Raw genomic sequence first — 112898 nt, forward strand, 5'->3', positions numbered from 1 at the left:
CCGCCGCCCCGCCGCGCGCCAGGGCCGCGCACCTGGCCCGCCGCCACCGCGCGCTGACCAAGCCGCCCGCGCCGAAGCTGGCGTCCCATCGCCTGATAAGCCTGCCGCGCCATGCCGCCGCGCGCGACACGGCCGCCGCCGCGCGCCCGGCCAGCGCCATCGCCGACATCGCCGACCTCTACGCCCAGTCGATCCGGGACCTCGACCGGCGCCAGGGCCTCGCGGCCCTCGCCGACCCGCCCTACTGAGCTACTTCACCAGGGCGTCGTAGATCCACTGGCGGTTCTTGCGCTGGTATTCCATGGCCAGGTCGCGGCTCTGCACCATGAACACCATGAAGACGTCGTTCTTCGGGTCGACCCAGAACTCGGTCCCGGCGATCCCCCACCAGGAGAAGGTGCCGTTGCCGGGCCGCTGCAGCTTGTCGTCATTGACCAGGCTGAAGCCGAGGCCGAACCCCATGCCCGGGCCGGGGAAGAACAGGCCCGCCTTGCGGATCTCCGGCGTGGTCTCGTCCTGCCGCATCCGCGCCAGCGTCGAAGCCTTGATGATCCGCACGCCCTTGTACTGCCCGTCGCCCTCCAGCATCAGCACGAAGCGCAGATAGTCCTCCGCGGTCGAGGAGATCCCGCCGCCGCCGGAGAGCAGCGACGGCTTCTTGGCGTAGTCGTAATAGACCTGCGCATCACCCTTCGCGGGCTCGGCGAAGCGCTTGCGCTGGCCCTCCGGCTGCGAGAAGCCGGTGTCGGTCATGCCCAGCGGGCCGGTCACCCGTTCCTTGACCAGAACGTCCAGCGGCTTGCCGCCCGCCACCTCCACCACCGCGCCCAGCACGTCGGTCGAGCGCGAATAGTACCAGGCGGTCCCCGGCTCGGAGCGCAGCGGCAGCTTGGCGATCACCCGGGCGTACTCGCGCGTGGTCACGTTGTCGTTGTTCTCGCCGCCCGCCGCCCAGGCCTTGGAGATCGGCGTGGCCGGCTGGATGAAGCCGTAGATCAGGCCGGAGGTGTGGCTCATCAGGTTGCGCACCAGCATCGGCTTCGTCGCCGGAACGCTCGCCCCGTCGGCCTGCCAGACCCTGAGGTTCGCGTACTCCGGCAGGTACTTCGAGACCGGCGCGTCGAGGTCGAGCTTGCCCTCCTCGACCAGGGTCATCGCCGTCACCGAGACGATCGGCTTGGACATCGAGAAGACCCGGAAGATCGTCTCGTCGGTCATCGGCGCGGTCTGGCCGGGCCCCTGGACGCCGAAGCCCTCCTGGAAGGCCACCTTCCCGTGCCGGCCGATCAGCAGATAGGCGCCGGAGATCTTGCCGGCGGCCACGTCCGCCTTGAGGCCGGCCCGCGCCGCCTCGAACTTCGCCGGATCGAACCCCAGCGCCGCCGCATCGCCCGGTACGATCGAGGAGACCTTCGGATCGACGACCTTGCCCGCGCTCGCCGCCGGCCCCGCGGCCGCCAAGCCCAGCCCGACCGCCAGCGCCACGGCCGCGACCGCGGCCCGCCTGCTCAGAAACCCGTTCGCCATGTGAGGACCCTCCCGCCCAGGACAGATGGCCCGGTTCGCGGGCCCCTGGCAACGCTTCCCCCGCGTCAGGATCGCGCGGTCGCCCGGTTCCGGTCCGCGCAACAATTCCACGTCCCGGGACTTAAAGCCTGGGAGGGACCTCAACGGGATTGGCCGCGGCATGTCGGCAGACGAATTTGACAGACCGGGCGGGGCGCACCGCATCGGCTTCCACAGCAATGCAGACGATACGCTGCGCGCCGCGCCGCCGCACGCCGGCGCGGCGCGCGCCGGAGCTTGGGGCGATGGGGCCTGGGGCGATCCGGACCTCGCCGACCGGCCGGATGGGCCTCCGGTTCGCCGCCGCGCCTCAGGGCTCGCCATAGGGCTGATCGTCAGCCTGGTGGCCGCGGCCGCCATCGCCCTGGCCTGGACCGCGACGCCGGCCTGGGGCCCGGCCCCGGATCGGGAAGCTGCGCGCGATCCCAACGCGCCACGGCTGCAAGCCGAGCTCGCGCCTGTCCCATCCCCGGCCCAACCCGCCTTCGCCATGAGCCTGCGGGGAGAGCCGCTTCCTCGGCCCGGACCGGTTCCGACCCTGCCGACCTCCCCGTCCCCGGTGGTCGCGGCCTCGCCGCCGCCCCCCGCGCCGGCCGCGGCCCGCTCCGCGCCGCCGCAAGAAGCCGTCGCCAGGTCAGAGCCGCCGCCCGCGCCCGCCGCCGCGCCTGCGGTCCTGGCGCCGCCGCCGGCCCAGGCCCGCCTCGGGACCGGGCCCGACTGCGCCTTGGCACGCAGCCTGGGCCAACAGCTGGCCTGCGAGGATCCCGAGCTGGCCGACGCCGACCGGCGAATGACCCGCGCCTACCGGGCCGCGCTGGCGGCGGGCGCGCCGCCGGATGAGCTGCGCGCCGAACAGCAGGATTGGCTGAGCATCCGGGAGGACGCCGCGCGGCATTCGCATCGCGCGGTCGCCGAGATCTACGAACAGCGGATCGAGGAGCTTCGCCAATGGGAAGCCGACGCCGGCGACCGCCGCCCCGAACGCTGAGGCGCGGGCGCCCGCGCCCGGCCCGAACCGGCCGTGCTCAGCGGGGCCCGTCGTAGGGCTTGCCGTAGGCGCGTTCCCAACCCGCCTCCTCCTCCGCGTTGCGCGGCGGCGCCACCAGCACCTCGCCGTTCGGACCGCGGCTGAAGTCCACGACCTGGACCGTCAGCCGCCGCTGGCCGAGCCCCGCGGCCTCGGCCTTGCGCGCTGAGATCTCGGCGTCCAGCACCAGCCGCTCGCAGTACTTCTTCGGCGCCATGCGCGCGGTCATCCAGCGGATGGTGTCGAAGGCCAGCCGGTCGGACCAGACGGTCTCGTGGGTCGAGCCCAGCGCCACCTCGCGCGCCTCGTCGAGGAAGTAGTCGGCCTGGATCATCCGGGCCTGCACATAGGCCGCCTCGAACTCCGGATGCCGCTTCAGCCAGCCGTAGACCGTGCCGTAGCAGGGCATGTCCGCATCGCGCACGATGGCGATCAGGCTCTCGCCGTTGGCCAGCCGCAGGCAGATCGCCTCGCCCACCGCAGGGGTGTAGCTGCTGTCCGAGCCGCCCTTCTCAGGCCGTGGCCGCGCCCGCTTGGCCGCCGCCAGCTCCCGGTCGAGCCGCCGCTGTTCGAACCGCGCCTCGCGCTGCGCCTCGCGCAGATCCTCCGCGAACTGCGGCTCCCGGTTGGCCCATCGGCGCACCGTCGTGCGGTGCGGCATCTCCGGCTCACGGCAGAGCCGCCGCAAGCTCTCGCCGGCCGCCACCCGCGCGCAGATCGTCCGCCCGATCTCGGGCGTGAAGCCCTCCTCCCCGGCGAGCGACCCCGCCAGGACAACCCCGCCCTCCTCCGCCATCCCAAATCCCCGCCAAAGGACCGACCCCTGCCGGCGCAAAGCGCATGGCAGGGGCAGTTCGGAGGATGGCGCAATTTAGGGGAATATGCAAGAACAAAATAGGAACATCTCTGCCACGTCCGGCGGCTCACCTCCTCTCCCCCGGCGAAGCCGAGAGGGAGAGGGTAGGGAGCGGGCCGGCCCCGCGGCGGACCAAGGCGCGCCGGCCAAGAGCGATCAGGGGCAGGCCCTCCGAGACCCAGGGTGAAGCTTGGGGATGCGGCCCTGCCCCTATCTAACCTCCAGGCGGGGCACGACGATCGGAGAGGACATGGCGACCGGCTGGGCGCGCGAAGGCGCGGTGCTCGATCAGATCGAGGACACCATCACCGACGGTGTCCTGACCGCCCGCGCGCGCCTGCCCGCCGGCGAAGGGACCGAGGACTGCGTCGAGTGCGGGGATGAGATCCCGCAAGCCCGCCGCCGCGCCCTGCCCGGCGCGACGACCTGCGTGAAATGCCAGTCCGGCCGCGACAGCCGCGTCGTCATCGCCGGCATCAACCGCCGAGGCTCCAAGGACAGCCAACTCCGCTGACGGCGACTCTGCGCCATGAGCTGACCTTCAGGTTGGGCCATGCAGCGGACGTTTGCTCGCCTGCTCCGCAATATCGGCCTACGAGCCATGACACACCGAGGGCGCCTCGTTGTCGCCCTCCACGAGTCCCACATACGAGGAGGTGGACGATGAAAGCGATCGTGGTGACGGACCAGGCCGCGGGAGCGGCCGGGATGAAACTGGTTGAGCGGCCCGAACCGCAGGCAGCGATTAACGACGTCGTTGTTCGGGTTCACGCGGCGGGATTCGTCGGGACTGAGCTGGGTTGGCCTTCGACCTGGACCGACCGCCTCGGCCGCGACCGACCGCCGTCGATCCCCGGACACGAGCTGGCCGGCGTGGTCACCGCCCTCGGCTATGGCACGACGGGGCTGTCGCTCGGACAGCGGGTGTTCGGCCTCACGGACTGGTATCGAGACGGCGCCCTGGCCGAGCACGCCGCCGTCGAGGCGCGCAACCTCGCGCCGCTGCCGGGCGACGTCGACTTCACGGTAGGCGCGAGCCTGCCGATCTCGGGCCTGACGGCGTGGCAGGGGCTGATCGTGCACGGCCGCCTTCAAGCGGGGCAGCGCGTGATCGCGCACGGCGCGGCCGGCGCCGTCGGGTCGATGGTGACGCAACTCGCAAGATTGGCGGGCGCCTACGTCATCGGCACCGGGCGCGCGGCCGACCGCCAGAAGGCGCTCGACTTCGGCGCGCAGGAATTCGTCGACCTGGAGAACGACGTCCTCGAAGACGTCGGCGGCGTCGATCTGGTGTTCGATCTCATCGGCGGCGATATCGGGAAGCGATCCGCGCGACTCGTTCGACCCGGAGGGACGCTGGTGTCCATCGTCGGTCCGTCCGAGGCGCGGCCCGCCGACGGCCTGGCGGTCAACTTCGTTGTCGAGTCCGATCGCGCCCAACTGAGTGAGATTGTCCAGCGGGTGCGGGACGGACGGCTGCGGACCAACATAGGCACGGTCTCGGCCCTCGACGACGCCGTCGCCGCCTTCAACCCGACCGAGCGACACCCCGGGAAGACGATCATTCGCGTTCGCCCATGAGGACTCCGGGATGCAAACAACGGCAAAATGGACCACAGAGAACGCCTGCCTCGCGCCAGGAGGAGACCTTCAGGTTGCGCCGGACTGGGGACATTCGACCCAGTTTTCGAGTAACCCGTTCAAGCCGCTGTCGGCCATTGGCTATGGCGATGTCGCTGCCTTGACGAAGCCGCCAAAGATCGCCTGTCCGGGATGATCGGATCCATGCAGCTCCTGGTGCCATTGCAGCCCCACCGCGAACCTGTGCGCTGGAAGCTCGATGGCCTCGATGACTCCGTCTTCAGCGACCGCACTGGCGATCACGGCGTCAGATAGTGCGGCCAGCGCCTCCCGATGATGCGAGTTCACCGAGAGACGCTCCCCGGCGAGTGTGCTGAGAAGCGTCCGAGGCAACGTCGTCACGTGATGGGGTCCGCCTGCGTCGTGACCGGCAACGTTCCCATCAAGCTTCGCGCCATGGATGCACGCCAAGGCCTGCATGCCGGCGCACATCGCAAGCACGGGTTTGTCTCGTTTGAGGAAGCCCCGGACGAGCGCGATTTCCACCTCTGGCCGCGCGGTCTGGGGCGCCTGCGGAGCCTGCATCGCGTACCACGCGGCAGGGAATGCGAAGCGGCCTCCTGCGGTGAGAAGTCCGTCGAAGGAATCGACCACTTCGTCGACTAGGCGCATTTCATACGGAACGCCGAACGGCGCCGCGCCCGCATCGATCAGGCGGTGGAAGTACCCCTTGTGGGCCTCATAGTGTGTTCCGCCGGACGACGTGTTCTCGTCCATGAGGACGGCGATACGCGGGCGGCTCATCGCCTGCCCTCGCCCGATCCGAAATCGAATCCCTCGTCCTTTGGCTTGCCGAGGAAATTCCACACGAGGGTCAAGGATACGGAACGGCTCGACGCCACTGTGACACGACGGTCTTCGACCCCATGGATGTCTTCCACGGACCTGTAGCGCAGGGTGTGGAAGGGGTCCTTCATCGCCAAGACCCAGGAGACATTGCCATTGACGATATGGCGGTAGCCGATGTTCCCCGAATAGGTCGGATCCGAATGGCCCTGCGGATTTAACCCCTTGGCCGTGCTGACGAGGTCGATCTGCAGAAGATCCTTCCCGGTGATGTTCCAGGTCAGGCCCGCACGGCCAAAGCCGGTGACCGCCGAACGGGTTTGGAAGAGGCCGAGACCCGGGGAGGGCGTAAGCTCGATCCAGTACTCGTCCCAACTCAGGTTGTACCGGAGCGTGGGCGTCAGTTTGCCGCTGGCCGCCAACTCCCCGCCGGCGGTCCGACCCTCGCCGGCATTGACGCTTTCCTCGAGGAAAACGCCGTTGGGGAGGCTCGTGTAGAGCTGATTAAAGGCGTGGCTCCGGTGATGATAGTAGAGCGTGACGACCGTGGCGCCGTCGCCGTGCCGGTCCTCGAAGCCCAGCTCGTAGCGGGACTGGTCGTCCGGCCTGAGGTTGGGATTGCCGGATTGCAGGGAAACGGGGGTTTGCGAGGTGACGAAAGGGTCCAGCTGACGCGCGCTGGGCCGGTTCGTGCGCCAGGTGTAGTTGGCCGTCAGCTGGCGGCCGTCTCCCAGATCGTAGGCCAGGTGCAGGTTGGGAAAGAGCCGTCCATAGTCGTGGGCCGCTTGAACGCCCTGGGCCTGCTGATCGAGGTCGAAATGGGCGTTTTCGGCGCGCAGGCCGGCGAGCAGTGTGACATTCCCTGATCGGTGCTCGTAGGAGACATAGGCCTCGTTGTCGGTTTCGTTGTCCACGAAGACGTCGCGCTGGCCGGGATCGAGGGTGATCGGGCCACCGGCTCCGCCAAGACCCGCCATCTGTTCGACACGACCGGGCTCATATTCGAAGCCATAGCCCAGCTTCAGCTGGCCTCCGTAGAGCGGCCGCTCGTAGTCCGCCGTGAACCGCGCTTGCTTCGCCAGGATCGTCCAGATGACCTGTCGGCTGGACGGCGCCTGGCCCAGGGGCGCCGACGGCGCGAGCACATCAGTGCGATCGTTGTGGATCTCCGACTCGCTGGCGTTGGCGTTGAAGGTCAGGTCATGGCCTTCGCCGTAGGTTCGACGCCAGCTCAGCGAGGCGTCGCCCGCGTTGTGGAACCAGCGTTCGAGGCCCGTCCGGTCCAGGGCTGATATGGGACCGCCCGCTGCGTCGTCCTGGACAAACTGGTCGGCGTACAGGCTGCGGTATCGGTTTGTGTGATACTGCGCCGAGCCGCTGATCCGTGTGCGGCTGTCCACGTCATAGTCCGCGCCGGCATGCGCCTGCCAGTAACCGTTGGTCTTGCGCACCCGGCCCACGTCCTGGCTGTCGCTGACACGGCCGGTGGCCGGGTCGGGCTGACTCACATCGACGGTGTCGAATTCCGACTGGCGCGCGTGCCTGTACGTCGCGTCGCCCGTGAGGCTGAGCTTGCTCGAATTGTAGCCGAAACTGACCGTGGCCGAGGCGCGATCCTCGGTTTCCGTGCTCAGCCGCGCCGAGCTCGTCCACCCCGCGCCCTTCGCCCTCTTGGTGATCAGGTTGATGATCCCGCCCGTGCCCGCGGCCTGGAACTCGGCGGACGGATTGGTCATCACCTCGACGCGGTCGATCCGATCCGCCGGCATGGCCTGCAGCGCCTCGCCGAGGCTCTGGCCGCTGAGTTGCGTAGATGGCCGCCCATCGATGAGGACGATGACATTGCCTTCGCCCTGCAGACTGGGGTTGCCCCGCGCGTCGACCTGCACGGACGGGATGTTGCGCAGCACGTCGGCGATGCTGCCGGTCTGAGCCGTAAGGTCGTTGGTGACAGAATAGCTTTTCCGATCGATGGACGTTTCCACCTGGGCGCGCGCGCCGTTCACGGTGATGCCGGTTACGGTCGTGCTTCCCAGCTTGGCCGAGGTAGCTCCGGATGGGGCGGCCTGACCCGACAGATCGGCCAGGGCCAATTGCATAAGAGCAAGCACCAATCCCACCGCTAGAATCCCGCTGGGCGCCCGTTTCCAATCGGCAGTGTCGTAAACATCGGCGGCCCCGCTTTCCCGATCGCGAAGCTGAGAAAATCAACTGTTCCGCACGGCGTGCGCAAAGGATAAGACCGCAGCCGGATCATGAGAAAATCTTGGGGCTGGAGATGCGCGCGACGATCCCATTGAATGCGCTGCGGGCGTTTGAGGCTGCGGCGCGGCATCTTTCATTCACCCGCGCCGCCGAGGAGCTGTGCGTAACCCAGACCGCGATAAGCCATCAGGTGAAAGGGCTGGAGGCGCGGCTAGGTGTCAGCTTGTTCCGACGCTCCAATCGCGGACTGAAACTGACTGACGAGGGCTTGGCGCTGGCGCCGACGCTGTTTGAAGCCTTCGGGGCGATCGACAGACTGCTGGAACAATTCGAGGCTGGCGGCCTGCAAGAGGTCCTCACGGTCAGCGCGGTCGGCACCTTTGTCGTCGGCGCGCTGCTGGAGCAGCTGCCCGCCTTCCGTATCGCCTATCCGCTGGTCGACCTTCGGCTGCTCACCAACAACAACAAGGTCGACGTGGTCGCCGAAGGCTTGGACTACGCCATCCGGTTCGGCGATGGCGCGTGGCACGGCTGCGAAGCCGAGTTGATCTGCCGTGCGCCGATGTCGCCGCTCTGCGCGCCGCAACTGGCCGAGCGGCTCCAGGAACCCGCCGATTTGCTTCGCCTGCCGCTCCTGCGCTCCTACCGGCCGCAGGATTGGCTCAACTGGTTCCGGGCGGCAGGGATCCATGCTGTGAACGTGCGGGGCCCGCTTTTCGATTCCTCGCTGATCATGGCGCAGGCCGCGATCCGCGGCGAAGGGGTCGCGCTCGCACCTCATGCTCTGTTTCAGCGTGAGTTGGACAACGGTCAGCTCGTGCGGCCGTTCGCGATCGAGGCCGGCGCCGACGGCTACTGGCTTACCTGGCTCAAATCTCACCCGCCTTCGCCGGCGATGCGGGCGTTCCACGATTGGCTGACATCGCTGTGGCCCGATCGGGTGTTCACCGCCAGGGCCTGACTAGGAGGAGGTCGCCGTTGGCGCACCTCCTATTGCGGACATTCCGAACGGTAGGGATGAGTCAGAAGCCGACGCCCCGCCCGCTCACGCCTCGTAGTTCAAGATCGGCCCCAGCCACCGCTCCGCCGTCTTCAGGTCCCAGCCCTTGCGCCGGGCGTAGTCGGCGACCTGGTCCTTTTCGATGCGGCCGACGCCGAAGTAGTGGCTCTCTGGGTGGGCGAAGTAGAGGCCTGAGACCGCCGCGGTCGGATACATCGCGTAGCTCTCGGTGAGCGAGAGGCCGGTCGCGGCCTCGCCGTCCAGCAGCTTGAAGAGCGTCGCCTTTTCGGTGTGATCGGGCTGGGCGGGATAGCCGGGCGCCGGGCGGATGCCGCGGTACTGCTCGGCCACCAGGGCGTCGATGTCGAAGACCTCGTCCGGGGCATAACCCCAGAGCTCGGTGCGGACCTTCCTGTGCAGCGCCTCGGCGAAGGCCTCGGCCAGGCGGTCGGCCAGCGCCGAGGCCATGATCGCCGAATAGTCGTCGCCGGCGTCCTTGAACCGCTTGGCGATCTCGGCCTCGCCGTGGCCGGCGGTGACCGCGAAGCCGCCCACCCAGTCCGGCCTGGTCCCCACCGGGGCGACGAAGTCGGCCAGCGCCACATTGGCCCGGCCGCCGTCGGCCTGGGAGGTGGCCTTGGCCATCTGCTGGCGAAGGCTGTGCAGCCGGGCGAGCTCGGTCTCGCGGCTTTCGTCCGTATAGAGAACGATGTCGTCGCCGTCGGCGTTGGCCGGCCAGAAGCCGACCACGCCGCGGGCCTCGAACCACTGCTCGCCGATGATCCGCTGCAGCATGGCTTGCGCGTCGGCGAACAGACTGACGGCGGCCTCGCCGACCACGTCGTCCTCGAGGATCTGCGGATAGCGGCCGATCAGCTCCCAACTGGCGAAGAACGGCGACCAGTCGATGTGGCGCGCGAGGTCCGCGAGGTCGTAAGGCGCGAAGGTCCGCGTGCCGATGAAGCCCGGCTTCGGCGGCTCATAGGCGGTCCAGTCCGGGGTGAAGGCGTTGTCGCGCGCCTCGGCGAGGCTCGAACGCGCCCGCTTGTCCTGGCCGCGGGCGAAGGCCTCGCGCACCTTGACGTAATCGGCCGCCGTCTCGGCCTGCAGCCGCACCTTCTCGGTGGGCGAGAGCAGGCCCGAGACCACGCCCACGGCGCGGCTGGCGTCGAGCACATAGGTGGTCTGGCCGCCCTTGTACTTCGGCTCGATCTTGACCGCGGTGTGGGTCTTCGAGGTGGTCGCCCCGCCGATCAGCAGCGGGATGGTGAAGCCGCGGCGCTCCATCTCGCCCGCCACATAGGCCATCTCGTCCAGGCTCGGCGTGATCAGGCCGGAGAGGCCCACCATGTCGACCTTGTGGGCGATCGCCTCGTCCAGGATGCGGTCGGCCGGGACCATGACGCCCAGGTCGATGACCTCGTAGTTATTGCACTGCAGAACCACGCCCACGATGTTCTTGCCGATGTCGTGGACGTCGCCCTTGACGGTGGCCATCAGGATCTTGCCGGCCGCCTCGCGCGGCTTGCCTTCCTTTTCCTTCTCCATGAAGGGCTCGAGATAGGCCACGGCCTGCTTCATCACGCGGGCCGACTTCACCACCTGGGGCAGGAACATCTTGCCGGAGCCGAAGAGGTCGCCGACCACGTTCATCCCGTCCATCAAGGGGCCCTCGATGACGTGCAGCGGCCGCTCGGACTGGGCGCGGGCCTCTTCGGTGTCGGCCTCGATGAAGTCGGTCAGGCCGTTCACCAGGGCGTGGGTGATGCGTTGGCCCACGGTGCCCTGGCGCCAGGTCAGGTCCGGGCCCTTGGCCTCCGACTTGCCGCCCTTGTACTTGGGCGCCAGGTCCACCAGCCGTTCGGTGTTGGAGATGTTGGTCCGCTGCTTGCGGTTGAGGATCACGTCCTCGACCGCCTCGCGCAGCTCCTCGGGAATGTCGTCATAGACCGGCAGGTCGCCGGCGTTGACGATGCCCATGTCCATGCCGGCGGCGATGGCGTGATAGAGGAAGACGCCGTGGATCGCGCGCCGCACCGGCTCGTTGCCGCGGAAGCTGAAGCTGACGTTGGAGACCCCGCCCGAGATCCGCGCGTGCGGCAGGGTGGCCTTGATCACCTTCACCGCCTCGATGAAGTCGACCGCGTAGTTGTTGTGCTCGTCGATCCCGGTCGCCACGGCGAAGATATTGGGATCGAAGATGATGTCCTCGGGCGGAAAGCCGATCTGCTCGGTGAGGATCTTGTAGGCCCGCTGGCAGATCTCGATCTTGCGGGCGGCGGTGTCGGCCTGGCCGATCTCGTCGAAGGCCATGACCACCACGGCCGCGCCGTAGCGCAGACAAGCCTTGGCCTGGTCCACGAACTTCGCCTCGCCCTCCTTCATCGAGATCGAATTGACGATCGCCTTGCCCTGCACGCACTTCAAGCCGGCCTCGATCACCTCCCACTTCGAGGAGTCGATCATCAGCGGCACGCGGGCGATGTCAGGCTCGGCCGCGATCAGGTTCAGGAACGTCACCATGGCCGCCTGCCCGTCGAGCAGTCCGGCGTCCATATTGACATCCAATACTTGCGCACCAGCGTCAACTTGCTGTCTCGCGACACTGAGCGCTTCAGAATACTCTCCGGCCTCGATCAGTTTCCTGAATTTCGCCGACCCGGTGACGTTGGTCCGCTCGCCGATATTGATGAAGAGAGGTCGCATTCAAATCCGCTTCATGACCCCCCTTCTCCCCTTGCGGGAGAAGGTGTCGGCAAAGCCGACGGATGAGGGGTCTCTCAAATCTATCCGATGAGGTCGGCGGATGGGCCAGGCGACCCCTCATCCGACCTCGCTTCGCGAGGCCACCTTCTCCCGCAAGGGGAGAAGGAAGACCTAAACCAATTCGAACGGCTCCAGGCCGGCGAGCCGCATGGCCGTCGGGCGCTCCGGCACGGGTCGGGGGCTGAGCCCGCGCACCGCGTCGGCCACGTGCCTGATGTGGTCCGGCGTGGTGCCGCAGCAGCCGCCCAGGATGTTGACGATGCCCTGCTCGGCCCAGTCGTGGAGCTGATGTCCGGTCTCGTCCGGCGTCTCGTCATATTCGCCCATGGCGTTGGGCAGGCCGGCGTTCGGATAGGCGGAGACTAAGGTGTCGGCGATCCGGCTGAGCTCGGCGATGTGCGGCCGCATCAGGTCGGCGCCCAGCGCGCAGTTGAGGCCCACCGCAAAGGGCTTGGCGTGACGCACCGAGTTCCAGAACGCCTCCACCGTCTGGCCCGAGAGCGTGCGCCCCGACCGGTCGGTGATGGTGCCGCTGATCCAGATCGGCAGCGGCTCATACCCCTCGTCCTGCAGATCCAGGATCGCCTTGATCGCGGCCTTGCAGTTGAGCGTGTCGGTGATCGTCTCGATCAGGAAGAGGTCGACGCCGCCGTCGTGCAGCGCCAGCACCTGCTCGCGGTAGGCCTGGTAGACCTGTTCGAAATTCACCTTCCGCGCGCCTGGATCGTTCACGTCGGAGCTCATCGACAGCATGACCGGCAGGGGGCCGATGGAGCCCGCCACGAACCGGGGCTTCCCCGGCTCCTTCTCCGTCCAGCGGTCGGCGACCTCGCGGGCAATCCGGGCGCCCGCCAGGTTCATGTCGCGCACGGCCGCCTCCTGGGCGTACTCGCCCTGGCCGATCGAAGTCGACGAGAAGGTGTTGGTCTCGCTGATGTCGGCGCCGGCCGCATAGTAGGCGTCGTGCAGTTCGCCGACGATGTCCGGCCGGGTCAGGCACAGGATGTCGTTGTTGCCCTTCATCTGGCCCAGGTGGTCCTTGAACCGCTCGCCGCGGTAGTCCTCCTCGGTCAGTCCGCGCTTCTGGAACATCACGCCCCAGGACCCGTCGAGGATCAGGACGCGTTCCTTGGCGGCCGCCTTCAGGGCCGCGATGCGTTCGCTCCGCGTCATGCCGCGGCCTCCTTCTTGGCGTCTTGGGGGGTCTCGGGTTCGCGCACGCCCAGCACGCGACAGATCGCATAGGTAAGGTCGGCCCGGTTGAGCGTGTAGAAGTGGAAGTCGGAAAAGCCCTCTTCGGTCAGCCGGGCGCACATCTCGGTGGCCACCGAACAGGCCAGCAGCCGGCGCGTGTCCGGATCGCTGTCCAGCCCGTCGAACAGGTTGCCGAGCCAGGCCGGCAGCTGGATGCCGATCGGCCCCGACATCTTCTTCAGGCCCTTGAAGTTGGTCACCGGCATGATCCCCGGCGAAATCGGGATGGTCACCCCGGCCGCCCGCACCCGGTCCATGAACCGCAGGAACCCATCCAGATCGAAGAAGAACTGGGTGATCGCCCGGGTGGCCCCGGCGTCGACCTTGGCCTTCAGCACGTCGATGTCGTGGTCGATCGACGGGCTCTCCGGATGGACGTGCGGATAGAGCCCGACGCTCACCTCGAACGGCGCGATGGCCCGGATGCCGGCGGTCAGTTCGGTGGCGTTACAGTAGCCGTCGGCCCGGGGCGTGTAGCTCCCGCCGATCTGGCCGGGCGGGTCGCCGCGCAGCGCCACGATGTGGCGGATGCCGGCGTCCCAATAGTCCTGGATCACCTCGTCGACGTCGCCGCGGCTGGCCTCGACGCAGGTCAGGTGGGCGGCGGGCTTCAGCGTGGTCTCCTTCAGCATCCGCAGCACCGTGCGGTGCGTCCGGTCGCGCGTGGAGCCGCCGGCGCCATAGGTCACCGAGACGAAGGTCGGGTTCAGCGGCTCGAGCCGGCGGATCGCCTCCCACAGGGTGTCCTCGGCCTCGGGCGTCTTGGGCGGCGAGAACTCGAAGGAGACGCTGGGCTTCGGCGCCTCGCCGCCGGCGCGCGCGATGGGGCCCAGGACCTGGTCGCCGAAGTCGGACTTCCGGCGTCTCATGCGGCGCTCCTTTGGCGTTCCTGGCCGCGCTCGGCGGTCCAGATCTTGACGGTGAGGCCTTCCTTGCGGGCCGGCGGCAGGGCGGTGACCCGCACCTTGCTGAGGCCGGCTTCGGCCAGCCAGCGGGCCATCTCCGGCTCGGCGAAGCCCAGCCGCCGGTGCTGGTGCTGCTCGCGCAGGAACTCCAGGCGGTGCGGCGCGAAGTCGGCGATGATCAGCCGGCCGCCGCCGGCCACGATGCGCGCCGCTTCCTTCACCGCCGCGGCCGGGTCGGCCAGGTAGTGAAGAACCTGATGGACCACCACCAGGTCGGCGCTCTCATCGGGAAGACGCGTGCCGAAGATATCGCCGTGGCGCAGCTCGCAGCGCTGCAGCCCCGCCTCGGTCACCCGGTTGCGGGCGATGTTGAGCATCTGTTGCGACAGGTCGAGACCCAGCGCCGCCTGGGCGTGGGGGGCGAGCAGGGTCAGCATCCGCCCCGTGCCGCTGCCCAGGTCGACCATCCGCTTGAAAGGTCCGGGGCCTGCGGCGGCCAGGATGGCGGCCTCGACGTCGGCGTCGGAGACGTAGAGCGAGCGGATCTCGTCCCAGCGCGCGGCGTTGCGCGCGAAATACTCCCCCGCGTCGGCGGCGCGCTCGGCCCAGACGGCCGACAATCGCTCGGCGTCGCGCACCAGGATCGGGTCGGCCGGATCGGTGCGCGCCAGCACCTCGGCGATCAGGTCGCCGCCCTGCCCGCCGGCGGTCAGCCGGTAGAAAACCCACGCCCCGTCGGGAAACCGTTCGACCAGCCCGGCCTCGGCCAGGAGCTTCAGATGGCGCGAGACCCGGGGCTGGCTCTGGTCCAGCACGCGGCACAGTTCGAGGACGGCGAGTTCCTCGCGCGCCAAAAGTGCTAGGATGCGCAGGCGCGAGGGCTCGCCCGCGGCGCGCAGCACCTCTACAGCCTGACTCGCTGAGAGCTTCATGTGCGCATAAAGATATCTTTATGTCTTTATGTCAAGTTAACGGCCGACGAGTCGCGCGCTTAGGGCGCTTTGGCGGCCGGCTCCCAAAGTTCCACCTTCAGACCGTTGGGATCCATGATCCAGGCGAACTTCCCGAAGCTCTCGTCGTCCTGCCGGCCCGTGGGTTCGACGCCCTCGGCGGCCGCCTTGGCCAGCACGCCGTCCAGATCGTCGACCATCAGGTTGATCATGTAGGGCGCGGATGACGGCTTGAAATGGTCGGAGTCGGCCTTGAACGGACTCCAGACCTGATACCCCCGGCCGGACGGCGGGAACACCACCCCACCCCAGTCCTCGACCGAGAACCCAAGCACGCGCGCGTACCAATCGCGTAAGCCCGGGCCGTCGTCCGCCTTGAAAAACACCCCGCCGATGCCGAGCACCTTGGCCATGCCGCCCTCCCTAGTCCGCCACCGGCGCCACAGGGCTGGCCAGCCCCTCGCCCGCCAGGAACCTTTGCACATTGTCGATCGCCTGGGCGACCATCAAGGGCACCGCCTCGTTGCTGGAGCCGGCGGTGTGGGTCGTCAGCACCGCGTTCGGCGCCTCGGCCCAGCGCTCGGCGGGCGTCGGCTCCTGCACGAAGACGTCGAGGGCCGCCCGCCACAGCCGCCCGTCCTTCAGCGCCGCGATCAGGGCGTCCTCGTCGATCAGTGAGCCGCGTCCGACATTGACGATCATGCCCTGCGGACCCACCGCCTCGATCACCTCCCGCGAGATCATCCCGCGATTGGCCGCCTCAGCGCGGGCGCAGACCACCAGGATATCGCTGGCTTCGGCCAGGGCCTTGAGGCTCTCCGCCCTGGGCCAGGGCGCCTCGTCGTTGGGCCGCGGACCCCACCACTGCACGTTCAGCCGCAGCGCCTCGGCGCGCCTCGCCACCGCGGCCCCGATATGGCCCAGGCCCACCACCCCCAGCGTCCGGCCGCCGAGGCTGGGCTGCGAGCCGATCCGTTCCTCCTGCTTCCAGCGGCCCTCGCGCACAATCCGGTCCAGCGCCGGGATGTTGCGCCAGGCGGCCAGCATCAGACCGATGGCGTGGTCGGCGACGTCCTCGGCGTTCAGACCGCGCGCGTGGGTCACCTCGATGCCATTCGCCCGGCACCAGGCCACGTCGATACCGTCATAGCCCACGCTCACGCAGGCGATCAGCCCCAGCCCCGGCAGGCCGGACAGGAACTCGGGCGTCAGCACCACCTCGCCCGCATGGACGATGGAGCGCACCTGCGGACGCTGTTCCTCGGTGAGGTCCCAGGCCCGCGCTGTCGACAATCCGCCCTTCTGGAAAGCCGGCTCCAGCACCGTCAGGAACGGCACGGCGATCAGGGTCAGCGGCTCGGACATCGTCGCTCCATCTCGGGGTCGTTCGCCCCGCTCCTCACTCCTATAGCCAAGCCGGGCAGGCAAGGTCCTGCGGCGGTTCCTGGCTGCTCCGACCTTGACTTAGAGAACGCCGGTCGGCACAAGCGCGCCCGGTGAGCGGCGCGGCGGCTTAAAAATACGCGCTCACCCGAGCTCCGCCGGTCGCGATGCGGCCGGAGGCCTTGCGGTCGCGTGACCGCCCTTCCAGCCGTCTGAACCTTTCCATGACCTCCAAAAGCCCGCTCTGGCGTCAGAGCGATTTCATGCGGCTCTGGGCCGCCCAGACCGTGTCCGACTTCGGCGCGCGGATCACCCGCGAGGGTTTGCCGATGATGGCGGTGATCGGGCTGGCGGCCTCGCCGACGCAGCTTGGCCTGCTCGCCGCCCTCGCCAGTAGCTCGGCCCTGTTGGTCGGGCTTTCGGCCGGCGACTTCGTCGACCACACGGCCCGTCGCCCGATCCTCATCGCCATGGACCTGGCCCGCGCCCTGATCCTCATCGTCTTGCCGATCGCCGCCTGGCTCGGCCTGCTCAACATGCTGCAGGTCTATGCGGCGGCGGCCCTGGTGGCGGCGAGCAGCGTGCTGTTCGACATCGCCGACCATGCCTATCTGCCGGGCCTGGTCGGCAAGGGGCTGATCACCGACGCCAACGCCAAGATCAGCGCCACGGAGTCGGTCGCCGAGATGGGTGGCCCGGCGCTCGCCGGCATCCTGTTCCAATGGCTGACCGCGCCGATTGCAGTGGCGGTGAACGCGGCCACCTATCTGTTGTCGGCCCTGTTGCTCGCGCGCATCCGAACGCCGGAGCCGCCGCTCGCGGACAAGGCGCGGCGGCGTGGTTGGGTCGACGGCGTCGTCACCGGCGCCCGGACCGCCTGGGACGAGCCGCGGGTGCGGATCCTGCTGATCATGACCGGTGTCGGCGCCCTGTTCGGCGGTTTCTTCAGCGCGCTCTACATCGTCTTCGTGCTTCGTGGCCTTGGCCTGAGCCCGGCGCTTCTGGGCATCGGCATCGCCGCGGGCGGCGTCGGCGCGCTGGCGGGGTCCGCCTTGGCCCAGCCCATGGCGCGGCGGCTGGGCGTCGGCCCGGCGATCTGCATCTCCGGCGCGCTGTCGGCGCTGGGCACCATGATTCTGCTTCTCGCGCCGTCGAACCCCGTGGGCGCCATGACCTGCCTGGTCGTCTCGCAGTTCCTGGGCGACGCCTTCGGGGTGATCCCCCTGATCCTGGCGAGCAGCCTGCGCCAGACCGTGCTGCCGCAGAACCTGCTCGGCCGTGTCGGGGCGACCTTCCGCGCGCTCGGCGGCGGCGCGGCGGTGGTCGGGGCCCTTGTCGGCGGAGCGCTCGGCCAGGCGTTCGGGCTGCGCCAGACGCTTCTGGCGGCCATCGCCGGCCTGCTCATTGGCCCGCTGATCGGGGCCCTGTCGCCGCTTTGGAAGGTCAGGGAGATGCCGATAGGCGAAGAGGAAGCCTGAGAGCGGCCAAACCTCACTCGCGCCGTGAGCGAAACCTTGGAGCGGCTTCACAGGTTAACCGGGCGCCGCCTCGGCGGCGTTTCGTCGTGAGGGAGACTTTCCATGAAGACCATTCTGTTGGCCGCTGGCGCCGTCGCCTTGGCGATCACCGCCGGGCCGGTCCTCGCCGCCTCTAAGCCCGCGACCGCCGCGGCTCCGAAGCAGCCCATCCCCTACAGCCAGCTCGGCGCCTATCTGAAGGCCTCGCCGAAGCAGCGGGCGTCCAAGGACTGGTGGTCCGGCCAGGAGGCCGCATCCACGGGCGCGAGCGCGAACACCTCGGCCACGACAACGGCCGGCTCCGACGTCCGCTCCACTCCGGACGCCGCGCCGAGCACCCCCAGCACGAGCGGCGCGTCGCTCGCGCCGGTCACGCCGCCCGTCGCGACGCCGCCCGCCGGTGAAGTCAATCCGCAGACCTCGACGCCTCCCGAGGCGGCGCCCAGCACACCTGCGCCACCGCCGAAGTAGACCCCGCTCCCCGTCGTGGGGCGGGGCTCAGCCCAGGAAGATCGTCCCGGGAGGCAAGGTCGACATGGTGACGCCCACCAGGATCATCTGGTTGCCCGGCGTCCCCATGTCGATGACCGTGTCGGCGCCGACCTGGGTCACCGTGTAGGTCGTGCCGGGGTCGAGCATCACCCGGTCGCCTTCGCTCAGATGGAAATCCAGCACCCGGTCGATCCCGGCGTCCTGCGAGCCGTGGAACAGGTCCGCCCCGGCCCCGCCGCTCTCAGTGTCGTTGCCCCGGTCGCCGGAGATATAGTCATTGCCCGCCCCGCCGGTCAGCACGTCGTCGCCCTGGCCGCCGCGCACCTGATCGGCGCCGTCGCCGCCGTCCAGGGTGTCGTTGCCCAGATTGCCCCAGACCACGTCGTCGCCGGCGTCGCCGGTCTGGCTGTCGTTGTCCTTCCCGCCGACGACCCAGTCGTTGCCGTCGTTGCCGTGCAGGACGTCGTTGCCCATGTTGCCGTTGATGTCGTCGAAGCCCGTGCCTCCGTAGATGACATCGTCGCCCTCCTCTCCCCGCAGGTAGGTGGACGCCGGCGGCCCGACGTTTTCGGCCTGGGGGGAGTTGGCGCGGATGATGTCGTTACCGAGGCCTCCGTAGAGCGTATCGCCACCCCCGAGCCCCGAGAGGGTATCGTTGCCCGCATAGGCATGGAGCAGGTCAGCCCCGCCCGCGCCGTTCAGCCTGTCGTCCCCGGCCAGCATCGTGGTGAAGGCCGAGGTGATGTCGTCGGCGACCAGCCAGGTTTCGAATTGCGGCGCGAAGAGGCCGGACGCCGGCAGGACAAGATTCATGTTCATGACGGTCGTCTGCGCGGGGGTGTTTCCGCCCACCACGTCGTCGAAATGCACCGAGGCGACCGTCCCGCCGGTGATGAACGGATCCGAATAGGTGAAACCCTGGCCGTCCAGCTCGATCCTCAGCCCACCCGCCCCATCGGCCCTGAATATGGTGTCGGAGGCGACGTCGATGACGGCCGGGTTGAGGTCGTGAAGGCGAGCGGCCTCCATGTTGCCGGTGATCGTCCCAGTCACGCCGGATATCGCCACCACCGGCGGCGGGGTGACATCCGTAGCGCCTACGACGTTCGCGGCCGAGATGTCGAACAGGCGGGCCCCGGCGAGCTGGACCGCATCGTCGGCGACGCCGTTGTCGTTGTGGGTGTCGGCGAACACCATGACGAAGTTCTGGACCTGCACGGCCACATAGTCCGCGGCCCCCGAGGCGATCTCCTGGTTGGCGAAGGCGGTCGCGGCCTCAAGGCTCTGCGCGCTCGCCTCCTCGTAGCGGCCGGCCTTGCCGAGCAGGCCGCTGAATTCCAGGGTGTCGCTGCTCACCCAGTCGGAGACGAAGTCCGGCGTGGCGACCGGCGACTGGGAAGGGTCGAAGACGAAGGTCGTCCCGCCCGACCCGCCGAGCAGGTTGTCGACGCCGGCCCCGCCATTCAGGACGTCGCCGCCGCCGCTGCCGCCCACCGAGTCCGGGCCGTCGCCGCCGAAGATGGCGTCCCGGCCCGGGGTCCCGAAGATCCGGTCCTGTTGCGACGTGCCGATGAACAGCTTGGAATTGTCGAGGAAGGTGAAATCGCTCTCCCCCAGGATGCCGAGGCCGAAGGTCACCTGGTGACCGTTCGGGGTCGTCATGACGGCATTGGTCGCGATGGCGCTGTTGGTGATGACGAAGCGCACATCGGCGGCCGTCTCGCCGTTGTTGAAGATCAGCGAGTCCGTGGCCGCGCTGTAGGTCAGCGCCTGCGCGTCGGTGATCGATGAAGAGAAAAAGGTCGTCATGCGTCAGCTCCACCCGGAGCCGGACGCCTGTATCGGCCGCCAACGCACGAGTAGCGATCAGCCAGGCCGGAACAAGACGCCCCGCACTCCCCCCGCGCGCATGCTGGAGGGGCGCTGATTCCAGGTCAAGCTTGCACGCTTAGCGCGTGAATTTCTGGAACTTGATGCGGTGGGGGATCAGGCTGTCGGCCCCGAGCCGGCGCTTCTTGTCCTCTTCATAGGCCTCGAAATTGCCCTCGAACCAGTCGACCTGGCTGTCGCCCTCGAAGGCCAGGATGTGGGTGGCCAGGCGGTCGAGGAAGAAGCGGTCGTGGCTGATGACCACGGCGCAGCCGGGGAAGTCCTCCAGCGCCGATTCCAGGGCGCCGAGCGTTTCCACGTCCAGGTCGTTGGTCGGTTCGTCGAGCATCAGCACATTGCCGCCGGCCGCCAGGGTCTTGGCCAGGTGCACGCGGTTGCGCTCGCCGCCGGAGAGCAGGCCCATCTTCTTCTGCTGGTCGGCGCCCTTGAAGTTGAACGAGCCCACATAGGCGCGGCTGGGGATTTCACGCCCGCCGACCTTCATGATGTCGAGCCCGCCGGAGATCTCCTCCCAGACGTTCTTCTTGGGGTCGAGATCGTCGCGGCTCTGGTCGACGTAGGCGAGCTTCACCGTATCGCCGAGCTTCACGCTGCCCTGGTCGGGCGTCTCCTGGCCGGTGATGATCTTGAACAGCGTCGACTTGCCGGCGCCGTTCGGGCCGATCACGCCGACGATCCCGCCCGGCGGCAGCTTGAAGGTGAGGTCCTTGAACAGCAGCTTGTCGCCGTATTCCTTCTCCAGACCCGTCACTTCGATCACCTGCTGGCCCAGGCGCGGCCCTGGCGGGATCTGGATCTGGGCGAAGGTCTGCTTGGCGTTCTCCGCCTCGTTCTGCAGGTCGTGGAAGGCCGACAGGCGGGCCTTGGACTTGGTGCGGCGCGCGCTGGGCGAGGAGCGCACCCAGGCGAGTTCCCGGTCGATCGCCCGCTTCTTGCCGGCTTCCTCGCGCTCCTCCTGGGCGATCCGCTTGGTCTTGGCCTCCAGCCACGAGGAGTAGTTGCCCTCGTGCGGCAGGCCCTTGCCGCGGTCGAGCTCCAGCGTCCACTTGGTCACCTGGTCCAGGAAGTAGCGGTCGTGGGTCACCAGGATGATGCAGCCCGGGAAGTTCTCCAGGTGGTGCTGCAACCAGGCGACGCTCTCGGCGTCCAGGTGGTTGGTGGGTTCGTCGAGCAGCATCATGTCGGGCTTGGAGAGCAGCAGGCGGGCCAGGGCCACGCGCCGCCGCTCGCCGCCCGAGAGCTTGTCGACCGGCGCATCGTTGGGCGGGCAGCGCAGCGCGCCCATCGCCATCTCGATCCGGCTGTCGATGTCCCACAGGTCGCCGGCGTCCAGCTTCTCCTGGAGCGCGGTCATCTCCTCCATCAGCTCTTCGGTGTAGTCCTCGCCCAGCTTGGCGGCGATGGCGTTGTATTCGTCGAAAAGCTTCTTCTCCTCGCACCAGGCGATGACATTGCCCCAGACGTCGAGCTTGTCGTCGAGCTTGGGCTCCTGCTCCAGGTAGCCGCGCTTGACGCCGTCGGCCGCGAAGGCCTCGCCCGTGAAGTCCTTGTCGATCCCCGCCATGATCTTGAGCAGGGTCGACTTGCCGGAGCCGTTGACCCCGACCACGCCGATCTTGGCGTCCGGATAGAACGACAGCCAGATATCCGAGAAGGTCTTCTTCGGAGCCCCGGGGAAGGCCTTCGTCAGGCCCTGCATTTGATAGATGTATTGCTGCGCCATGGGGCGTCCGCACCGCTCGACAGGAATGATTGGGAATTGTGGCCCCGCAGATAGCGGCGGGCGGCCCCGGGCGCAATCGCCCCGCCTCAAAGAGCCGCCGGCTGACCGGCGGAACCTTGAGCTTGCCTTTGCGTACTCATCGCAACGGGGCCGTCCTGGCCCGTGTGACACAAGTGGAGTGCTCCCCATGCACAAGGACGAGATCAAGGGCGCCGCCAAGGACGCCAAGGGTTCGATCAAGGAAGGCGTCGGCAAGGCGACCGGCAATGACAAGATGGCCGCCGAAGGCGCCGCCGACCGCGTGGCCGGCAAGGTCCAGAAGGGCGTCGGCTCCCTGAAGGACGCCGCCCGGAGCGCGCTCAAGAAGTAGGCTCAGGCGCGCCCTTCGTTCCCCGACGGCGAGATTCCGCGTCCCCAACGGACCCGCCTTCGCGCCGTTTGACGAGGGCGCCTTTCGAGGCCAGGGGCCGCGCTGCAGAGCGCGGCCCCTGCTGCGTCTGGACGCCAAGTCGCCCCGTCAAATGGCGGATTTCGCCGCGCCTTGGCTCTTAGCGGGTTCCAGAGAGGACCCGTCATGCCCATCAGCCGTCGTTCGTTCCTGCACCGCGTCGGAGCCACCGGCGGCTATGGCGCGGCCTATTCCACCATGGTCGCGCTGGGCCTGATGGCCACCCCCGCCGTAGCGACGGCCGCGCCGCGGCTTCCGAGCGGGTTCGGCCGCGGCAAGAGCGTGATCATCCTCGGCGGCGGTATCGCCGGCCTGGTCAGCGCCTACGAACTGGAGCGCGCCGGCTTCACGGTGACCGTGCTGGAGGCCCGCGACCGGCTCGGCGGACGCAACTGGACCCTGCGCGGCGGCTCGAAGATCGAGATGGTGGGCGAAGCCGACCAGACGGTGCAGTTCTCGGATGGGATCTACATGAACGCCGGGCCCGCCCGGATCCCCAGCCACCACGAGGGGTTGCTCGGCTACTGCCGCAAGCTCGGCGTGGCCCTGGAGGTGGAGGTCAACGCCAGCCGCAGCGCCTGGCTCTGGGACCGGGACTCCAACGGCGGCCGGCCGATCCAGATGCGCCAGGGGATCCACGACGCGCGTGGCCACATCGCCGAGCTGCTGGCCAAGGCGGTGAACAAGGGCGCACTCGATCAGGAGCTGACGGCCGACGACCGGGCGCGCCTCCTCCCTTTCCTGAAGCTCTACGGGGATCTGGCGCCGGACATGAGCTTCAGGGGAAGCGAGCGCTCGGGCTACACCCAGCTTCCCGGCCCCGCCGCGCAGCTGGCCGTCGCCCGGGAGCCCCTACCGTTTCACGAGCTGCTGACCAACGCCCAGATAGACAGAAGCTGGTTCGACGAGAGCCCCTACATGCAGGCCACCATGTTCCAGCCGGTCGGCGGCATGGATCGCATCCCGGCGGCCTTCGAACGCGCCATCACGAGCCGGATCATCCGCAACGCCGAGGTCACCCAGATTCATCAGGACGAGCGGGGCGTGAAGGTGACCTGGCGCGATCGCGCCTCCGGCAAGACCGCGCTGGCCGAGGCTGATTTCTCCATCATCACCCTGCCGCTGGTCATCCTGGCGAAGATCGACACCAACTTCCCGCCCGAGGTGAGCCAGGCGATCGCCGCCGTGCGCTACGACCTGGCCAACAAGATCGGCTTCGAAGCGCCCCGCTTCTGGGAGCGCCAGCAGATCTACGGCGGCATCTCCTTCGTGGGGGGCGAAACCAACATGGTCTGGTATCCCAGCGCGGACCTGCACACCGAGCGCGGCATGCTGCTGGCTAGCTTTCCTCAAGCAGCCGCGGCCCGGGCGGCGGCCGCGCGGCCGCTCTCCGAACAGATCGAGATGGCGCGAAAGGCCGTCGAAACCCTGCACCCCGGCCACGGCCAGGATCTGCAGAAGCCGGCGGTCGTCAACTGGAGCAAGATCCCGTTCAATCTGGGGGCCTGGCCGAACTACAGCGGGCGCGGCGTCATCGAGGAGGGCCATATCGACCATCCTTCGCACCGCCTGCTGAACGAGCCGCTGAGCCGCGTCTATTTCTCCGGCGCCCACCTCAGCCAGCTGCCCGGCTGGCAGGAGGGCGCGATTTTCGCCGCCCACCGGTCGATCGGCTTGCTCGCCGACCGCATCGCCCAGACCACGGCCGTCGAACCGGCGCGCCGCGCCGCTGCAGCCTGAGCGCTGGCGCTAGGCCGGCGCGGTCTGCGCCAGCCGATAGCCGACGCCCGGATCGCTGACCAGCAGCGGCGCGCCGTCGAAGCCGCCGAGCTTCTGGCGCAGCTGGCCCACATAGACCCGCAGGTACTGGATGTCGGCCCGCTCGCTGCCCCAGACGGCGCGCAGCAGGTCCTTGTGGCTGACCGTATGGCCGAGGTTCACCGCCAGTTCGGCCAGCAGGTCGTACTCCTTCGGCGACAGCTTCAGCGGCTCGCGGGCCTTGGTGATCAGCCGCAGGCCGAGATCGATCTCCAGGTCGCCGGTGCGCACCAGCGGTGTCGAGCCTCGCGCCTGCACCGCGTGCCGCAGGCCGGCGCGCAGGCGGGCCAGCAGCTCCTCCACCCCGAACGGCTTCTGGACGTAGTCGTCGGCGCCCAGATCGAGGGCCTCGACCTTCATCGCCTCGGCGTCGCGAGCCGACAGCACCACGATCGGCGTCTGGCTGCGGCCGCGGATCTCGGCGATGACGCCGAGGCCGTCGCGGTCCGGCAGGCCGAGGTCCAGCAGCACGATGTCCGGCGCATAGTGGGCGAACCAGCGCAGCCCCTCGGCGGCGGTGCGCGCGGTCACCGGCCGGAAGCCCGCTGCCTTCAGCGTCGTGGCCAGCGCGGCGTTCAGGCTCGCATCGTCTTCCACGACCAGCACGGTGGCGGGGTCGGCGGCGTCGGTCATGCCGGCTGGACGTTCGCCGTCGCCAGCGGCGCCGACAGGCGCACCCGCGCGCCCTTGCCGCCGGCCAGGTTCTCGGCCTCCACGCGCCCGCCCTGCGCCTCCAGGAAACCGCGGGCGATCGAAAGCCCCAGGCCGGTTCCCGGCGGGCGGCCGTCGCCGGCCACGCCGCGGGAGAACTTCTCGAACATCGGCTCGATGGCGTCGGGGAAGCCCGGCCCCTGGTCCAACACCTCGATCCAGCCGGAGCCCGCGCCGGCTCCGCTGCGGAGCCAGATCGTCGAGCCTACGGGTGCGTACTTGCCGGCGTTTTCCAGCACATTGGCGAGCGCGCTCTCGAACAGCGAGGCGTCGACCATCAGCGGGGCGGCGGTGGGGCTCACCTCGTTCAGCACCTGCCGGCCGGCGAGCGCGGCGGCGGCGCTGCGCAGGGCCTCGGCGGCCAGCTCGGCGGGCTCGACGGCGGCGGTCTTCACCACCACCGCGCCGGCGTCGAGCCGGTTCATGTCGAGCAGGTTGCCGACCATCGCCGACAGCCGCGCGGTCTCGGTCTCGGCCAGCGTCAACAGGTCGGCGCGGGTCTTGGCGTCGTGCGTCTTGGCGAACTTCTGCAGGCTCTGCAGGGTGAAGAGCACGGTCGAGAGCGGGGTCTTCAGGTCATGGCTGACGGCGGCCAGGAGGTCGGCCTTCAGCCGCTCGCTCGCCACCTCCACGCGGCCGTCCAGCACCTGGGCGGCGTAGGCCTCGCGGTCCAGCGCCACGGCGAGATAGCCGCTGACGATCTCCACCAGCCGCTCGGGATTGTCGGGACGCCCGGTTTCGCCCAGCGAGATCGAGACGCCGATCACCGCCTGTTGCCGCTGCGGCGTGACCACCGGCCAGAAATCGTAGGCCGCCGCCTCGACGGGATAGGCGCCGCCGCGGGTCGGCATGCGGGCCGCGAGCGCCCAGCCCGCTGCGTCGAGGTCCGACGCCGTCAGCTCGCCGCCGCCCGCCTGGCCGCTCACCGCGAGATCGGCCTCGCCCTGCAGCAACACGACCGCCGGCGCCTGGAAGAGCCGCGCCAGCGCCTGGGCGCAGGCCTCCGCGGCGCCGGCGGCGCTCTTGGCGGCCACCAGGCTTTGCGCCAGCGCCTGCAGGGCGGTCCCCTGGTCGGCGGCGTTCCAGGCCTCGACAGCCCGGCGGCGCGACTGGGCCGCAACCGCGCTGACGATGGCTGCGGTGATCAGCAGCAGGACCAGCGCCCACAGGTTCGCCGGGTCCGCGACGTTCAAACTGTAGCGCGGCGCGATAAGGAAGAAGTTGAACGCCAGCACCCCAGCCACCGCCGCCGCCAGCGACGGCCCCCAGCCGAAGCTCACCGCGGCGATCACCACCGGCAGGACGAAGATCAGCGAGAGGTTGGGGATGGTCTGCAGCTGGTCGACCAGGACGGCCGCCAGGGTGGCCGCGGCGACCATCGCCAGCGACAGGGCATAGGCGGCCGCGGGGTGCAGGCGCCCGAAGCGTGGCTCGGCGGGTCGCTCGGCGGAAAGGCTCATGGCGCGCCTCCTTGGCGCATCGGACGGCGCAAAGAAGGCCCCTTGGCGATCCCGGCGCAAGGCCTTCAACCGCCCAACCCCCTACAACCACATGGGATTTTTATGCCGTCCGGCGCGACAAGCGGCGTCCGATAAGCTGCCGGGTTCTCCCCATCCCATGTCCGCCACCACCCTAGAGTCCGACCAGGCCGCAGGCCGTCCGGCGCCCAGCCTGCGGGGCTTCCTGGGCCTCGCCCTGGGCTCGGCGGGCGTCGTCTATGGCGACATCGGCACCAGCCCGCTCTACGCCTTCAAGGAGTCCATCTCCCACGTCGCCCGGGTCGGCGGACGGTTGGCGCAGGGCGATGTCGTGGGCGTCGTGTCGCTGATGCTCTGGACCCTGATGGTCATCGTGACCCTGAAGTACGTCTCGATCCTCATGCGCTTCGACAACCGCGGCGAAGGCGGCACGCTGTCCCTGATGGCCCTGGTGCAGAAAGCCGGCGGGCGGGCGTCGGCGGCGATCCTGGTGATCGGCATGATCGGCGCCGGCATGTTCTTCGGCGACGCGATCCTGACCCCGGCGATCTCGGTGCTTTCGGCGGTGGAAGGCCTGAAGGTCGTCCACGGCCTCAGCGGCCGGATCGATCCCTTCGTAGCCCCCATAGCGCTTGTGCTGCTGGTCGCGCTCTTTGCTGTCCAGAAGCGCGGCGCCGGAGGGATCGGCCGCTGGTTCGGGCCGATCTGCGTCGTCTGGTTCGCGACGATCGCCGTGCTCGGCCTGGCCTCGCTCACCCGCGCGCCGCAGGTGCTGCTGGCGCTCAATCCCCTGCCCGGCCTGTCGCTGCTGGCGCACCATCCGAAGATCGCCCCAGCCATTCTCGGCTCGGTCTTCCTGACCGTCACCGGGGCCGAGGCGCTCTACGCCGACATGGGCCATTTCGGGCGCAAGCCCATCCAGTGGACCTGGGTGGCGCTGGTCTTCCCCTGCCTGATCGCCAACTACCTGGGCCAGGGCGCCCTGGTGCTGGCCGATCCCAGCGCCATCGAGAACCCCTTCTTCCACCTGGCCCCGGCCTGGTTCCAGCTCCCGCTGGTGATCCTGGCCACCGCCGCCACGGTGATCGCCAGCCAGGCGGTGATCTCCGGCGCCTTCTCCATGACCCAGCAGGCCGTCCAGCTCGGCCTGCTGCCGCGCCTCACCCTGAAGCCGACGTCGGAGGCTCACGTCGGACAGATCTACGCGCCGCAGGTCAACTGGATCCTGATGCTGGGGGTGGCCGCCTTGGTCCTGGGCTTCCGCTCTTCCGACGGTCTCGCCAACGCCTATGGCGTGTCGGTGGTGGGGGCGATGATCACCTCCTCGGTGCTGGCGGTGGTGGCGATCCATCGGCTGAAGAACCGGCCCATCTGGCAGGCGTTCCTGGCCTTCTCACCGTTCCTGGCGGTCGAGGGCGCCTTCCTGGTCGCCAACCTCACCAAGGTCGTGCACGGCGGCTATATCCCGCTCCTCATCGCCGCGGCCCTGATCCTGGTCATGTGGACCTGGATGCGTGGCGTGGCCCGGGTGTCGCGCGCCGAGCAGAGCGACCTGACGCTGGCCGATGTGCTCCCGATGCTCACTTCGCGCCCGCCGCTGCAGGCCCGGGGGGCCGCTGTGTTCCTGACCTCGAACCCCCGCTCGGTCCCCGCCGCCCTGATGCACAACCTCAAGCACAACCAGGTCCTGCACGAGCAGGTGGTGCTGTTGACCGTGAAGGTCGCGCCGCGGCCGCGGGTGCCGGACGCCGAGCGCGTCGAGGTCAAGGACCTCGCCCCGGGCTTCAAGGCCATGACGCTCTCCTTCGGCTTCATGGAAACCCCGAACGTCGCCAAGGGCATGGCGCTCGCCCGCGCCAAGGGGCTGAAGTTCGACATCATGCGGACCTCGTTCTTCTTGAGCCGCCGCACGCTCCTGCCGCGCCGCAGCGGCGGCCTGGGCCACCTGGCCGACGTCCTCTTCGTGTTCCTGACCCGCAACGCCGTGCGCACCGCCGACTTCTTCCAGATCCCCCCCTCCCGGGTTGTGGAACTCGGCGCACAAGTCGCCTTCTAGGCGAACTTCGTCTGGTGTTTCGCGGCCGGGTCGGCTCCTATGGGCGGGTCGGAGTCGGGGGACGCGCATGCTCAGGGTACTCACCTTCACCGCGGCGCTCGTCGCCCTCGCGACGACCGCTCAGGCCCAACCCAAGATCCAGCCGCTCAGCCCCTTCGCCTCGGGCGCGGAGCAACAGGCCGCCATGACGGCCGGAACCGTGACCTCCGAGGCGCTGGTCCGCGAATACCTCGCCAGGATCACGGCGCTCGACCGGGCCGGGCCGAAGCTCAACAGCGTCATCGCGCTCAACCCCCACGCCCTCGCCGACGCCCGCAAGCTCGACGCCGAGCGCAAGGCGGGCCACGTCCGCGGACCGCTGCACGGCATCCCGGTGCTGCTGAAGGACAACATCGAGTCGGCCGACGGCACGGCGACCACCGCCGGATCGCTTTCGCTCAAGGACAACGTCACCGGCCGCGACGCGCCGTTGGTCCGCCGGCTGACCGACGCTGGGGCGGTGATCCTCGGCAAGGCCAACCTCTCGGAGTGGGCCAATTTCCGCTCGATCCGCTCGATCAGCGGCTGGACGGCGGTCGGCGGCCTGGTGCGCAACCCCTATTCCCTCGACCGCACCGCCTGCGGCTCGAGCGCCGGCTCCGGCGCGGCTGTCGCCGCGGGCCTGGCCACCCTGGCGATCGGCACCGAGACCGACGGCTCGATCACCTGCCCCGCCGCCACCAACGGGGTCGTCGGCCTGAAGCCCACCGTGGGCCTGGTCTCCCGCACCTACGTCGTGCCGATCTCGCCCGAGCAGGATACGCCGGGGCCGATGACCCGCTCCGTCGCCGACGCCGCCGCCATGCTGAGCGCCATCGCCGGCTCCGATCCCGCCGACGCCTGGACCAAGGAGGCCGACGCCCACAAGGCCGACTATCTCGCCGGCCTGAAGCCTGACGCGCTCAAGGGCGTGCGGATCGGGGTGTTGCGGATGACTGCCGGCCGCTCGCCGCAGACCGACGCCATCTACGAGGACGCGCTTGGCGCCCTGCGCAAGGCCGGCGCCGTCCTGGTCGAGGTGAAGGGCCCCGACGACGCGGCCATGAACGCCATAGCCGCCAATGAGGGCGAGGCCCTGCGCATCGAGTTCAAGGCCTCGCTCAACGCCTACCTCGCCTCGACGCCCGCCAAGGTGAAGATCCGCACCCTCGACGACCTCATCGCCTTCGACGCCAAGGAGCCGCGCGAGATGCCGGTGTTCGGCCAGGAGATCTTCGAGCAGTCCGCCAAGGCCCCGCCGCTCACCGACGCGGGCTACGTCGAGAAGCGCGCCAACGCCCGCAAGGCGGCGCGCGAGGCGCTCGACAAGATGCTGGGCGACAACAAGGTCGAGGTCCTGGTCGGCCCCTCCACCGGCCCCGCCTTCATAGTCGATCCCGTCGACGGCAGCCGCAGCCTGGGCTCCTATTCGACCCTGCCGGCGGTGTCGGGCTATCCGCACCTCACCGTGCCGATGGGCGCCGTCGTAGGCCTGCCGGTGAACCTGTCGTTGATCGGGCCGGCCTGGTCCGAGGCGCGGCTCCTGGCGTTCGGCTACGCCTTCGAACAGGCGACCCATGCCCGCATCGACCCGCAGTTCCTGCCCAACATCGGCGCGCGGCCGGAATATGCAAAGGCCTACGATCCGCGCTGAGCCCCTTGTCGAGTCGGTGTTTCGCCCCAATCTGAGCGTAGCTTCAGCACTAGCGGAAAAGGCAGCGGTCCCCTGGCCAGGCTCTGGAAAAAATCGGTCAGCCGGACGGCCTTGGCCAAGCGCGAGCGGGATCGAAGGGCGGCGCTGTTCGTTGCTTCTCCGACGGGGGCGCCGACGACGGGCTTCGAGCATAGAGGGTCCCCACGCGTGTTCGACGTCTCCACGCCGAAACCAGACCCCGCGCCGCGCCTCGAGGCCGACGAGCCGGCGATCCGTACCGGGTCGACCTCCGCCTTCCATCTCATCGATACGACGATGATGTACGCGCCCCGCTCGGGCGGCGTGAAACGTTACCTGACCGCCAAGCGCGCCTGGCTGGAGACCCGCCGGCCGGACATCCGCCACACCCTGGTGGTGCCGGGCGCGGCGACCCGCGCCGAGGCGCCGGGGCTCTACACGGTGTCGGCGGCCAAGCTGCCGTTCGGCGACGGCTACCGGATGCCGGCCAGCCCGACCAAATGGGCGGCCGTGCTGCGCCTGCTCGACCCGGACATCATCGAGGCCGGCGACGTCTTCGTGCCGGGCCACGCGGCGATGGACGCGGGCGAGACGCTCGGCGTGCCGGTGGTCGGCGTCTGCCACACCGACGCCCCGACGCTTGCGGCCCTGCACCTGGGCGACTGGGCAGAGCAGCCGACGCTGAACCTCTGGGCCCAGGCCTATCAGCGCTTCGACCATGTGGTCGCGCCCAGCCGCCATACCGCCAACCGCCTGGCCGAAGCCGGCGTCGACCGGGTTAGCGTCCACCCTCTGGGCGTCGATCTCGATCTCTTCCAGCCGAGCCGCGGCAATCGCGAGGCCCTGCTGAAGCGCCTCGATTTCCCCGCCGACTCCCGGCTGCTGGTCTTCGCCGGCCGCCCGGCGCGCGAAAAGAACATCGATTCCATGGTCGCTGCGGTGGAGATGCTGGGCGACCCGTACCGCCTGGTGCTGATCGGGGCGGGCAAGGACGCCCGCTACACCTCCCGCGTCGCCTGCATCGACTTCGAGCGCCAGCCCGAGAAGCTGGCCGGCGTCATCGCCAGCTGCGACGCCTTCCTGCACGCCAACGAGAACGAGATTTTCGGCCTGGTGGTGCTGGAGGCCATGGCCGCGGGCCTGCCGGTGATCGGCCCCAACAAGGGCGGCGTGGGCGAGCTGCTCGACGAAGGCGTCGGCCAGCTCTCCGCCGGCGTCGATCCGGCAAGCCTGGCCGAGGCCGCCGAGGCGCTCTTCGCGCGCGACGTCGACGCCCTGAAGCTCGCCGCCCGCCGCCGCGCCGAGACCCGCCACAGCTGGGATCACACCTTCGAGGGCCTGACACGGCTCTACGTCCAGCTGCTCGGCCGCAGCCCCCGCCGCGCGCCGCTGCGGCTCAGCGCCTAGCAACTCCCTAAGCCGCCCGAACCTCGGAAACGACTGCACCGCGGCGCCCGCAACGCGGTCTCGAATATTTATGAGAATTGTATATGGAATACAACTGTCAGTAATAGCTAAGTTGGTAAATTCGGCTTAACTATACATCTCAATTATTTGGTCCTGATTTCATTGCTCATTAAACGTGTTGTGCGAACTTACAACGCGACGAAGACAGAGCAGGCCGATGAAAGCCTGAATGTTGACGCAAAGATGACGCAAAGGAGATCGGCCATGTCTAAGTTCGTTTCACGTTTCCTGCAGGACGAGTCCGGCGCCACCGCCATCGAATATGGCCTGATCGCCGCTCTCGTCGCCGTGGTCCTGGTGACCGCGCTCGGCGCCATGGGCAGCAAGCTGTCCGGCACCTTCAGCACCATCTCTTCCAAGCTTCCCTAAGCCGAAGCTTCGACGAGCTGAAAGAGCCCCCGGCGCCGTTCCGCCGGGGGCTTTTCCTTGCCTCGCGCCGCGCTCTACCGGCCGGTGGGCATGTCCTTGAACGCCACATCCTTGTCGACGCGGATGTCGCCGGGCAGGCCCAGGACGCGCTCGGCGATGATGTTCTTCAGGATCTCGTCGGTACCGCCGGCGATCCTTAAGCCCGGCGCGAACATCACCGAGGTGTGGAAAGCCGCGTGCAGCGGGGCCAGGTCCGGATCGTTGATGATCCCGAACTGATCCAGCATCTCGACGGCGGTGTTGCCCAGGTCCTGCATCTGCAGCGCCGAGACGATCTTGCCGATTGAGCTCTCGGGTCCGGGCGTCTGTCCCCGCGAGAGCGCGGTCATGGTGCGGTTGCGGGTATGGCTCAGCCCCTCGGCAGCCACGTACCAGTCGGCGAGCTTCTCGCGCAGCGCCTGATCCTTCAGCGCCGGTCCGCCGTCGAGGCCGGGCACGGCGCGCGCGGCCTCCATGAATTCCCGCCAGCCCGCGCCCGAGGCGCCGCCCACCGCCAGCCGCTCGTTCATCAGGGTGACGAGGCTCACCTTCCAGCCGTCGTCGATCGCCCCCAGGCGCTGGCTGTCCTTCACCCGCACCTCGGTGAAGAACACCTCGTTGAAGCCCGAGCCGCCGGACATCTGGTGGATCGGCTTCACCTCGATGCCCCGGTCGTGCATGTCGACCCAGAACATCGTCAGGCCCTTGTGCTTGGGCGCGTCGGGGTTGGTGCGGCAGACCACGATGCCGAAGTCCGAGAACTGCGCCCCGGTCGTCCACACCTTCTGGCCGGAGATCAGCCAGTCGCCGGAGCCGTCCGGCGCGCGGATCGCCTTGGTCCGGGCAGCCGCCACGTCCGAACCGCCCGAGGGTTCGGAGAACAGCTGGCACCAGATTTCCTCGCCGCGCAGGGCCGGGCCCACGAAGCGGTCCTTGGTGGCCTGGTCGGCGAAGGTCGCCACCGTCGGCACGCACATGCCAAGGCCGATCTGGAACGGGTTGCCGGGGACCGGATGCTTGGCTTCTTCCTGGTTGAAGATGACCTGCTGGATCGGCGTGCCGCCCTGCCCGCCCCATTCCTTGGGCCAGGTGATCTGCGCGTAGCCGGCCGCGGCCTTCTTGGCCTGCCAGGCCTTGGAGGCGGCCATGGAGCCCGCGCCCTCATCGTCGTCGCCGCCGACCCGCACCTTCGGCGCATTGGCGTCGAGCCAGGCCTTCACCTGGGCGCGATAGGCGGCTTCGTCGGGGCTGTCGTTGAAGTCCATCGCTATCGCTCCTTCAGGCCGCGTTGCGCCGTTCGAGGTGGCTGACCAGCCGCTCCTTCCAGACCCGGGGCGCGCCGGCCACCAGGCTGAGCTGGCGGGATCTGCGGTAGTAGAGGTGGCAGTCCATCTCCCAGGTGAAGCCGATGCCGCCGTGGGTCTGGATGTTTTCCTTCGACGCGAACCAGAAGGCCTCGCTGGCCGCGATCCTGGCCGCGCTGGCCGCCACCGGCATCTCCGGCGCATTGGTGTTGAGCGCCCAGGCTCCGTAATAGGCGTTGGAGCGGGCGAGCTCGTTCTTGACGTACATGTCGGCGAGCTTGTGCTTGATCGCCTGGTAGGAGGCGATGACCCGGCCGAAGGCGTAGCGCTCGAGCGCATAGGCCTTGGCCATCTCCAGGCATTTGTCGGCCCCGCCGCACTGCTCGAACGCCAGCAGGATCGCCGCCCGGTCGGTGACCTGCTCCAGCAGCGCGAAACCCTCGCCGGCGTCGCCCAGCCGCTGGGCTGGCGCGTCCTTGAAGGTGAGTTTGGCCGCGTCGCGGGTCGGGTCGAGGGTCTTCAGCGCTTCGCGGGTCACGCCGGCGCCGTTCAGGTCGACCAGAAACAGGCCGGGCTTGCCGTTCTCCTTGGCGATGACCAGGCAGAGGTCGGCGATGTCGCCATCGGTCACCGGGATCTTCACGCCGGAGAGCTTTCCGCCGGAAACCGTGGTCTTCACCGAGCCCGGGGTCAGCACGCCCGGCCCCTCCGACGTCGCCAGGGCGCCGATGATCTCGCCCGCCGCGATCTTCGGCAGGATGTCGGCCTTCTGTTCGTCGTTGCCGGCCAGCATCACCGCCTCGGCCAGGAAATAGACCGTCGAGGCGAAGGGGATCGGGGCCACCACGCGCCCCAGCTCCTCGGCGATCGCGCAGAGCTCCAGGTGGCCAAGGCCCAGGCCGCCGTGCTCCTCCGGGATCGCCGCCCCCAGCCAGCCCTGCCCGGCCACGGCCGTCCAGAGCGCCGCGTCATAGGCCTTGGTCTCGTCGTCCAGGACGCCCCGCACGCGGGCCGGCGGGCAGTTGGCGTCGAGGAACTTCCGCGCCTCGGACTTCAGGAATTTCTGGTCGTCGGAAAAATCGAAGTTCATGCGCCGCCTGTCCCGCCGGTTTTCCCGGACTTGCGAGAGTTCCTCGGGGATCAGCATACGCGCCGGGCTAGGGGTGGAAAGTATGACCTCGCGTCAGGCGCGGCCTATCGGTCGCCCAGGTTGAAGACGCCGTCCCGGGACACCCGCCCCGCAATCCGGCCGCCCTCCCAGAGTTCGGCGCTCTCGCCCCGGGCCGCGTAGCCCTCCGCGAGCGCGCCGGCGGTACGGTCGTCCGGCGCCTCGAAAGCCCGGCCAAGCCGCAGCCGGCCGTCAGCGCCCACGATGTAGATACGATAGGACTTCACGTCGTCCGCCCCCCGGCGCTGGCCTACCCTGCCGGTCTTTCGGACGCGGAGTCTGTCGCCTACCTGACCTCGCGCGAAAATACCGCGGAGCTTGGGTCGGGCGCGCGCCGCGGGGAAAGGGCGCGGTCGGAGCGCGAAACCCGCGCGATCTCGCCCGGCCGCCTTTGCGCCGCCACCTCCGAAGGACTAGATGCGAGGCATGCGCACAGACACGCCCCAGCCGATCCGGCTCACCGACTACCGTCCTCCCGCCTTCCTCGTCGACGAGGTCCACCTGACCTTCGACCTGAAGCCCAATGCGACGCGGGTGAAGGCCAGGCTGCAGGTCCGCCGCAACGGCCAGCACGCCGATCCGCTGAAATTCAACGGCGAGCGATTGAAGGCGATCTCGGTCGCTATCGACGGCCGGGCCCTGGCCGAGGGCGAACGGACCATCGACGGCGAGTTCCTCACCATCCCGAACGCGCCGGACGCCTTCATTCTGGAAACCGAGGTCGAGATCGACCCGGAGGCCAACAAGGCGCTGGATGGCCTCTACATGTCCGGCGGCCGGTTCTGCACCCAGTGCGAGGCCGAGGGCTTCCGCAAGATCACCTTCTGGCCCGACCGGCCCGACGTGCTGTCGCGCTTCACGGTGCGGGTGGAGGCGGACAAGGCCTTCCACCGCCTGCTCTCCAACGGCAACCTGATGGAGAACGGCGACCTGCTGGCCGGGCGCCGCTACGCCGTCTGGAACGACCCCTTCCCCAAGCCCTGCTACCTCTTCGCCCTGGTGGCCGGCGAGCTCGACGTCCTGGAGGACAAGCTCGTCACCATGACCGGCCGAACGATCGACCTGCGGATCTACGTCGACCCGGGCATGGCGCCGCGCGCCGCCTATGCCATGGACGCGCTCAAGCGCTCGATGAAGTGGGACGAAGACACGTTCGGCCGCGAGTACGACCTCGACCTCTTCATGATCGTCGCGGTGCGCGATTTCAACTTCGGAGCGATGGAGAACAAGGGGCTGAACATCTTCAACTCCTCGCTCCTGCTGGCCGATCCGGCGACCGCCACCGACATGGACTTCGAGCGCATCGAGAGCGTCGTGGCGCACGAGTATTTCCACAACTGGACGGGTGACCGGATCACCTGCCGTGACTGGTTCCAGCTGTGTCTCAAGGAGGGTCTGACGGTCTTCCGCGACCAGAGCTTCTCGGCTGACATGCGCGGCCACGCCGTCCAGCGGATCAAGGACGTCAAAGCCCTTCGCGCCCGTCAGTTCGCCGAGGACCAGGGCCCGCTGGCCCACCCGGTGCGGCCGTCGAGCTACCTGAAGATCGACAATTTCTACACCGCGACCATCTACGAGAAGGGCGCGGAAGTGATCCGGATGCTGAAGACCCTGATCGGGCCCGAAGCCTTCCGCTCCGGCATGGATCTCTACTTCGAGCGCTGGGACGGCCATGCGACCACGGTGGAGGAATTCATCCGCTGCTTCGCCGACGTCACCGACCAGGATCTCTCGGCCTTCTTCGCCTGGTACGAACAGGCCGGCACGCCCAACGTCAGCCTGACCAGCCGCTACAATCAAAGCCGCCGCGAGCTGGAGCTGGAGCTGGTCCAGGAGACCCTGCCCACGCCCGGCCAGCCCACCAAGCGTCCCCTGCCCATCCCGGTCACCGTCGGTCTTCTGGACAGCGATGGCCGTACCCAGGCCTTCCTGCGCGATGGCGAGGCGCTGGACGAGACGGTGATCGTGCTCGATGGCGCGCGGACCAAGGTGACCCTGACCGGCGTCGACGAAAAGCCTGTGGTCTCGGCGCTTCGCGGCTTCTCCGCGCCGGTGAAGATGACCAGCAACGCCGAGGCGCGCGACCGCTACATCCTGCTGGCCGGCGATCCGGACCTGTTCAACCGCTGGGAGGCCGGCCAGGAGCTGGCGCGGGCCCTGATCCTCAGCCGCGCGACCGGCGAGGCCGACGAGGTCGGCGAGGAGCGCTATGCCGAGGCGGTCGGCCGCGCGCTCGCCGATCAGGCCGCCGATCCGGCGTTCAAGGCCCTGCTGCTGGCGCTCCCGTCCGAGCCGGACCTGGCGCTCGCCATGACCCCCGCCGACCCGGCGGCGATCCACGCGGCGCGCGAGGCGCTTCGCCAGCGCCTGGCGCTGCACCTCTCCGATGAGCTGAAGCGTCTGCACTCGGGCCTGCAGGAGATCGGCGAGTTCTCGCCCGACGCCGCCGGCGCCGGCCGCCGCGCCCTGCGCAACGCCGCCCTCGACCTGATGGCCGCCAACCCGCGCTCCGAGGTCGGCGAACTGGCCGCCGGCCACTACGAGGCCGCCGCCAACATGACCGACGCGATCGGCGGCCTCGCGGCGCTGACGCTGATCGGCGGCGAGCTCTACGAAAAGGCGCTGGCCGATTTCTATGCGCGCTGGAAGGACGAGCCCCTGGTCATCGACAAGTGGTTCGCCGTCCAGGCCCGCGATCCGGACGAAGGCGCTCTGGGCCGTGTCCTGGGCCTGACCGCCCATCCGGCGTTCGAAGCCAAGAATCCCAACCGGCTGCGCGCGCTCGTCTCCACCTTCGCGAGCTTCAACCCGGTGCGATTCCACGATCCCAGCGGGGCCGGCTACCGCTTTCTCGCCGACCAGATCCTGGCCACCGACGGCTTCAATCCGATGACCGCGGCCAGGCTCGTCGAGCCGCTCGGCGGCTGGCGGCGCTACAAGCCAGAGCTCGGCGCGCTGATGAAGGCGGAGCTGCAGCGGATCCTGGCCGCGCCGGGCCTCTCGAAGAATGTCTTCGAACTGGTCAGCCGCGCGCTCGCCGAAGACGGGTGAGCTCGACCGTAGCGAGACGATTCGCCGCTGAATGACAGTGACGCTGTTTACTCTTCCCGCGTAGACTCCGGAGCGATCGGGGTGATTTGCTTTGCAACCGGAGGAGCAGCGGGCCTTGGCTGCAGGCGAGAGCGAGAGCGCGGCCAAGTCGCGGTCGGCGGACAGGTCCGCCGATCTCGCGTTGGTGAAGCCGCCGACGCAGCGCTTTGCGCGCATCGCTATCCTCGCCGCCCTCTTGCTGCTGGCGGTCTATACGGGTCTCGCCATCACCCGGCTGATGCACGGGCCGGAGAGCCCCAGCGAACAGCTCCTCTCCCTGCTGGTTCCCCTGGTGGTCGCCTTCGCGCTCGGCCTCCTGCTGCTGGCGGAATCGCGGCGGGTCGAACGCGCGCACGAAGCCTATAGCGACAGCGAACAGCGCTTCCGCCTGGCCGTCGAGGCCGCCCGCTGCGGCATCTGGGAATGGGACCTGGCGGCCGATCGGATCTTCATGTCCGACGTCACCGCCGCCCTCTTCGGCTGGCGGGGCGGGGTGGTCGACGGCCAGCAGGTGCTGGAGCGCGTCTCCGAGGGACACCGCGACGGACTGCGCGAGGCGCTGGGGGCTGCGGCGGTCTATGGCGGCTTCGACGTCTCCTTCCGGGTGCCCAGCCAGACCGGCGGCCGGCCGGTGTGGATCGACGCCCGCGGCCAGGGCTTCGGTAAGAGCCCGGAGGGCGGCTATGCGCGGATTATCGGCGTCGCGCTCGACGTCACCGAGGAGCGCCTCGCCCAGGCCCGCGCCCAGGCCGCCGAAACCCGCCTGCGCGACGCCATCGAGAGCGTCTCCGAAGCCTTCGTGCTCTGGGACCGCCAGGGCCGGCTCTTGATGTGCAACAAGAACTACCGCAGCTTCTTCCGCCTGGAGCCGCAGTCGCTGAAGCCCGGCATCGCGCGCGAGGACCTGGAGGTCCAGGCCCGGCTCGCCGTGCGCCAGGAATTCCCGGCGCTGGGCGGCCGCAAGGGCGTGCGCGAGGCCGAGCTGGTGGACGGTCGCTGGGTGCAGATCTCCGAACGCACCACCGCCGAGGGCGGCCTGGTGGTCACCGCCGCCGACATCACCGCGCTGAAGGCCCAGGAGGAAGCCAGCCGCCTCAACGAGGAGGAACTGCGCCGGGTGGTCGAAAACCTCGAGCGCAGCCAGGAGCAGCTCTCGGAACTGGCCCGCAAGTACGAGGCCGAGAAAGTCCGCGCCGAAGGCGCCAACCAGGCCAAGAGCGAGTTCCTGGCCAATATGAGCCACGAGCTGCGCACGCCGCTGAACGCCATCAACGGCTTCTCCGAGATGATGGCCGCGGAGATGTACGGCCCGCTCGGCGACGCGCGGTACAAGGACTACGCCCGCGACATCCTGAACTCCGGCCAGCACCTGCTCGCGCTGATCAACGACATCCTCGACATGTCGAAGATCGAGGCCGGCAAGATGAACCTGCGCTTCGAGCCGGTGTCCCTGGAGGACGTGGCCGAGGACGCGCTTCGCCTGGTCCGCAACCGCGCGGAGGCCGCGGGCCTGGCGCTCCGGCTCGACTTCAGCGACCTGCCCGAGGTCGAGGCCGACTACCGGGCGGTCAAGCAGGTGCTGCTGAACCTGCTCTCCAACGCCATCAAGTTCACCCCGCGCGGCGGGATGATCACCGTGGGCGCCGAGCGCCGCGACGATCCCCTGGGCGAGCGGGTGCGGATCAGCGTGCAGGACACTGGTATCGGCATCCCGCCGGACGACCTGGCGCGCCTGGCCCGGCCCTTCGAGCAGATCGAAAGCCAGCACGCCAAGACCCAGCAGGGCACGGGCCTGGGCCTGGCGCTGACCAAGGCCTTCGTCGAGATGCACGGCGGCCTGCTCGACCTGCGCAGCGCCCCCGGCCAGGGCACCATCGCCACCTTCTCGCTGCCCGTACGGCAGAGTGAGCCGGCCATGGCGAAGACCGCCTGAGGCGAGCCTGCGGCCGAAGCCGGCATTCCAAACGTCAGCTAAGGGCCGTCAGTCGACCTTGGCGCCCCAGCTCAACGAGGGGGCTTCGGGCAGAACGAAAGGATGAGAACGATTGTACCGCCAGATACGTATGCCTGCGACGCCGAACGACACGCCATACGCGAACATGAGCAGACTGAAAAACAGGTTCAAATCTCGGAAGCTGTTATGAAATAGCGCGAACAAAAACAGGCCGATCATGAGAGCGATTGAAACAAGCCCAATAGCCAACCAGGGTTGAGCGGCGGCCCAAAGAGCTCTCTGATGTTGGCGGTAGGCCTGGAGCGTCGCGGGATTACGCACGACCTTGAGCGGATCGATGTAAGGCAAGGGTCGCCTCCTGCAACGCGGCCAACGGTCTCACGAATGGGGGATATTGAAAAGCCGCCCCCCCAGAGCCGAAGGCGGTCGCGCCAAATGTCCGCCGGGGGTGGGGAGCGGACATCGGGCGCCGATGGGGCGTTCGCCGACATTGCTCTAGCGCCAATCAAAGATTGATCGTTTGGGATCAGCTTTACGCGCCATCTGCCATAGCAGTCGTTCAGCTTTCTCGGACGGGAGAACTATGGAACGGCCGGGGCCGCCCACGGAGGCGCTATTGCTCCCGAAGTCGCTCGTCACGTGAACGCAGCCATCTTCCACGTACCATTCGCCCGCGACCCGCCGCCCACGATAGATGGTTTCCACGGGGTGACGTTCAGGCACTTCATCTGCCTCCACAAATGCTTGGCAATACACACGTGTACCCCGGGGTCCGCAACGGGTCGAAAGCAGACAGGGGATCACGGCCCGACGACGGACATCCGGAGGCCGGGTCAGAGCTTCGCCCGCGTCCACGCCACCGCGCGTCACCGCGATTGACGGGCGGCGGGCGCAGGCGGGATCATAGGCCGAAGACGCCGGGGGACGAGCCGTGAAGCGCGCATTGGTCTGTGGTCTTGCCGCCCTGGTCTACGGCCTTCCCGGCTCCGGCCTCGCCAAGGACCCCGCCTACAAGGCGCCTCGCAACGGGTTCGGCCAGCCCGACATCGGCGGGAGCTGGTCAAACGCCACCCTGACTCCACAGGTGCGCCCGGCCCTCTACGGAACCCGCAGGGTCCAGACGCCGCAGGAGATCGCGGTGCTCGAAGGCGCCGATGCGACGAAGACCGCGGCGAGCCGGGCGAAGGTCGACGTGAACGCAGGCAGCGGGGCGTCGGACAATGTCGGCGCCTACGACCGGGCCTGGATCGACACCGGCGCAGGGGTCATGCGGGTCGGCGGCGAGCCGCGCACCTCGTTGATCACCACTGGGGACGGCCAGGTCCCGCCGGCCACGGGCCAGCCGAAGCACGTCCTGCCGCCCGGCGCCGGGACCCCCGAGGCCGGGCTGGCGGCCGCCCGGCAAGCCGCCGCCTTCGACCAGTTCGCCGCCCAGGGCAGCGCCGAGGCCGGGCGCTTCGGCTCCTACGACAATCCCGAGGACCGTTCGGTGGGGGAACGCTGCATCGTGGGCTTCGGGCGCAACGCCGGGCCGCCGATGTTCCCCAACGGTTGGTACAACAACAACTACCTGATCGTGCAGGGGGCCAACGACGTCGCGATCGAGGTCGAGATGGTGCACGACGTGCGCCACGTCCGGCTGAACGCCAAGCACCGCACCGATGACATAAGGCCGTGGTTCGGAGACTCCATCGGCTGGTATGACGGCGACACCCTGGTCGTCGAGACCAACCACTTCCCGCAGGCCGAGGCTTACGGCGGATCCTGGAAGAACCTCACCGTCACCGAGCGGTTCACGCGGGTGGCGGGCGAGCGGCTGCGCTACAGCTTCACGGTCGCCGACCCGACGACCTGGGAGCGGCCCTGGGGCGGTGAATATGAGTTCCATCCGCTGAAGGGCCAGCTTTTCGAATACGCCTGTCATGAAGGAAACTACGCCCTGCCCGGCATCCTCGCCGGCGCCCGGGCTGAGGAGCATAGGGCCCAGGCCACGAAGCCCGCGACGGTCGCGCTCAAATAGGCGGGTGGCGATGGCGCCTCCGACGTCCTAGCCCACGACCACCGCCTCGTAGGCCGCATGCGCCGCGGCCTGGGCCGCTTTCAGCGACGACACCAGCTTGCGGAAATCCTTGGCCCCGCCGGCCCGCGCCAGCAAGGCGCGGAACGCGGCCGGCTCGCCCACGGGCTCGGCGCCGTCCTCCAGCGCCACCTTCAGGAGCTGTGTCAGGTCCTGCTGCAGGCGCCAGGCGCGCTCCAGCTCCCCGAGCGGCTGGACCGGCGCCAGGCCTGCGTCCCGTAGCGCGGCCAGCGCCTCGGCGGTGTTCGGCTTCATCGGCCCGCCCTCGGCGGCGTGGGCGAGTTGCAGGAACTGGGCGGCGAACTCGATGTCCACCAGCCCGCCGGGCGAGAGCTTCAGGTCCCAATCCCCCTTCGGAGGGCGTTCGAGGGCCATCAGCTCGCGCATCTCGCGCACGTCGCGCGCGGTCTGGGCGCGGTCGCGGGGCCGCCGCAGCGCCTCGTCGATCGCCCCTTGCGCCGCCCCGGCGAAGGCCTCGCCGGTCGCCCAGACCACCCGCGCGCGGGTCAGCGCCAGAAGCTCCCAGGTCTCGGCCTCGGCTTCGTAGTAGCCCTCGAAGGCCGCGAAGCTCACCGCCACCGGCCCCTTGGTGCCGGAGGGCCGAAGCTGCATGTCCACCTCATAGAGCCCGCCCTCGGCGGTCTGGCTGGCCAGCGCGGCGATCAGGCGCTGGGTGAAGCGGCCGTAGAAGGTGACCCCGTCCCAGCCCTTCAGCTCGGAGGCGCCGGCCGGATCGGCGGCCCGATAGAGGGTCATCAGGTCGAGGTCGGAGCCGGCGCTCATCTCCCGCGACCCGCACTTGCCGAGCGCCACCACCGCCACGTCGCCCGCGAAGGCGCCGCCCAGCCGCTCGGTCTCCGCCAGCGCCGCCCCCGCCAGCGCCGCGATGCAGAGGTCGGCGAGGTCGGCGAAGGCCTTGCCTGCGGTGACCGCGCTCGCCGACCCGCTCATCACCTGCACGCCGACCCGGAAGGCCTGCTCGCGATGCACCACGCGCACCGCGTCCATCGCCGCCTCGAAGCCGCCCCCTTCTGCCTCGGAAGCGGCCCGCGCCACGGCGGCCTGCATGAAGGCGCGGTCCTCGGCGAGGTCGATGGTCTCGAAGAAGGCGCCGTCGAGCATGGCGTCGATGGCGGCGGGCCGCCGCGCGAGGGTCGCGGCCAGGCGCGGGGCGAAGGCCATGACCTGGACGATCAGCTCAAAGAGGTTGGGCTGCGCCAGGAACAGCGACTGCAGCTGCACCCCGGACGACAGGTTGGCGAAGAAGGCGCCGAAGCGGTTGAAGGCGGTGTCCGGCGAGCCGGTGGCATGGGCGGCGTCGAGCAGCCGCGGCGCGAGCCGGGTGAAGAGTTCGCGGCCGCGCTCGGTGGCCGTGGCCGGGATATGGCCGTGGTGCCAGCCGCGGATGGTCTTCGCCACATAGGCCGGATTCGAGAAGCCCATCCGCTTGAGGGTCGCCAGCGTCGCCGGATCGTCCTCGACGCCGGTGAACACCAGGCTGCCGAACCGCGAAGACAGCGGCTCCTCGGACGGGAAGAGCTCGCCGTAGCGGGCGTTGACCCGCTTCAGGGTGCGGGTGATGGCCGCATCGAAGCTGCGCAGCTTGTCGAAACCGGCGAGCGCCGCCACACGCCGGCGGTCGGCGTCGGACTCCGGCAGCTTGTGGGTCTGTTCGTCGGCCAGCATCTGGATGCGGTGCTCGACCGAACGCAGGCGGTTGTAGGCCTCGCTGAGCTCCGCGGCGGTCTCCGGCGCCACATGCCCCGCCTCGACGAGCGCGGCCAGCGCATCGAGCGTGCGGCGGCTGCGCAGCGCCGGATTGCGGCCGCCGAGGATCAGTTGCTGGGTCTGGACGTAGAACTCGATCTCGCGGATGCCGCCACGGCCGAGCTTCAGGTCGACGCCCTTGGCCGAGACCCGCTCGTCGACCTTGTGGGCGTGGATCTGGCGCTTGATCGAATGGATGTCGGCGATGGAGGCGAAGTCGAGGTTCTTGCGCCAGACGAAGGCGCTGAGCTCGCCCAGGAAGGCGTCGGCGGCCGGGAGGTCGCCGGCGCAGGGCCGCGCCTTGATGAAGGCCGCCCGCTCCCAGTTCTGGCCGACGTTCTCGTAGTACTCGATCGCCGCCGGGATCGGCACTGCCGCCTGGGTCGAGGACGGATCGGGCCGCAGCCGCAGGTCCATGCGGAAGACATAGCCCTCGGCCGTCCGGGCCTGCATCAGGTCCGACAACCGCTGGGTCAGCCGCACCGCGAAGGCTTCCGGCTCGATCCCCTCGGCCAGCGGCATGCGGTCGGGATCGAAGAACACCGAGACGTCGATGTCGCTGGAGTAGTTGAGCTCGAAGGCGCCCTGCTTGCCCATGGCGATGCAGAACCAGCCGGGCACCGGCCCCTCGGCGCCCTCGCCCAGGTGCGTCAGGCGGCCAGCCTCGAGTTCGCCTCGCGCTGCGACGGCGAGCGCCGAGATCACTGCGGCGTCCGCGAAGCGGGTGAGCGCGCCGGTGACCTGGTCGAGGTCCCAGACGCCGCCCAGATCGGCGAGCGCGGTCAGCAGGTGCAGCTCCGCCTTCAGGTCCCGCAGGCCGGCCTGCGCGGCCTCCAGGTCGAACGCCGCGGCGGCCGCCGTCCGGATCAGCAGGTCCTCGAGACGCGCCCGCGGGTCATCGGCCAGGAGACCGTCCAGACGCGCCGGATCGCGCCGCGCCAGGCTCGCCAGATAGGGCGAGGCGGCGAAGATCGGGGCGAGCGCCGGCCACGCCTGCTCGAGCCGTGCGCCCCACACGGTTTCGGCGATGATCTCGCGCGCCCGCGCCGCGGCCTTCTCGTCGGTCACGGGGCCGCAGGGCGTCATCTGTTCGGCGAGCGTCATCGCCGCAGGGCTTCCCACCCTTGCGGCGCGGCGGTCAAGCGGGCCTTGGCAGGATCAGCGCCACGCGAAGGCCTGGGCCCATCTCGCCGACCTTGCCGGGGCCCTCGGCGAGCTCCAGCCTTCCCCCATGGGCCTCGGCCACCGCGGCGACCAGCGACAGGCCGAGCCCCGCCCCCGGCTGGTTGCGGCTGTTCTCCAGGCGCACGAACCGCTCGACCACCCGCTCGCGGTCGCCGTCGGGGACGCCGGGCCCCGTGTCGGTCACCGAGAACTCGATCTCGCCGGAGGAGCGGCGGCGCACACGCAGCATGATCGCGCCGCCGGCCGGAGTGTACTTCACCGCGTTGTCGAGGATGTTGGCCAGCGCCTGGGCCAGGAACTCGCGGTTGCCGCGCAGCTGCAGGTCCTTGGAGAACTCCGCGGCGAAGTCGATGCCCTTGTCCTCGCTGAGCGGCTCGTAGAGTTCGGAGATGTCGGCGGCCAGTTCGGCCGGGTCGAACAGCACCGGATCGGGGGCGGCGCCGGCGGCCTGCAGGCGGGCGATGGAGAGCACCGCGCCGAAGGTCTTCAGCACCCCGTCGGTGTCCTCCAGCGCCTGGGCGAGCGCCTGGGTCGGATCGCCCTTGCCGGCCTCGACGTCGAGCGAGGCGGCCTCCAGCCGGGCGCGCAGCCGGGTCAGGGGAGAGCGCAGGTCGTGGGCGATGGCGTCGCCCGCGTGGCGGTGGCCAGCCATCGACCGCTCCAGCCGGTCGAGCATCTCGTTGACGCCCGCCGCCAGCTCGTCGAACTCGTCGCGGGTGCCGCGCACCTGGGCGCGCGCGCCGAGGTCGCCGTTGCGTACGGCGTCGACCACCTCGGTCAGGCCGACCATGCTGCGGGTCACGTTGCGGCTGACCAGCACCCCACCGGCCAGGCCCAGCACCACGACCAGCGCGCCGGCCCCCTGCAGGGCGGTGACGATCTTGTTCACATAGGCCTCGTCGGCCCCGACGTCGGCGCCCACGAACAGGATCTGGCCGCCGCTCAGCCGCTGCTGCAGGCCACGGGCCGGGTGTTTGACCGTGTGGCCCGCCGGGTCCTGGTCGGTGACCGAGAAGCTGGTCCAGGTGGGCGCGCCGGCGAACTTCTCCACCGGGCTTTCCTGGATGGAGCCGGAGATCGGCTTCCGGTTCTTGTCCATCAGCAGGTAGAGGAACGGCCGCTCGCTGGCGGCGCGCTCGATCAGCGACTGGTTGAGCGCATTGGTCCCGGCCCGGTCGTAGGCGGCCACCAGCGAGTGCATCTCGCGGGTGATCTCCTGGTCGGTGCGCCGCGTGGCCTCGCCGGCCGTGGCCACATAGATGTAGGCCAGGAAGGCGCTGGCGGCGCTCGCGAACAACGCCAGGAAGAGCAGCGTCAGCCGGAACGGCGTGGTGCGGAATATGCGCGGCAGGCGCATGGGTGCGCCGCTCGCGGCCTAGGCGTCCAACCGGTAGCCCGCGCCGCGGACGGTCTGCAGCATCGGCCGGTCGAAGCCCTTGTCGATCTTCGAGCGCAGGCGCGAGATGTGCACGTCGATGACGTTGGTCTGCGGGTCGAAGTGGTATTCCCAGACCTTCTCCAGGAGCATGGTCCGGGTCACCGACTGGCCGGCGTGGCGCATCATGAATTCCAGCAGCTGGAATTCGCGGGGCTGCAGGTCGATCTCCTTGCCCTGGCGATGCACGGCGCGGCCGATCAGGTCCATCTCCAGCTCGCCGACCCTGAGCAGGGTCTGGACGGAGCCGGTCTCGCGGCGCCGGGCGAGCGCCTCGACGCGGGCGATGAGCTCGGCGAAGGCGTAGGGCTTGACCAGATAGTCGTCGCCGCCGGCCTGCAGGCCCGCGACCCGATCGCCGACCTCGCCCAGGGCGGAGAGGAACAGGACCGGGGTCTGGTCGCCCTCGCGCCGCAGGGTCTCGATCAGCTGCACGCCGTTCATCTTCGGCATCATGCGGTCGACGATCATCACGTCGAACTCGTTGTCGCGGGCCACCGTCAGGCCCTCCTCGCCATCGGCCGCGCGCGTGCAGACGTTGCCGGCTTCGGTGAGGCCCCGCTCCATGGCTTCGGCCGCTTCGAGGTCGTCTTCGACAATCAGGATCCGCATCTCATTTCGCCCCCGCGAAGCCCCTGACTAACCGGAAACCTTGAGCGGCAGGAAGATCGTGCGGCCCTGGCGGACCACGCCGATCAGCACGCCCGCGCGCCCGGCCTTCTTGGCGCTGTCGACCGCGGCGGCGACGTCGGCGGCGGTGACCGCCGGACGGCCGCCCGCCTGGACGATCACATCGCCGCGGCGCAGGCCCTTCTGGCCGGCGTCGGAGGTCTGCTCGACGCTCTCCACCAGCACGCCCTTGAGCTCCGGCGGAATGTTCAGCCGCCGGCGCGTGGCCTCATCCAGCGGGCCCAGCGCCATGCCGAGCACCGAAGGGTGCGGCGCCTGCGGCGTCGCGGGATTGCCGCGGTCAACGCCGCCCGGGGTGTTGTCGTTGGAGGCCAGGTCCTTCTCGGACGGCCGGATGCCGGAGCGCACCTCGACGGTGTGATGCTTGCCCTCACGGACCACGTCGAGCCGCAGGGTGTCGCCCGGCTTGCCCTTCGCGACCTCGCGGGTCAGCTCCGAGGAGCTCTTGATCGAGACGCCGTTGATCGACACCACCACATCGCCGGGCATCAGCCCGCCGCGCGCCGAGGGACCGCCGGGCACGAGGTCGGAGACGATGGCGCCCTTCTGGGCCCCGAGGCCCTGGGCTTCCGCCATTTCCGGCGTGAAGTTCTGGATCGTCGCACCGATGTAGCCGCGCTGGATCTTGCCGCCCGAGATCAGCTGCTTGGTGACCGCGTCGGCCACCTCGGCGGGGATCGCGAAGCCGATGCCGACCGAGCCGCCCGAGGGCGAGAAGATCGCCGTGTTCACCCCGATGACCCGGCCATAGATGTCGAAGGTCGGGCCGCCGGAATTGCCCCGGTTGATGGGGGCGTCGATCTGGATGTAGTCGACGAAGGTCTCGCCGATGTCGCGGCCGTAGGCCGAGATGATGCCGGCCGTCGCCGTCCCGCCCAGGCCGAACGGGTTGCCGACCGCGATCACCCAGTCGCCGACCCGCGGCTTGCCGGCGTTCTCGAAGTTCACGAATGGGAAGTTCGTCCGCCCGCCCTTGACCTTGATCACCGCCAGGTCCGTGCCCTCGTCGCGGCCGACGACGACGGCGTCGAGCTCGGTCTCGTCCTTCAGCACCACCTTGATGGTCTCGGCGTTCTCGACGACGTGGTTGTTGGTGACGATGTAGCCGTCCGGCGAGATGAAGAAGCCGGAGCCGGCCGACTGCTGGGTCGGCAGGCGCGGCTGGCCCTTCTCGGTGCGTCCGCCTTGCGGCGGCGCGCCTTCATCATCGCCTTCGCCGTCGCCTCGTGAACCGGGCGCCTGGCCCTTGGGCACCAGGTCGAAGGGGAAGTTCTCGAAGCCCGGGATCTTGCGCAGCGCGCTGGCGTCCACCCGGCTCGTCACATTGATCGAGACCACCGCCGGCGAAACGCGGTCGAAGATGTCGGCGAACGACATCGGGGCGCCCGGCGGCGGCGCGAAGATCGGCGCCGTCGAGGCCTTGATCAGATGCGCCTGGTTGTCGGCGTGGGTGGCGGGAAGGCTTACCCGCGCCCCGGCCACGGCCGCCATCGCGACGCCGACGGCGGCGACGCCGCCCAGGAAATAACCGGTCTTCTTGGAGGTCATATGACTTCTGTTCCCTGTGCGCGCCTTACGGGGAGGCGGCGCGCCTCACAAACCTAGGTTCGATGCACGAGAGCGCAAGCGCCCTCAAGTTACGTTTAGGTCACCCTGCGCTCGGCTTTCGGACGGATATTGGGCGCAATCATGTCAGGCGGAATCGGTTTCTGACAGTCGTCTCACACGATCGGCCTCGTCAGGAGATAGCTCCGCGTCGACAGATCGGTTCCGAAGTCGTCCGACGAGCAGGCCTGCCCCCAGGAGAACAACGACGAACGGTCCGCCCCAAAGCGCCAGGTTCACCCAGGAAAACGCCGGGGTCATCAGCACGAACTCGCCGTAGCGATCGGTCAAGAACCGCTTGATCTCCGCGTCGCTGCGGCCCTGGCGCACCTGCTGACGGACCACCTGGCGCAGGTCGTGGGCCAGTTCGGCTTCGGAATCGTCGATCGACTCGTTCTGGCAGACCAGGCAGCGGACATCCTGGAAGATCGCCCGGGCGCGGGCTTCCTGGGCCGGATCGGGCAGGCGATCGGCCGGATCGGCCGCCGCCGCCAGGCAGAAGACACCCGCCAGGGCCGCTGCGAGCGCCCGCAGCCTCACGCCGGCTGTTCCCGCCGGCGCGCCACGCCCAGCCGCAGCCTGCGGTCGGAGAGCGAGATCAGGCCGCCCAGGCCCATGATCACCGGGCCCAGGAAGATCAGCGTCGCCCAGGGGTTCCAATAGGCCCGCACCAGCCAGACCGGCGCGCCGCCCGGGGCCTCGCGCCGCTCGCCCAGCACCATGTAGAGATGCGAGGCGCCGCGGTAGCAGATGGCCACCTCCGAGGTGGTCTGGCCGCCGGCCGGATAGAAGCGCCGCTCCGGTTCGCCGGTGCAGACCGGCTTTCCGTCCTTGCTGGCGCGGATCAGCCCGCGCTCGGCGTCGTAGTTGGGGCCCTCGACCGGGCCGACGCCTTCCAGCACCAGGTGGTAGCCGCCCACATCCAGCGCCCCGCCGATCGGCAGGGTCTCGGCGGACTCCGCCTTCCAGCCGAGCTCGAAACAGGCGCCCAGCACGAAGACGCCGAGGCCCAGATGGGCGAGCGTCATGCCCCAGGCGCCGCGCGGCAGGCCGGTCAGCCGCCGGAAGCTGTCGCGCGCGGAGACGCGGAAGGCCCGCGTGCGCTCGATCAGCTCGGCCGCCGCGCCGGCGATCAGCCAGGCGCCGATGGCGATGCCGGCCGCGCCCAGCACCTTCCTGGGGCTCACCAGGGCGAAGGTCAGCAGTCCGACGCCCAGCGCCGCCAGGGCCGCGACCCACAGCCGCTGGCCGACCCCTTGCAGATCGCCGCGCTTCCAGGCGAGCAGCGGCCCGGCCGGCAGGATGATCGCCAGCGCCGCCATCAGGGGTGCGAAGGTCAGGTTGAAATAGGGCGGTCCCACGGAAATGGCCTCGCCGGTCATCGCCTCGCGGATCAGCGGATAGAGGGTGCCCAGCAGCACCGTCGCGGTGGCGGCGGCCAGCAGGATGTTGTTGAGCACCAGCGCGCTCTCGCGGCTGATCGGCGCGAAGAGCCCGCCTTGCGCCAGCTTGGGGGCGCGCCAGGCGAAGAGGGTGAAGCCGGTCCCCGAGGTCACGGCCAGGATGATCAGCAGCAGCACGCCGCGCCGGGGATCGACGGCGAAGGCATGGACCGAGGTCAGGACGCCCGAGCGCACCAGGAAGGCCCCCAGCATGGAGAAGGTGAAGGCGCCGAGCGCCAGGAACAGGCTCCAGCCCGCGAGCGCGCCGCGCTTTTCGGTGACGATCGCCGAGTGCAGCAGCGCCGTGGCGATCAGCCAGGGCATGAAGGAGGCGTTCTCGACGGGATCCCAGAACCACCAGCCGCCCCAGCCGAGCTCGTAATAGGCCCAGAAGGCGCCGAGCGTGATGCCGACCGTCAGCAGGCTCCAGGCGGCCAGCGCCCAGGGCCGCACCCAGCGCGCCCAGGCCGCGTCCACCCGGCCCTCGATCAGCGCCGCCACCGCCAGCGAAAACACCACCGACATGCCGACATAGCCCGAGTAGAGGAACGGCGGGTGGATCGCGAGCGCCGGATCCTGCAGCAGCGGATTGAGCGAGGCGCCCTCGACAGGGGGCAGGGCGATGCGGGCCAGCGGATTGGAGGCGAAGACGGTGTAGGCCAGGAACACCGTGCCCAGCGCGCCCTGCGTCGCCACCATCAGCGCCTTCAGGCCCTTCGGCAGGCCGCGCCCGAGCGTGGCGGCCGCCGCGCCATAGCCGGTCAGGATGAAGCACCAGAGCAGGATCGAGCCCTCGTGGCTGCCCCAGGCGCCGGCCACCTTGTAGAGCATCGGCTTTTCGGTGTGCGAATTGGCGGCCACGTTGGCGACCGAGAAGTCGGAGGTGACGAAGGCGTGGATCAGGCAGCCGAAGGCGATCGCCACGCCCGCGAAGGAGGCCAGGGCCGCCCCCTCGCCCGCCGCGGCCAGCACGGTCGAACGGCGGATACGCCCCGCCGCCGACAGCCCGAACTGGGCGATGGCGAAGGCGAGCGCCAGGATCAGCGCGAAGGAGCCGAATTCGGCGATCATGTGTTGGGTTTCGCCTTCGCATAGTCCGGCGTCGAACCGTCGCCACGCCACTCACCCTGCGCCTTGAGCTGCTTGGTCAGTTCGCGCGGCATGTAGCGCTCGTCGTGCTTGGCCAGCACCTGCTTGGCCTCGAAGGTCCCATCGCTCTTGAACGCGCCCACGGCGACCACGCCCTGGCCCTCGCGGAAGAGGTCCGGCAGGTCGCCCTGGAAGGTCACCTGGCTTTGCGCGGTGCGGTCGGCGACCACGAACTCGACGCGGCCGTCGGAATGCTTCTGGACGCTGCCCATCCGCACCATGCCGCCGAGCTGGATCGAGCGGCCGGAGGGCGGATGCGCCTTGGCCGCCTGCGAGGGCGTGTAGAAGAACGAGATCGAGTCGCTGAGGCCCCAGAGCGTCAGGCCCACGGCCAGGATCAGGATCGGCGCGATCGCCGCCACCAGGGTCAGGCGGCGCCGCGCCTTGGGGGACTTGGGCAGCCAGCTCATTTCATGCGCTCCGTCGCCGCGGCCTTGGCGAGGTCGGCGAGCACCTCGGGCTTGGCCGCATAGCGGGTGCGGGCGGTCTTCAGGGCCTCGTCGCGCTTGGCGGTGTCGCCCAGCACGGCATAGGCGCGGACCAGCTGCACCCAGCCGGCGGGATCGTCAGGGCTGGCGGCCAAGCGCTGGGCCAGGCCCGCCACCATGCCGCGCACCGCGGTCATCTGGCCGCCGGTGAGCCCCTGCGGCGCGGCGGGCGCGGGCGCGCCTTCCGCCTCGGCGATCGCCTGCTGCAGGTCGGCGCGGCGAGGATCGTCGGTCCGCATGTCGGCCAGCAGCGCCTTCCAGTCGGCCACGCCGCCGGCCTTGTCGCCGGCCTTGATGCGGGCCCGGGCCAGGTGGAAGCGGGCGGCGACGCTCTTCGGGTCCAGCTTGAGCGTCTGGACGAAGGCCTGACGGGCGTCGTCGGTCAGGCCACCGCCGGCCTGGAAGACTTCGGCCTCGCCGAGCATTTCCCAAAGGTCGCTCCGCTGCGGCGCGATCCGCACCGCGCGCTTCAGCGCCCGCACGGCGCCGGACGGGTTGTTGGAAGCCCCCTCGGCCAGCGCCAGGAAGCGGAAGCCCTCCGCGTCGTTCGGCCGGTCCTTGGTCAGCTTGCCCAGCACCGCGGCCATCTCGGGCGGCGAGAGGCTCGCGGGATTGGAGGCCAGCCACTTCACCAGACGGCCGGAGAACGGCTGGTCGGCCACGCCCGGCGCGCCGACCACCAGATAGAGCGCCAGCGCCAGGGCCGGCGCGGCGACCGCGGCGGCCAGCACCGGGCCGCGGCTTGGGCTTGCCGACCAGACCTCGACCGGCTGATCGGCGGCGGCCAGCAGGCGCCGTCCGGCCTCGGCCTCGGCGCTCTTGCGCTCGCCCTCGCCCAGCAGGCCGCGGTCGGCCAGGTCGCCGATCTCGGCCAGCTGGCGGCGGTAGAACATGGAGGTGGTGTCCGCCGGCTCCACGCGGGCGGCGGCCTTGGCGGCGCGCAACAAAATCAGGATGGCCGCCGCGGCCGAAAGGATGCCGGCAGTGACCCAGAAGGCGATCATGATCGGCGTTTAGCTGAAAGCGCCCCTCAGTGCGAGGGCGTCATCCGGCCCTTAGGCGTCGTCGTCGGCCGGCGGCTCGGCCAGGCAGACCGCGGCGGCGCGGCGGCGGATCAGCTCGGCGGCCTTTTCGTCGCGGACCAGGCCGTCGAAATTGGCGGCGACCTTCAGGTAGCTATGGGCCAGCGCCAGGTCCGGCGCGTCGCCCGTGCGGACGTGGTCGAGCACCTCTTCCACATAGTGGTCGATCATGCCGCCCAGCTGTTCGCCGACCTTGGCGTGGGTCGCGGAGAAGCCGCCGTGATTGGCGCAATGCCGCAGCTCGTGGGCGAAGGTCAGGAGCGTCGTGGCCCGGCCGATCACCTTGGGATCGGGGGGCGTGTCGAGCTTCGGCCAGGTCTTGCGCATCCGCGAGAAACCCGAGGACTGCATCGGCAAGGCCGCCGTCGCCAGTTTCTCGGCGTCGCGCAGCCGCGCCTCGACAACCGCGGCCAGGGATTGCTTCTGGCCGAGGATCCGCTGGCCCCAGCCGGTTTCGCGGTTCAGCTCGATGGAGACCTCGAGCTCGAAGATCTGCTCGGTGACCAGGGTCACCAGACCCGCCGCGGCGCGGCCCGCCTTCGGTCCCCCGTCGGCGTCCAGATGGCCGATGGCCTTCAGGGTCTCGTCGATATTGCTCATCACCCGCTCGGGGAAGCCCCCCAGCTCGGAATCCGCCAGGTAGCGCTCGGTGGGCTTGTCCATGACCGCCGAGATCACCCGCAGCACCATCCACGGCGGGGTGAGGTGACCGGCCAGCATCTCGAAGAAGCGCGGCCCCGCATCCTCTGCGACGGCGACGGAGTCCTTGTAGGCGAGCCGCGCCGCGGCGCTGGTGTCGTCGTTGGTGTGGGTGACCCAGTCCGGCAGGCGTGCGACGGCGCGCCGCACCACCGGAGAAATGTCGAGGCAGGCCGCGAGCGCCTCCGCGCCGCCGGGCCTGGCCCGGTCGCAAAGCTCCACCGCCGCGCGAAAGTCGCGCAGGTCGCTGGTGCGCAGGGCGTGGGCGGTCAGTTCGACCAGGCCATCGAAGATCTCGCTGGTGTCGGGCGGGCGGCGATCGATCGAGATCGCCTTGACCACCGCATCGGCCGCGTCGCCGGCGGCGGCGATCTCCTCGGGCGCCAGGACCTTGAGCCCGCGCCAGATGCAGGCCAGCGCACGCGCCGGGAAAACCAGGCTGTTCTTGTCGGAGCCGTCGCCGACGAAGAGCGGCGTGACGGGCAGGAAGACGCCGTTGCGCAGCATGCGGTCGCGGGCTTCGGCCTCGACGAGCAGGCGCACGCTGGTCAGCACCGTGTCGCCGCTGGTCTCGGCCAGCGCCCTCTGCAGACCGCCCACGATCTTGTCCGGCGCGGATTCAACCAGCGTCCTGACGATCTCGATCTTCCGGTCGGAAAGGGCGACCATGGGCAAGCTCCGCGAGCGGAACAAAGTCCCGCTGCCTCGAATATGCACAACGCGAGTTAAGGTTGTCCGAAGAGATGAGCGATTTCAGGCGGCTGCGCGTGGCAGGTCGGCCTCCAGGCGCAGGCCGCCCATCACCGAGTCGCCCAGTTCGAGCGCGCCGCCGTAGGCCCTCGCCAGCTCGTCGATGATCGAAAGGCCCAGGCCCGATCCCGGGGCCGTTTCGTCCAGCCGCGCGCCCCGCTGCATCACCTTGGCGCGCTGGTCCGGCGGCAGGCCCTGTCCGTCGTCCTCGACGATCAGCTTGAAGCGTTCGGGGCCCGAGGCTTCGGCGCGCACGCGGACCCGGCTCTTGCACCACTTGCAGGCGTTTTCCACGGCGTTGCCGGCGATTTCCAAGAGGTCCTGCCGCTCGCCGAGGAAATAGAGGTCGTCGGCCGCGTCCCAGTCGATGACGACTCCCTTGTCGCGGAAGATGCGCTGCAGGGTGCGGGTGAGTTCGTCCAGCACCTCGGCCACCGAAGTGCGCTCGCCCTGCCCTTGGGTGCGGGCCGCGGCGCGGGCGCGGCGCAGGTGGTGGTCGACCTGCTGGCGCATGGCGTCGGCCTGGCGGGTGACGAGTTCGGCAAGCGGGCCCGGCCGCTGGCCGGCCTCGGCGATCATCACCGAGATCGGGGTCTTCAGCGCGTGCGCCAGGTTGCCCACGTGGGTCCGCTGGCGGTCGACGACCTGCCGGTTATGCTCGACGAGCGCGTTCAGCTCGTCGGCCAGCGGCGTCAGTTCGCTGGGATAGGTCGCCGCCAGCCGCTCGGCCTGGCCGCGGCGCACGGCCGCCACCTCCCGCCGCAGTTCGAACAGCGGGCGCAGGCCTACCCGCACCTGGACGACGATGGCGATGATCAGGCCGGCGCCCAGGATGATGAAGGCCGCGGCGGTGGCGACGACAAAGCCCTGGACGTCGCGGTTGACCGAGCTGCGGTCCTCGGCGGCCAGGAAGATCACCGGCGCCTTGCGTCCCGGCAGCCAGTTCTGCTGCGCCCGCGCCCGCAACGGCTCATTCTGGGGGCCGCGGGTGTCGTAATGAATGGAGAGGCCGGGCTTGGCCTTGAACCGCGCCACCAGGTCCGGCGGGGCGTCCAGAACCGAGTCGAACAGCGAGTGGGACCTGGCGATCGGCCGGAGCTTTCCGCGCGCCGCCGGCTCGGCGATCTCCCAGTAGCGCCCCGAATAGACCCGAAGCGCCCGCTCGTCGGTGAACGGCGGGGCGAACACCTGGCCGTCCTCCACCGTCGAATAGGTGACCAGATTGACCGTCAGGTCGTTCAGCGTCTGGTCTACCCGCCGGACCGCCGCCTGCTGGAAGAGCAGGGCGAAGACCACCGCGGTGACCACCAGGGCCGCCAGGCTCCAGCCCAGCGCCAGCAGCACGAGCCGCCGGGCGAGCGAGGGATGGCGCAGCCCCGCCGGGATCATGCGGCGCGGGCCGCCAGGCCGGTCACGAGGCCTTGGCCTCGCCGCCCAGCTCCTCATCCGGCGCGGTCAGGCGGTAGCCCAGCCCCCGGACGGTCTCGATCCGGTCGGCGCCGATCTTCTTGCGCACGCGGCCGATGAACACCTCGATAGTGTTGGAATCGCGGTCGAAATCCTGGTCGTAGAGGTGTTCCACCAGCTCCGTGCGGCTGATCACCCGGCCCTGGTGCATCATCAGATAGTGCAACAGGCGGTACTCCAGCGAGGTCAGCCGCAGGGGCTCGCCGTTGACGCTGGCGCGGGCGGCGCGGGGGTCGAGCCGGAGGCCGCCGCATTCCAGGTTGGGGCTCGCGTGGCCGGCGGTGCGCCGCAACAGCGCCCGCAGCCGCGCCAGCAGTTCCTCGGTGTGGAAGGGCTTGGTCAGGTAGTCGTCGGCGCCGGCGTCGAAGCCGGCCACCTTCTCGCTCCAGGCGCCGCGGGCCGTGAGGATCAGCACCGGGCTGGCCATGCTCTCGCGCCGCCAGCGCTCCAGCACGGACACCCCGTCGACCTTGGGCAGGCCAAGATCGAGGATCACCGCGTCATAGGGCTCGGTTTCGCCGAGGAACTGGGCTTCCTCGCCGTCCGGCGCGTGGTCGACCGCATAGCCGGCGTCGGCCAGCGCCAGCTTCAGCTGCCGCGACAGGTCCGGATCGTCTTCAACGAGTAGGATGCGCATCGTCGCGTCCTTTCACTGCGGGCGGCGCGAACCGCCCTGTTAGCCCACCAGCTGGCCGGTGCAGGCATCGACCGTGAACACCACGATCTGGCCGTTGGTGAGCTGCCATTGGATGAGATAGGCGGGCCGGCCGCCGGATTCGCCCATCGTCGTGTTCAGTTGCCGCCCCGGATAGCGTTTGGCGATCATCGCCAGAACGCGCGACAGCGGCGCTTGGCTGCCGGCCGAGCAGGCTGCGGCCCCTTGGCTCGGCCCACGCTCCTGCGCGCCGGCCAGAGTCGCGACGGGCGCAGCGCCCAGCAACAGCAGGGCGGCGATCAGGAGGTGGCGTTTCATCGGTCCGCTCTAGCCGCCCGGGACTGAACCGGGCCTGAACGTGGAGCTTATGGGACCGTGCGCGACCGCTGTCACGCCCAGGCCTCAGGGCCGGCGTTTCGGCGCGTACGGCCGTTCCCGCTTCCAGGTTTCCGCCAGGGCGTCGAGCGCCGGGTCGGGCTTGTCGGGCAGCGCCACCACCAGGCGCGCGAAGAGGTCGCCGCGGCGGCCCTGGGCGTCGGTAAGGCCGCGGCCCTTCAGCCGCAGCCGCGTGCCGGTGTTGGCGCCCTTGGGTATGGTCAGGGTCACCGGTCCGTCCGGGGTCTGCGCCTCGGCCTTGCCGCCCAGCACCGCGTCATAGACCGTCACCGGCACGTCCATCACCAGCACCTCGCCCTCCAGGTGGAAGATCGGGTGCGCGCCGATGGTGAGTTCGATGTAGGCATCGCCGGGTCCGCCGCGGCCGGGCGAGCCCTGGCCCTTCAGCCGCAGGGTCTGGCCCTCCTGCGCCCCCTTGGGGATGGTCACGTCGATGGTGCGGCCGTCGGAGAAGGCGATCCGCCGCTTGCCGCCCTTGATGGAGTCCTCGAGGTCGATCTGCAGCCGGGCGCGGACATCCGATCCGCGCTGCGAGAAGCCGCCGCCCGGGGCGCCGCCCCGGCCGCCGCGCGCGCCGCCGCCGCCGCCGAACATCTCGCCCAGGATATCGCCCAGGTCGACGCCCTCGAAGGTCTCGCGGCGGCCGCCGCCGGAGCCCCCGCCGCCCGGCGGCGGACCCCAGGGGCCGCTCTGGCCGCCGCCGAAGCCGCGCATGGTCTCGCGCCCGTCCGCGTCGATCTCGCCGGCGTCGAACTTCTTGCGCTTGGCCGTGTCGCCCAGGATGTCGAAGGCGCCGGAGACTCGCTTGAAGCGCTCCTCGGCCTCCTTGTTGTTGGGGTTGGTGTCGGGATGGTTGGCCTTGGCGAGCTTGCGGAACGCCTTGCGGATCTCGTCCGCGCTCGCGGTGCGCGGGACGCCCAGGACCTGATAGGGGTCGCTCGCCAATAAACTCAGCCCTTCGAAATGGTTCTGGTGACCGGAACGCTAGATTGGTCGGTTCGCCGCCGCGCGCAAGGGCCGATGTTGCCGAAATGCCACACGCCTAACCTCGTCCACGTTCGGCGATCAGGTCGGGCGCGGCGAAGTCGAGGGCGTCCTCGGCCTCGTTCAGCACGGTTTCGTTGATCGTCTGGCCGCGGACCGAAACCCCGGCGCGGTGGACACTCTCCGGGTACCCGGAGACCAGCGGATGCCAGTCGGCCAGGTCCCGGCCCTCATGGATGCGGCGATAGGCGCAGGACAGCGGCATCCAGGCCAGCTGCTCGATGTTGCCGGGCGTCAGCTTCACGCAATCGGGCACGTAGCGCCTGCGGTCCGCGTAGTCGGTGCAGACGCAGGCGTGGGCGTCGAACAGCTTGCAGTGCACCCGCGTCGGGATGACCTCGCCGGTGTCCTCTTCCTCGAAACGCACCAGGCAGCAGAGCCCGCAGCCGTCGCAAAGGCTCTCCCACTCGGGGACGGTCATTTCGCTGAGCGTCTTGCGCCGCCAGAAGGGTTCGCCGGCCATGCCGCGCATCTAGACCGGAATGGGCTCTGCACCCAAGGCGCTTGCGCCCGCCGCCAGGGCCGCTATCTGACACCGCTCAAATGAGAGCCCCCATCCTCGCCCTGAAGGACGTCCGCCTGGCGGACGGTCCGCTGATGCTGTTCGACGGCGTCGATCTCGCCCTCGACGCGCGGGTGCGCGCCTGCCTGGTCGGGCGCAACGGCGCGGGCAAATCGACGCTGCTGCGCATCCTGGCCGGCCAGATCGAACCGGACGGCGGCGAGCGCAACATCTCCGCCGGGACCCGCATCGCCTTCGTGCCGCAGGAGCCGGAGATCGCCGGCGCCACCCTGCTCGACTATGCCACGGCCGGCGGCGCGCCGGACTATATGGCCCAGGCGCGGCTGACCGACTTCGGGCTCGATCCCGAAAAGGCCGCCCAGGGGCTCTCTGGCGGCGAGATCCGGCGCGCGGCGCTGGCCCGCGCCTTCGCCGAGGACGCCGACGTCATCCTGCTCGACGAGCCGACCAACCACCTCGACATCCTGGCCATCGAGACCCTGGAGGAGGAACTCGCCGCCTCCCGCGCCGCGGCGCTGATCGTCAGCCACGACCGCGCCTTCCTGGAGCGGGTGACCAAGCGCTGCTTCTGGCTCGAATACCGGCTGGTCAAGCGGCTCGACGCCGGGTTCGCCGGGTTCGAGGACTGGGCCGAGAAGATCACCGCCCAGGAGCTGGAGGAGGCGCGGCGCCTCGACCGCTTCATCCAGCGCGAGCAGCACTGGATGGCCCGCGGCGTCACCGCGCGGCGGGCCCGCAACGAGGGCCGCAAGCGGCGCCTGGAATCCCTACGGCAGGACAAGGCCGACCGGCTGAAGGACACCCGCAAGGAACTGAACATGGGCCTCGCCAGCTCCGGGGTCTCCGGCAAGCGGGTGGTCGAGGCCAAGGGGGTCTGCAAGGCGTTCGGCGACCGCGTGCTCCTGAAGAACTTCTCCACCCGCATCCTGCGCGGCGACCGGGTGGCGGTGGTGGGTCCGAACGGGGCCGGCAAGACCACGCTGGTCAAGGTGCTGCTGGGCGAGATCCCGGCCGACGCCGGCGAGGTGAAGCTCGGGACCAACCTGGAGATCAGCTACATCGACCAGGCCCGCGCGACGCTGTCGCCCGAGATGACCCTGCGCGAGGTCCTGCTGCCGGCCGGCGGCGACCATGTGCTGGTGCGCGGCGAACCGCGGCATGTGGCGTCCTACGCCAAGGACTTCCTGTTCACCGAGGCCCAGCTCCGCCAGCCTGTGCGCAGCCTGTCGGGCGGCGAGCGCAACCGCCTGCTGCTGGCCAAGGCGCTGGCCAATCCGGCCAACGTCCTGGTGCTCGACGAGCCGACCAACGACCTCGACATGGACACCCTGGACCTGCTCGAGGACCTGCTCGCCGACTACGAGGGCACGCTGATCCTGGTCAGCCACGACCGCGACTTCATCGACCGCCTGGCCACCTCGACCATCGGGCTGGACGGCGCGGGACGTGCGATCGAGACGCCGGGCGGCTGGCAGGACTTCATCGCCCAGAACCCCGGCTTCTTCGCGCGCCTGCCGGTCGCGGCCTTCGCGCCGGCCAAGGCGCCCGCGGCCCCCCCGCCAAAGCCCGAACCGGCGCGCGCGGCCAAGCTCTCCTACAAGGACCAGCGGCGGCTGGAGGAGCTCGAAACCCTGATCGCCGCGGCGCCCGGCAAGGCCGCCGCGCTGGAGGCCAGGCTGGCCGATCCGGGCCTCTACGGGCGAGATCCCGCAGCCTTTCAGAAGCTTAGCCGCGAGCTCGACGCGGTGCGCGCCGAGCTGGCCTCGGCCGAGGAGGAGTGGCTCGCCCTCGAAGAGCGCCGCGAAGCCCTGGGAATCGGTCGTTAGACGGACGATTCACGCTTTCCTGTGGATATCTTTTGACGTTGAAATCGCTGGTATTTCCAGGCGAATTCCCCTGGTTATTAACCATATATTCACAGCTTTTTGACAGCCCCGCTGGCCGCCCCCCGAATCGGGCGCTTGCCGGACTTCGGGTTCGGGAGCACGGTTAATTTGCCGATAGGGACTGCGGCGCGGGCGGACGGAGAAACCGGAAACGGCGGACCCAGAAGCAGAGGCGAGCAGAAGGTTTTTGAGAGACGAGGACCGGGGCGACCCGGGACAAAACTCACAGAGACACCGGCCGCGACGGAAAACCAGTGAGTTCGCTCACGAACCGAAGGCGCGATCGACCTGGAAGGCACAGATCCCCCAACGGATCTGGATGAGAGGGCGACGCCCCGGGTAACCGGAGCGCCGCCCTCTTGCTATGGGCGTCTTCCAACCGGAAGCGGAGCGCCCTAGGTTCCCGACCTCTGTTCGGGGGTACCCATGAAAGCCATTCCGGTCGCCGTCGCGCTCGCCGCCCTGCTCGCCGCCTGTTCGCCGGCCAAGAAGGAGGCCGCGCCGAACGCCCTCACCCCCATCCGGTTCGCCACCGACTGGCGGGCCGAGGCCGAGCACGGCGGCTTCTACGAGGCCCTGGCCGAGGGCGAATACGCCAGGCGCGGCCTCGACGTGAAGATCGTCCAGGGCGGACCGGGGGTGAACGTGCCCCAGCTCCTGGCCGCGGGCTCCGTCGACCTCGGCGTCGGCTCCAACAGCTTCATCGTCATGAACCTCGCCCAGCAAGGCGTGCCGGTGAAGGCGGTGGCGGCGGTCTTCCAGAAGGACCCGCAGGTGCTGATCGCCCACCCGGACACCGGCGTCAAAACCCTCGCCGACCTGAAGGGCCACCCGATCCTGCTGGGCGACGCCTCGGTCACCGCCTTCTGGGTCTGGCTGAAGGCCAAGTACCGCTTCACCGATGATCAGGTGCGCAAATACACCTTCAACAACGGCCCGTTCCTGGCCGACAAGCGCGCCGCCCAGCAGGGCTATGTCACCTCCGAGCCCTACACCATCGAGAAGCAGGCCGGGCTCAAGCCGGTGGTCTTCCTGCTGGCCGACAACGGCTACCCCGGCTACGCGACCATGATCCTCGCGCCGGATACGCTGATCGCGAAGAACCCGGCCGCGGTGAAGGCCTTCATCGAGGCCACCGCCAAGGGCTGGCAGGACTATCTCAACGGCGATCCCAAGCCCGCCGACGCCCTGATCCTGAAGGACAATCCGGAGATGACCCAGGATGTCCTCGACCAGGCCCGCGCCAAGCTGAAGTCCTACGCCATCGTCGATGGCGGCGACGCCAAGGCCGGCGGCATCGGGGCCATGACCGACGCCCGCTGGCAGACCTTCTTCGACATGGCCGCGGGCCAGGGCGTCTATCCCAAGACCCTCGACTACAAGAGGGGCTACACCCTGCAGTTCCTGGGCGCGCCCGCGAAATAGGATGGTCGCGGCCCTCAGCCAGGTCGAGGTCGACTATCCGCGCGGCCGGGCGCTCGGCCCCTTCAGCCTGGAGATCGGCGCCGGCGAGATCGTGGCGCTGGTCGGCCCGTCGGGCTGCGGCAAGTCCACCGCCATGCGCCTGCTGGCCGGCCTGGAGGCGCCCAGCGGCGGCGCGGTGGACCGCACGCCCGGACGGGGCGAGACCGCTGTCGTCTTCCAGGCCCCGACCCTGGCCCCCTGGCTCTCTGCCCGGGCCAACACGGCCCTGCCCCTGGAACTGGCCGGCCTCCGCAAGGCCGAAGCCGAAAGCCGCGCCGACCGGGCCCTGGCGCGGGTCGGGCTCGCCGGCGCCGAGGCCGCGCGGCCGGCCCAGCTTTCCGGCGGCATGGCGATGCGGGTCTCGCTGGCCCGCGCCCTGGTCACCGAGCCCAGGCTCCTGCTGCTCGACGAGCCCTTCGCGGCCCTCGACGAAATCACCCGCCGGGCGCTCGCCGACGACGTCCTGAAGCTGTGGGCCGACACCAGGCCCGCCATCGTCTTCGTGACCCACAATGTCGAGGAGGCCGTCTACATGGGCTCGCGCGTCGTGGTGATGACGCCGGGCCCGGGGCGGATCGCCGGCGAGGTGGCGGTCGAGGGCCCGCTTCCCCGGCCGCCGGGCTTCCGCACCACCGAGGCGTTCCGCGCCAAGGCCGAGGCGGTCTCCCACCTGCTCGCCCGGGGGATGGCGGCATGAACCGCCTTGCCCAGACGCTCGCGCCCTTCGTGCTGATCGGCCTCTTGCTGGCCGCCTGGGAGGTCGCCTGCCGCGCGCTGGCGGTGCCCGTCTACTTCCTGCCGCCGCCCTCGGCCGTGGCGCGGGCTTTGGCCACCGACTGGCCCGCCCTCCTCCAATCGGCCTGGAACACCCTTTCCATGGCGCTCCTGGCGTTGCTCGTGGCGAGCCTTGTCGCCCAGGCCGTCGCCCTCCTCGTCGGCATGAGCCCGATCCTCGAGCGGGCCGTGCGCCCGCTGGCGGTGGTGCTGCAGGTGACGCCGGTCGTGGCGATCGCGCCCCTGGTGCTGATCTGGGCGGGCCTCGACCACGCCGGCCGCGCCATCGTCGGCCTGGCCGCGGTGGTGGCCTTCTTCCCGATCTTCTCCGGCGCGGTCACCGGCCTGAAGGCCGCCGACCCGGACCTGGAGCGGCTGTTCGACCTCTATGGCGCGAGCCGTCTGCAAAGGCTGACCCGCCTGCGCCTGCCCTCCGCCGTGCCCTATCTCCTGGAGGGCCACAAGGTGGCCGCGGGCCTGGCGGTGATCGGCGCGGTGGTCGCCGAGTTCGTGGCCGGGTCCGGCGGCGCGCAGGGCCTGGCCTGGCGCATCCTGGAGGCCGGCAACCGGCTGCAGACGGCCAAGATGTTCGCCGCCCTGGTGGTCCTGGGGGCCATGGGCGCGGTGCTGCACGCGCTGCTCGAAGCCGCCGAGCGGGTCGGCCTGCGGTGGTGGCGCGGCCGCTAGGGCTTCGCGGCTCGCGGCTTCGCCGGGGTCAGCTGGAAACGGATCGGCAGCCGCACGTGCGCCCCGACCGTCGGCTCCCCATCGTGGCTCCAGGGCGCCGCTCTGAACTTTGGCGCCACAGCCAACGCCCCGTCGCCATAACCCTGGCCGGCCGGCTCCTCGTGTTCGACCGTGCAGTTGCTGGGGACGCCGCCGGCGCCCAGGACGCAGGCCAACACCACGCGGACATCATTCACGCCATTGGCGGCCTGCGGGAACTCCGCCTGGAAGTCCGATGGCGCGGGCAACTCCACCCAGATCGGCCTGGCCACCGTCGTGGCGCCCGAAAGCACCCCCGGATCGAAGGTGAACGGGATCCGCACCTCCTTGCCGTTCAGGCTGCCGTCGGGCGTCACCAGACGGGTGGCGAGCTGGCGGGCGGCAAAGCCGAACCCATACCCCTGCGGTTTTTCACCGATCGCTGCGCACAGGGTCGGGCGGCGGTGCTCGATCTGGCACGACAGGTTCACCTGACCCCCGACCGCGGCCGCCTTCGCCTTGGCCGGATAGGCCGCCGCCACGTCGGCCGCGCTGGGCGCCTCGGCCCAGATCGGCGGCGTCTGGGCCATGGCGGCGCCGGCCAGCGCCGTCAGGGCGCCGGTTCCGAGCAGGGCCGCAATCCTCGACGCCATGGCCAGTCTCTCCCGATTCAGGGCGAGCTTCGCATGTCGAAACCGCTCTTGAGAAGGTCTAGACCGCCGTGCGCTTGGGGGCGGGGCCGGCGCGCAGGCGCGCCAGAGCGTCGCCGGCCATGATGCTCAGCGAGCGCAGCCCCTGCTCGCCGAAGACGTCCAGCGCGGCGTCCAGAGCCAGCACCCCGGCGGCGCGTTCGCCGCGGTCCTTGCCGGTGATGTCGACACGGGCCTCGTAGAGGCGGGCGAGGTGAAGCTGGACGAGCGCCCAGGCCACCGGATCGCGGCGCGGCTGCAGGCCGGCGAGCTCGATCTTCAGCGCCGCCTCCGCCGCATCCAGCACGCCAAGGTCGCCGGTCAGTTCCGCCGAGCGCGCCAGGCACATGGCCCGCTCGCCCGCCGCCTGGCCGCGCAGCGGGGTCGCCGGCGCGTCCTTCAGGACCAGATTGGCGCGGTCGTAGCAGGTGACCGCCTGTTCATAGGCCCGCTCGTCGGAGCTGGCTTCGCCCAGCGCCTGCAGCGCCTGGGCCAGAGCGATCTGGGTCCGCGCCCAATCGAGCGGGCTGTGGTCGCGGGTCAGGTTGTCGAGCGCGCCGGCCAGGCAGGTCGCCCCGGCGGCCACGGCGTCGATGTCGCCGGCGGCCTCGCCCCACAGCGCCAGGGCCTGGCCGCGCAGGATCTCGGCGCGCGCCCAGGTCAGCGGTTCATAGGCCAGGTCCAGCCGGTCGGCGGCGGCCCGGGCGTCGTCGATGGCGGCGCGCAGCAGCGCCTCGTCCTTCAACCGCGCGCCCCAGCCGCAGATCAGGTCGGCGCGGATCAGCCGCGCTTCGGCGGCGATCGGACGGGCGGAGGAGGAACGGCGGCTGAGCGCATCGAGCGCGGCGATCGGCGCGTTGAAGCGGGCCATGGCGGCCCAGGCCAGGTCCGCGCCGCCGGTCGCCATCTCTCCGCGCGCCTCGACGAGGGCCAGGCCCACGTCGGCCAGGGCCGCGGCCAGGCCGCCACGGGCGACGTTGCGGGCTTCACGGAACGTGGCGGCGGCGGCGGCGTCGAGCCCCGGGTCGCCGAACAGCTCGGCGCCCAGCAGGCCGGAAAAGCCCTGTTCGCAACGGGCCCGCGCCCAGGCGTCGGGGCGGCGGGCGGGATCGAAGGCGGCGCAGGCGGTTTCGGCGGCGGCGGCGGCCTTGCGCAGCGCCACGGCGTCGCCGGAGCGGCGGGCGACCTCGCGCCAGACCACCGCGGCGTCGAGGCGGCGTTGGGCCTTGTCCTGGGCGCTGATACGGCCGGCGGCGACATCGGCCGCCTTGGCCTCTTGCCTGAGGAGCTGCAGATCGAGGAGTTCGAGCAGCGTGGCGTCGCCGCCGGTCAGGCCATCGGCGAAGGGCTTGACCCGCTCGCCTGCGAACAGCCGCATGAATTCACGACCTAACTCGAACATGCCGCCACTCCCGCTAGGCCGCCGTCCCGGGATGAGACGGCGCCGTCGCGCTCTGACGGATAAGAGCAAAGCCGGAGCCGGGTTCGTAAACAAGTGGTTAATTTACCCACTATGGTTAACAGGGTCTTTCTTTCCACAGTAAAGCGCCGAGACTCAGCGGGTTCCACAGGCATTGGTTAACGCCGGAACCGCGATCAAACCTCTGAGATCAGTCGAAAATGGCCGCCTGCTCGTCCGGGGTCAGGATCCGCCAGGCGCCCGGGTCTAGGCCTTCCGGCAAGGCGAGCCCGCCGATCCGGTCGCGGTGCAGGGCGGTCACGTGGTTGCCGACGGCGGCGAACATCCGGCGGACCTGATGATAGCGGCCCTCGATGATCGTCAGCCTGGCCTGCCTTGCGTCCAGCGGCTCGAGGACGGCCGGGGCCAAGGGCGACGTCTCGCCCTCCAGCATCAGGGTCCCCGCCGCGAAGACCGCCGCCTCGTCCCCGGTCAGGGGACGGTCGAGGGTCGCGACATAGCGCTTGGCCACGTGGTTCTTGGGCGAGATCACCCGGTGCAGGAACGGCCCGTCGTCGGTGATCAGCAGCAGGCCCGAGGTGTCCTTGTCGAGCCGGCCGATCGTCGAGAGCGCCGGGATGCGCGCGCGCCAGCGTTGTGGCAGCAGCTCATAGACGCTGCGCCCCGCTTCGCGGTGGGAGCAGACCACATCGAGCGGCTTGTGCATCAAAAGGGTCAGCGGGGCCGGCGGGTCGAGCGGCTGGCCGGAGACAGTCATCCGCCCCGGCAGGTCGGCCGCGACCGCGATGCGCGCCCCGGCGTCCTTCACCACCGCGCCGTCCAGCACCACCTGGCGGCGGGCGACCAGGTCGGTGACCTCGCGCCGCGAACCGTAGCCGAGGTTGGCCAGCAGCCGATCCAGCCGGGCCATGGGCGGCTTGCTCATTTACGCGCCTCGAAGACCTTGAAGCCGCCGCCCTCGCCGCGGACGGTCACGCTGGCGAAGGCTGCCGACAGCGCCGCCTCGTAGGGCAGGTGCCGGTTGGCGACCAGCCAGCAGACCCCGCGCTTGGCGAGCATCCCGGCGGCCGCCTCGATGAAGGCGAGCCCCAGCGCCCGGTCCTCCGCCCCGCCATCGTGGAACGGCGGGTTCATCACCACGAAGTCGAGATCGGCGAGGCCTTCCGGCGGCCGGCGCGCGTCCGCCCAGACCAGCTTGGCCCGCGGGTCGTCCAGATTGTGCTCGGCGCAGGCCACGGCCCGCCCATCGATGTCCAGGCAGGTCAGTGCCTTCACCTTCGGGGACGTCAGCACGCCGCGCGCCAAGAGGCCGATGCCGCAGCCGAGGTCAGCGCCTTGGCCATAGAGCGCCGGCAGCGCCTCAAGCAGGCGCAGGCTGCCGGGATCGGGCCGGTCCCAGCTGAACACGCCGGGCTGCGACCAGAGGCCGAGCGAAGGGACGATGCGCGGCGCTCCGGCCTCAATGGCCGCCGCCAGGCCCTGCGGCGCGGCTGGGCGCTGGGCGCTGCAGAACCGGTGGTGCCGCCGGGCGTCCTCGATCACCGCGCAGCCGAAGGCCTCCAACGTCTTCTTCAGCCGCGACCCGCCCTTGTCCTTCGGCGCGAAGGCGGTGATCGGGGCCCCGGGCTTCAGCGCCCGGAGCGCATGGGCCAGGGCGAAATCGCGCTCCAGCGTCCCGGGCGGCGCCAGGATCACCGCCGCATCCGCCGAGCCGTCAGGCAGGGCGGCGATGTCGCCCGAACCCGGGATCAGCGGCGAGAGCTGCGCGGCGCCCGGCGGGACCTCGATGAGGCCAGGCGCGGGGGCGCCATAGAGGATCGCGCCCGCCATGCCGGACCTCAGGCCCGTTCCTTCGCGCGCTCGAACCTGACCTTCGGATAGCGCTCCGTGGCATAGCCGATGTCCCAGGCGGACTTGGCCAGGTAGACGGGCTGGTCGTCGATATCCACGCCCATGGCCGAGCGGTGCTTGGACTGGAAGTCCTCCAGGTCGACCTTGTCGCCGACGATCCAACGGGCCTCGCCGAACGGACTGGGCTCGAAGATCACCTCCAGCTGGTATTCGTTGGCGAGCCGGTCGGCCATCACCTCGAACTGCAGTTGCCCAACCGCGCCGACGATGAAGTCCGAGCCCATGGTCGGACGGAAGAGCTGGGTCACCCCCTCCTCGGCCAGGCTCTCCAAGGCCTTCTTCAGATGCTTGGCCTTCAGCGGATCCTTCACCCGCACCCGCTGCAGGATTTCCGGCGCGAAGTTGGGCAAGCCCGCGAACCGCAGGCTCCCCGACTCCGAGAGGCTGTCGCCCACCCGCAGCACGCCGTGGTTGGGGATGCCGATCACGTCGCCGGCGAAGGCGTCCTCGGCCAGTTCGCGGTCCGAGGCGAAGAACATCATCGGCGCGTTCACGCTGAGCTGCTTGCCGGTGTTCTGCACCTTCAGCTTCATGCCGCGGGTGAACCGACCCGAGCAGAGTTTCAGGAAGGCGATCCGGTCGCGGTGGTTGGGGTCCATGTTCGCCTGGACCTTGAAGACGAAGCCGGCGACCTCGCGGTCGCCCGGCGCGACGTGGATCGGCTCGCCACCCTTCACCGCGGCCACGGCCTTGGGTGGCGGGGCATAGGCGCCGAGGCCCGCCAACAGCTCGTCCACCCCGAAGTGGCGCAGCGCCGAGCCGAAGAACACCGGCGTCATGTGGCCCTCCAGGAACGACTGCACGTCGAAGGGCTTGGAGGCGCCGGTCACCAGTTCGGCGTTGTCGGTGAGTTCCGCAAGCTCCTGGGCGTCCAGGTAGTTCGAGATGGAATTACTTTTCAGAGCCGTGGCGTCGGGATGGCCGTCCTCGCGCTCCGCCGGGCCGCCGCCCTTCTTGGCGAAGGGGAGGAAGCGCTCGCTGCGCAGGTCCAGCATGCCCTTGAACCGGCCGCCGGAACCCGCGGGCCAGTAGAGCGGCGCCGGATCCAGGGCCAGTTTGGAGGCGATCTCATCGAGCAGCGCGAAGGGGTCCTGCGCCTCGCGGTCCATCTTGTTGATGAAGGTGACGATCGGGATGTCGCGCAGGCGGCAGACCTCGAACAGCTTGAGCGTCTGCGGCTCGATCCCCTTGGCCGCGTCCAGCACCATGACCGCGGCGTCGGCGGCGGTCAGCGTGCGGTAGGTGTCCTCCGAGAAGTCCTCGTGGCCCGGTGTGTCCAGCAGGTTGAACATCAGCCCGTCGTGGTCGAACGTCATGACGCTGGCGGAGACCGAGATGCCCCGCTCGCGTTCGATCTTCATCCAGTCCGAGCGGGTCCGGCGGTTCTCGCCGCGCGCGCGCACCTGCCCCGCGGCCCGGATGGCGCCGCCGGCCAACAGCAGGTTTTCCGTCAGCGTGGTCTTGCCGGCGTCGGGGTGGGAGATGATCGCGAAGGTTCGCCGCCTCGCCGCCTGGGCGGCGACCCCTGGGCGGGAATTGGCGGCCTCGGCGGCGGAAGAGGTGGTCATGGGCGGCAGGTAGCCCTGCCCGGCCCTGTTTCGCAAATGCGGGCTAGGCCGCCAGCCTTTGCCAGATCCGGCGGTCGGCGCTGATCGCGTCGAGCCGGCCGTTCTGCTGCAGGGTGTAGAGCTCGGCCATCACCTCGAACTGGCAGTTCAGGAACCGCACGGTGACCTCTTCCGGCAGGCAGCGCAGCGACGGGGCCACGAACAGGGCCGCGTTGATCATCGGGGCCTTGGCGGACATCAGCGCCGCCAGCCGGCGCCCCCGCTCAGGGCCGGTGCGCTGCAGCTTCGGTTCGGCGGCATAGAGCTCCTGGCCCATCCGCAGGATCGCCGGAAACGCCAGCCGGCTCATCCGCCGGCCGTCCAGCTGCGCGTCCATGGCCACGCCATCGAGGCGGAAGACGACGTCGTTCAGAAGGAAAAGCATGCAGGACTTGGAGCTCGGGCCGCCGGGAAGGCCTTGTCGCACGCCAAGCTTTCATCGCCGTTCACGAAGGCGGTTAATCGTGACCGGGGCTCCGCGATCAGCCTTTTTCGACCGGCTCGGTCAGGAAGTGCCGGCCCTGGCGGTCGTCGATCTCCACCACCCAGATATCGGGGTCGACCCGCGCGGCGCGCTCGACATAGGCGTCGAGGTCCGGCTCCTGGTCCGAAGGGACGGGCTGCATCCAGACCCGTTCGCCGTCGAGGCGCGTGGCCTCGGCGTAGAGCCGCGCGACGCCTTGCGGCCGGTTCAGCACCTTGACCAGCACGGCGCCGGCGCGGGCGTCGCCCTTGCGGATCACCATGCCGAAGGCGCCCGACAGTTCGGCCCGGCGGATCAGCGCGCTGACCCAGATGTCCGTGGAAAGCAGAATGGCTCGTATCCCGTCCTGACGTCGGCCGAAGCGGGCGGAAGATGCGGCCCCGCTAACGGGATGGCAACGCTCGCGGGTTAGCTTTGCAATTGGTCCAGCGACCAGAAGAAAACGGAAGACGCATGAAGAGCTTGCGCAGAAAAGCGCAGCCGGCGTCTCGATGGATGGGGTTGGTGTTGGCGGCGGGGGTCGCCGCGCCCGGTCTCGCGCAGGCGGGACCGGCGGACCTTTTCTACGAGCGCGCGGTGATGTCGGCCGCCGATGCGCGTTGCGGACTGTTCGCGCCCGAGGTGGCCGCGGCCCTGGCCGCCGCGACGGCCCAGGCCCGCGGCGCGGCTCTGCGCGCCGGGACCTCCTCCGACAGCCTCCTGCAGACCGGGCAGGCGGCCCGCGCCGCCGCGGCCGGCGTCGACTGCCGCTCGCCGGACATCGCCACGGCCGCGGCCCGGGTGCGCAGCGCCTTCGCCGGTTTCGCCAAGATGACCCGCCTGACCTACGCCGGCGACCTCGCCGACTGGCAGGCCGACCGCAACATCGGCCGCACGGCCCGCTGGCGGCTGGTCCAGGAAGCAAGCTTCGGCGCCGACCGGATGGCGTTCGGCCTGGCCGGCCGCGACGGCGCGGGCGTGCTGATCGCCGCGGCGGATTTCGCCGACGGCGCCGAGCCCTATTCGGCGCGTCTGGTGCTGCGCGACGTCAGCCGCTCGAGCCAGCCCTATCTCGACCGGTTTGGCCGCGGATCGACCGCGCGCCTGCCGCTCACCAAGCGCCTCCCGCCGGTCAGCGGCCAGAAGGCCTATAGCGCGGCCGCCCGCAGCGCCGCACCGGACGACCTGATGCCCAAGGGCCGCGAGTCCGGCTGGGCCTTCCGCTTCCCCGACGCCGCCGCCCAGGAGCTGACCAAGCTCGACCCCCGCGAGGCCGTGGCGGTGGACTTCCTGTTCCCGGGCGACGTGGTGCGCCGCGCCTATGTGGAAGTGGGCGATTTCGCCGCCGGCCGGGCGTTCCTGCAGGTCGCCGCCCGCTAGGGCGCCCGGGCCGCCTAGGCTTCCAGGCTGACGCCCATGTGCTCGGGGTCGGCCATGGCCATCAGCACCGGCATCCGCACGGCGACCGTGGTCCCCTCGCCCAGCACGCTGTCGATGGTCATTTCGCCGCCGTGCAGGCGGGCGAAGGCGCGCACCAGCGACAGGCCAAGGCCCGAACCGGCGTGCCTCTGGTCGGCGTCGCCCGCCTGCTCGAAGGGCCGGCCGATCCGCACCAGGTCCTGCGGCGAGATGCCCACGCCGGTGTCGCTGACCAGGATCTCCAGCATCCCGGCCGCCGGACGCGCCGTGACCGTCACCGATCCCCCCTTCGGCGTGAACTTGAGCGCGTTGGAGATCAGGTTGAAGGCGATCTGCTTGATCGCGCGCCGATCGGCCTCGGCCTCCAGCGACTCCGCCGACAGGTCGGCCCGCAGGTTGATCCCGGCGCGCTCGGCCTGGCCGCGCATCAGGCGCAGAACCGCGGCGATGGCGTCGCGGGCGTCGAAGCTCTCGCGCGCCAACTCGAACCGCTCAGCCTCGATCTTCGACATGTCGAGCACGTCGTTGATCAGTTCCAGGAGGTGCGATCCGCTCTCGTGGATCAGTTCGGCGTATTCGGCGTAGCGGTCCGACATCGGCCCGAACAGCCGCTGCCGCATGATATCGGAGAAGCCCATGATGGCGTTCAGCGGCGTGCGCAGCTCGTGGCTCATATTGGCCAGGAACCGCGACTTGCCGGCGTTCTGCTGTTCGGCCTGCTCGCGGGCCGCGTCCAGCTCGGTCTCGCGGGATCGCTGGGCGCGCGCGTCGCGAAGCGCGCCGACAAGCCTCGTCGAACTCATCCGGCGCACGGTCAGCACGCACCAGCCCTGCGGGTCATGGGCGGGCACGAAGGCGGCCTCGGCCGAGCCATCGGCGGCGGCGCGGGTGAGCGCGTCCTCGACCGCCGCGCGGTCCTCGGCGGAAACCAGGTCGCCCAGGCGCCGATCGGGAAGGTCCCGGGTCTCCAATCCCGCGGGCGCCTCGCCGAACGCCTCCAGGATGCGGCCGCCGGGATAGAGCGCCATCAGGAGCTGCGGCTGATGGTCGAGCGCCTCGCGCAGCTCGAGCTCCGCCTCGCGCGCCCGGGCGTCATCGCCCCGCGCCTTGCCCTGCAGGGCGATCAGCCCGGCCGCCAGGCTCATGCCCGTGGTCCCGAGCGCCAGCAGGCTCAGCCAGTTGAAAAGACCCGTAGGCGGCCTCGGCAGGGTCAGGAAGGCTGCGCCCAGCGCCGCGACGGCCGCGGCGGCCACGCCGGCGGCGGCCCCAAGGGCCAGGAGCTTCGGCCGGCCGAACGCCGCGCCTGCCGCGAGCGGCGCAAGGCACCAGGCCGCCAGCGGCCCCGCGGTCCCACCGGTGAGCAGGCAGGCGAGGGTTCCGGCCAGCGCCCAGGCCACGATGGCCAGCGCCGCTCCGCCTTCGCCGGCGACCTCGGCCAGGAAGGCCCCCAGCACGCCCGCTGCGCCGACGCCGCCCAGCGCGATCCACTCGGGCTCGGCCAGCTGGCCGCCGCGCAGGGCGAGCGCGCTCACGGCGGCGGCCACCACGACCGTCCAGGCCAGGTGCCAGCTCACTGCGAAACGACGATCGCCGCCCGCAACCGCGCGGGAGCGCGGGCGTCTGTTGAAGCTGGTCAGCGTCAAGCCTGCTGGGTCATCTGTGCGCCGGACATCCCTCTAGCTTAGCCTCACGACAATGTCCGTGTAAGGGCGCTCGCCTCCCGGGCGACCTGGGTCCTGTGGAGCGTCCTGTGGAGCGAAAGGAAATCGTAAGCGCAGCAGGGCACACTGCGGCTCCGTAAAAACGAAGGCGCCCGCCTCCTCATGCCCCCAGCGGCCGAACCCGCAACTGCGCCGCCCGAGCCGGACGACGCCGAGCGCGCGCCGCGAACGCCGGCGGACATCGCCGCGCTCGAGGAGCAGAAACGCGCCTTCCTGCGGCTGGTCAGCCATGAGCTGCGCACGCCGCTGAATTCCATCCTCGGCTTCTCCGAAATCCTCGCGGCCGAGCTCTACGGACCTCTGGGCGCGCCGCAATACAAGGAATACGCCGAGATCATCGGCGCGAGCGGCAAGAAGCTCCTGAAGCTGGTCAACCAGGTGCTCGAGATCGGCCGGCTGGAGGGCATCAAGCTCGACGTGCGGCCCGAACCCCTGGAACCCGCCCTCGACGATGCGATCGCCGGGGCCGCGGCGGACTTCGACGGCCGCGGCGTGCGTCCGCGCCTCATCGCCCCCGCCACCCTGCCCCTGGTGCTGGCCGACCCCTGGGGCCTGCGCACCGTGCTCACCCATCTGCTGCAGAACGCCGCCCTCTTCTCGCCGGACGGCGGCGAAGTGCGCGTGCGGGCCGAGGTCGTCGACGGCCAGGTCGAGGTCTGGATCGAGGATGACGGCGAAGGGGTCGATCCGTCGGACCTGCCCCGCCTGATGCTGCCGTTCGAGCAGGGGGAGAACGCCCTCGTGCGGCGCGCGGAAGGCGCGGGCCTCGGCTTGACGATCTGCGAAAGCACCTGCCGCGCCATGGGCGCGCGGCTGCTGCTGGTCTCGGCGCCCGGCAAGGGCATGAGCGCCCGCGTCCGCCTGAAGATCGCCTAACGGCCGGTTGCGGAAGGCGCCCGTCCCGCTTAAGTCGCCGCCATGGGCATCGAAGCCGAACTCGCCGAGCTCTCTGCCGAGTTCGAGGTCCTGGGCGACTGGGAAGAACGCTACCGCTACGTGATCGACCTCGGCCGCGACCTGGCCCCGCTCAGCGACGCCGAACGCTCCGACGCCAACAAGGTGCGCGGCTGCGCGAGCCAGGTCTGGCTGGTGACCGAGCCGCAGGCCGATGGGACGCTGGCCTTCCGCGGCGATTCCGACGCCCACATCGTCCGCGGCCTGATCGCCATCCTGCTGCGCCTCTATTCCGGCCGCGGCCCTGAGGAAATCCTCGGCTTCGACGCCCCGGCCGCCTTCGCGGCCCTGGGCCTGAGCGGCGCGCTCTCGCAGCAGCGCTCGAACGGGTTGGCCTCGATGGTCGCCAGGATCCGCCGGGACGCGGAAGCCGTGAAAGCCTAGGCGGCGCGGATGCCGCTGTGCATCTGGCTCATGCCGACCACGGCGTCGAGGCCCAGGATCATGTCCACCTCGTCGCCATCGGACGCCAGCGGCAGCCGCAGCCAGAGGATCGACAGGTGCGAGGCGCCGCGCCAGGCGAGGTTATGCACCCCCACGGCCGGCCGGCGTTCGCTGACCACCTTGCCGAGCTCCACGCGCCAGTAGTCGGCGGCGGCGGTGTTGTAGATGTCCGAAAGGCTGCGGCCGGTGATCTCGCGCCCATAGACGCCGTAGAGGCCGGTGCCGGCCAGCCGCATGCGGTAATCCAGCGGATCGGAGACCACGTCGATCAGGCTGACGGTGGGCAGCAGACGCTTGATCCCGGCCGGGTCCAGGTGCCGCCGTCCAGGCAGCCGGGGGCCTTCCCTCAAAGAGGCCCAGTAGGCGAAGAGTTCCTCATGCGCGCGTGCTGCAGCGCCGGGAGCCCCTATCTGCGCCGCCATGTGCAGATGCCCTAGCAACCAGTTGGATTCACAACGAATCGGTTATCGCCGATCGAGCGAATCGGCGGCAAGAAAAAAAGGGTTAACGGCGGCGTTTTTGGCCGGATTGCGGCCTCAGAGCGAAAGCTTGACCGGAGACGCCCAGTTCGTCGGATCGATCGGCGTCGCGCCCTGCACAGCGGCGCCCTTCTCCGTCGGCAGCGCCAGCATGTTGATGGACACGATGCTCCCGAAGATGTCCTGGCGATTGCCGTTGAAGTTCTCGGCGCTGAACAGCGGCGGCAGGTGCCAATAGAGGGTGTAGTCCATGTCCGCGATCAGCGAGATCACCTCCTGCTGGTGCGCCTGGCGATCGTTCTCCACATAGAGGATCGGCCGGTGCTTGCGGATCGTCTCGGCCGCGCCGCGCAGGACCTGGGCCTCGAAGCCCTCGACATCGATCTTGATCAGATGGCAGGCCGCCAGCTCCAGGCTGTCCAACGGGATCGCGCGCACCCGAAGGCCGGTCGCGCCCTCGGCCTGCACCGAGATCCCGCCGAAATTGCCCTTCGCGCCATAGTCGAGCGGCGGGATCACCACGAAGCCGGCCGCGTCTCCGCAGGCCTCCGGATAGGCGAAGGCGTTGCGGATGTCGTTCAGGGCCAGGTTGGCGCAGAGGATCTGGAACACCCGTTGCTGGGGCTCGAACAGGTAGAGCGGGCCGGGGAAGCATTTGCGGGCCAGGGGCACCGAGTGGGTGCCGATGTTGGCGCCGGCCTCGACCACCGTCATGCCGGGCCTGACGAGCTGGTCGAGCAACTCCCACTCGCCGACGCTGAACTCGCCATAGGCTTCGAGCGAGCCGGTGATGTACTGATCGCCCGCCAGCGCCATCATCGGGCCGTGGCGGGTCTGTAGCGTCTTGGTGTCGGAGCCCGGCATGGCGGCTGTCAAACCTGAGTTTCGGTCCAGGCTCAACTCCAAACGCGCGCAAGTTCCAAACGGAAACGCCCGCCGAAGCCGGCGGGCGTCCCCAAACTCAAGGATGCGGCCCGCCGGAGCGGACCGACCCGATCCTAGCGCTTCTTGCGCGGCGCCTGACGGCCGCCTTGGCCCAGGCCCATCTGCTTGGCCAGGTCCGAGCGCGCCTTGGCGTAGTTCGGCGCGACCATCGGATAGTCTTTCGGCAGGCCCCACTTGGCGCGATATTCCTCGGGACTCATATTGTACTTGGTCCGCAGGTGCCGCTTCAAAGACTTGAACTTGCGGCCGTCCTCCAGGCAGATCAGGAAGTCGGGCGTGATCGAGCGGCGGATCGGCACCGCGGGCTCCTTCGGCGCGGCTTCCGTCGCCTCGCTGCCCGACGAGATGCCGGCCAGGGCGCGGTGCACGCTTTGGATCAGTCCCGGCAGGTCAGCCGCTGTGACGGAATTGTTGCCCACATAGGCGGAGACAATATCCGCCGTCATCTCGATGACTTCCGACTTCTCATCCATTCTTGTTTTCCATAGGAACCGCGCCGTTCGAGGGCGCTGATTTGATTCACGAGATCAGTAGCGAGGTCATTATAGGGAACTTTTCCAGAGCACAAGCACACAAATAGAGCTGATTTCACCGAATCCGCCGAACTCTCCAGGTCGAAACAGATTGTTGAATTGAAATAACGGGTTTGGCCGAGTAACTCGGATCGCTCTACCTGGAGTGACGAGGCCGCCGTTACGCTAGCTGAAGTCCGGCGCGCGCCATTGCGCCCAGATGTCGGGCAGGTCGCTGGAGATGCGATCGGGGAAGGCTGCCGGCCGTTTTTCGAGGAACGAGGTCACGCCTTCGCGCGCATCGCCGGAGCGGCCGCGCGCCTGGATTCCGCGGCTGTCGGCGCGATGGGCTTCCATCGGGTGGGCGGCGCCGGCCATGCGCCAGATCAGCTGGCGGGTGAGCGCCACCGAGACCGGGGCGGTATTGTCGGCGATCTCGCGGGCCAGGGCCATGGCCGCCGGCAGCAGGTCCGCCGGCGCGTGCAGCGAGCGCACCAACCGGCCGTCGAAGGCCTCCTGCGCCGGGAAGATGCGGCCCGTGTAGCACCACTCCAGCGCCTGCTGGACGCCGACCAGGTGCGGCAGGAACCAGGACGACGCCGCCTCGGGATTGAGCCCGCGGCGGGCGAAGACGAAGCCATAGCGCGCCTCGGTCGAGGCCAGCCGGATGTCCATGGCGAGCTGCATGGTGGCCCCCACGCCGACCGCCGCCCCGTTCACCGCTGCGATCACCGGCTTGAGGCTCTCGAAGATGCGCAGGGTGAGCAGGCCGCCGCCGTCGCGCTGCACGCCGTCGCGCTGGCGGGCCGCCCGGTCCTCGCCGCCGCGAGCCTCGTAGTCGAAGGTCTGGGCCCCGGCCGACAGGTCCGCCCCGGCGCAGAACGCACGGCCCGCCCCCGTGACGATCACGCAGCGCACCGCGTCGTCCCGGTCGGTCTCGTCGAACGCCGCGATCATGTCGCGCATCATCTGGGTGTTGAAGGCGTTGAGCTTCTCCGGCCGGTTCAGCGTCACCGTCGCGACGCCGTCCTCTACGGCATAGAGCAGGGTCTCGAACGTCGGCGCGGCCATGGTTTCCTCCTTGAGCTTTGCGCTCATGCCGCCTGCTTGACGGACGGTAGGTCAAGGCCCGCTATAGCGACTGAACGAAGATAAGTTGGCGGCGGCTTCCAGCGAGCTTGGGAGCTAGGCGGCCACGGGAGAGGAACATGCACCCCAGCGTCCACGCCAAGGCCAATCCCGACAAGCCGGCCTTCATCATGGCCTACTCGGGCGAGACGGTGACCTACCGCGAGCTGGACGAACGCTCGAACCAGGGCGCGCATCTGTTCCGCAGCCTGGGCCTGCAGACCGGCGACTCCGTCGCCTTCTTCATCGACAACCACCCGCGCTACTACGAGCTGCTCTGGGCCGCCCAGCGGTCGGGCCTGCGCTTCACCTGCCTCTCCTCGAAGCTGAGCGCCAGCGAGGTCGAGTACATCGTCAAGGACTGCGAGGCGAAGGTGCTGGTGGCCTCGCCCGCGACCCTGGAGATCGCGCTCGCCGTCGCGCCTGCGATCCCCGACGTCGCCAAGTTCATGGTCGGCGGCGAGACGGAGCCGTTCTTCAGCTTCGAGATGGCCCGCGCGGGCTTCCCGACGACGCCCATCGCCGACCAGTCCGCTGGCCGCGCCATGCTCTATTCCTCCGGCACCACCGGGCGGCCCAAGGGGGTCAAGCGGGCCGGCGTGGTCGACCCGGCGATCGACGCGGTCAACCCGCTCGCCAGCCTCGGCCAGGCGCTCTACGGCTGGACGCCCGACAGCATCTATCTGTCGCCGGCCCCGCTCTATCACGCAGCCCCCCTGGGCTGGTCGATGGCCGTCCAGTCGATGGGCGGCACCGTGGTGATGATGGAGCGGTTCGACGCCGAAGACGCCCTGCGCTTCATCGGGCAGTACGGGATCACCACCGCCCAGTGGGTGCCGACCCATTTCGTGCGCATGCTGAAACTGCCGCAGGAGATCCGCGCCCGCTACGACGTGTCGTCCCTCAAGGCGGTGTTCCATGCCGCCGCGCCCTGCCCGGTGCCGGTCAAGGAACAGATGATCGCCTGGTGGGGCCCGATCGTGCACGAGTACTACGCCGGCACCGAGGGCAACGGCTTCTGCATCATCAATTCCGAGGACTGGCTGGCCCACAAGGGTTCGGTCGGCCGCGGCCTGATGGCCCAGGTGAAGATCTGCGACGAAGACGGCGAGCCCCTGCCGCCCCGCGCCGAGGGCATGGTCTTCTTCGAGGGCGGCGGCCAGTTCGAGTATCACGGCGACCCGGCCAAGACCGCCGAGAGCCGCAACAAGCACGGCTGGACGACGCTCGGCGACGTGGGCTGGGTCGACGAGGAAGGCTACCTCTACCTCACCGACCGCAAGAGCTTCATGATCATCTCCGGCGGCGTGAACATCTATCCGCAGGAACTGGAGAACGTGCTGATCGGCCACCCCAAGGTCGCCGACGCCGCCGTGGTCGGCGCGCCGGACGAGGAGATGGGCGAAAAGGTCGTGGCGGTGATCCAGCCGCTCGACTGGGCCGACGCCGGCGACGAGTTCCGCGCCGAGCTCATGGCCTACGCCCGCCAGCATCTCAGCCACGTGAAGTCGCCCCGGGTCATCGACTTCATGGCCGAGCTGCCCCGCCACGCCACCGGCAAGCTCTACAAGCGCCTGATCCGCGACGCCTACTGGGGCAAGGACGGCGCGCGGATCGGCTGAGCCGTGCTAGACGAAGCTTCGAAATTTCAATCTTGGGAGAGACGAATGAACCCGGTGGAGATCAAGGACCTGCCCGGTCTGATTGGGACGGAAGTGGGCGTTTCGGACTGGCTGCTGGTCGATCAGGCCCGGGTCAACATGTTCGCCGAGGCCACCGGCGACCACCAGTGGATCCACGTCGACGTCGAACGCGCCACCCGCGAGATCGGCGGCCCCATCGCCCACGGCTATCTGACGCTGTCGCTGATCCCGTTCCTCGGCCAGGGCATGCTGCCGGTGAAGGGCGTCACCCGCGGCATCAACTACGGCTCCGACAAGGTTCGCTTCATCAACATGGTCCGGGTCGGCAAGCGCGTGCGCATGCGCCAGAAGCTGATCGGCGCCGAGCCCAAGGCCGGCGGCATGCAGCTGAAGAACGAGTGCACCATCGAGATCGAAGGCGAGGACAAGCCCGCCTGCATCGCCGAGACGATCTCGATCGTCTACGGCGGCTAACCCCCCTACTGCGGCGTGGCGGCCTCTTCGGCGGAGGCCGCCTTCGCGCCCGTCATCACCGACTGGCTGGCCACCTCGGTGACCGGCGCGGCGGGGTCGGCGATCAGATCCAGGGTCTCGCGGATATATTTGGCGTTGGTCACGATGCCGATGCCCAGCCGCTCGCTGTTCAGCTCGACCTGCTGGGTCAGCAGCCCGGCGATGAACTCCACGTCCGGATGCGGTTGCCCGGGGTCGACGGACGAGCGGCGCGTCGGCCCGCTCATGAACACCGGTCCGCCCGAGTTGCCCGGGAAGACGGCGAAGTCGAGCAGGAAGGTCGGGAAGATCTTGGCCGGCGCGATCGGGAACGACGCCACCTTGCCGGCGCGCAGGATCGGGAAGCCCGCCGGGTTGGCCGCCAGGCCGCGCGGGAAGCCCAGCGCCATCATCTCGTCACCCGCGCCCACCTGGTATTTCGAGAAGGTGTCGTCGGCCGCCAGATAGTCCTCCGGGATCGCCGCCTTGGTGAAGGCCTCGGGCGCGGTGATGGAGATCGCCGCCACGTCGCGCGACGGGTGATGGGTCCACAGCGCATGGCCCTTGTCGTCGCGGATCTTCAGCGGTTGGGGCGAATAGCTCCAGCTGCCGTCGGGGTTGGCTGTGCGGTAGCCGATGCGGGCGTTCTGGCCCGGCATCTTGTCGAACACATGGTTGGCGGTGACCAGGATGGTGCGGGGCTTGCCGTCCGGGCCGTTCTCGGAAATCAGAAAGCCAGTGCCGACGGTCCGGGTGCCGTCGCCAAGCGGTTGCTCAAGCTGCACAGTCGCCTGCATCAGCTGCGCGGACAGATCGATGACCATGTCGGTCCCCGAAAACTCTGGATGCCCCTCGCGTCTGCGCGCGATCTCGATATGCCGACAGTGAATCACTCGAAGGTTGCCGCCAAGATAACAGGGGGCCGCAGGCTTGCGGCAGGGTGACGCGCGCACGGGAACGTGAAGCTTGAGACCCGGCGGCCGGCGGCGCATTTAGCGGCCATGACCAAGCCTGTCCCGCCGCTCGCGCCGAAGCGCCCCCACCGCATCGAACAGCTCGGCCGCGCGCGCGTCGACGACTACGCCTGGATGAAGGACGAGAACTGGCAGCAGGTGCTGCGCGATCCCAAGACCCTGCGCGCCGACGTCCGCACCCACCTCGACGCCGAGAACGCCTACACCAAGGCGATGCTGGCTGAGACCGAGGGCCTGCAGGCGCAGATGTTCGCGGAGATGAAAGGCCGGATCAAAGAGGACGACAGCTCCGTGCCCGCGCCCGACGGGCCGTGGGACTACTACGTCCGCTACGACCTGGGGGCCCAACATCCCATCCACGCCCGCCGGCCGCGCGGGAAAGCCGCCGGCGAACAGGTGCTGCTGGACGAGGAGGCGCTTTCCAAGGGCAAACCCTTCTTCCAGGTGGGCGCCGCCAGCCACAGTCCCGACCACGCCCTCTACGCCTGGGCCGCCGACGAACAGGGCTCTGAGTACTACACGGTCCGGGTCAAGGACCTGGCGACCGGCCAGGAACTCGGAACGCCGATCGAAAGCGCCTACGGCGACTTCACCTTCTCACCGGACAGCCAGTGGATCTTCTGGATCTGGCGCGACGAGAACGCCCGGCCGTCCAAGGTCTTCCGCCGCCCCGCGGGCGGGGGTGAGGACGTCCTGGTCTATGAGGAGCTCGACGAGGGCATGTTCCTGGGCGTCGGGACGGCGTCGGACGACAGCCACGTCCTGATCCATGTCGGCAACCAGGAGACCACCGAGATCTGGCTGATCCCGGCCGCCGACCCGACCGCCGCGCCTGTCGTCACCGAACCCAGGGTCGTCGGGGTGAAGTACAGCCTCGATCACTGGACCGACCGCTGGGTGGTCCGCACCAACGCCGACGGCGCGGTCGATTTCAAGCTCGCGGTCTCGGATGCCGCCGTCCCCGCCAAGGCTGCCTGGCGCGACTGGATCGCCCACCAGCCCGGCCGCTACATCACCGGCTTCGCGGCCTTCGCCGGCCACCTGGTCCGCGCCGAGCGGGTCAATGCGCTGGACCGCCTGGTAGTCACCGGCCGCGACGGGACGGAGCACGAGGTGGGCTTCGGCGAGGAGGCCTATGCGCTCAACCTCGAGGGCGGCTACGAGTACCAGACCACCACCGCCCGCTTCGTCTACCAGTCGCCGACCACGCCCCGGCAGACCTACGACTACGACCTGGCCACCCGCGAGCGGACCCTGCGCAAGACCCAGGAGATCCCCTCCGGCCACGATCCGGCGCGCTATGTCGCCCGCAGGCTCTACGCCAAGGCTCACGACGGCGAAGAGGTGCCGGTCACCGTCCTGATGCTGAAGGACACGCCGCTCGACGGCTCCGCCCCGCTGCTCCTCTACGGCTACGGCTCCTACGGCCACGCCATGGAGCCCAGCTTCTCGATCCGCAATCTCAGCCTCGTCGACCGCGGCTGGATCTGGGCCACGGCGCACATCCGGGGCGGCTCCGACAAGGGTTGGGGCTGGTTCCTCGACGGCCGCAAGGAGAAGAAGCCCAACAGCTTCACCGACTTCATCGCCTGCGCCGAACACCTCATCGGCCAGGGCTATGGCGCCAGGGGCCGGGTCGCGGCCTACGGCGGCTCGGCGGGCGGCATGCTGATGGGGGCGGTGGCGAACCTCAGGCCCGAGCTCTGGGGTGCGATCATCGCCGCGGTGCCCTTCGTCGACGTGCTCAACACCATGAGCGACACGACCCTGCCGCTCACCCCGCCGGAGTGGCCCGAATGGGGCAATCCGCTGGAGGATCCCGCCGCCTACGACCTGATCGCCGGCTACAGCCCCTACGACCAGGTGAGCGCCCAGGCCTATCCGCCGGTGCTCGCCACCGGCGGCCTCTCCGATCCGCGCGTCACCTACTGGGAGCCGGCCAAGTGGGTCGCCAAGCTGCGCGAATTTTCGGCGGGCGAGGCTCCGATCCTGCTCAAGATCAACATGGAGGCCGGCCACGGCGGCGCCTCGGGCCGGTTCGACTTCCTCAAGGAGATCGCCCTCGACTACGCCTTCGCCGTCTGGGCGCTGGAGAAGGGCTGGGAAAAGGCATGATCGTTCGGCCCGCGACGTCCGCCGACGCCGAAGCGCTGGCGGCCATCTATGGCGACGCCGTGCTGAACGGCTTCGGCACGTTCGAGGAGGAGGCGCCCTCCGCCGACGAGATGGACCGTCGTCGCCGGGTCATCGCCGACCAGGGCCTGCCCTACCTGGTGGCCGAGGACGCAGGCCGGGTGCTGGGCTTCGCCTACGCCGGCCCGTTCCGCCCCCGCGCCGCCTACCGCTACACCCTGGAGGACAGCGTCTATGTGGCCCCGGACGCGGCCGGCCAGGGCGTCGGCCGCGCGGTGCTCACCGCCATCATCGCGGCCTGCGAGGCGCTTGGCGTGCGCCAGCTGATGGCGGTGATCGGCGACAGCGGCAACGCCGCATCCATCGGCCTGCACCGTTCCCTCGGCTTCGAGCAGACCGGCGTCGGACGCAGCGTCGGCTTCAAGCACGGCCGCTGGGTGGACATCGTCCACATGCAGAAGCCGCTGAACGGCGGTGACGGCCTCGAGCCGGATGGCCCCGGCGTGAAACTGACCGGCCACTGACCCCGCGTCCGTTTAGGTGGGACAAATGTCATTTCCGCCGCTGCGGGGGTGGATCACCATGGGTCGGCCAAGGACTCAGTCGCGGCCATCACGGAGCGTTCCATGCCCACCACCACCTCCCCCTCTCGGCGCGGCGTCCTCAGGGGCGGCCTGTTCGGCGCGGTCGGCGCCTGCGCCTGCGTCGCCGCCGGGTTCGCCGTCGCCGCCGACGCGCCGCCCGGGAGCAAGTTCGTCTGCCCGCCCTGCGGCTGCGACTCCGACGGCAAGCTCTTCGATGCGCCCGGCGCCTGCCCGTCCTGCGGCATGCCCCTGATCGCGGCGCCCAAGCCCGAGCCCAAACCCGACGCGCCGCCCCCGCCGAAGAGCTGAAACCGATTTCCTACTAAAAGTTTAGTTGACGTCCCACGCGCTCTGGGATCACCCTCAAGTCCGAAGACTTTAGGAGATAGAGCGTGGCGACAACAGCCCGGCGAGCGGATGGCGTCCTGACGCCTCTGGAACTGGAGATCATGCAGGTGCTGTGGGACGGCGGTCCCGGCACGGTGGCGGCCGTCCAGCAAAAGCTCGGCGGCGACCTCGCCTACACCACCGTCCAGACCATGCTGACGGTGCTGCTGCGCAAGAAGAAGGTCCGCCGCACCCAGGCCGGCCGCGCCTTCACCTACCAGGCCGCCGTCAGCCGCGAAGGCGCGACCGGGACCGCGCTCAAGGACATGGTCGCCCGCATGTTCGGCGGCTCCAGCGAGGCGCTGCTCATGGCGCTGATCAACACCCAGCAGATCACCCCCGAACAGATCGCGCGCGCCTCCAGGCTGGTGGCCCGCGACAGCGACGAGGACGCCGGCTGATGCAACAGATCCTGGCGAGCTATCTCCTGAACGCCGTCTGGCAGATCCCGGTCGTGGCGGTCTGCGCCCTGCTCATCTCCCGCTTCGCCGGCCTTTCGCCGGGCGCGCGCAGCCGACTGTGGCTGGCGTTCCTGGCCGTGGCCGGGATCCTGCCGGCCGCGCCGCTGGCCGCGCTCCTGCCGCAGGCGAGGCGCAGCGTCGCCCTGGTCCCGGCCGGCGAAAGCCTCGCCGCGCCTCTCGCGGCCGCGCCTGCCATCCTGCCCAGCACGGCGGCGCCCGCGCTCAATCTCGCCCCCTGGTCGGCCCTGGCGATGACCGCCTTCGTCGCGGTCGTGGCCCTCGCCCTTGTCGCCCGCCTGATCCTCGCCGGCCGCGCCGCGCGCCGCCTGGTCCGCCAGGCCCGGCCCGCCATCCTGCCGGCCGAGGTCGCCCGCGCCCTGGACACCCTCGCCCGGGCGCATGGCCGCTCGACGCCGCCGGTGCTGCGCTCCGCCGACGTGCCGAGCCCCGCCGTGGTCGGCGCGCTCAGGCCCGCCATCCTGATCCCGGACACGCTCGCGGCCAGCGACCAGGACCTGCGCGCGGCTCTGCTGCACGAGCTGGCCCACGTCCTGCGCCACGACTACGCGGTCAACCTCGCCTGCGAGGTCCTGACCCTGCCGGTCTCCTGGCACCCGGCGCTGCTGGCGATCAAGGCCGGCGTCCGGCGCAGCCGGGAACTGGCCTGCGACGCCATCGCCGCCCAGGCCATGGCCTCGCAGAAGACCTACGCCAAGTGCCTGGTCTCCCTCGCCCAAACCCTCAGCGTCCCGGCCGCCGGCCGCGGCGCCCCCGTCCACTCGGCCTTGGCCGTCGGCCTCTTCGGCCGGAGCGATCTGGAGGATCGTCTGATGCAACTGATGAAGCCCCGGGACATCGAAGGTCCCTTCGTCCGCGCCGCCCGCCTCTGCGGCCTGGCCGCGCTCGGCGCCGGCGTCCTGGGCTCAGCCGCCCTGTTGCACGTGACCCCGGTGTTCGCCCAGCCGGCCACCGCGCTCGCCGCGACCCAGGCCGCCGACCAGGCTCAGGCCGACGCCGCCAAGCCCGAGCCGAACGACGCGCGGGCCGGGACCATCACCTCTCGCCGCGGCGTGATCATCACCTCCCGCCACGCGCACCACCGGCACAGCTGGACGATGGCCGACGGACAATCGATCACCGTGATCAACGGCGACGAGCGGGCGCTGACGCCTGAAGAGCAGCGTCGCATGGAACAGACGATCCGCGACGCCGAGGCCAAGGCCGCCCAGGCCGAGGCCCGGGTGAACTCGCCGGAGTTCAAGGCGAAGATCGCCGCGGCCGAGGCCAAGGCGGCCGCGGCTGAGGCCATGGTCAACTCCGCGGAGTTCAAGGCCAGGATCGCTCAGGCCGAGGCCGCCGGGGCGGAGGCCGAGAGGCGCGTCAACTCGCCCGAATTCAAGGCGCGCATCGCTCAGGCCGAGGCCAAGGCCGCCGCGGCCGAGCGGATGGTCAACTCACCGGAGTTCAAGGCGAAAATCGCCAAGGCCCAGGCCCGCGCCGAAGCCGCGGAGAAGATGGTCAATTCACCCGAATTCAAGGCCCGCATCGCCCGCGCCGAAGCCCATGCGGCCCGCGCCGAGACCGAGGCCCGCGAGTTCGAAGAAGACGAGGCGCGCCGGGCGCCCTGATCCGCCTCAGACGCCGAGCGCCGCCAGCAGGACGCGGCCGCTCATATAGACGATGATCAGCGAGCCGGGCGTCCAGAGCGCCGCCCGCACATCGTGGGTCTGGGCGCTCAGATAGGCCGCGAAGTGCGCGAACCGGGTCGCCGCATAGCCGTAGAACAGCCACTGGGCAACGACGAGCGACGGGCCGGTCAGCACGAACAGCAGGCCGGCGGCCAGGAAGAACGGCAGGTTCTCAAGGTCGTTCTGCTGGATCCGCCGGATCCGCTCCACCCGGTCGTCGGGCTCGAGCTGCCTCGAGTTCGGCTCGGGATTGAGCGGCGTCTTGCGCAGATCCTCCGGCGAGCGGTAGCCGCCTTTCGCCTGCGTCATCCGCACGACGGTCAGCCACGACATGGCCACTGCCTTGAGGATCATCAGGCTCGCCGCGACCGCATAGGCCGCGAACACCGGATCGTGGAGGTTGAGCTTTTCCACCGAGGCTTCCTTCCGCCAGACGCAGGCGCGTCACCGCCCGCAAGCTTGGCCATGCGGCGACCATAGCGCCGAACGCGGTGACGGGAAGGATTGGCTGGGGAACTAGGACTCGAACCTAGAATGACGGTACCAAAAACCGCAGTGTTACCATTACACCATTCCCCAGCAGGAACGGGCGCGAGGGGGCCCCGCGCGGAGGCGTCGAGATAGCGCAGGAGACCCTGCGATGCAACGTCCCGCTGACCCTGCCTAGGCCGCCTTGCGGGGCCATAGACCCTCCTCTATAAGGCGCGCTCCAAAGTCGGAGTGTGGCTCAGTCTGGTAGAGCACCGCGTTCGGGACGCGGGGGTCGCAGGTTCAAATCCTGCCACTCCGACCAATTCCTTTTTCCGATAGCCGCGGGGGCCACTCGCCTCCTAGGGGCAGTGCCGTTGACTCCGCCTGTCGCCAAGCCGACGGTCGACGGCAAGTATCCTTTAGGGGCGTCGGATCATGCGTAGGTTGGGGTGGGCTGCGCTTAGCGCGGCAGGCGCGATGGCGCTCGCTGGCCAGGCGAACGCCGCGATCATGATGGCGACCTACACCGGTACGATCGCCGGAAACGCGACCCTGGACACCGCAGGCGTCTTCGGGACCGCCGGCGCCGATCTTTCGGGCGCGGCCTTCACGACGACCTATCTCTACGACACAACGCTCGGCGGCTTTATCCCCTTCGGCAACGCCGCGCAGCTCGGGTTCTACCGGGAGGGCGGCCCAGGCATCGTGCCCGTCTTCGGGTCTCTCGCAGCCGGGCCGACGTCCCCCATGACCAGCGCGAGCCTTGTGATCAACGGGGTCACGCTGTCGATCGGCGGCGATTTCGCCGGCCTCGACACCCGGAGCCTTGCAACCATCTCGACGGACAACATCGCCCACGGCGCCGCGGACAGCACGTCAACCTGGTTTCTCGACAACATCTTCGACCTCGTGGACGTGCCGACCGGCGACAACGCCAACTTCAGCGGATCTGACCCCTCGGATTCCAGCACAGCGCGCGCCCAATTCCACGACATCAATCTCAATCTGACGGGCCTGGACCGCACCATCGCGATCACCTGCGTCAGCAACTGCCCGGCGGTCCCGGAGCCCTCGACCTGGGCGATGATGCTGGTCGGCTTCTTAGGCCTCGGCGCGGCCCTCCGGCGGCGGCGGACCACCCTCGCCGCGATCTGACCGGACGGCCGACGGCGTTTCCTCGCCGCATTGTGGACAAGCTCCCCCGGCTTGGTTCACCACCCTCATGATGTCGCCCCTGCGCAAACTCCTGGTGGCGGTCGGCGTCGTCCTCAGCCTCGCCGCCGCCGCCAATCCAGCCGCCCTCGCGGCCCGCCCCGCCCGGCACGCGTCCAGCGCCATCGGCTATTCGCGCGACGCCCAGCGGGTGCTGACTGCGGCCCGGGCGGCGGCCGGCGGCGCGGGCTGGAACTATCTGCGCGGCTGGCATGAGACCGGGCGCATGGGCGGCCTCGCCTACGAGAGCTGGTTCGATCCGCTGCGCTACGGCATGCGCATCGAGACCCAGGAGCCGGGCGGCGTCCACGTCCACGGCTTTAATGGCCAGGGCGAGTGGGAGATCCTGCCGAACGGCGAGGTGCACGGCGGCGACGGCCTGCCGACCGTGGCTGCGGCCCGCACGACCGCCTTCCTGGCGGTCTACGGTTTCTTCTATCCCGGGCGGTTCGACGCCCGCGGCGGATACCTGGGCGTGAGACAGGCCCAGGGCCGCGCCTTCGACGTGGTCGAGGTCAAGCCCTATGGCGGACAGGCCCGCGAGCTGTGGTTCGACCGCCGCACCCATCTGCTGGGCCGGATCGTCGCGCGGGACGGAGGCGCGCCGGCCGCCGTCGAGGTCTCGGACTATCGCAAGATCGGGCCGGTCCAGGTCGCCATGCGCTTTGCGGTCGAGGGCGGCGGCGGAGCCGATCGACAGGTGGAAAGCCTCACCTTCGTCCCGACCGACCGCGACCGCTTCGGCCTGCCGCGGCCCTGAGCCGGCCAGCCCTTTCGCGTGACGCTGTAAGACTTTCGCGGGCCGGGAACGCCTCCGCGGAGCTAGCGTTACCGTAGAGGGTCGGAGAGCAGCGCCATGCGCCATGTCCAGGTCGATCGGCGCAGCGTCCTCGGCTTCAGCGTGCTGGCCTTCGCCGCCCCGCTGGCGAGCTCGGCGGCCCAGTTCACCGCCACGGGCCTCGCCTGGTCGCCCAACACCGCCGCCTGGCCGACCGCCACCGACCTTCGGGCCGGTTATGTCTTCTTCACCGCCGACGAAGCCGCCTTCATCGAGGCCGCCTGCGCGCGCCTGGTGCCCGCCGACGCCACCGGCCCCAGCGCCGTGGAAGCCGGCGTCCCGCTCTTCCTCGACCGCCAGCTGGCCGGCGACTACGGCAAGGGGAGCCGTTGGTACATGCAAGGCCCCTTCGGCAAGAGCACGGGGACCCAAGGCTACCAGAGCAGATACCCGCCCGCCGGGCTGCACCGCGCCGCCATCAAGGCGATCGGCGGCCACCTCACCCAGAACGGCGGCCAGCCCTTCCATAAGCGCGCCGCCGCCGACCAGGACGCCTTCCTCAAGGACCTGGAGGCCGGCAAGGCCGACCTCGGCGGCGAGGTCGACGGCAAGGCCTATTTCGCGCTGCTGCTGCAGAACGTGATGGAGGGCTATTTCTCCGACCCGATCTACGGCGGCAACCGCGGCATGGGCCCGTGGAAGATGATCGGCTTCTCCGGCGCCCGCTACGACCAGCGCGCCTATGTGCTTTCCTACGGCAAGCCCTATCCCCTGCCGCCGGTCGGCATCGGCGGCCGGCCGGCCTGGTCGGCGAAGGGCTGAGCTCATGGCGACCAAACTCCCCTCCGTCGATGCGGTGCTGATCGGCTTCGGCTGGACCGGCGCGATCATGGCCCAGGAGCTGACCGAAGCCGGGCTCAATGTGCTGGCCATCGAGCGCGGCGACTGGCGCGACACCCCCACCGACTTCTCGCCGGCCTTCGCCCAGGACGAGCTGCGCTACTATTGGCGCCACGAGCTGTTCCAGCGGCTGAACCACGATACGCTGACCATCCGCAACAAGACGAGCGAGACGGCGCTGCCCATGCGCCAGCTCGGCTCCTTCCTGCTGGGGTCCGGCGTCGGCGGGGCCGGCGTCCACTGGAACGGCCAGGTCTGGCGCTTCCTGCCCTCGGACCTGAAGGCCCGCAGCCACAACCTCGAGCGCTACGGCAAGAAGGCCGTGCCCGACGAGATGACCATCCAGGACTACGGCGTCAGCTACGAGGAGCTGGAGCCGCATTACGACAAGTTCGAATATCTCTGCGGGGTCTCCGGCAAGGCCGGCAACCTGAAGGGCGTGATCCAGCCGGGCGGCGACCCCTTCGAGGGCCCCCGCGAGCGCGAATACCCCAACCCGCCGCTCGACATGCCCTATGCGCCGAGCCTCTTCGGCAAGGCCGCGGGCGAGCTCGGCCGCCACCCCTTCCCCCATCCCGCCGCCAACATGAGCCGCGCCTACACCAACCCGCTGGGCGTCCAGCTCGGCCCCTGCACCTACTGCGGCTTTTGCGAGAAATACGCCTGCGGCAACTACGCCAAGGCGAGCGCCCAGACGACCATCCTACCGGTCCTGATGCGCAAGAAGAGCTTCACGCTGAAGACCAACTCAGAGGTCCTGAAGATCAACCTGTCGGCGGACGGCAAGACCGCCACCGGCGTCACCTATCTCGATGAAAAGGGTCAGGAATTCGAGCAGCCGGCGGAGATGGTCGTGCTCTCCGCCTACATCCTGCACAACGTGCGCCTGCTGTTGCTGTCGGGTATCGGCAAGCCCTACGATCCACAGACCGGCGAGGGCGTGGTGGGGCGCAACTATGCCTACCAGATCACCTCCTCGGTGAACGTCTTCTTCAACGACAAGATCCTCAATCCGTTCGTGGGCGCCGGCGCGCTCGGGACCATCGTCAACGACTTCAACGGCGACAACTTCGACCACTCGGGGCTGGGCTTCATCGGCGGCGGCTATGTCGGCGTGCTGCAGACCGGCGCGCGGCCGATCGAGACCCACAACACCCCCGACGGCGTGCCCAAATGGGGTCAGGCCTGGAAGACCGCGATCGCCCGCGACTACCTGAAGACCGCCACCATCTCGACCCACGGCGCGGTCATGGCCCACCGCGGCAACTACCTGGACCTCGACCCGACCTACAAGGACGCGCTCGGCCGGCCGCTGCTGCGCATGACCTTCGACTACACCGACAACGAACACAGGATGTCCGACTACCTGACCGACCGCGCCGCCGAGATCGGCAAGGCCATGGGCGGGCGCGAGATCAAGACCAACTACCGCAAGGGCTCCTGGGACGTGGTCCCCTACCAGACCACCCACAACACCGGCGGGGCGATCATGGGCGACGACCCGAAGACCAGCTTCACCAACAAGTACCTGCAGAGCTGGGACGTGCCGAACCTGTTCGTCCTCGGCGCCACCGCCTTCCCGCAGAACGCCGGCTACAACCCCACCGGCACGGTGGCCGCGCTCGTCTACTACGCCGCCGACGCCATCAAGGCCCGCTACCTGAAGGCCCCGCACCAGCCCCTGGTCCAGGTCTAGGGCGGTGGGGGGCCTGCGCATCCATCCGCTGTTCGCCGCGGTGATCGGCGCGAGCCTGGCCGCGACCATGCCGGCCAGGCCCGACGCCCAGCAGCTTCCCGCGCCCGCCGTCGCCCTGCCCGCCCTCACCCTGCCCGTCGTGGAGACGGCGCAGGTCGCCCAGGGCCGCTACCTGGCCGTGCTCGGCGACTGTTCGGGCTGCCACGACCGCCCGGGCGGCCAGCCCTATGCCGGCGGCGTCCCGCTCCCGACCCCCTTCGGCACGATCTACTCGGCCAACATCACCCCGGACCGCGAGACCGGCATCGGCGCCTGGACCGCCGAGGACTTCTGGAACGCCATGCACCGGGGCGTGCGCGCCAACGGCGCCAAGCTCTACCCGGCCTTCCCCTATCCCTACTTCACCCACGTCACGCGGCCGGAGTCCGACGCGCTCTACGCCTACTTCCGCACGGTAGCGCCGGCGAGCTATCGGCCGCCCGCCAACAAGCTGCCGTTCCCGCTGAACATCCGCTTCATGGTGACCTTCTGGAACGCGCTCAACTTCAAGGAAGACCGCGCGCCCACCACCGGCCCCTCGCCCGGCGAGCACATCGTGCGCGGCCTCGGCCACTGCGGCGCCTGCCACACGCCGAAGACCTTGCTCGGCGGCGACAAGGCCGACCACGCCCTCGAAGGCGGCAAGCTCGACAACTGGTTCGCCCCGGCGCTCAATTCCGACGCCCGCACCGGCCTTGGCGCCTGGTCCGAGGCAGACGTGGCGGAATATCTGAAGACCGGCCGCAACGCCCGCGCCAACGGCTCGGCCTCCATGGCCGACGTGATCACCCACTCGACCTCGAAGATGGCCGACACGGACCTCACCGGCATCGCCGCCTATCTGAAGGCCCAGCCCAACCACGCCGCGGCCGCCGCCACGCCGGCCCCGGACCCCAAGGTCATGGCCATCGGCGAGGCGATCTACGTCGACGAATGTTCGGCCTGCCACGCCGCCGACGGCAAGGCCGCGCCAACCTATTTCCCGCCGCTGCCGGGCGCCGCGGTGACCCAGTCGCGCGACCCCACGACGGTGATCCGCTTCATCCTCTCGGGGACCCAGACGGTCGCCACCGACGCGCGGCCGACGCCGCTCTCCATGCCGAGCTACGCCTGGAAACTGAACGACGCCCAGGTCGCCGCGGTCGCCACCTACGTCCGCAACAGCTGGGGCAATGCGGCGCCCGCCGTCACCGCCTCCCAGGTCGCGGGGCTGCGCCGCAAGGTCGCCGCCAAGCCCGTCCAGAAGCCCTCGGCCAGTATTTGACGCCCCTCCCCGCCGCCGGTCTTTGCGCTGCCGGAATAGTGTGCGAGACGCGGGCGCTCAGCCTTTGAATTCCCCGTATTCGGCGAGGCGCCCGGGTCTTCCATGAAACAGTTCCTGATCACCGCCGCCGGGGTCTTCGCGGGCCTGCTGATCTTCATGGTCGGCGTGCCGTTCGTGCTGATCTCCATGGCGGCGGCGGCGGCGGGGCCGGCGCCCATCCCGTCCAAGGCCGTGCTTGAACTCGACCTGCGCGATCCGCTCACCGACCAGTCGCCGCAAAGCCCGCTGGCCGGCTTCGCCCGTGGCGGCCATTCGGCCATGTCGATCATCGAGGGCCTGCGCCGGGCGGAGAAGGACGACCGGGTGAAGGGCGTCCTGGTGCGCCTCCCCGAAGGCGGCGTCGAGCCGGGTCTCGCCGACGAATTGCGCCTGTCGATCAAGCACTTCCGCGCGTCCGGCAAGCCGATCATCGCCCACAGCCAGGGGCTATATCCCTCCGGGGTGATCACCGCGACCTACATGATCGGCGCGGCGACCGGCGAACTCTGGATGCAGCCCGGCGCCTCGTTCCAGGTGACCGGCCTCGCCAACGAGGACCTGTTCTTCAAGCGGCTTTTCGACCGGTTCGGCGTCAAGGCCGACTACGAGCAGCGCTATGAGTACAAGAACGCCGTCAACGGCTACCTCTACGACGACTACACCCCGGCCCACCGCGAGGCCGAACTCTCCTGGCTGGGCTCGGTCTACGCCACCGACATCGCCGCCGCCGCCGCCGACCGCAAGCTCGATCCGGCGGTCCTGAAGACCGCGCTGGAGGCCGGCCCCTACCTCGCCGAGGACGCCGCGGGCCTGCATCTGATCGACCATGTCGGCCAGGTGCACGAGGCGCAGGAGGCGCTGCTCAAGCGGGCCGGCGCCGACGCCCAGATGGTCGACTTCGAGGACTACGCCCACGGCCGCGCGCCGCGCGAGCGGGGCATTGGGCCCGCGGTGGCGATCATCGAGGGCGAGGGCGATATCGTCGACGGCGAGGACCAGGGCGCAAACCCGTTCCGCGGCGGCTCCAGCATCTACGCCGACGACCTCTCCGACGCCTTCTACGCCGCGATCAAGGCCAAGGACGTCAAGGCTATCGTCTTCCGGCTCAATTCGCCGGGCGGTTCCGACACCGCCTCGGAGGAGATCCTCGCGGCCATCCGCGCCGCCAAGGCCGCCGGCAAGCCGGTGGTGGTCTCCATGGGGACCTATGGCGCCTCGGGCGGCTATTGGGTCTCCTCGGAAGCCTCGGCGATCGTCGCCGAACCCTCGACGCTGACCGGCTCGATCGGCGTCTTCGGCGGCAAGTTCGCGATCGGCCAGGCGGCCGCGAAGCAAGGCGTCGACATCCGCCAGCTCACCGTCGGCAGCGACTACGCCGGCGCCTTCGGCATGGGCCAGGAGTTCACGCCCAAGCAGCGCGCGGCCTTCGCCCACTGGATGGACCGCATCTACGAGAACTTCGTTGAGCGCGTCGCCGTGGGCCGCAAGCTGTCCCCCGACCGGGTCCACGAGATCGCCAAGGGCCACGTCTGGACCGGGGTCCAGGCCAAGGACCTGGGCCTCGTCGACGAGATCGGCGGCTTCTACGAGGCGGTGGCCAAGGCCAAGAGCCTGGCCAACATCACCGGCGAGGCGCGGCTGAAGCGCATGTCGCCGAACGGCTCGTCCTTCGAGGCGCTGCAGAAGATGCTGGGGGTCTCGGCCTCGTCGGCGCGGACGCTGGCGGCGGCGGCCTGGGTGTTCGGCGACCCGCGGGCGCAGGGCATACTGGACGAGCTCAGCCAGGCCCGGCTGCGCAGCCAGGGCGCCATGGTGCTGGCCCCGACCCGCGTCCGCTAGGCCCCTAGAAGGCCGGGCGGGGCTTCCGGTCGCCCGGCAGGGCCGGGGTGAAGATCACCTGCTTGCGGCCGAAGTCGAGCGTCACGTCGTGGAAATGGCGCAGCACGTCGACGCCGATCAGGATCGCCGGCCGGTCGGCCAGCTTCCACAGGTCGAAGATGTGCAGCTGGGCGAAGATGCCGATCACCTCGTTCACCGCCATCCCGCCCAGCCTGAGCGTCGGCAGGGGCGCGAACTCGCCCATCGCGGTCTGGCCGGTGGCGCTGATCAAGGGCACGGGGGCGAGCTGCACGCCGAAGTCGGGCCGCGCCCGGACCACCGCATCGCGCAGCGCGCGGTTGCCGACCGTCACCTGCGAACCGGAGTCGATGAAGGCGCTGACCGGCACCACGCCGACCTGGGCGTCGAGGATCACCAGCTGGCCGTAGCGGTAGGAGGCGCCGACGCGGATCGGGTCGACGTGGCTCGGGATGCGGGAATTGGAGTCGCGGCCGACCTCGGCTCCTGCCCCGGAATTGCTGATCTCGAAGCGGTTCTGCGCGAAGTCCAGCGACATGCGCCGGCCATGCAGGATGTCGACGCCCAGGAGACCGTCGGCGCCCAGCCGCGCGCGCGGCACGACCGGCAGTTCGAGGGCGGAGGCCACCACCTGCCCCACCGCCAGTCGCCGCACCGACGCCATGTTCGCGGGCTCCACGCCGGCGATCCCATGGACGTCGGCCTGGCCGGCCGACGGCAGGCCGCAGGTCGCGGCGACCTCGGTGGACACGACCGATCGGTTGGCGCCGGTGTCCACCACGAAGCCGAAGGGGCCGTGGCCGTTGATATAGGCCGGCACCACCATCCGCTTGGCGTCGTCGAAGGCGGTTTCCAGCCGCGCGGCGGCGTCCGGCGCGCCCGGGGGCCGGGGCGTGGGCTCGGTGTCCAGCAGGTTGACGGAGATCACCGGGCGCGGCGGCGTCGCGGCGCAGGCGCTCAGCAACGCGGGCGCGAGCGCCGCCGTCAGGCCGCGCCTGGACCATCCTTCCCCTGACATTCCGACTCCCTTTGCGCCGCAGCTTGCCCGGCGGGGCGGCAAAGCGGAAGGCCGCTCGGTCGCCGGGTCAGTCAGCAGGATAGCCGAACCGCTCGATCCAGGGCTGGAGCACGGGCAGGACGCCGGCCATCTCGCCGGCGTAGCGCCGCCAGGCGCCGATCCCTTCGGCGGTCAGGCCACGCGAGATCTGCGCGCCGCTCGGCGTGGCCACGCCACGATCCTGGACGCGGTCGGCGAAGCCGCGCAGCGCCTCCGTGAACGGCAGGTCCAGGAAGCCGCAGACCTCGCCCGCCACGGCGTCGAACGCCTCCACCAGGCGCTCGTGGCGCACGACCAGCGTCGACAGCCCGAGGTCGTCCAGCCGCTCGCCGACCTGCATGGCCGCGTCGTAGAACCCCGCGGCGCTGGGGAGCGTCAGCAGCTGGTACATCGGCGCGTTCATCGCGAACCGCCGGCGAAAGGCGCTCAGCACCACGTCGCGCGGGTCGCGCCGGGCGAACAACACCTTGGCCTCGGGGAACAGCTTGGCGATCATCGGCAGGCGGAAGGTATTGAGCGGCAGCTTGTCGACGAACACCTTGCCCGCCGGCCTCGCGCCCTCGCGCGACACTCGCTGCCAGTAGGCCGCGCGCAGGCGGGTGATCTCCGACTGCGGGGCCTGCGCCAAGGCCGCCAGGTCCCGCGGCTGTCGGCCGTAGGCCTCGATGGCGTCGGCCAGGGTGTCGCGCTCCTCCAGCGCCTCGACGTCGGGATGGCTGGCCAGCACCTGTTCCAGCAGCGTCGTGCCCGAACGCGGAAAGCCCACGAGGAAAACATGGCTCCGCGCCGTCCCGCTCGGCGGCTGGGGGCCCGAGGCCCAGGACGAGGCCGGCATGCTGTCCAGCAACGCCACCGTCTCGCGGGCCTGGTCCAGCGCGCTGGGGCCCGCCGCGAACCGCGAGGCGTAGGCCGACCGCAGCCCGTCGTTGCAAGCCCTATAGGCCGCGAAGGCCTCGGCCGTGGCGTCCTGGGCGTCGAGGATGTCGCCGATCAGGCCGTTCGCCAGCGCCTGCTGCACGGGCGTCGCCCGCGGGTCGGCGATCAACCGGCGCAGGCGCGCCTCGCCGTCCGCGAACCGGCGCTCGGCGAGGTCGGCCTGGGCCAGGACCATCAGGGCGTCGGGATAGTCCGGCTGGCCCGCGACGACCTGTTCGGCGAGCGCGCGGGCCTCGGCGTGCCGTCCGCGGCGGCTGGCGAGCGAGGCCAGGCCCGAGAGCGCCGCCAGGCTTCGCGGATCGAGCGCCACCGCCCGGTCGTAGGCCGCCTCGGCCCCGCGGATGTCGCCCATGACCTCCAGCGCCGCGCCGCGGGCCGCGTGGGCCGGCGCCATGGCCGGCTGGGCGGCGATCACCGCGTCGAAATGCGGCACAGCCGCCGCGTAGCGCTCCAGCCGGTGCAGGCACAGGCCCAGCGCCTGACGCAGGCCGATGTCCTGGGGCGCGAACGCGTGGCCGCGCTCCAGCAGGGCGAGCGCGTCCTCGAACCGCCCCTCCCGCTCCGGCCGGTCGGCGGCCAGGTTGAACAGCATCGGATGCTCGAGCCCCTCGGCCAGGGCGGCCTCGGCCATGTCCGCGGCCGCGGCGACATCGCCGGCCTGCAGGGTCGTGTGGATCGCGCGCAGCCGGGCCCGGTCGGCCTCCGGGTCGCGCTTGCGCCCGCCGAACGAGAGGCTGATCGGCCCCGAGCTGAATTCCGTCACTGCTTTGGTCCGCCCTGCTGATCGGCGCGGACCCTACCTGCGGCCAGGATGACGGCCAAGAAAAAGGGCGGCGGATTGCTCCGCCGCCCGATCTCTGGAGGTGGTCTGCTCGCGTTAGAAGTCGGCGGTCAGGCCCACGAAGATGTAGCGGCCCAGGGTGTCGTACATCTGGGCGTAGACGTTCTGGTTACAGGCGCCGGCCGGGCAGTTGGACGGGAACAGCTGACCCGTCGCCGGGTTGGTCGTGCCGCCCGAACCCGCGAGCGGCGGATCCCGGTCCAGGATGTTGTTGATGCCGACCCGGAAGGAATAGTTGTCCTTCACCTTGAAGGTCGCCAGCAGGTCCAGATAGCTGCGCGAGGACAGGGTCTTGTCGGTCGGCGCGACGTTCAGGGTGTGCAGCGCCGGTTGGCTGGACGTGCCGTCCACATCGACGCTGGAGAAGTAGCGCCATTGGGCCGACAGGCCGAGGTTGCCGAAGAACCCGTACTCGAACGGCGTGTTCCAGGTGACGCGCAGCTTGTGGCGCCACTTGGGGTTCGGGTTGGCGGACCCGCCCAGCGTGGTGCAGGTCGAGCCGTAGAGGCCCGCGCAGTCGATGGCCGCGGTGCCGTTGAGGACCGTGGTTTCCAGCTTGTCGAGCCAGGTGCCGACGAAGTTCGCCGAGACCGAGCCCGCGTTGGACAGGCCGAAGGTGTCGAGCCCGGTGCGGTAGCTCGCGTTCACGTCGACGCCCGAGGTGTGCAGGGCGCCTTGGTTGATGACGGTGTCCGTCACGAAGCCCTGGGTCGACTTGATCGAGCCGATGGCGTCGCGGTGAACGAGCGAGCAGAAGTCCGGGTTGGTGCCGTTGACGCAACCGTTGAGGATCACGTTGGCGCCGACGTTGGAGATGTAGTCCTGAACCTTGATGTCGAACCAGTCGACGGTCAGGTTCGCGCCCGGCAGGAAGCTCGGCGACCAGACCAGGCCCACGGTGTAGGTGTCGGAGGTTTCCGGCTTCAGGTTCGGGTTACCGCCGGTCTGGCCGTTGTACTGGCTGGCCGGGTCGGGCTCGAGGGCCAGAACCTGAGCGGTGGTGAGGCCGAACAGGGTGGCGCAACGGGCGACGAGCGCGTTGCCGGCGGTCAGGCCGGCGCAGGGGTCGACCGTACCGTCGAGCACCACGTTCTGCGGTGAGAACAGTTCCACCACGTTCGGGGCGCGGACGGCGCGGTTGTAGCCGGCGCGGAGGCGGACGCCGTCGACGATCGTCCAGTCACCCGACGCCTTGTAGGTGTTGGTCGTCCCGGCGTTCGAATAGTCCGAGAACCGGTAGGCGAGTTCGGCGGTGATGTCCTTGGCGAACGGCATGTCCTGCACCAGGGGCACGCGGGCTTCGCCGTAGAGTTCGTAGACGTCGTAGCCGCCGTTCACCGGAGGCTTGGCCGCGCCGTTGCCGTTCACGTCGCCGGTCGCCTGCGGCACGTCCGACTTGGAGTCGAGGTGTTCGCGGCGATATTCGGCGCCGATCGAGACGCCGATCTTGTCCATCGACCACGGGCTCTTGATGGAGTCCGGCAGCGAACCGACGACGTTGGCGCTGGCGATCTGCTCGATGATGTTGCCGCCCGAGAAGGTCGGGGCCTGCAGGTAGTTCAGGGCCGCAGGCGTGACGCCGCCGAGCTGGAAGGAGTTGTAGGGCACGCAGGCCGGGTCCGTCCCGTCGATGACCGACTGGCAGACGATCTGGCCGGCGGCGTTGCGCCGCGCGATCAGCGCCCGGTTGATCCGCGAGGTCAGGAAGTTGTTGTCCTGCTCCTGGCTCAACGACGTCTTGCCGTACTGCATGTAGGCGTCGTAGCTCCAGTCGGCCGCGAGATCGCCCTTCAGGCCGATGACGTAGCGCTGCTCCTGGTGTTCGAAGATCGTCAGACGACCGCCGCCTTCGACGTTCCGGCGGGCGACCGCGACGTTGACGTTGGTGGCGGTGCCGGCCGCCGCGCCGCAGAGCTGGCCTTGCTGCACCGCGGTCATCAGCGGGTTGTCGCAGTTGACGGCGAAGGTGCCGCCCGGTCCGGGACCGCTGGAGGCGAAGATGCCGCCGGGCGCGATCGCGGCCGTCGAGTTGTCGTCCATGAACATCAGGTCCGCGTAGGCCTGGAAGTGCGGATTGATTTCATAGTGGGCGAAGGCGCCCATGCCGTAGCGCTGGTCGGGGCGCTGCAGGTAGTTGGTCGGGGAGAAGTTGTAGACGTCGGCCGAGGTGCGGGCGCGGAAGGTGTTGCCCGGGCCCGAGGGGTCGACGATGAAGCTGCCGAAGCGGGTCGGGAAAGCCGTGCCCGAGCCGCCGCAACCGGCTTGCAGGAAGGTCGCGCCGGAGTTCAGCGTACAGGCCGTGTAGTCATAGCTCGAGGCCAGCACCGGGTTGATCTGCACGTGGGTGGCGTAGGCGGTGACGTTGCCCTTGCCGTCCGGGGCGTTGACGCCGATCGTGATGGACTCGGTGTCACCCTCGCCGCCCTTGAAGTCGCCGGGGACGATGAAGTTGTCCGGCACCGCCGCCCTGGAACGGGACTGGCGGACCACGTCGGAGACGCCGCCCTCATGTTGGGAGTGCTGGTAGATCGAGTACTGCGCGTCGAGGCGCACGCCCTCGAAATTGCGGTTCATGATGAAGTTGACGACGCCGGCCACGGCGTCGGCGCCGTACACGGCCGAGGCGCCGCCGGTCAGCACGTCCACGCGCTCGATGAGCGAGGGCGGGATGAAGTTCAGGTCGGCGGCGATCGCGCCGATGCCGGAGGTCGGGTTACCGGCCTGCAGGCGGCGGCCGTCGATCAGCACCAGGGTGCGGTTCGCGCCCAGGCCGCGGAGGTTGACGGTGGCGGTGCCGTTGGAGCCGTTGGAGACGTTGGAGCCCTGGGCCGCGAAGGACTGCGGCAGGCTGTTCAGCAGGTCTTCGACCCGGGAGATGCCCTGCGCCTTGATGTCGGCGGAGGTGACCGAGGTCACCGGCGCGACGCTGGTCAGGTTCGGCGTCGGGATGCGCGTCCCGGTGACGACGATTTCGGAGACCTCGCCGGACGCCGCGGCGGCAGCCGCGGCCGCGGAGGCGGAAGTCGCGGAGAGCCCGAGAAGGGCCGCGCCGCAGATCATCGAGGAGGCCAACAGGCGCTCCCGCGTGGAATTGATTTTCAAGGTCTACATCCTCCAGCGGTCGGCCTGTGACGGCGGACCAGCTCCCCAACAATGCATTCCCAGGCTCGCAGTCATGCCCGGTTACGGCGGAGTTACGAGTGTATCGAAGGCAGGGTCAACGAACATTAGCTTTCGGCAATGTTGCGGACGTCGACCTGTCGCATTCTGGTCACAGATTGTGCGGGCGACCGGCCAATCGCGCACAATTCGCCCCTTACTGCCGCATTCCGGCCAAAGGCTCGCCTCACCGAAGGACGATTGCCTGCGCTCTCCGGGGCGGCTTCAATGCCGCTCCGCGCGAGACTCAAACCCCGGGGCCGATTCCATGATCGTAACGAAGACTCACGCGGGGCTGGCCGCCGCAGGCTTCCTGGCCGCCGCGCTCGCCGCGGCCCCGCTGGCCGCCGCCCCGCCGGCCCCCAAGACCGAGGGCCGGGCCCAGGCGCTGCAGCACCTGATCGATTGCCGCAAGCTCACCGACAACACGGCCCGCCTGGCCTGTTTCGACGAAGCCGCCGCGGCCATGGACCAGGCCGAGGCCAAGGGCGACATCGTGGTCGTCGACCGCGAACAGGCCCGCAAGGTGCGCCGCCAGGCCTTCGGCTTCACCCTGCCCTCGCTGGCGCTGTTCGAGCGCGGCGAGAAGCCGGAGGAGATCGCCAACATGGAGGGCAAGATCACCGCCGCCCGGCAGAACAACGCCGGCAAGTGGGTGATCCGGCTGGAAGATGGCGCCACCTGGTCGCAGATCGACACCAACGAGGTGCCCAACCCCCCGCAGGCGGGCGACACGGTGACGATCCGCAAGGCCGCGATGGGCAGCTACATGATGTCGCTCGGCCACCACGTCGCGTTCCGGGCGCACCGGGACAACTAGGAACCCCGTCTCGCCCCCTCCACCATTCCCTCTTCGGGGAACGGTCCCCCTCCCCCGCTACGCGTGGGAGGCAAGCCTAGCGGTCCTGCGGGTCGATGGCGTCGCGCAGGCCGTCGCCGATGAAGTTGAAGCTCATCAGGGTGACCACCATCACCACCGAGGGGAAGATCAGCAGCCAGGGCGCGAGCTCCATGTCCTGCGCGCCGTTGGCGATCAGGGTGCCGAGCGAGGCCATCGGCGGCTGAACGCCGAGCCCCAGGAAGCTCAGGAAGCTCTCCGCCAGGATCACCGCCGGGATGGTCAGGGTCACGTAGACCACCACCGGGCCCAGCAGGTTCGGCACGATATGGCGCGCGATGATGCCGCCTTGGCTCAGGCCCGCGGCGCGGGCGGCTTCGACGAACTCCTTGTGCTTGAGCGTCAGCGTCTGGCCGCGCACGATCCGGCTCATGGTCAGCCACTCGACCGCCCCGATCGCCACGAAGATCAGGACGATGTTCGAGCCGAAGGTCACCATCAGCAGGATCACGAAGAAGATGAACGGCAGCGAATAGAGCACGTCGACGAAGCGCATCATCACCTCGTCGAGCCGCCCGCCGACGAAGCCCGCCACCGCGCCCCAGGCCACGCCGATCGCCAGCGACACCAGGGTCGCCACCAGTCCGATGGCCAGCGACACCCGAAGCCCCATGAGCAGCCGCGCCAGCAGGTCGCGGCCGAGCGCGTCGGTCCCGAACAGGTGGCCATGCTGCAGGGGCGCGAACCAGACGTCGGTCTTGTTCACCTGGTCATAGGCGTAGGGCGTCAGCGCCGGCCCGACGATCGCGGCCACGACCAGCAGGCCCAGCACCACCAGCCCCGCGACCGCGCCCCGGTTGCGCGAGAGCCGCCGGCGGGCGTCGTCCCAGAGGCTGCGGCCCTTCAGCGCCGCGCGCTCCAGTTGTTCGGACCCGCCGCCGGAGCCCGGAATGAGGATCGAGGCGCTCATCCGAGCCGCACCCGCGGGTCCAGCGCCGCATAGAGCAGGTCGGCGACCAGGTTCAGCACCAGGATCAGGCCCGCGTAGAAGATCACCATCCCCATCACCACCGTGTAGTCCCGCTGCAGGGCGCTCACGACGAAGAACTTCCCCAGGCCCGGCAGGTTGAAGATCTTCTCCACCACCAGCGAGCCGGTGATCAGGCCCGCACAGGCGGGGCCCAGGTAGCTGACCAGCGGCAGGATGGCGGCGCGCAGCGCGTGGCGCCGGACGATCCGGCCCTCCGACAGGCCCTTGGCGCGGGCGGTGCGCACATAGTTGGAATGCAGCACCTCGACCATGCCGGCCCGCGTCAGCCGCGAGATGATGGCGATCTGCGGCAGCGCCAGCACCGTCACCGGCAGCACCATGTTGATGAGCGCCCCGTCGCTCCAGCCCGCCCCCGGCAGCCAGCCCAGCTTCGAGGCGAAGGCCAGCACCAGGAGCGGCGCGGTCACGAAGGTCGGGATGCAGACCCCCAGCACCGCCACGGTCATCACGCCGTAATCCACCGCCCGGTTCTGCCGCATCGCCGCCAGCACGCCGAGGCTGACGCCGATCAGCCCCGCCAGCAGGATCGCCGAGCCGCCGAGCTTCAGGGAGACGAGGTAGTTCTCCCGGAGGATCTCGATGACCGACTTGTCCTTGTATTTCAGCGAGGGGCCGAGGTCGCCGCGCGCCACGCTCGCCAGGTAGTCAAGGTACTGCGCCCCCACCGGCTTGTTCATGCCGTACCGGGCCAGCACGTTCCTCTCGATCTCGGGCGAGAGCTTGCGGTCCATGTCGAAGGGGCTGCCCGGCGCCGCGCGCATCATGAAGAAGGCGAGCGTGACCACCAGGAAGAGCGTCGGGATCGCGACCAGAAGGCGCCGGCCGATGAAGCGGAACATGTGGCGGGAAAAGGCCCCTGGCTTGCGGGCCTTTGTCAGGCCGCGCATTGCGAAACTTCCACCGGCCCCCGATGATGTCAACGAAGGGCCCAACCCCAGACCTGACGAGCGCCATGACCGACTTCAGACACGTCACCGACGAGCTTTCCGTCGCCCCGCAGATCAGCGCCGCCGATGTGGCCGAGGCCAAGGCGCAGGGCTTCGTCGCCATCATCTGCAACCGCCCGGACGGCGAGGACCCCGGGCAGCCGACCGCCGCCGAGATCGCCGCCGCCGCCGAGGCCGCCGGCCTGACCTACGCGCACATCCCGGTGCGCGGCGCGCCGGGCCCCGCCGAGGTCGAGGCGATGCGCCAGGCGGTGGACGCGGCCGACGGGCCGGTGCTGGCCTATTGCCGCTCCGGGACCCGCTCCATCACCACCTGGTCGATCGGCCAGGCCATGTCCGGCGCCCATGAACGCGGCGAGCTCGTCGCGCTCGGCCGGGCGGCCGGCTACGACCTTTCCGGCGTGCTCGGCGGATGATCCCCTACGTCCGGGATATCCAGTTCGACTACGGCGCCTGCGACCAGGTCTCGCCGCTGATCCGCCGCGTGGTGGCCGACAATCCGGGGCCCTTCACCTTCAAGGGCACCGGCACCTACATCGTGGGCAAGGGCGAGGTGGCGGTGATCGATCCCGGCCCCGACCTCCCCGAACACCTGGCCGCCATCCTCAAGGCCCTCGAGGGCGAGCGCGTCACCCACATCCTGATCACCCACCACCACTCCGACCACTCCCCGCTGGCCGGCCCGCTGAAGGCCGCCACCGGCGCGACGATCTACGGCTGCGCGGTCGCCGGCCACGAGGAAGACGACACCGGCGAGGTGAAGATGGAGGCCGGCCACGACCAAGACTTCAAACCCGACGTCAGCCTCTGCGGCGGCGGCGAGGTTTCGGGCCCCGGCTGGACGGTGGAGGCGATCCCCACGCCTGGCCACACCTCGAACCACCTCTGCTACGCGCTGAAGGAGGAGAACGCCCTCTTCTCCGGCGACCACATCATGGGCTGGTCGACCACGGTGATCACCCCGCCCGACGGCGACATGACCGACTACCTGGCGAGCCTGCAGCGGATCCGCGATCGCAACTTCACGACGCTGTGGCCCACCCACGGCCCGCCGATCCGCGAGGTGACCGCGTTCATCGACGCCTACGCCGAGCACCGGCAGGAACGCATCGACCAGATCCTCGGCGCGCTGGCCGCCGGTCCGGGCCGGATCAAGGACCTCGTCCCGCGGCTCTATGCCGACGTCGATCCGCGGCTGTGGCCCGCCGCCGCCCGCTCCATGCTGGCCGGCATCATCCACCTGGTCCGCGAGGGCAAGATCATCACCGAAGGCGAACCGGGACCCGAGAGCGCCTACCGCCTGGCCTGAACAGGAGACGACCGTGAAGACATTCCTCGCCGTTTACACCGGTTCCCCGAGCGGGGCGCCGGCGGACCTCGACCCGGCCACCATGGCCAAGGGCATGGCCGCCTGGGGCGGCTGGATGCAGGACCACGCCGCGGCCGTCGTCGACACCGGCGGCCCGCTCGGCAAGACCAAGCGGGTCTCGCCGAGCGGCGTCGCGGATATCCGCAATCAGATGTCGGGCTACGTGGTCGTCCGGGCCGAGTCCCACGAGGCCGCCGCCAAGCTGTTCGAGGGCCATCCGCACTTCAGCATCTTCCCGGGCGACGGGGTGGAGATCATGGAGGTCCTGCCGATCCCGGGGTCCTAGAGCGCGCGCTCCAGCACCACGAAGCTGAGGTCGTCGCGCGTCGGCCGCCCGAAGCGTTGGTCGCCGTAGGGAAACGGCCGCACCTCGCCGGTCAGGGCATAGCCGCGCCGTTCGTACCAGGCGATCAGGGTGTCGCGGACATTGATCACGGTCATCTGGATGCGCCGCGCGCCGCGCGCCTTGGCGTAGTCCTCGGCGGCGGTCAGCAGGGTGCGGCCCAGCTTCCGGTCCTGCCTGTCGGGCCGTACGGAGAGCAGGCCCAGGTACCAGACCTGGTGCGGGCTGGGCTCAAGCCAGCAATGCCCTTGGAGTTCGCCTGCGGCGTCGCGCCAGATCAGGACCTGCGCGCCCGGCGCCGCCGCCAAATCCGCGCGCAGCACCGCCTCGGTGGTCCGCTCGCCCTCGAGGTAGCTCTCGACCGTCCAGCTCGATTGCGGCCCCGTCCCCCGATAGGCCCAGTTGCTGAGCGCCACGATCTCGGGGAGATCGCCTTCGGCAGCGGGCTCCAGCCGAACGCTCTCGCTCAAGCCGTTTCCTTGGCCTTGGCGCTCGGCAGGACGTAGCCCTTCATCCGTTCACGGATCAGCTTCTTGTCGATCTTGCCGGTGGCCCCCAGCGGGATGTCATCGACGAAGACCACGTCGTCGGGCGTCCACCACTTGGCGATCTTGCCTTCCAGGAAGCCCAGGAACTCCTCCTTCGAGGACTCCACGCCAGGCATCAGCTTGACCAGCAGCACCGGCCGCTCGTCCCACTTGGGGTGCGCCGCCCCGATCACCGCGGCCAGCTCGGCCTTCTCGTGGCCCACGGCGATGTTCTCGATCTCGATGGTCGAGATCCACTCGCCGCCGGACTTGATGACGTCCTTCGCCCGGTCGGTGATCTGCATGTAGCCGTCGGGGTCGATGGTGGCGACGTCGCCGGTGTCGAAGAAGCCTTCGTCGTCGAGGATCTCGCCGCCGTCGCCCTTGAAGTAGGCGCCGACGATGAACGGGCCCTTGACCATCAGCCGCCCGAAGGTGGTCCCGTCGTGCGGCAGGCGCTGGCCCGCGTCGTCCTCCAGCTTCATCTCGACGCCGACCGGCGGACGGCCCTGCTTCAGCTTGTAGCGCAGCTGGGTTTCCGGATCGGCGGCCGCGATCTGGGCTGTGGGCGAGGAGAGCGTGCCCAGCGGCGACATCTCGGTCATGCCCCAGGCGTGGGTGACGTCCACGCCGTACTCGTCGCGGAAACCGCGGACGATGGCCTCGGGCACCGCCGAGCCGCCGATCACCACGCGCTTCAAGGTCGATAGCGCGAGCTTGTTCTCGCGCATGTGGTTCAAGAGCCCCAGCCAGACGGTCGGCACCGCCGCGGAGAAGGTTACGCCCTCTGTCTCCAGCAGTTCGTAGACCGACGCGCCGTCGAGCTTCTGGCCCGGCATCACCAGCTTCGCGCCGGCCGCGGCGCAGGAGAACGCCAGGCCCCAGGCGTTGGCGTGGAACATCGGCACGACCGGCAGCACCGTGTCGCGCGCGGAGAGGTTCATCACATCGACGCCCAGGGTCACCAGGGTGTGAATGAAGTTCGAGCGGTGCGAATAGAGCACGCCCTTCGGATTGCCGGTGGTGCCCGAGGTGTAGCAGAGGCTCGACGCGGTATTCTCGTCGAAGTCGCCCCAGACGAACTCCGGCGCGCCGCCGTCCACCAGGGTCTCGAAGCAGAGCGCGCCCGGGAACGCCACGCCCTTCATCCCGGCCTCGTCGGTCATCACCACCACATGCTCGACCGTCGGCATCTTGGCGCGATGCTCGAGCAGGATCGGCAGGAAGGTCAGGTCGGTGAAGAGGACCTTATCCTCGGCGTGGTTGACGATGTAGCAGAGCTGCTCGGCGAACAGCCGCGGGTTGAGCGTGTGGCAGACCGCGCCCATCCCCATGATCGCGTACCAGGCCTCGATATGCCGGCCGGTGTTCCAGGCCAGCGTCGCCACGCGATCGCCGGGCCGCACGCCAAGACCCTTCAGCGCGCTGGAGAGCTTCTTGGCGCGGACGCGGACCTCGGCATAGGTGGTGCGCACGATCGGGCCCTCGACCGAGCGGCTGACGATCTCGCGGTCGCCGTGCCAGTTGGCCGCGTGGTCGAGGATCTTGTCGACCGTCAGCGGCCAGTCCTGCATCAGCCCCAGCATCCGAACTCCTCCTCAACCCCCGCCCTTTTCAGGCTTGCCCACAGGCTATTGTTATCAGTGGTCATAAGCAACGATCCCTCCCCTGAATGGGGAAGGCGGCGAGCGCGGCGGTACGGGTGGGACTATTCCAGGCGAACGGCGTCCGCTTCGTCGATCTGCCGCTGCAGTTTTCGCGAATATCGCCCGGTGCGGAGCCACATGACGACCGACCACGCCGCCAGCATCACCGCGAGGGGCGCCATGTTCAGCAGGCTCGCCCCCGGGCGAAGGGCGTAAGCGCCGGCGGCGATCATGACGAGGCCCAGCAGCACCGGGAGCACGAGAAGAAGAACCGACGTGCGCCGCATCTGCATCCGCCGGAGTTCGCGCCGATAGAACTCGAGGACCGCCGCGCCGGACGCCTCGCCGGGCATGCGCCCGGGGCGGCGCCGATAGGCCCAACCGGCGAACGCCAGCGCGAACAGCACGCAGGATGCGCACCCTGCCCTGATGATCCAGTTCGGCGCGTTCATCGCCGCCCAGCCGAACGCGGCGGCGAGAAGGGCGGCGTTTAGGCCGTTGATGACCAGCACCAGGCGGCTCTTGTTCTGGAACCGCTCCGCGCGCTTGCGGACCTCTGTGACGGACATGATCAGGTTCTCCGTGGGTTGATCTCGCCAGATGGCCTTGAGGTCTTGGTCTGGAGGTTCAGTCGTCATCGCGCCCTCCCTTCCGGAAGCGTCGGGCCAGGACGGCCTTGATGCGGTAGATGCGGGTGGCCACCGCGCCGGCCGACAGCCCGGTGACCTCGCCGATTTCCGCGGCGTCCAGGTCTTCCAGGTAGAGCAGCATCACCTGGGCGTCGGGCGGCTTCAGGCGCGAGATCATCTCCAGCATCCGGGCCAGGACCTGTCGCTCCCCCGCCGTCTGCTCCGGGTTGTCGCCGTCGGCTTGGGCGGCCAACTCGTCCAGGCTGGCCAAGGCCGCGCTGTTCTCGCGCCGCCGGCGAAGGACATGGGAGGCGCCGACATTATGGGCCACGCGATAGACCCAGGTGCGGACCGAGCAGTCCTGCGCGAAGTCCGCGAAACTGCGCCACAGGGCCGTGTGGATATCCTGCAGCAGGTCGCGGCGCAGCTCGGGGTCCGCCTCATAGGCGCGGGCCAGGCGTTCGAGCGCCGGCCCAAACGCGGCCGCCGCCTGCTCGTACCCCTCGTCCTGATCCCGACCCCCGACGCCCATTTCGATCCGCTTGTTCGGCCGCTTTCGTAGGTAGTCGGTCCGGCGCCGAGTTTCTCACATGAGCCGCTGCGGGCGGCGGTCGCTGCGCGGGCGTTCTCGAGTTCAGGTCGGCGGAGGCGGCTTGAGCGCGGCTATGGGCGCGTGCGGAGGCGCTCGCCGCGCAGGGTCGCCAGGACGCCGCTTCAGCCAGGCCTTCGCCGCCGCATCGCTGGCCTGGGTCGCGTCGACCTTCGTCCAGCTCACCGCATCGCCGCCGTGCCGCGCGATCTGGTCGTGCAACACCTCCAGGGTGGCGTCGGAGGCGTCGCCGACCCGGCTCGCCACCCGGGCCTCCAGCACCTCCAGCGGCGCCTCCAGCCAGGCGCCGTGGAACGGGACCCCGCATTCGGCGGCGAGCGCTTCGGCTCGGGCTCGGAGCGCCGGCTCGGTGAAGGTGGCGTCCAGCACCACCGCCTGGCCCGCCGTCAGCAGGGCGCGCGCGGCGCCGAACATCGTCTCATAGACCTCGGCGTAGAACTCGGCCGTGTAGATCTCGGCCGGGAGCCGATCGACCGGCCCCGCGCCGGCCAGCCGCTTGCGGGCCTCGTCGGTGCGCAGCACCACGGCGCCGGGCGCGGCCCCCAGCCCCGGCGCCACGCCGCGCGCGAACGTCGACTTGCCGGTGCCGGAAAACCCGCCGACCGCGGCCAGCACCGGCCGCGGCGGCGACAGGTGGGCGATGGCGGCGTCGACATAGGCCCTGGAGAGCGCGACGTCGCCCGCATGCATCGAGACGTGGGCCCGCACGCCGGCGCGAACCGCCAGCATCAGCGGCAGGGCGGCCAGGCCCTCCCAGAGCTGCGCCCCGAACCCGCGCGCCGCCTGGTCCAGATAGGCCGAGAGCACGCGCACCCCGGCGTCCCGCCGACCGCGGAAATCCAGGTCCATCAAGAGGAACGCCAGGTCGTACTGCACGTCGAGGTCGGACAGGAGATCGTTGAACTCGATGCAGTCGAACAGCACCGGCTTGCCGTTCTCCAGCAGGATGTTCGCCAGGTGCAGGTCGCCGTGGCAGCGGCGCGAGAACCCCGCCTTTGTGCGCGCGGCCAGCAGCGGCGTCTGGCGCGCGAGCTCGGCGTCGGTGAGCGCCAGCATCGTCTCGACGCGGTCCTCGCCAAGCTGGCTCTTCAGGTCACGCAAGAGGCCCGCGTTGGAGTTGATCGTCCAGGCGAGCGCGCTCAGACCCCCCTCGGGCCGCAGCGGCGCGGTCAGGTGGAAGCCCGCGATGGTGCGCCCCAGGGCCTCGGCCATATCCCCGTCGATGACGCTGGGATCGGCCGAAAGCACCGCCGCATCGTCGAACCGCCGCATCTCCAGCGCGTATTCGATGGGCCGGCCGGCGCCGTCCCAGGCCAGGCCGCCGTCGGCCTCGCGGGTGATGGCGCGCACGGCGCGGTAGATATCCGGCGCCGCCGTGGCGTTGAACGCCAGTTCCCGGTCGAGCGCCCATTTGCGCTTCTCCCGGGTCGAGAAATCCACATAGCCGAGGTCGACGTTGCGCTTCAGCTTCCAGGCCACCTCGCCGGCCAGGAAGATCCGCGCGCAGGCCGTCTCGATGGCGCGCTCGGAGTTGGCCTTCAGCCAGGCGACGATCTCGGCCTCCTGGCCCCTTTTTCCGGCAAGGTTGGAGCTCAAGGAAACAGCCTGGTGGTCGTCCAGCCCTGGCCGGCGCGCGTGAAGACCAGACGCTCGTGCAGCCGGAACGGCCGGTCGCGCCAGAACTCGATGGCCTGCGGCTCCACCCGCCAGCCCGACCAGTGCGGCGGCCGCGGGACCTTGCCCAGGCCGAACTTCAGCCCGAACTCGGCGATCTTCTTCTCGAAGGCCAGCCGGTCGGGCAGCGGCCGCGACTGCTGCGAGGCCCAGGCGCCGAGCTGGGCGGGTCTCGCGCGGGTGGCCCAGTAGGCATCCGCCTCGGCCTCGGAAACCGGCGTCACGGTCCCGCGCACCCGCACCTGCCGGCGCAGCGACTTCCAGTGGAAGAGCAGCGCGGCCTTCGGATTGGCGGCCAGCTCGCGGCCCTTGGCGCTCTCGACGTTGGAATAGAAGACGAAGCCGCGGGTGTCGGCGTCCTTCAGCAGCACCATGCGCACGTCCGGCAGGCCGTCGGCGTCGGCCGTGGCCAGCGACATGGCGTTGGCGTCATTGGCCTCCTTGGCCAGCGCCTCGGCCAGCCATGCGTTGAACAGCACGAACGGGTCGGCCTCGCTCAGCAGCGGCAGGGCCTCGGCCCCGGCCACCTGGCGCACATAGTCGTCCTCGGAAGGCGACGGCGGAATGAGCGTCTTTTCGGTCATCGCCGACGATATAGCCGAGGCGCGCGGGTTTCCGCGAGACCTTCGCGAGGCTTAACCGAGCCTTGACCATGTCGCGCCAATCTCACCCACGATGTCATTCGACGCGCCGATTTCCCTGAAGGCCGCCCGTGAGGTGCTTGGCGTGGGCCCGCTGGCCACCCCGGGCGAGCTGCGCCGCGCCTTCCGTGACGCCGCCAAGACCGCCCACCCCGACCGCCCCGGCGGCGGGGCCGAAAGCTTCCGCCGCGTGGTCGAGGCCTATCACCGCCTGCAGAACCTGCACGCGGGCCCCGACCGCATCATCCAGCCCCCGGCGCCGCGGCCGCCGGAACCCAGCGTCCTGATCATCGACCCCCTTACCGCGCTGCTCGGCGGCTCTGCGGAGCACCAGCGCGGCGACGGCCGCCGCGTCCGGGTTCGCCTGCCGGCCGGCCTGCGCACCACGGACACGGTCCGCGTCGCCGGCGCCGCCCTGACGGTCATCGTGCGCGGCGCGGCCGATATGCTGGTGCGCGGCGACGACCTGTGGCTCACCGTCGCGGTCACCCCCCAGATGCTGGCGGAAGGCGGCCGGATCGTCCTCGACACCCCCGTCGGCCGCCGCGTCGTGTGGCTGACCAGGAAGGCGGGCGAACGGCGGCTGGTGCGCCTGGTGGGCCAGGGCCTGCCGGCCCGCGGCGGCCACCGCCAGGGCCACCTATTCCTGCGGCTCTCGCCCAAGGCCGGCCAGGCCGACAAGGCCGCCGCCGTCCTGCTGCGCCGCTTCACCGCCGCCTGGGCCGCCTGAGGCCGCCCCGCCGGCGAAATGGCCTGACCGCGATTTAACTGAAGCCGACGGCAGCACCGTCCTAGGATCGCCCCCGACACGCAACGCGGGGAGCACGGCATGCGGCATATCCTTGGCCTTTTGGGCGCGGTCGCCGCAGCCTCCGGCCTGGCGGTAGCCGCCCAGGCCGGCCCGGTCGGCGAGCGCCACCTGCAGGCCGCCAACCCCACCGCCGCGCTGCGCGACGCCGAGCACCGGCCGACGGTGCGGGTGACGATCTGGTATCCCGCCGCGGCCGGCGCGGCCGAAGAACGGATCGACATCGGCGGCCCGCCCGGCAAGCCGGTGTTCCTGGTCGGCGCCGTCGCCCCGGACGCGGCCTTCGCCGACGCCAGGCCCCGGCCGGTGATCCTGTTCTCGCATGGCTTCGGCGGCACGGCCCGGATGATGGCCTGGTTCGGCGTCCCCCTGGCCCGCGCCGGCTACGTGGTGATCGCCGTCGACCATCCCGGCAACAACGGCCTCGACAAGATGACGGCGCCCGGCGCGATCATGAGCTGGGACCGGCCCGGCGACCTCAAGGCCGCGCTTGAGCGCGTGAAGACCGATCCGCTCATCGGTCCGCATCTCGACGTGAAGCGCCTCGGCGTCTCGGGCTTCTCGGCCGGCGGCTTCACCAGCCTGGTCAGCGCCGGCGCCAAGGTCGACATGAACCGCTTCCTGGCCTTCTGCCGCGCCCATCCGACGGACGGCGTCTGCGCCCCGCAGAAGGAGTTCGCGCTCACCATGGACGACGCCCAGAAAGCTCTGGCCTCGCCCGAGCTCGCCGGCGAGGCCGCCCACGCCGGCGACGACCACGCGATCCCCGGCGTCCGCGCCGCCTTCGCCATCGCGCCGGCCATCGTCCAGGCCCTGCCGCCCGAGGGTCTGGCCAGGATGAAGGTCCCGGTGGCGATCATCCTGGGCGACGCCGACCCGGTGGCCCCGCCCGGCACCAACGGCCTGGTCGCGGCCAAGGCCATCCCGCACGCCGAGCTGAAGGTGCTGCCCGGCGTCGGCCACTATGATTTCCTCAGCACCTGCAGCCCGTTCGGCGCCACCGTCGTGCCGCTCTGCGCCGTCAAGGTCCCGCAGGACCAGAGCCACCAGGCGGCCATCGACATGGCGTTGGCGTTCTTCGGACGGACGCTCGGCGCGCCCTAGGGGCGATTGCGAGGGCGCCGGCCGCGCGCCTCGCCTAGGGTCTCGCCGACGATTCGAGGGGACCGCCGACGATGCGCATCAGCATGCTCCTGGCGATGGCCGCCGCCGCGCTTTGCCTGGCGGGCGGCGCCAAGGCCGAGAGCCCGGTCGGCGAGCGCCACCTGGAGGCCCGGAACCCCACGGCCGCGCTGCGCGACGCCGAACATCGCGCCACGGTGCGAGTGACGGTCTGGTACCCCGCGGCGGAGGGCTCGGCCGAACGGTCGCTGGACATCGGTCCGCCCGACCAGCCGCTGTTCTATGTCGGCGAGGCGGCCCCGGACGCGGCCTTCGCCGACAACCGCCGCCGGCCGGTGATCCTGTTTTCCCACGGCTACGGCGGCTCGGCGCGGATGATGGCCTGGTTCACCACGGTCCTCGCCCAGCAGGGCTTTGTGGTCATCGCGGTCGACCACCCCGGCAACAACAGCCTCGACAAGATGACCGTGGCCGGCTCGGCGATGTTCTGGGACCGGGCCGGCGACCTGCAGGCGGCGCTGGACAAGGCCGCGGCGGACCCGGCGATCGGCCCGCATATGGATCTCAGGCGCCTGGGCGTGGCCGGCTATGCGACCGGCGGCTTCACCGCCCTCGCCACGGCCGGCGCGCGCGTCGACCTGCAACGCTTCCGGGCCTCCTGCGCCGCCCATCCCGACGACGGGCTCTGCAAACCGCAGCTGGAGTTTCCCGTAACCCTTGAGCAGGCTGCGGCGACGCTCGCCGCCCCTGAGCTCGCCGCCGAGGTCGCCCACGCCGGCGAGGACCATTCGATCGCCGGCGTGCGGGCGGTCTTCACCATCGCCCCGGCGCTCATCCAGGCTTTCGATCCCGCCAGTCTGACCGCCATGGACGTCCCGGTGGCGATCATCCTCGGCGGAGCCGATCCCGTCGCGCCGCCGAACATCAACGGCGGGGCCGCCGCCCGCGCCATCCCGCGCGCCCGGCTGAAGGCCCTGCCGGGCGTCGGCCACTACGACTTCCTGTCGACCTGCAGCCCCAGGGCCCTCGGCGCCGAGCCCCTTTGCCAGGGCCTGCGGACGGCTCAGGGGCCGACCCACTTCGAGACCCTGCAGATGGCCCTCACCCTGTTCGGGCGCGCGATGGGCGCGCCCTGAGGTTGGTGAGGCGAGCCTAAGCCGCTACAAGCCCGGCCATGTCGCACAATACGTTCGGCCATCTGTTCCGCGTCACCACCTGGGGCGAAAGCCACGGGCCGGCGCTGGGCTGCGTGGTCGACGGCTGCCCCCCCGGCATCCCGTTGACCGAGGCGTCGGTGCAGCAGTGGCTGGAGAAGCGCCGGCCGGGCCAGGGCAAGTTCGTCACCCAGCGCCAGGAGCCGGACGCGGTGCGCATCCTCTCCGGCGTCTTCTCCGACGAGCGCCATCCCGAACAGGTCACCACCGGTACGCCGATCTCGATGGTCATCGACAACATCGACCAGCGCAGCCGGGACTATTCGGAGATCGCCACCGCCTTTCGGCCGGGCCACGCCGACTACAGCTACTTCGCCAAGTATGGCGTGCGCGACTATCG

General features: G+C 69.9%; 101 protein-coding genes and 2 tRNA genes (1 of these 103 running past the window's edge). 45 read left to right on the forward strand and 58 right to left on the reverse strand.

Annotated elements, in window-relative coordinates:
• A partial coding sequence (locus ACESMY_RS13555; protein ID WP_372785130.1) for a hypothetical protein occupies positions 1-248 on the forward strand: 248 nt, incomplete at its 5' end.
• Between the two features lies 1 nt (position 249).
• Here the strand turns inward: ACESMY_RS13555 and ACESMY_RS13560 are convergent.
• Positions 250-1527: a serine hydrolase domain-containing protein gene (locus ACESMY_RS13560; RefSeq protein WP_372785131.1), complete on the reverse strand. Its 1278-nt coding sequence runs from the start codon at positions 1525-1527 to the stop codon at positions 250-252.
• Positions 1528-1687: 160 nt separating this feature from the next.
• On the opposite strand from ACESMY_RS13560, the gene ACESMY_RS13565 reads away from it, so the two are divergent.
• The gene (locus ACESMY_RS13565; RefSeq protein ID WP_372785132.1) at positions 1688-2554 is read left to right on the forward strand and encodes a hypothetical protein; all 867 of its coding nucleotides are present in this window, start codon (positions 1688-1690) and stop codon (positions 2552-2554) included.
• A 37-nt stretch (positions 2555-2591) separates the two neighbouring features.
• On the opposite strand, the gene ACESMY_RS13570 is transcribed toward ACESMY_RS13565, so the two are convergent.
• The gene (locus tag ACESMY_RS13570; protein WP_372785133.1) at positions 2592-3389 is read right to left on the reverse strand and encodes a hypothetical protein; all 798 of its coding nucleotides are present in this window, start codon (positions 3387-3389) and stop codon (positions 2592-2594) included.
• A 310-nt stretch (positions 3390-3699) separates the two neighbouring features.
• On the opposite strand from ACESMY_RS13570, the gene ACESMY_RS13575 reads away from it, so the two are divergent.
• Together ACESMY_RS13575 and ACESMY_RS13580 are read left to right on the forward strand one after the other, a co-directional pair.
• Positions 3700-3963, forward strand: coding sequence for a DksA/TraR family C4-type zinc finger protein (locus ACESMY_RS13575; RefSeq protein WP_372785134.1), 264 nt, complete (start codon positions 3700-3702; stop codon positions 3961-3963).
• A 149-nt stretch (positions 3964-4112) separates the two neighbouring features.
• Positions 4113-5030, forward strand: a complete 918-nt coding sequence (locus ACESMY_RS13580; RefSeq protein WP_372785135.1) for an NADP-dependent oxidoreductase — start codon at positions 4113-4115, stop codon at positions 5028-5030.
• A 141-nt stretch (positions 5031-5171) separates the two neighbouring features.
• Here ACESMY_RS13580 and ACESMY_RS13585 read toward each other — a convergent pair whose 3' ends face one another.
• Together ACESMY_RS13585 and ACESMY_RS13590 are read right to left on the reverse strand one after the other, a co-directional pair.
• Positions 5172-5834, reverse strand: coding sequence for a gamma-glutamyl-gamma-aminobutyrate hydrolase family protein (locus ACESMY_RS13585; protein ID WP_372785136.1), 663 nt, complete (start codon positions 5832-5834; stop codon positions 5172-5174).
• On the reverse strand, positions 5831-7975 hold the full coding sequence (locus ACESMY_RS13590; RefSeq protein WP_372785137.1) for a TonB-dependent receptor: 2145 nt from the start codon (positions 7973-7975) through the stop codon (positions 5831-5833). Before ACESMY_RS13590 ends, ACESMY_RS13585 begins: the two co-directional genes overlap by 4 nt.
• A 179-nt stretch (positions 7976-8154) precedes the next feature.
• Here ACESMY_RS13590 and ACESMY_RS13595 point away from each other — a divergent pair, with 179 nt between their 5' ends.
• Positions 8155-9042 carry a LysR family transcriptional regulator gene (locus ACESMY_RS13595; protein ID WP_372785138.1) on the forward strand — a complete coding sequence of 296 codons (888 nt, stop codon included), beginning with the start codon at positions 8155-8157 and terminating at the stop codon, positions 9040-9042.
• A gap of 84 nt (positions 9043-9126) precedes the next feature.
• Here ACESMY_RS13595 and metH read toward each other — a convergent pair whose 3' ends face one another.
• The 6 genes from metH to ACESMY_RS13625 all read right to left on the reverse strand — a co-directional run bounded on the left by metH (position 9127) and on the right by ACESMY_RS13625 (position 16321).
• Positions 9127-11787, reverse strand: a complete 2661-nt coding sequence (gene metH, locus ACESMY_RS13600) for a methionine synthase (protein WP_372785139.1) — start codon at positions 11785-11787, stop codon at positions 9127-9129.
• Between the two features lie 171 nt (positions 11788-11958).
• Positions 11959-13020, reverse strand: coding sequence for a homocysteine S-methyltransferase family protein (locus tag ACESMY_RS13605; RefSeq protein ID WP_372785140.1), 1062 nt, complete (start codon positions 13018-13020; stop codon positions 11959-11961).
• A complete protein-coding gene (metF, locus tag ACESMY_RS13610; protein WP_372785141.1) occupies positions 13017-13970 on the reverse strand; it encodes a methylenetetrahydrofolate reductase [NAD(P)H] in 954 nt (317 codons plus the stop codon). The genes ACESMY_RS13605 and metF overlap by 4 nt, the downstream gene beginning before the upstream one ends.
• On the reverse strand, positions 13967-14938 hold the full coding sequence (locus ACESMY_RS13615; RefSeq protein ID WP_372785142.1) for an ArsR/SmtB family transcription factor: 972 nt from the start codon (positions 14936-14938) through the stop codon (positions 13967-13969). Before ACESMY_RS13615 ends, metF begins: the two co-directional genes overlap by 4 nt.
• A gap of 59 nt (positions 14939-14997) precedes the next feature.
• On the reverse strand, positions 14998-15369 hold the full coding sequence (locus ACESMY_RS13620; protein WP_372785143.1) for a VOC family protein: 372 nt from the start codon (positions 15367-15369) through the stop codon (positions 14998-15000).
• Between the two features lie 10 nt (positions 15370-15379).
• On the reverse strand, positions 15380-16321 hold the full coding sequence (locus ACESMY_RS13625; RefSeq protein ID WP_372785144.1) for an NAD(P)-dependent oxidoreductase: 942 nt from the start codon (positions 16319-16321) through the stop codon (positions 15380-15382).
• A 242-nt stretch (positions 16322-16563) separates the two neighbouring features.
• Between ACESMY_RS13625 and ACESMY_RS13630 the strand changes: the two genes are divergently transcribed.
• Both ACESMY_RS13630 and ACESMY_RS13635 read left to right on the forward strand, forming a co-directional pair.
• On the forward strand, positions 16564-17817 hold the full coding sequence (locus ACESMY_RS13630; RefSeq protein ID WP_372785145.1) for an MFS transporter: 1254 nt from the start codon (positions 16564-16566) through the stop codon (positions 17815-17817).
• Positions 17818-17919: 102 nt separating this feature from the next.
• Entirely contained in the window at positions 17920-18327 is a 408-nt protein-coding gene (locus ACESMY_RS13635; RefSeq protein WP_372785146.1) for a hypothetical protein, read from the forward strand.
• A 27-nt stretch (positions 18328-18354) separates the two neighbouring features.
• Here ACESMY_RS13635 and ACESMY_RS13640 read toward each other — a convergent pair whose 3' ends face one another.
• Positions 18355-20157 carry a calcium-binding protein gene (locus ACESMY_RS13640; RefSeq protein ID WP_372785147.1) on the reverse strand — a complete coding sequence of 601 codons (1803 nt, stop codon included), beginning with the start codon at positions 20155-20157 and terminating at the stop codon, positions 18355-18357.
• A 139-nt stretch (positions 20158-20296) separates the two neighbouring features.
• Positions 20297-21961 carry an energy-dependent translational throttle protein EttA gene (gene ettA / locus ACESMY_RS13645; RefSeq protein ID WP_372785148.1) on the reverse strand — a complete coding sequence of 555 codons (1665 nt, stop codon included), beginning with the start codon at positions 21959-21961 and terminating at the stop codon, positions 20297-20299.
• A 187-nt stretch (positions 21962-22148) separates the two neighbouring features.
• Between ettA and ACESMY_RS13650 the strand changes: the two genes are divergently transcribed.
• Together ACESMY_RS13650 and ACESMY_RS13655 are read left to right on the forward strand one after the other, a co-directional pair.
• Complete coding sequence (locus ACESMY_RS13650) at positions 22149-22331, forward strand: CsbD family protein (protein ID WP_372785149.1); 183 nt, start codon at positions 22149-22151, stop codon at positions 22329-22331.
• 204 nt (positions 22332-22535) lie between these two features.
• Complete coding sequence (locus tag ACESMY_RS13655) at positions 22536-24149, forward strand: flavin monoamine oxidase family protein (RefSeq protein WP_372785150.1); 1614 nt, start codon at positions 22536-22538, stop codon at positions 24147-24149.
• Positions 24150-24158: 9 nt separating this feature from the next.
• Here the strand turns inward: ACESMY_RS13655 and ACESMY_RS13660 are convergent, their stop codons facing one another.
• Entirely contained in the window at positions 24159-24860 is a 702-nt protein-coding gene (locus tag ACESMY_RS13660) for a response regulator transcription factor (protein ID WP_372785151.1), read from the reverse strand.
• Complete coding sequence (locus ACESMY_RS13665; protein WP_372785152.1) at positions 24857-26398, reverse strand: DUF4118 domain-containing protein; 1542 nt, start codon at positions 26396-26398, stop codon at positions 24857-24859. The genes ACESMY_RS13660 and ACESMY_RS13665 overlap by 4 nt, the downstream gene beginning before the upstream one ends.
• A 157-nt stretch (positions 26399-26555) precedes the next feature.
• Here ACESMY_RS13665 and ACESMY_RS13670 point away from each other — a divergent pair, with 157 nt between their 5' ends.
• The 4 genes from ACESMY_RS13670 to ACESMY_RS13685 all read left to right on the forward strand — a co-directional run bounded on the left by ACESMY_RS13670 (position 26556) and on the right by ACESMY_RS13685 (position 31998).
• Positions 26556-28472: a potassium transporter Kup gene (locus ACESMY_RS13670; protein WP_372785153.1), complete on the forward strand. Its 1917-nt coding sequence runs from the start codon at positions 26556-26558 to the stop codon at positions 28470-28472.
• Positions 28473-28539: 67 nt separating this feature from the next.
• Complete coding sequence (locus ACESMY_RS13675) at positions 28540-30144, forward strand: amidase (protein WP_372785154.1); 1605 nt, start codon at positions 28540-28542, stop codon at positions 30142-30144.
• A gap of 207 nt (positions 30145-30351) precedes the next feature.
• Positions 30352-31569, forward strand: coding sequence for a glycosyltransferase (locus ACESMY_RS13680; protein WP_372785155.1), 1218 nt, complete (start codon positions 30352-30354; stop codon positions 31567-31569).
• A gap of 264 nt (positions 31570-31833) precedes the next feature.
• Positions 31834-31998, forward strand: a complete 165-nt coding sequence (locus ACESMY_RS13685) for a Flp family type IVb pilin (RefSeq protein WP_372785156.1) — start codon at positions 31834-31836, stop codon at positions 31996-31998.
• A gap of 74 nt (positions 31999-32072) precedes the next feature.
• Here the strand turns inward: ACESMY_RS13685 and ACESMY_RS13690 are convergent, their stop codons facing one another.
• The 3 genes from ACESMY_RS13690 to ACESMY_RS13700 all read right to left on the reverse strand — a co-directional run bounded on the left by ACESMY_RS13690 (position 32073) and on the right by ACESMY_RS13700 (position 34736).
• Positions 32073-33302, reverse strand: a complete 1230-nt coding sequence (locus ACESMY_RS13690) for an acyl-CoA dehydrogenase family protein (protein WP_372785157.1) — start codon at positions 33300-33302, stop codon at positions 32073-32075.
• Between the two features lie 13 nt (positions 33303-33315).
• On the reverse strand, positions 33316-34431 hold the full coding sequence (locus ACESMY_RS13695) for an acyl-CoA dehydrogenase family protein (protein WP_372785158.1): 1116 nt from the start codon (positions 34429-34431) through the stop codon (positions 33316-33318).
• A gap of 104 nt (positions 34432-34535) precedes the next feature.
• Positions 34536-34736, reverse strand: coding sequence for a hypothetical protein (locus ACESMY_RS13700; protein ID WP_372785159.1), 201 nt, complete (start codon positions 34734-34736; stop codon positions 34536-34538).
• Positions 34737-34935: 199 nt separating this feature from the next.
• On the opposite strand from ACESMY_RS13700, the gene pepN reads away from it, so the two are divergent.
• Positions 34936-37560, forward strand: a complete 2625-nt coding sequence (pepN, locus tag ACESMY_RS13705) for an aminopeptidase N (protein WP_372785160.1) — start codon at positions 34936-34938, stop codon at positions 37558-37560.
• 115 nt (positions 37561-37675) lie between these two features.
• Positions 37676-39532, forward strand: coding sequence for a PAS domain-containing sensor histidine kinase (locus ACESMY_RS13710; RefSeq protein ID WP_372785161.1), 1857 nt, complete (start codon positions 37676-37678; stop codon positions 39530-39532).
• Positions 39533-39580: 48 nt separating this feature from the next.
• Here the strand turns inward: ACESMY_RS13710 and ACESMY_RS13715 are convergent, their stop codons facing one another.
• The gene (locus ACESMY_RS13715; protein WP_372785162.1) at positions 39581-39901 is read right to left on the reverse strand and encodes a hypothetical protein; all 321 of its coding nucleotides are present in this window, start codon (positions 39899-39901) and stop codon (positions 39581-39583) included.
• Positions 39902-40484: 583 nt separating this feature from the next.
• Between ACESMY_RS13715 and ACESMY_RS13720 the strand changes: the two genes are divergently transcribed.
• A complete protein-coding gene (locus tag ACESMY_RS13720; protein WP_372785163.1) occupies positions 40485-41573 on the forward strand; it encodes a hypothetical protein in 1089 nt (362 codons plus the stop codon).
• Between the two features lie 27 nt (positions 41574-41600).
• On the opposite strand, the gene ACESMY_RS13725 is transcribed toward ACESMY_RS13720, so the two are convergent.
• The 14 genes from ACESMY_RS13725 to ACESMY_RS13790 all read right to left on the reverse strand — a co-directional run bounded on the left by ACESMY_RS13725 (position 41601) and on the right by ACESMY_RS13790 (position 57947).
• A complete protein-coding gene (locus ACESMY_RS13725) occupies positions 41601-44501 on the reverse strand; it encodes a bifunctional [glutamine synthetase] adenylyltransferase/[glutamine synthetase]-adenylyl-L-tyrosine phosphorylase (protein ID WP_372785165.1) in 2901 nt (966 codons plus the stop codon).
• Positions 44502-44535: 34 nt separating this feature from the next.
• A complete protein-coding gene (locus ACESMY_RS13730; RefSeq protein ID WP_372785166.1) occupies positions 44536-45939 on the reverse strand; it encodes a sensor histidine kinase in 1404 nt (467 codons plus the stop codon).
• An 18-nt stretch (positions 45940-45957) separates the two neighbouring features.
• Positions 45958-46629, reverse strand: coding sequence for a response regulator transcription factor (locus tag ACESMY_RS13735; RefSeq protein WP_372785167.1), 672 nt, complete (start codon positions 46627-46629; stop codon positions 45958-45960).
• 27 nt (positions 46630-46656) lie between these two features.
• Positions 46657-48255 carry a Do family serine endopeptidase gene (locus ACESMY_RS13740; RefSeq protein WP_372785168.1) on the reverse strand — a complete coding sequence of 533 codons (1599 nt, stop codon included), beginning with the start codon at positions 48253-48255 and terminating at the stop codon, positions 46657-46659.
• Between the two features lie 144 nt (positions 48256-48399).
• On the reverse strand, positions 48400-48852 hold the full coding sequence (locus tag ACESMY_RS13745) for a cytochrome c-type biogenesis protein CcmH (protein ID WP_372785169.1): 453 nt from the start codon (positions 48850-48852) through the stop codon (positions 48400-48402).
• Positions 48849-50825: a heme lyase CcmF/NrfE family subunit gene (locus ACESMY_RS13750; RefSeq protein ID WP_372785170.1), complete on the reverse strand. Its 1977-nt coding sequence runs from the start codon at positions 50823-50825 to the stop codon at positions 48849-48851. The genes ACESMY_RS13745 and ACESMY_RS13750 overlap by 4 nt, the downstream gene beginning before the upstream one ends.
• Positions 50822-51313 (reverse strand): cytochrome c maturation protein CcmE, encoded by a 492-nt coding sequence (gene ccmE / locus ACESMY_RS13755; RefSeq protein ID WP_372785171.1) that lies wholly within the window; start codon positions 51311-51313, stop codon positions 50822-50824. The genes ACESMY_RS13750 and ccmE overlap by 4 nt, the downstream gene beginning before the upstream one ends.
• Complete coding sequence (ccmI, locus tag ACESMY_RS13760; protein WP_372785172.1) at positions 51310-52395, reverse strand: c-type cytochrome biogenesis protein CcmI; 1086 nt, start codon at positions 52393-52395, stop codon at positions 51310-51312. The genes ccmE and ccmI overlap by 4 nt, the downstream gene beginning before the upstream one ends.
• A 51-nt stretch (positions 52396-52446) precedes the next feature.
• Complete coding sequence (locus ACESMY_RS13765) at positions 52447-53841, reverse strand: hypothetical protein (RefSeq protein WP_372785173.1); 1395 nt, start codon at positions 53839-53841, stop codon at positions 52447-52449.
• A gap of 84 nt (positions 53842-53925) precedes the next feature.
• Entirely contained in the window at positions 53926-55311 is a 1386-nt protein-coding gene (locus tag ACESMY_RS13770; RefSeq protein WP_372785174.1) for an ATP-binding protein, read from the reverse strand.
• A gap of 22 nt (positions 55312-55333) precedes the next feature.
• Positions 55334-56026: a response regulator transcription factor gene (locus tag ACESMY_RS13775; RefSeq protein WP_372785175.1), complete on the reverse strand. Its 693-nt coding sequence runs from the start codon at positions 56024-56026 to the stop codon at positions 55334-55336.
• A 39-nt stretch (positions 56027-56065) separates the two neighbouring features.
• On the reverse strand, positions 56066-56362 hold the full coding sequence (locus ACESMY_RS13780; RefSeq protein WP_372785176.1) for a PepSY domain-containing protein: 297 nt from the start codon (positions 56360-56362) through the stop codon (positions 56066-56068).
• Between the two features lie 84 nt (positions 56363-56446).
• A complete protein-coding gene (locus ACESMY_RS13785) occupies positions 56447-57385 on the reverse strand; it encodes a DnaJ C-terminal domain-containing protein (RefSeq protein WP_372785177.1) in 939 nt (312 codons plus the stop codon).
• Positions 57386-57482: 97 nt separating this feature from the next.
• A complete protein-coding gene (locus ACESMY_RS13790) occupies positions 57483-57947 on the reverse strand; it encodes a YcgN family cysteine cluster protein (RefSeq protein ID WP_372785178.1) in 465 nt (154 codons plus the stop codon).
• An 80-nt stretch (positions 57948-58027) separates the two neighbouring features.
• Between ACESMY_RS13790 and ACESMY_RS13795 the strand changes: the two genes are divergently transcribed.
• From ACESMY_RS13795 to ACESMY_RS13810, 4 genes are all read left to right on the forward strand, one after another.
• Positions 58028-59833, forward strand: a complete 1806-nt coding sequence (locus ACESMY_RS13795; RefSeq protein WP_372785179.1) for an ABC-F family ATP-binding cassette domain-containing protein — start codon at positions 58028-58030, stop codon at positions 59831-59833.
• Positions 59834-60319: 486 nt separating this feature from the next.
• Positions 60320-61318 carry an ABC transporter substrate-binding protein gene (locus ACESMY_RS13800; RefSeq protein ID WP_372785180.1) on the forward strand — a complete coding sequence of 333 codons (999 nt, stop codon included), beginning with the start codon at positions 60320-60322 and terminating at the stop codon, positions 61316-61318.
• A 1-nt stretch (position 61319) separates the two neighbouring features.
• Positions 61320-62054: an ABC transporter ATP-binding protein gene (locus ACESMY_RS13805; RefSeq protein ID WP_372785181.1), complete on the forward strand. Its 735-nt coding sequence runs from the start codon at positions 61320-61322 to the stop codon at positions 62052-62054.
• Positions 62051-62818, forward strand: coding sequence for an ABC transporter permease (locus ACESMY_RS13810; protein WP_372785182.1), 768 nt, complete (start codon positions 62051-62053; stop codon positions 62816-62818). The genes ACESMY_RS13805 and ACESMY_RS13810 overlap by 4 nt, the downstream gene beginning before the upstream one ends.
• On the opposite strand, the gene ACESMY_RS13815 is transcribed toward ACESMY_RS13810, so the two are convergent.
• The 7 genes from ACESMY_RS13815 to ACESMY_RS13845 form a co-directional block, all read right to left on the reverse strand.
• Complete coding sequence (locus tag ACESMY_RS13815) at positions 62815-63489, reverse strand: hypothetical protein (protein ID WP_372785183.1); 675 nt, start codon at positions 63487-63489, stop codon at positions 62815-62817. The two genes, ACESMY_RS13810 and ACESMY_RS13815, sit on opposite strands and share 4 nt — an antisense overlap.
• A 58-nt stretch (positions 63490-63547) precedes the next feature.
• Positions 63548-64927 carry a hypothetical protein gene (locus tag ACESMY_RS13820; protein WP_372785184.1) on the reverse strand — a complete coding sequence of 460 codons (1380 nt, stop codon included), beginning with the start codon at positions 64925-64927 and terminating at the stop codon, positions 63548-63550.
• Positions 64928-65135: 208 nt separating this feature from the next.
• On the reverse strand, positions 65136-65870 hold the full coding sequence (locus ACESMY_RS13825) for a pseudouridine synthase (protein WP_372785185.1): 735 nt from the start codon (positions 65868-65870) through the stop codon (positions 65136-65138).
• Positions 65867-66775: a class I SAM-dependent methyltransferase gene (locus ACESMY_RS13830; RefSeq protein ID WP_372785186.1), complete on the reverse strand. Its 909-nt coding sequence runs from the start codon at positions 66773-66775 to the stop codon at positions 65867-65869. Before ACESMY_RS13830 ends, ACESMY_RS13825 begins: the two co-directional genes overlap by 4 nt.
• An 8-nt stretch (positions 66776-66783) precedes the next feature.
• Positions 66784-68424, reverse strand: coding sequence for a peptide chain release factor 3 (locus tag ACESMY_RS13835; RefSeq protein WP_372785187.1), 1641 nt, complete (start codon positions 68422-68424; stop codon positions 66784-66786).
• A gap of 43 nt (positions 68425-68467) precedes the next feature.
• Positions 68468-68848: a hypothetical protein gene (locus tag ACESMY_RS13840; RefSeq protein WP_372785188.1), complete on the reverse strand. Its 381-nt coding sequence runs from the start codon at positions 68846-68848 to the stop codon at positions 68468-68470.
• 97 nt (positions 68849-68945) lie between these two features.
• Positions 68946-69278: a DUF1491 family protein gene (locus ACESMY_RS13845; RefSeq protein WP_372785234.1), complete on the reverse strand. Its 333-nt coding sequence runs from the start codon at positions 69276-69278 to the stop codon at positions 68946-68948.
• 164 nt (positions 69279-69442) lie between these two features.
• Here ACESMY_RS13845 and ACESMY_RS13850 point away from each other — a divergent pair, with 164 nt between their 5' ends.
• Entirely contained in the window at positions 69443-70306 is an 864-nt protein-coding gene (locus tag ACESMY_RS13850) for a hypothetical protein (protein WP_372785189.1), read from the forward strand.
• 14 nt (positions 70307-70320) lie between these two features.
• Here ACESMY_RS13850 and ACESMY_RS13855 read toward each other — a convergent pair whose 3' ends face one another.
• Entirely contained in the window at positions 70321-71919 is a 1599-nt protein-coding gene (locus ACESMY_RS13855; protein ID WP_372785190.1) for a sensor histidine kinase, read from the reverse strand.
• Between the two features lie 249 nt (positions 71920-72168).
• On the opposite strand from ACESMY_RS13855, the gene ACESMY_RS13860 reads away from it, so the two are divergent.
• Both ACESMY_RS13860 and ACESMY_RS13865 read left to right on the forward strand, forming a co-directional pair.
• Positions 72169-72942, forward strand: a complete 774-nt coding sequence (locus ACESMY_RS13860) for a sensor histidine kinase (protein ID WP_372785191.1) — start codon at positions 72169-72171, stop codon at positions 72940-72942.
• Positions 72943-72984: 42 nt separating this feature from the next.
• Positions 72985-73404 carry a SufE family protein gene (locus ACESMY_RS13865; protein ID WP_372785192.1) on the forward strand — a complete coding sequence of 140 codons (420 nt, stop codon included), beginning with the start codon at positions 72985-72987 and terminating at the stop codon, positions 73402-73404.
• Here ACESMY_RS13865 and ACESMY_RS13870 read toward each other — a convergent pair.
• From ACESMY_RS13870 to ACESMY_RS13885, 4 genes are all read right to left on the reverse strand, one after another.
• A complete protein-coding gene (locus ACESMY_RS13870) occupies positions 73401-73886 on the reverse strand; it encodes a PAS domain-containing protein (protein WP_372785193.1) in 486 nt (161 codons plus the stop codon). The two genes, ACESMY_RS13865 and ACESMY_RS13870, sit on opposite strands and share 4 nt — an antisense overlap.
• 114 nt (positions 73887-74000) lie before the next feature.
• A complete protein-coding gene (locus ACESMY_RS13875; RefSeq protein WP_372785194.1) occupies positions 74001-74807 on the reverse strand; it encodes an FkbM family methyltransferase in 807 nt (268 codons plus the stop codon).
• Positions 74808-74941: 134 nt separating this feature from the next.
• Positions 74942-75361, reverse strand: coding sequence for a MucR family transcriptional regulator (locus ACESMY_RS13880; RefSeq protein WP_372785195.1), 420 nt, complete (start codon positions 75359-75361; stop codon positions 74942-74944).
• 225 nt (positions 75362-75586) lie between these two features.
• On the reverse strand, positions 75587-76471 hold the full coding sequence (locus ACESMY_RS13885; protein WP_372785235.1) for a crotonase/enoyl-CoA hydratase family protein: 885 nt from the start codon (positions 76469-76471) through the stop codon (positions 75587-75589).
• A 137-nt stretch (positions 76472-76608) separates the two neighbouring features.
• On the opposite strand from ACESMY_RS13885, the gene ACESMY_RS13890 reads away from it, so the two are divergent.
• A complete protein-coding gene (locus ACESMY_RS13890) occupies positions 76609-78150 on the forward strand; it encodes an acyl-CoA synthetase (RefSeq protein ID WP_372785196.1) in 1542 nt (513 codons plus the stop codon).
• 45 nt (positions 78151-78195) lie between these two features.
• A complete protein-coding gene (locus tag ACESMY_RS13895; protein WP_372785197.1) occupies positions 78196-78645 on the forward strand; it encodes a MaoC family dehydratase in 450 nt (149 codons plus the stop codon).
• A gap of 5 nt (positions 78646-78650) precedes the next feature.
• Here the strand turns inward: ACESMY_RS13895 and ACESMY_RS13900 are convergent, their stop codons facing one another.
• The gene (locus ACESMY_RS13900) at positions 78651-79487 is read right to left on the reverse strand and encodes a serine protease (RefSeq protein WP_372785198.1); all 837 of its coding nucleotides are present in this window, start codon (positions 79485-79487) and stop codon (positions 78651-78653) included.
• 177 nt (positions 79488-79664) lie between these two features.
• Here ACESMY_RS13900 and ACESMY_RS13905 point away from each other — a divergent pair, with 177 nt between their 5' ends.
• From ACESMY_RS13905 to ACESMY_RS13925, 5 genes are all read left to right on the forward strand, one after another.
• On the forward strand, positions 79665-81752 hold the full coding sequence (locus ACESMY_RS13905; RefSeq protein ID WP_372785199.1) for a S9 family peptidase: 2088 nt from the start codon (positions 79665-79667) through the stop codon (positions 81750-81752).
• The gene (locus ACESMY_RS13910; RefSeq protein ID WP_372785200.1) at positions 81749-82294 is read left to right on the forward strand and encodes an N-acetyltransferase family protein; all 546 of its coding nucleotides are present in this window, start codon (positions 81749-81751) and stop codon (positions 82292-82294) included. Before ACESMY_RS13905 ends, ACESMY_RS13910 begins: the two co-directional genes overlap by 4 nt.
• A gap of 102 nt (positions 82295-82396) precedes the next feature.
• A complete protein-coding gene (locus tag ACESMY_RS13915; protein WP_372785201.1) occupies positions 82397-82663 on the forward strand; it encodes a hypothetical protein in 267 nt (88 codons plus the stop codon).
• Between the two features lie 83 nt (positions 82664-82746).
• Complete coding sequence (locus ACESMY_RS13920; protein WP_372785202.1) at positions 82747-83142, forward strand: BlaI/MecI/CopY family transcriptional regulator; 396 nt, start codon at positions 82747-82749, stop codon at positions 83140-83142.
• On the forward strand, positions 83142-84830 hold the full coding sequence (locus ACESMY_RS13925) for a M56 family metallopeptidase (protein WP_372785203.1): 1689 nt from the start codon (positions 83142-83144) through the stop codon (positions 84828-84830). Before ACESMY_RS13920 ends, ACESMY_RS13925 begins: the two co-directional genes overlap by 1 nt.
• A gap of 6 nt (positions 84831-84836) precedes the next feature.
• Here ACESMY_RS13925 and ACESMY_RS13930 read toward each other — a convergent pair whose 3' ends face one another.
• A complete protein-coding gene (locus ACESMY_RS13930) occupies positions 84837-85304 on the reverse strand; it encodes an MAPEG family protein (RefSeq protein ID WP_372785204.1) in 468 nt (155 codons plus the stop codon).
• Positions 85305-85395: 91 nt separating this feature from the next.
• Positions 85396-85469 (reverse strand) — tRNA-Gln (locus ACESMY_RS13935).
• A 137-nt stretch (positions 85470-85606) separates the two neighbouring features.
• On the opposite strand from ACESMY_RS13935, the gene ACESMY_RS13940 reads away from it, so the two are divergent.
• From ACESMY_RS13940 to ACESMY_RS13970, 7 genes are all read left to right on the forward strand, one after another.
• Positions 85607-85683: transfer RNA gene (locus ACESMY_RS13940), tRNA-Pro, on the forward strand.
• A gap of 155 nt (positions 85684-85838) precedes the next feature.
• Entirely contained in the window at positions 85839-86516 is a 678-nt protein-coding gene (locus tag ACESMY_RS13945; RefSeq protein ID WP_372785205.1) for a PEPxxWA-CTERM sorting domain-containing protein, read from the forward strand.
• 67 nt (positions 86517-86583) lie between these two features.
• Positions 86584-87333: a hypothetical protein gene (locus ACESMY_RS13950; RefSeq protein WP_372785206.1), complete on the forward strand. Its 750-nt coding sequence runs from the start codon at positions 86584-86586 to the stop codon at positions 87331-87333.
• Between the two features lie 96 nt (positions 87334-87429).
• A complete protein-coding gene (locus tag ACESMY_RS13955; protein WP_372785207.1) occupies positions 87430-88173 on the forward strand; it encodes a gluconate 2-dehydrogenase subunit 3 family protein in 744 nt (247 codons plus the stop codon).
• 4 nt (positions 88174-88177) lie between these two features.
• Complete coding sequence (locus ACESMY_RS13960) at positions 88178-89947, forward strand: GMC family oxidoreductase (protein WP_372785208.1); 1770 nt, start codon at positions 88178-88180, stop codon at positions 89945-89947.
• A gap of 4 nt (positions 89948-89951) precedes the next feature.
• Complete coding sequence (locus tag ACESMY_RS13965) at positions 89952-91250, forward strand: cytochrome c (protein WP_372785209.1); 1299 nt, start codon at positions 89952-89954, stop codon at positions 91248-91250.
• 102 nt (positions 91251-91352) lie between these two features.
• Positions 91353-93128 (forward strand): S49 family peptidase, encoded by a 1776-nt coding sequence (locus tag ACESMY_RS13970; RefSeq protein ID WP_372785210.1) that lies wholly within the window; start codon positions 91353-91355, stop codon positions 93126-93128.
• A gap of 4 nt (positions 93129-93132) precedes the next feature.
• Here the strand turns inward: ACESMY_RS13970 and ACESMY_RS13975 are convergent, their stop codons facing one another.
• From ACESMY_RS13975 to ACESMY_RS13985, 3 genes are all read right to left on the reverse strand, one after another.
• The gene (locus ACESMY_RS13975) at positions 93133-94164 is read right to left on the reverse strand and encodes a retropepsin-like aspartic protease (protein WP_372785211.1); all 1032 of its coding nucleotides are present in this window, start codon (positions 94162-94164) and stop codon (positions 93133-93135) included.
• 67 nt (positions 94165-94231) lie between these two features.
• A complete protein-coding gene (locus tag ACESMY_RS13980) occupies positions 94232-95902 on the reverse strand; it encodes a sulfotransferase (protein ID WP_372785212.1) in 1671 nt (556 codons plus the stop codon).
• 114 nt (positions 95903-96016) lie between these two features.
• Positions 96017-99082 (reverse strand): TonB-dependent receptor domain-containing protein, encoded by a 3066-nt coding sequence (locus ACESMY_RS13985; RefSeq protein ID WP_372785213.1) that lies wholly within the window; start codon positions 99080-99082, stop codon positions 96017-96019.
• A gap of 325 nt (positions 99083-99407) precedes the next feature.
• Here ACESMY_RS13985 and ACESMY_RS13990 point away from each other — a divergent pair, with 325 nt between their 5' ends.
• A complete protein-coding gene (locus ACESMY_RS13990) occupies positions 99408-99959 on the forward strand; it encodes a hypothetical protein (protein ID WP_372785214.1) in 552 nt (183 codons plus the stop codon).
• Positions 99960-100035: 76 nt separating this feature from the next.
• On the opposite strand, the gene ACESMY_RS13995 is transcribed toward ACESMY_RS13990, so the two are convergent.
• Together ACESMY_RS13995 and oppB are read right to left on the reverse strand one after the other, a co-directional pair.
• Positions 100036-100947 carry an ABC transporter permease gene (locus ACESMY_RS13995; RefSeq protein ID WP_372785215.1) on the reverse strand — a complete coding sequence of 304 codons (912 nt, stop codon included), beginning with the start codon at positions 100945-100947 and terminating at the stop codon, positions 100036-100038.
• A complete protein-coding gene (gene oppB / locus ACESMY_RS14000) occupies positions 100944-101915 on the reverse strand; it encodes an oligopeptide ABC transporter permease OppB (RefSeq protein ID WP_372785216.1) in 972 nt (323 codons plus the stop codon). Before oppB ends, ACESMY_RS13995 begins: the two co-directional genes overlap by 4 nt.
• Before the next feature lie 65 nt (positions 101916-101980).
• On the opposite strand from oppB, the gene ACESMY_RS14005 reads away from it, so the two are divergent.
• Genes ACESMY_RS14005 through ACESMY_RS14015 form a run of 3 tightly spaced genes read left to right on the forward strand, consistent with a single transcriptional unit; the run spans position 101981 to position 103630 of the window.
• Positions 101981-102391 (forward strand): TIGR01244 family sulfur transferase, encoded by a 411-nt coding sequence (locus ACESMY_RS14005; RefSeq protein ID WP_372785217.1) that lies wholly within the window; start codon positions 101981-101983, stop codon positions 102389-102391.
• Positions 102388-103284 carry an MBL fold metallo-hydrolase gene (locus ACESMY_RS14010; protein ID WP_372785218.1) on the forward strand — a complete coding sequence of 299 codons (897 nt, stop codon included), beginning with the start codon at positions 102388-102390 and terminating at the stop codon, positions 103282-103284. Before ACESMY_RS14005 ends, ACESMY_RS14010 begins: the two co-directional genes overlap by 4 nt.
• Before the next feature lie 13 nt (positions 103285-103297).
• Entirely contained in the window at positions 103298-103630 is a 333-nt protein-coding gene (locus ACESMY_RS14015) for a hypothetical protein (RefSeq protein ID WP_372785219.1), read from the forward strand.
• Here the strand turns inward: ACESMY_RS14015 and ACESMY_RS14020 are convergent.
• The 6 genes from ACESMY_RS14020 to pdxH form a co-directional block, all read right to left on the reverse strand.
• On the reverse strand, positions 103627-104157 hold the full coding sequence (locus ACESMY_RS14020; RefSeq protein WP_372785220.1) for a GNAT family N-acetyltransferase: 531 nt from the start codon (positions 104155-104157) through the stop codon (positions 103627-103629). The two genes, ACESMY_RS14015 and ACESMY_RS14020, sit on opposite strands and share 4 nt — an antisense overlap.
• Entirely contained in the window at positions 104154-105800 is a 1647-nt protein-coding gene (locus ACESMY_RS14025) for a long-chain-fatty-acid--CoA ligase (protein WP_372785221.1), read from the reverse strand. The genes ACESMY_RS14020 and ACESMY_RS14025 overlap by 4 nt, the downstream gene beginning before the upstream one ends.
• A gap of 122 nt (positions 105801-105922) precedes the next feature.
• A complete protein-coding gene (locus ACESMY_RS14030) occupies positions 105923-106429 on the reverse strand; it encodes a hypothetical protein (protein WP_372785222.1) in 507 nt (168 codons plus the stop codon).
• Positions 106430-106487: 58 nt separating this feature from the next.
• On the reverse strand, positions 106488-107021 hold the full coding sequence (locus tag ACESMY_RS14035) for an RNA polymerase sigma factor (RefSeq protein ID WP_372785223.1): 534 nt from the start codon (positions 107019-107021) through the stop codon (positions 106488-106490).
• 102 nt (positions 107022-107123) lie between these two features.
• Positions 107124-108695 (reverse strand): AAA family ATPase, encoded by a 1572-nt coding sequence (locus ACESMY_RS14040; protein WP_372785224.1) that lies wholly within the window; start codon positions 108693-108695, stop codon positions 107124-107126.
• Positions 108692-109357 (reverse strand): pyridoxamine 5'-phosphate oxidase, encoded by a 666-nt coding sequence (gene pdxH, locus ACESMY_RS14045; protein ID WP_372785225.1) that lies wholly within the window; start codon positions 109355-109357, stop codon positions 108692-108694. The genes ACESMY_RS14040 and pdxH overlap by 4 nt, the downstream gene beginning before the upstream one ends.
• 91 nt (positions 109358-109448) lie before the next feature.
• Between pdxH and ACESMY_RS14050 the strand changes: the two genes are divergently transcribed.
• From ACESMY_RS14050 to aroC, 4 genes are all read left to right on the forward strand, one after another.
• A complete protein-coding gene (locus ACESMY_RS14050) occupies positions 109449-110144 on the forward strand; it encodes a DnaJ domain-containing protein (protein WP_372785226.1) in 696 nt (231 codons plus the stop codon).
• Positions 110145-110243: 99 nt separating this feature from the next.
• Positions 110244-111326: an alpha/beta hydrolase family protein gene (locus tag ACESMY_RS14055; protein WP_372785227.1), complete on the forward strand. Its 1083-nt coding sequence runs from the start codon at positions 110244-110246 to the stop codon at positions 111324-111326.
• 71 nt (positions 111327-111397) lie between these two features.
• Positions 111398-112480 (forward strand): alpha/beta hydrolase family protein, encoded by a 1083-nt coding sequence (locus tag ACESMY_RS14060; protein ID WP_372785228.1) that lies wholly within the window; start codon positions 111398-111400, stop codon positions 112478-112480.
• A gap of 38 nt (positions 112481-112518) precedes the next feature.
• Positions 112519-112898: the beginning of a chorismate synthase gene (aroC, locus tag ACESMY_RS14065; RefSeq protein WP_372785229.1), read on the forward strand. 712 nt of this gene lie beyond the right edge of the window; the window shows 380 of its 1092 coding nt (coding positions 1-380); the start codon lies at positions 112519-112521; its stop codon lies off the right edge, out of view.

It is taken from the genome of Phenylobacterium sp., from assembly GCF_041691455.1.
Lineage (GTDB): Bacteria > Pseudomonadota > Alphaproteobacteria > Caulobacterales > Caulobacteraceae > Phenylobacterium.

Bases quoted from the DNA above. Each gene is read 5' to 3' on its own strand.
- ACESMY_RS13665 (WP_372785152.1), bottom strand. From the start codon at position 26,398: ATGAGCCTTTCCGCCGAGCGACCCGCCGAGCCACGCTTCGGGCGCCTG.
- ACESMY_RS14055 (WP_372785227.1), top strand. From the start codon at position 110,244: ATGCGGCATATCCTTGGCCTTTTGGGCGCGGTCGCCGCAGCCTCCGGC.
- ACESMY_RS13865 (WP_372785192.1), top strand. From the start codon at position 72,985: ATGGGCATCGAAGCCGAACTCGCCGAGCTCTCTGCCGAGTTCGAGGTC.
- ACESMY_RS13860 (WP_372785191.1), top strand. From the start codon at position 72,169: ATGCCCCCAGCGGCCGAACCCGCAACTGCGCCGCCCGAGCCGGACGAC.
- ACESMY_RS13685 (WP_372785156.1), top strand. From the start codon at position 31,834: ATGTCTAAGTTCGTTTCACGTTTCCTGCAGGACGAGTCCGGCGCCACC.
- ACESMY_RS13695 (WP_372785158.1), bottom strand. From the start codon at position 34,431: ATGAACTTCGATTTTTCCGACGACCAGAAATTCCTGAAGTCCGAGGCG.
- ACESMY_RS13625 (WP_372785144.1), bottom strand. From the start codon at position 16,321: ATGTCCGAGCCGCTGACCCTGATCGCCGTGCCGTTCCTGACGGTGCTG.
- ACESMY_RS13765 (WP_372785173.1), bottom strand. From the start codon at position 53,841: ATGGTCGCCCTTTCCGACCGGAAGATCGAGATCGTCAGGACGCTGGTT.
- ACESMY_RS13800 (WP_372785180.1), top strand. From the start codon at position 60,320: ATGAAAGCCATTCCGGTCGCCGTCGCGCTCGCCGCCCTGCTCGCCGCC.
- ACESMY_RS13815 (WP_372785183.1), bottom strand. From the start codon at position 63,489: ATGGCGTCGAGGATTGCGGCCCTGCTCGGAACCGGCGCCCTGACGGCG.
- ACESMY_RS13890 (WP_372785196.1), top strand. From the start codon at position 76,609: ATGCACCCCAGCGTCCACGCCAAGGCCAATCCCGACAAGCCGGCCTTC.
- ACESMY_RS13875 (WP_372785194.1), bottom strand. From the start codon at position 74,807: ATGCCGGGCTCCGACACCAAGACGCTACAGACCCGCCACGGCCCGATG.
- ACESMY_RS13595 (WP_372785138.1), top strand. From the start codon at position 8,155: ATGCGCGCGACGATCCCATTGAATGCGCTGCGGGCGTTTGAGGCTGCG.
- ACESMY_RS14010 (WP_372785218.1), top strand. From the start codon at position 102,388: ATGATCCCCTACGTCCGGGATATCCAGTTCGACTACGGCGCCTGCGAC.
- oppB (WP_372785216.1), bottom strand. From the start codon at position 101,915: ATGCGCGGCCTGACAAAGGCCCGCAAGCCAGGGGCCTTTTCCCGCCAC.
- ACESMY_RS13565 (WP_372785132.1), top strand. From the start codon at position 1,688: ATGTCGGCAGACGAATTTGACAGACCGGGCGGGGCGCACCGCATCGGC.
- ACESMY_RS14035 (WP_372785223.1), bottom strand. From the start codon at position 107,021: ATGGGCGTCGGGGGTCGGGATCAGGACGAGGGGTACGAGCAGGCGGCG.
- pepN (WP_372785160.1), top strand. From the start codon at position 34,936: ATGCGCACAGACACGCCCCAGCCGATCCGGCTCACCGACTACCGTCCT.
- ACESMY_RS13690 (WP_372785157.1), bottom strand. From the start codon at position 33,302: ATGGACTTCAACGACAGCCCCGACGAAGCCGCCTATCGCGCCCAGGTG.
- ACESMY_RS14050 (WP_372785226.1), top strand. From the start codon at position 109,449: ATGTCATTCGACGCGCCGATTTCCCTGAAGGCCGCCCGTGAGGTGCTT.
- ACESMY_RS13825 (WP_372785185.1), bottom strand. From the start codon at position 65,870: ATGAGCAAGCCGCCCATGGCCCGGCTGGATCGGCTGCTGGCCAACCTC.
- ACESMY_RS13630 (WP_372785145.1), top strand. From the start codon at position 16,564: ATGACCTCCAAAAGCCCGCTCTGGCGTCAGAGCGATTTCATGCGGCTC.
- ACESMY_RS13560 (WP_372785131.1), bottom strand. From the start codon at position 1,527: ATGGCGAACGGGTTTCTGAGCAGGCGGGCCGCGGTCGCGGCCGTGGCG.
- ACESMY_RS13640 (WP_372785147.1), bottom strand. From the start codon at position 20,157: ATGACGACCTTTTTCTCTTCATCGATCACCGACGCGCAGGCGCTGACC.
- ACESMY_RS13770 (WP_372785174.1), bottom strand. From the start codon at position 55,311: ATGATCCCGGCGGGGCTGCGCCATCCCTCGCTCGCCCGGCGGCTCGTG.
- ACESMY_RS13730 (WP_372785166.1), bottom strand. From the start codon at position 45,939: ATGCGCCTGCCGCGCATATTCCGCACCACGCCGTTCCGGCTGACGCTG.
- ACESMY_RS13725 (WP_372785165.1), bottom strand. From the start codon at position 44,501: ATGACGCTCGCCGAACAGATGACGCCCTGCGGCCCCGTGACCGACGAG.
- ACESMY_RS13575 (WP_372785134.1), top strand. From the start codon at position 3,700: ATGGCGACCGGCTGGGCGCGCGAAGGCGCGGTGCTCGATCAGATCGAG.
- ACESMY_RS13880 (WP_372785195.1), bottom strand. From the start codon at position 75,361: ATGGATGAGAAGTCGGAAGTCATCGAGATGACGGCGGATATTGTCTCC.
- ccmI (WP_372785172.1), bottom strand. From the start codon at position 52,395: ATGATCGCCTTCTGGGTCACTGCCGGCATCCTTTCGGCCGCGGCGGCC.
- ACESMY_RS13975 (WP_372785211.1), bottom strand. From the start codon at position 94,164: ATGTCAGGGGAAGGATGGTCCAGGCGCGGCCTGACGGCGGCGCTCGCG.
- ACESMY_RS13885 (WP_372785235.1), bottom strand. From the start codon at position 76,471: ATGGCCGCGCCGACGTTCGAGACCCTGCTCTATGCCGTAGAGGACGGC.
- ACESMY_RS13910 (WP_372785200.1), top strand. From the start codon at position 81,749: ATGATCGTTCGGCCCGCGACGTCCGCCGACGCCGAAGCGCTGGCGGCC.
- ACESMY_RS13820 (WP_372785184.1), bottom strand. From the start codon at position 64,927: ATGTTCGAGTTAGGTCGTGAATTCATGCGGCTGTTCGCAGGCGAGCGG.
- ACESMY_RS13925 (WP_372785203.1), top strand. From the start codon at position 83,142: ATGCAACAGATCCTGGCGAGCTATCTCCTGAACGCCGTCTGGCAGATC.
- ACESMY_RS13790 (WP_372785178.1), bottom strand. From the start codon at position 57,947: ATGGCCGGCGAACCCTTCTGGCGGCGCAAGACGCTCAGCGAAATGACC.
- ACESMY_RS13605 (WP_372785140.1), bottom strand. From the start codon at position 13,020: ATGACGCGGAGCGAACGCATCGCGGCCCTGAAGGCGGCCGCCAAGGAA.
- ACESMY_RS13955 (WP_372785207.1), top strand. From the start codon at position 87,430: ATGCGCCATGTCCAGGTCGATCGGCGCAGCGTCCTCGGCTTCAGCGTG.
- metF (WP_372785141.1), bottom strand. From the start codon at position 13,970: ATGAGACGCCGGAAGTCCGACTTCGGCGACCAGGTCCTGGGCCCCATC.
- ACESMY_RS13970 (WP_372785210.1), top strand. From the start codon at position 91,353: ATGAAACAGTTCCTGATCACCGCCGCCGGGGTCTTCGCGGGCCTGCTG.
- ACESMY_RS13945 (WP_372785205.1), top strand. From the start codon at position 85,839: ATGGCGCTCGCTGGCCAGGCGAACGCCGCGATCATGATGGCGACCTAC.
- ACESMY_RS13960 (WP_372785208.1), top strand. From the start codon at position 88,178: ATGGCGACCAAACTCCCCTCCGTCGATGCGGTGCTGATCGGCTTCGGC.
- ACESMY_RS13900 (WP_372785198.1), bottom strand. From the start codon at position 79,487: ATGGTCATCGATCTGTCCGCGCAGCTGATGCAGGCGACTGTGCAGCTT.
- ACESMY_RS13950 (WP_372785206.1), top strand. From the start codon at position 86,584: ATGATGTCGCCCCTGCGCAAACTCCTGGTGGCGGTCGGCGTCGTCCTC.
- ACESMY_RS13620 (WP_372785143.1), bottom strand. From the start codon at position 15,369: ATGGCCAAGGTGCTCGGCATCGGCGGGGTGTTTTTCAAGGCGGACGAC.
- ACESMY_RS13775 (WP_372785175.1), bottom strand. From the start codon at position 56,026: ATGCGCATCCTACTCGTTGAAGACGATCCGGACCTGTCGCGGCAGCTG.
- ACESMY_RS14025 (WP_372785221.1), bottom strand. From the start codon at position 105,800: ATGCTGGGGCTGATGCAGGACTGGCCGCTGACGGTCGACAAGATCCTC.
- ettA (WP_372785148.1), bottom strand. From the start codon at position 21,961: ATGGCGCAGCAATACATCTATCAAATGCAGGGCCTGACGAAGGCCTTC.
- ACESMY_RS13570 (WP_372785133.1), bottom strand. From the start codon at position 3,389: ATGGCGGAGGAGGGCGGGGTTGTCCTGGCGGGGTCGCTCGCCGGGGAG.
- ACESMY_RS13795 (WP_372785179.1), top strand. From the start codon at position 58,028: ATGAGAGCCCCCATCCTCGCCCTGAAGGACGTCCGCCTGGCGGACGGT.
- ACESMY_RS13810 (WP_372785182.1), top strand. From the start codon at position 62,051: ATGAACCGCCTTGCCCAGACGCTCGCGCCCTTCGTGCTGATCGGCCTC.
- ACESMY_RS13995 (WP_372785215.1), bottom strand. From the start codon at position 100,947: ATGAGCGCCTCGATCCTCATTCCGGGCTCCGGCGGCGGGTCCGAACAA.
- ACESMY_RS13905 (WP_372785199.1), top strand. From the start codon at position 79,665: ATGACCAAGCCTGTCCCGCCGCTCGCGCCGAAGCGCCCCCACCGCATC.
- ACESMY_RS13840 (WP_372785188.1), bottom strand. From the start codon at position 68,848: ATGCTTTTCCTTCTGAACGACGTCGTCTTCCGCCTCGATGGCGTGGCC.
- ACESMY_RS13780 (WP_372785176.1), bottom strand. From the start codon at position 56,362: ATGAAACGCCACCTCCTGATCGCCGCCCTGCTGTTGCTGGGCGCTGCG.
- ACESMY_RS13870 (WP_372785193.1), bottom strand. From the start codon at position 73,886: ATGGCGGCGCAGATAGGGGCTCCCGGCGCTGCAGCACGCGCGCATGAG.
- pdxH (WP_372785225.1), bottom strand. From the start codon at position 109,357: ATGACCGAAAAGACGCTCATTCCGCCGTCGCCTTCCGAGGACGACTAT.
- ACESMY_RS13655 (WP_372785150.1), top strand. From the start codon at position 22,536: ATGCCCATCAGCCGTCGTTCGTTCCTGCACCGCGTCGGAGCCACCGGC.
- ACESMY_RS13830 (WP_372785186.1), bottom strand. From the start codon at position 66,775: ATGGCGGGCGCGATCCTCTATGGCGCCCCCGCGCCTGGCCTCATCGAG.
- ACESMY_RS13590 (WP_372785137.1), bottom strand. From the start codon at position 7,975: ATGCAATTGGCCCTGGCCGATCTGTCGGGTCAGGCCGCCCCATCCGGA.
- ACESMY_RS13585 (WP_372785136.1), bottom strand. From the start codon at position 5,834: ATGAGCCGCCCGCGTATCGCCGTCCTCATGGACGAGAACACGTCGTCC.
- ACESMY_RS14005 (WP_372785217.1), top strand. From the start codon at position 101,981: ATGACCGACTTCAGACACGTCACCGACGAGCTTTCCGTCGCCCCGCAG.
- ACESMY_RS13850 (WP_372785189.1), top strand. From the start codon at position 69,443: ATGGGGTTGGTGTTGGCGGCGGGGGTCGCCGCGCCCGGTCTCGCGCAG.
- ACESMY_RS14060 (WP_372785228.1), top strand. From the start codon at position 111,398: ATGCGCATCAGCATGCTCCTGGCGATGGCCGCCGCCGCGCTTTGCCTG.
- ACESMY_RS13650 (WP_372785149.1), top strand. From the start codon at position 22,149: ATGCACAAGGACGAGATCAAGGGCGCCGCCAAGGACGCCAAGGGTTCG.
- ACESMY_RS13805 (WP_372785181.1), top strand. From the start codon at position 61,320: ATGGTCGCGGCCCTCAGCCAGGTCGAGGTCGACTATCCGCGCGGCCGG.
- ACESMY_RS13670 (WP_372785153.1), top strand. From the start codon at position 26,556: ATGTCCGCCACCACCCTAGAGTCCGACCAGGCCGCAGGCCGTCCGGCG.
- ACESMY_RS13750 (WP_372785170.1), bottom strand. From the start codon at position 50,825: ATGATCGCCGAATTCGGCTCCTTCGCGCTGATCCTGGCGCTCGCCTTC.
- ACESMY_RS14030 (WP_372785222.1), bottom strand. From the start codon at position 106,429: ATGTCCGTCACAGAGGTCCGCAAGCGCGCGGAGCGGTTCCAGAACAAG.
- ccmE (WP_372785171.1), bottom strand. From the start codon at position 51,313: ATGAGCTGGCTGCCCAAGTCCCCCAAGGCGCGGCGCCGCCTGACCCTG.
- ACESMY_RS13735 (WP_372785167.1), bottom strand. From the start codon at position 46,629: ATGCGGATCCTGATTGTCGAAGACGACCTCGAAGCGGCCGAAGCCATG.
- ACESMY_RS13635 (WP_372785146.1), top strand. From the start codon at position 17,920: ATGAAGACCATTCTGTTGGCCGCTGGCGCCGTCGCCTTGGCGATCACC.
- ACESMY_RS13615 (WP_372785142.1), bottom strand. From the start codon at position 14,938: ATGAAGCTCTCAGCGAGTCAGGCTGTAGAGGTGCTGCGCGCCGCGGGC.
- ACESMY_RS13915 (WP_372785201.1), top strand. From the start codon at position 82,397: ATGCCCACCACCACCTCCCCCTCTCGGCGCGGCGTCCTCAGGGGCGGC.
- ACESMY_RS13580 (WP_372785135.1), top strand. From the start codon at position 4,113: ATGAAAGCGATCGTGGTGACGGACCAGGCCGCGGGAGCGGCCGGGATG.
- metH (WP_372785139.1), bottom strand. From the start codon at position 11,787: ATGCGACCTCTCTTCATCAATATCGGCGAGCGGACCAACGTCACCGGG.
- ACESMY_RS13895 (WP_372785197.1), top strand. From the start codon at position 78,196: ATGAACCCGGTGGAGATCAAGGACCTGCCCGGTCTGATTGGGACGGAA.
- ACESMY_RS13675 (WP_372785154.1), top strand. From the start codon at position 28,540: ATGCTCAGGGTACTCACCTTCACCGCGGCGCTCGTCGCCCTCGCGACG.
- ACESMY_RS13740 (WP_372785168.1), bottom strand. From the start codon at position 48,255: ATGACCTCCAAGAAGACCGGTTATTTCCTGGGCGGCGTCGCCGCCGTC.
- ACESMY_RS13660 (WP_372785151.1), bottom strand. From the start codon at position 24,860: ATGACCGACGCCGCCGACCCCGCCACCGTGCTGGTCGTGGAAGACGAT.
- ACESMY_RS13990 (WP_372785214.1), top strand. From the start codon at position 99,408: ATGATCGTAACGAAGACTCACGCGGGGCTGGCCGCCGCAGGCTTCCTG.
- ACESMY_RS13835 (WP_372785187.1), bottom strand. From the start codon at position 68,424: ATGACCACCTCTTCCGCCGCCGAGGCCGCCAATTCCCGCCCAGGGGTC.